We start from the raw sequence: 113,485 nt of genomic DNA on the forward strand, positions 1-113,485 counted from the left end.
CAGGAAACCTCCGAACCAATAGGTTCGGAGGTTTCCTATGTCCTGAGACAGGACAGTGGCGGTGACGGTGGGATTTGAACCCACGGTGGGCTCAACACCCACACAACTTTTCGAGAGTTGCACCTTCGGCCGCTCGGACACGTCACCGCGGGAGAGTTTAGTACAGGCGAGCGGGCGGGTCGAACCGAGGCGTGACGGGCGGCGAGCATCCATCGGCATCGCTACGATTCGGGCATGACCTGGTCGCTGCGCACGCCGTTCACGACGGCGCGGCAACGAGCCTGGCAGCGGCGCGCGACCGAGCCGGGCGAGCTGCTCTACGTGGCGGTCGGCGACTCGGCGGCGCAGGGGGTGGGGGCGCGCGACCTCGACGCGAGCTACGTCGGCCTGCTCGCCGCGCGGCTGCAGCGGCACACGGGTCGCACGGTGCGCATCGTCAACCTCTCGCGCTACGGCGCTCGTCTCGGCGATGCGCTCGAGCAGCAGCTGCCCGAGCTCGCCGAGCTCAAGCCCGACCTCGTGACAGTCGCGATCGGCGCCAACGACATGGTGAACTTCGATGCCGGGCGGTTCGCCGACGAGTACACGCGGCTGATCGCGGGCCTGCCGGAGCACGCGATCGTCGCCGACCTGCCGTGCTTCCATTTCGGCGACCGCGAGCTGGATGCCGTGATCGCCTCGCGCATGATCGCCGACCTCGTGCACGACCGCGGCATGGCGTTCGCGCCCCTGCACCGCGTGACCGAGAAGCGGCGCGGTTGGGGCTCGTGGCCCGAGTTCACGTGGGACCAGTTCCACCCCTCGGCCCTCGGCTACCGGGTGTGGGAGTCGGCCTTCGCCGCGGCGGTCAACCGCCGGGCTCGCGAGGTCGGTGCTGCGTCGTAGTCTGAAGCCACCATGGCCAAACCGACCGCGAACTTCGTCTGCACCGAGTGCGGGTGGACAACGCTGAAGTGGGCCGGCCGCTGCGGCGAGTGCCAGCAGTGGGGCACCGTCATCGAGAAGGATGCGCCGACGCGGCACACCGCGCCGGCCCGGGTCGCCGAAGGCCGCGCTGCCCGCCCCATCACGTCGATCGAACCGCGGGGCGAGAGCCACACCCCCACCGGCATCGCCGAGTTCGATCGCGTGCTCGGCGGCGGCATCGTGCCCGGCGCCGCCATCCTGCTCTCGGGCGAACCCGGGGTCGGCAAGTCGACACTGCTGCTCGAGGTCGCCGCGCGCGCCGCGAAGCTCGGCCAGCGCGTGCTCTACGTGAGCGCCGAAGAGTCGGTGGCGCAGGTGCGGCTGCGCGCGGGGCGCACGGATGCGCTGACCCCCGAGCTCTACCTGGCTTCGGAAACCGACCTCGCGACGATCCTCGGCCAGATCGACGAAGTACAACCCGCCCTCGTGATCGTCGACTCGGTGCAGACCGTCGCCTCCTCGCTCGTCGACGGGCTCGCGGGCGGGGTCTCGCAGGTGCGGGAGGTCGCGGCCACGCTCATCCGCGTCGCGAAAGACCGCGACATCCCCGTCGTTCTCGTCGGCCACGTGACGAAAGACGGCACGATCGCGGGCCCCCGGCTGCTCGAGCACCTCGTCGACGTCGTGTGCCAGTTCGAGGGCGACCGCCAGACGGCGCTGCGCTTCGTGCGCGCGCTCAAGAACCGCTTCGGGCCGACCGACGAGGTCGGGTGCTTCGAGATGACGGGCGACGGCATCGCCGAGGTCGCCGACCCGTCGATCCTGTTCCGCTCGGGGTCGACCACCCCCGTGAGCGGCACGTGCGTCGCCATCGCCATGGAGGGCCGCCGCGCCCTGCCCGTCGAGGTGCAGGCGCTCATCGTCGCCTCGAACGCGCCGCAGCCGAGACGCGTCGTCAACGGCGTCGACTCGTCGCGCGTCGCCATGCTGCTCGCCGTGCTCGAGCGCCGCTGCGGCATGCCGCTCAGCGGTTTCGACGTGTACGTCTCGACCGTCGGCGGAATCCGCCTCACCGAGCCCGCGGCCGACCTCGCGATCGCCCTGGCCGTCGCGAGCGCGCGCCGCGAGAAGGCGCTGGATGCCCACCTCGCGGCGATCGGAGAGATCAGTCTCGCCGGCGAGATCCGCGCGGTGTCGGGCGCCCCGCAGCGCGCAGCCGAAGGCGCGCGCCTCGGCTACACCACGGTGATCGACGCCTCGGCCCTGCACCTGCGCGAAGCCGTGCGGCTCGCGTTCGCGAGCGCGCACGACGAGAAGCTCGACGTCCCCGAGTTCTGAGCCTCACCGCGCGTGCACTGTCGGCCGCCGCGCCACCGCGGTCAGTGGGTCGGGTCACCACGCGTTGCACGTCAGGTCACCGCGGGCGCCCAGCATCTGACATCGGGTACGCGACATGTCCGCGAGGCGCGCGCGTCGACGCCGAACACGTGCGCTTCGGTCGAGACTGTGCACCGCGGCGCACGGTGCCAGCCGGAACGCACGGCATTGGCAGGCCGACGACGAAACCCCCCGTCGACTCGACGGCTGCCGAGCTACTCCGACGGAGTCGGCAGCCGCAGGGCGTCGAGCACGTCTTGCGGGTCGGCCTGCATCGCGTGCGGGCCCGCCACGTCGAACCACACGGCCTCGAGCACGCCGATGTTCTGCTCGAGAAACTCCCTGAGCGTCTCGCCGTCGTACGGCAGCACGCGGTGCTCGGGCTCGTCGGGAACCATCGCGATGTAGGTCTGCGGGCTCGAGAAGAGCAGCAGCATGTACTTGTCGGACTCACCGCGGCGGAACACCCGCACCTGCGCAGGGCCGTCGACCACGAGCAGCGGAACGATCACGCGATCGTTGCGCAGGGCGAACGCGACGGCCGCGGCATCCTGCTTCTCGAGGGCGGCATCCAGTCGCTGCTCGGGTGGGAGTAGCGAAGGGGGCAGCGGAGCGAGGTGGCCGGAGGCGGTGCGGCGCGGCTGCGAGGAGCCGGGGCGTTTCGCGGGCTTCTTCTTGGGCATCCCGAACAGCCTACGCGCGGTCGACGAGCCCTAGTTGAGGATGAACGGGCGGTCGTCGGCGCTCTCGAACTCGCCCACGCTCACGCTCAGGCGGTAGGTCGCACCGCCTGCGATGACGGGGTCACGCTCGGAGGTGCAGTCGTCGGCGCTCGAGCGCGTGCGGCTCCAGGCGAAGGGCGTGCTCGTCAGAGGCTCGCCCGGCTCGAGCGTCACCTCGGCGGCGACACCCGGCTCTTGGCAGTCAGTCGACGCCCAGATGCGATCGCTGCCCGAGGTGATCACATAGCTCTGCACATCGCTGCCGGCCTGCATCGTGCACGCTGTCGTGCCGATGTTGAGCAGGGTGAGCGAGAGCAGCGGCTGCTGACCGGCCGGGTAGACCTCGGCGTCGGTCACGGGAGTGACCGTCACCTGCGAGGGGGTGCACGCCGCGGCGTCGCCGGTCGCGGGCGCATCGCCCGGCTCGCCGGGGTCGGCCGTCTCGCTCGTCTGCGGGTCGGGGGTCGGCTGCTCGGCGGGGTCTGCCGTGCCGGGCCGGACGATGATGAGCACGATGATCAGCAGCACCGCGAGCGCGACGACACCCACGACGATCCGGCGGCGCCAGTAGACCTCCGGCGGCAGCGGCCCGACAGGGTTTCGGATCGTCGACATGCCGACAGGGTAGGCCCGGTTCGCGGCGGTGGCGGGATGCCCGCTCGGCGTGTGCCCGAACGCTCAGCCGCCTCTAGAGAACTTTGAGCATGCGGGTGTTGCCGAGCGTGTTGGGCTTGACGCGCGAGAGGTCGAGGAACTCGGCGACGCCCTCATCGGGTGAGCGCACGAGCTCGGCGTAGACCTCCGGGTCGACGAGCAGCTGCTCATCGATCGGGGCGAAGCCGTGCCGGCCGAAGAACTCGACTTCGAACGTCAGGCAGAACAGTCGCTGCAGGCCGAGAGACCGCGCGTCGTCTTCGAGGCTCTCGAGCAGTGCGTGGCCGACTCCGCGGCCGCGCCACGCATCGCTCGCCGCGAGCGTGCGGATCTCGCCGAGGTCTTCCCAGATCACGTGCACGGCACCGCAGCCGATGACGTCGCCCGTCGCATCGTCGACGGCGACCCGGAACTCCTGCAGCGACTCGAAGAACACGACGAGCTCTTTGCCGAGCAAGATGCCGCGCTGCACGAGCGGCTCGACCAGCTGCTTGATGGCGCGGACGTCGCTCGTGCGGGCGCGCCGCACGCTGAACCCGGTACTCGTCACGGTGCCAGCCTACGGCCGCCCGCACGCCGAAGCGCCCCGCCCGGGGTGACCGGACAGGGCGCTTCGGATGCTCGTCGCGGGCTACTCGACGGGCGGCAGCTCGTCCGCTCCGATCGACGCCGACGCGCTGGCCCCGGCCTCGACCGCCGCGAGCTCCTTGCGCGTCGTGGCGAAGGTGAACGCCCCGTCGACGAAGTCGACCGCGACGTGGTCGCCCGCGTTGAGGTCGCCGTGCAGGATGCGCTCGCTCAGCGCGTCTTCGATCTCATGCTGCACCGCACGCCGCAGCGGGCGGGCGCCCATCGTCGGATCCCAGCCGACCTTGATGAGCTGTGCCTTGGCGGCGTCGCTCACCTCGATCGTCATGTCGCGGTCGAGCAGGCGCTCGCGCAGGCGCTTCACGAAGAGGTCGACGATCTGCAGCAGCTCGTCCTGGTTCAGCTGCGGGAAGACGATCGTCTCGTCGACGCGGTTGAGGAACTCCGGCTTGAAGTGCTTCTTGAGCTCCTCCACGACCTTCGCGCGCATGGCCGAGTACGACGCCGCGGCGTTGCCCTCGAGCGTGAAGCCCACCGGACCACCCGTGATGTCTTTCGTGCCGAGGTTGGTCGTCATGATGATGACCGTGTTCTTGAAGTCGACGACGCGGCCCTGACCGTCGGTCAGACGACCCTCTTCGAGCACCTGCAGCAGCGAGTTGAAGATGTCGGGGTGCGCCTTCTCGATCTCGTCGAAGAGCACGACGCTGAACGGCTTGCGCCGCACCTTCTCGGTCAGCTGGCCGCCCTCCTCGAAGCCGACGAAGCCGGGAGGGGCTCCGAACAGGCGCGAGACGGTGTGCTTCTCGCCGTACTCCGACATGTCGAGCGCGATGAGCGCGCCTTCGTCGTCGAACAGGAACTCGGCGAGCGCCTTGGCGAGCTCGGTCTTTCCGACACCCGTGGGGCCGGCGAAGATGAACGAGCCCGAGGGGCGCTTCGGGTCTTTCAGGCCCGCGCGCGTGCGGCGGATCGTCTTGGCGAGCACCGAGATCGCCTCCTCCTGGCCGATGACCCGCTGGTGCAGGGCCTTCTCCATGAAGATGAGGCGGCTCGACTCCTCCTCCGTCAGCTTGAAGACGGGGATACCCGTGGCCTGGGCGAGCACCTCGGCGATGACGCCCTCGTCGACGGTGCCGCTCGCGGCGACCTCGCCGGCGCGCCACTGCTTCTCGAGCCGAAGGCGCTCACCGAGCAGCTTCTTCTCGTCGTCCCGAAGCGAAGCGGCCTTCTCGAAGTCCTGGTTCTCGATCGCCAGTTCCTTCTCGGTGCGCACGCCGGCGATCTTCTCGTCGAACTCGCGCAGCTCGGGCGGCGCCGAGAGGATCGACAGGCGCAGGCGGGCGCCGGCCTCGTCGATCAGGTCGATCGCCTTGTCGGGCAAGAAGCGGTCTTGCACGTAGCGGTCGGCCAGGTTCACGGCGGCGACGATCGCGCCGTCGGTGATCGAGACCTTGTGGAACGCCTCGTACTTGTCGCGAAGCCCCTTGAGGATGTTGATGGCGTGCGGCAGCGAGGGCTCGTTGACCTGCACGGGCTGGAAGCGGCGCTCGAGCGCAGCATCCTTCTCGAAGTGCTTGCGGTACTCGTCGAGCGTGGTCGCTCCGATGGTCTGCAGCTCGCCGCGGGCCAGCAACGGCTTCAGGATGCTCGCCGCATCGATCGCGCCCTCGGCGGCACCCGCACCCACGAGGGTGTGGATCTCGTCGATGAAGACGATGATGTCGCCGCGCGTGCGGATCTCCTTCGTGACCTTCTTGAGGCGCTCCTCGAAGTCGCCGCGGTAGCGGCTGCCCGCGATGAGCGAACCGAGGTCGAGCGAGTACAGCTGCTTGTCTTTGAGCGTCTCGGGCACCTCGCCCTTGACGATGGCCTGGGCGAGGCCCTCGACGACGGCGGTCTTGCCGACGCCGGGCTCGCCGATCAGCACGGGGTTGTTCTTCGAGCGGCGCGAGAGGATCTGCATGACCCGCTCGGCCTCCTTCTCGCGCCCGATGACGGGGTCGAGCTTGCCTTCGCGCGCGGCCGCGGTGAGGTTGCGGCCGAACTGGTCGAGCACCTGCGAGCCCTTGTCGGGGCTGGGGCTGTCGCCACCGACGGCGACGGCCTCTTTGCCCTGGTAGCCCGAGAGCAGCTGGATGACCTGCTGGCGCACGCGGTTGAGGTCGGCGCCGAGCTTGACGAGCACCTGCGCGGCGACGCCCTCGCCCTCGCGAATGAGCCCGAGCAGGATGTGCTCGGTACCGATGTAGTTGTGGCCGAGCTGCAGCGCCTCGCGCAAGCTCAGCTCGAGCACCTTCTTGGCGCGCGGCGTGAACGGGATGTGCCCGGTCGGCTGCTGCTGCCCCTGGCCGATGATGTCTTGCACCTGCTCGCGCACGGCGTCGAGCGAGATGTTGAGCGACTCGAGCGCCTTCGCGGCGACACCCTCGCCCTCGTGGATGAGGCCGAGGAGGATGTGCTCGGTGCCGATGTAGTTGTGGTTGAGCATCTTGGCTTCTTCTTGCGCCAGCACGACCACACGTCGGGCCCGGTCAGTAAACCGTTCGAACATCTCGCACTCTCCTCACGCGACGCCGACGAAGGGATGCGGAGCCGCTGTATTGAGGGTAACCAGCGCACCCCTGCAGAACTGCCCGTGTTCGCCGTAGGCGTGACGGGGGTTGCCTCGGGCGCATCCCACCGATACCGTATCGATTATCATTATTAACGATTACCGATACGAAGGAGCAACCATGACCACCCTCGGTGCCTCACCGACTCGAATGCCGTCACCCGGCGACCGCGCTGCCATCGGCTTCTTCATGGCGTCGGGCGTGGGCATCGTCGTCTGGGCGATCACCGCAGCGGTGATCCGCATCAGCGCAGCGCTCAGCGACTCGAGCATCTCGGTGCTCGCCGAGTTCGCCGGCACACCCGCCCAGGCGCCCATCGGGCCGAACGGCGCGCTCGTCGAGATCGAACTCGACCGCGCTGTACTGAGCACGACCGAACTGCCGACGGCCTCGCTCGTGTCGCTCGTCATCAGCGATGTGCTCGCCGCCACGACCATCACGCTCGTCGTCGCCTGCCTGCTCGCGCTCAGCACCGCGGTGCTCCGCGGCGCGATCTTCTCCCGGCGCAACACGATTCTCGTGAGCACGGCCGGCATCGCCGTGCTCATCGGTGCGGCGTCGACACTGTTCTTCGCGAATATGGCGGCCAACGGTGCGTTCGTGGCCATCTCGAACGGCGAGTTCGACAACGTCGTCATCGCGGTCGATCTGCTGCCCTACGCCATCGGCGCGTTCGTGGTCGCCCTGATCACCACGGCGTTCAGCGTCGGCGAGCGGCTGCAGCGCGAGACGGACGGGCTGGTCTGATGAGCCCAGCGGTCTCCGATGCGGAGGAGACGGGCATCCACTGCCGGCTCGACGAGCTGCTCGAGCAACGCGGCATGACGCTCACGCGGTTGAGCGAGCTCGTCGGCGTGAGCATCGTCAACCTCTCGGTGCTCAAGAACGACCGCGCTCGGGCCATCAGGTTCTCGACGCTGCGGGCGATCTGCGAGGCGCTCGACTGCGAGGTCGGCGAGCTGCTCGTGTTCGACCCCTCCTGACGCGGCGGGCCCGTTCGTAACTCAGGCTGTGGTGCCGAATGTGCGGCAGTACTGCGGCACATCGGCCGATTCAGCATGAGTTACGAACACACCCCTGAACAGACAGGCCGACGTAGGGTGAGCGGGTGAGCAACCTCGAGACCGAGCCCGACGAGCTCGTCAGCCACGATGGGCCCGCGGCGGGCATCCACGTGCTCGAACCGCGCGAGGTGCCGCTCGGCGGCCCGCGGGCGATGACCGTGCGCCGCACGCTGCCGCAGCGCGAGCGCAGCCTCATCGGCGCCTGGTGCTTCGTCGACCACTACGGCCCCGACGACGTCGCCGAGACGGGCGGCATGACGGTGCCGCCGCATCCGCACACGGGGCTGCAGACGGTCAGCTGGCTGTTCGAGGGCGAGGTCGAGCACCGCGACTCCACTGGCGCGCACGCGATGGTGCGGCCCGGCGAGGTCAACCTCATGACGGCGGGGTCGGGCATCCAGCACTCCGAGGTCTCGACGCCGACGACCACGCGACTGCACGGCGCGCAACTGTGGGTCGCCCTGCCCGACCGCGATCGGCACACGGCGCCGTTCTTCGAACACGCCGAGCCCGCGCCGATCACGGTCGGCACCGCGACGCTGCGGGTCTTCGTCGGCGAGCTCGCCGGCTCGTCCAGCCCCGTGCGCACCTTCACCGCGCTGCTCGGCGCGCAGCTCGACCTGCCGGCCGGCACGAGCGTCGACCTGCCCGTCGACGCGCGCTTCGAGCACGGACTGCTGGTGGATGCGGGCACCGCCCGCCTCGACGGCGTCGAGATCCCCGGCGCCCACCTCGGCTACGCGGCCCCCGGTCGCTCGTCGGTGCGGATCGCGGCCGGCGACTCCCCCCTGCGCGCGCTGCTGCTGGGCGGCGAGCCCCTCGGCGAACCCATCGTGATGTGGTGGAACTTCATCGGCCGCGACCACGACGAGATCGTGGCATTCCGCGAGCAGTGGCAGGCCGAGGTGATCGACGGCGGCGACGCGGCCGGTCGCTTCGGCACCGTCGAGGGCTGGGACCACGCCCTGCCCGCCCCGATCATGCCCGACGTGCGGCTGCGCCCGCGCGACTGAGCGCTGCGGGCCCACGATCGGCCCGAGTGACGCCCGCGCCGCTACCGCCCGCGCGGCAGCTGCACCGACGGCAGCGTCTCGCCGGGAACGGCGAGCGCGTGCCACGAGAAGCGCTCGGCCAGCAGTTCGCACGCGCGCACGGAGCGCAGGCTGTTGCCCTGCGCATCCAGGAGCGGGCTGTAGAGGCCGAGCCCGAACGTCGCCGGGCTCGCGGTGATGACCCCGCCCGCGACACCGCTCTTGGCCGGGCTGCCGACGCGCAGCATCCACTCGCCCGATGCGTCGTACATGCCGCACGTGGCCATGACGGTCAGCACGTGCCGCGCGACCTCGCTGCTCATGGTGCGCACGCCCGTCACGGGGTTGACGCCGCCGCCCGCGAGCGTCGCGGCCATGACGGCGAGGTCGTCGGCGGTGACGAGCACGGCGCACTGGCGCAGGTACACCCACAGCGTCTCGTCGACGTCGGCGGTGAGCGAGCCGGCGCTGCGCATGAGGTAGCCGAGGGCGCGGTTCATGTCGGCCGTCTCGAGCTCGGCGGCGAAGACACCCTCGTCGACGACGAGGTCGCGCCCTGCGCACGCGCTCATGAGGCTCAGGATGCGCCCGAAGCGCTGCGCGGCCGAGTCTCCGGCGACGAGCGAGCACGTGACGATGGCGCCCGCGTTGATCATGGGGTTGTCGGGTCGGCCGGTCTCGGCGTCGAGCGAGATGGCGTTGAAGCGCTCGCCGCTCGGCTCGCAGCCGACCCGCTCGAGCACGGCGTCGAGACCGCGGTCGGCGAGGGCGAGCGCGAAGGCGAAGACCTTCGAGATCGACTGGATGGAGAAGGGCTCGGCGTGGTCGCCAACCGACCAGAGGCGACCGTCGGGGCTGCAGACCGCGAGCCCGAAGAGGCGCGGGTCGGCGAGCGTGAGGGGCGGGATGTAGGTCGCGAGCGCGCCCTCGTCGAGCTCGCTCAACTCACGGTGCACGGCGTCGAGCGTCGCGGCGACGGGGTCGGGCTCGTGCATGGGCGTCAGCCGGGGCGCGTCGCGCTACTCGTGCGGGTCGGGCCGTGCGGCGAGGCGGGCCCGCTCTTCGGCCTCGACCTCGGTGAACGTCTCGCGCTCGGAACGGTCGGCCCGGATGATGGCGCGCATCGCGAACCAGAAGATGAGCCCGATCACGATCGTCGGGGTCACCGAGAAGACCGCGTTGCCCCAGAAGTCGTCCGGCATGCGTCAAGGATACGTCGACCCGGCTGGGCGGCGCCCCGCGACGTCTCGATCAGGCGGCGGTGCGGCGCTTCGCCCACAGCCCGAGGCCGAGAACGATCACGGCGAGCGCGGCGGTGGCCCCCAGCACGAGCGGGCCGAGCACGGCGAGCTCAGCGAACGGCGCGGGTGCAGCCGCGACGGTGGTGCCGCCGTCGAGTGACTCGGTCGGCAGCTGCAGGCCCTCGAGCGGCTCGGTGACGGTGTTGTCGACCGTGATGTCGGCGACCACGGCCGAGAGGCGCCCTGCATCAGCCACCGCGATGACGCAGTAGGTGCCGTCGGGCACGGCCGTCGTGGCGATGCTCGTGCTGAACTGGTCGCCCGCCACCGTGGCGCTGCTCTCGACGAGCGGAGTGCCGCAGTCGCCGAGGTTCTGGGGGGCGAGGCCGAGGTCGACGGGCGACCCGCCGGCGATGCTGCCCTCGATCGCGAGGGCTCCGGAGACGGTCGACCCGGCGAGGGGTGTCGAGATGCGGAGCGACTCGGCGGCGAAGCCGGGGCTCGCGATGAGCATGGTCGAGAGCACGGCGATGGGGATGCCGGCGACGACAGCGCGGAGGCGGTGAGAGATCATGGGATCGCCGTTCGGGTCGGGCGATGCGCGCGGGCGCTGGGGGGCATCCGCGCGAATTCGGGTGATGGGTGTTCCCAGGTTAAGTCGGTCGGCGCGCGAGCGCAGTCCCCCGTCCGGGGGGCATGAGCAACGCTCAGCCCTTGGCGATGATGCCGACCACTCCCGAGACCAGCAGATAGGCGCCGATCGCGCCCACGACGAGCCACAGGGCCAGCCGGTTCATGCTGATGGCCGGCTTCTTCTCGTCGTCGCCGGGCAGCGTCAGCTCGTCTGTGGCCAAGCCGCGACCCTACTTCACGAGCGGGAAGAGGATGGTCTCGCGGATGCCGAGACCCGTGAGCGCCATCAGCAGCCGGTCGATGCCCATGCCCATGCCGCCACTCGGGGGCATGCCGTGCTCGAGCGCGGTCAGGAAGGCCTCGTCGAGCTGCATCGCCTCGAGGTCGCCGCCCGCGGCGAGCGCCGCCTGCGCGACGAACCGCTCGCGTTGGATGACCGGGTCGACGAGCTCGGAGTAGGCCGTGGCGAGCTCGAAGCCGCGCACGTAGAGATCCCACTTCTCGACGACGCCGGGAATGCTGCGGTGCTCGCGCACGAGCGGGCTCGTGTCGACGGGGAAGTCCATGACGAAGGTCGGCCGCACGAGGTCGCCCTTCACGAAGTGCTCCCACAGCTCTTCGACGTACTTGCCGGGCAGCGGGTGATCGATCTCGATGTCGACCGCGTCGGCGAGCTTCTTCAGGTCGGCCATGGGGGTCTGCGGGGTGATCTCGACCCCCGCCGCCGCGCTGAGCGAGTCGTACATGCTCACGCGGTCCCACTCGCCGCCGAGGTCGTATTCGGTGCCGTCGGCCCAGGTGACGACCGGCGAGCCAGCCACGGCGATCGCGGCGTTCTGGATCATCTCCTGCGTCAGGTCGGCCATCTGGTGGTAGTCGCCGTAGGCCTGGTACGCCTCGAGCATCGCGAACTCGGGGCTGTGCGTCGAGTCGGCACCCTCGTTGCGGAAGTTGCGGTTGATCTCATAGACGCGCTCGATGCCGCCGACGACGGCACGCTTGAGGAACAGTTCGGGCGCGATGCGCAAGAACAGCTCGGTGTCGAAGGCGTTCGAGTGCGTGACGAAGGGGCGGGCGGATGCTCCGCCGTGCATCGTCTGCAGCATGGGCGTCTCGACCTCGAGATAGCCGTGGCTCGCGAAGGTGCTGCGCAGGCTGGCGACGGCGAGGGCGCGGGCGCGCACCGTCTGACGCGCCTGCTCGCGCACGATCAGGTCGAGGTAGCGCTGCCGCACGCGCGTCTCGTCGCTGAGCTCGCTGTGCAGATTGGGCAGCGGCAGCACGGCCTTCGCGGCGATCGCCCACGTGCTCGTCATGATGCTCAGCTCGCCGCGCCGGCTCGTGATGACCTCGCCTTCGACGAAGACGTGATCACCCAGGTCGACGAGGTCCTTCCAGCGCTCCAGGCTCTCGTCGCCGACCTCGGCGAGGCTCAGCATGACCTGGATGCGGCTGCCCTCCCCCGACTGCAGGGTGGCGAAGCACAGCTTGCCCGTGTTGCGCGAGAAGACGACGCGGCCGGCGAGTGCGACCCGCTCGCCCGTGGCGGTGTCGGGTGCGAGCTCGGGGAACCGCGCGCGGACATCCGGAATCGTCGTGGTGACCTCGAGGCCGATCGCGTAGGGCGCGAGCCCGGCGTCGAGCATGCGCTGCCGCTTGTCGAGGCGCACCTGCTTCTGCTCGGCGATCTCCTCGATCGTCGGCTCGGCGGGCTGCTCGGCAGGTGCGGTGTTCTCGCTCATCAGGCTCCTCGGTTCAGCGTTTCAGCCTACCGGCGGCCGGGCGCGGCACCCGCAGCCCGGATTGCCGCCCGAATGAAGGACTCGGGGCTGAGTTCGTCGGCGTGTCGCCCCGACACGCCGCGTCCATCGTCGCGAGCTCCTTCATTTGGGCAGATCGCGGGATGCTCGCGCGCGACCCGGCTCAGCCCAGGTGCAGCAGCTCGGTGTCGATGAGCCGCGTCGTGCCGACGCGTGCCGCGATGAGCGCCCGCGCGGGGCCGCGGTGGTCGTCGTCGACGGGCTGGAACGTGTCGGGTCGCACGACCGCGAAGTAGTCGAGCTCGACCTCGGTCGCGCCCATGAGCACGCCCTGCGCGGCGGCGACGATCGCGTCGATGCCGCGATCGGCCGCCGACTGCGCCGCCTCGAGCGCCTGGGGGATGGCGCGCGCCGCACGGCGGTGCCGTTCGTCGAGGTAAGCGTTGCGGCTCGAGAGCGCGAGGCCGTCGTGCGCGCGCACGGTCTCGACGACCTCGATGCGGGTGCGGATGTCGAGGTCGCGCACCATGCGCTGCACGAGGAACACCTGCTGCGCGTCTTTCTCGCCGAAGACGGTGATGTGCGGCTGCACGATGCCGAGCAGCTTGGCCACGACCGTGAGCACGCCGTCGAAGTGCCCGGCGCGCGACCGCCCCTCGTAGAGCCCGCCGACCGCACCCGCCGAGACCCGGGTCTGTACGGGGCCGGAGGGGTACATCTCGTCGACGGCGGGGGCGAACACGGCGGTGACGCCGTGCCCGCTGAGGGCATCCCGATCGGCGGTCAGGTCGCGCGGATACCGGTCGAAGTCTTCGGCGGGCCCGAACTGCATCGGGTTGACGAACACCGAGACGATGACGACGTCGGCGACCTCGCGCGCGTGCTCGACGAGAGCGAGATGGCCGTCGTGCAGCGAGCCCATCGTGGGAACGAGCGCGACCGTCGATCCGGCGGCGCGGGCCGCGTCGAGGCGGGATCGAAGCCCCGCGATGGTCGTCTCGACGGCGGGCGGGGTCGTGTCGGTCACCGGTCGATGCTATCGACGACGGCAGACTGCAGCGCATTCTCGACGGCCGACCGCACGACGCCGCCGAGAACCCGCCCCGGCTGCTCGACGCCGATCGCCCGAAGGGCGTCGACGGATTGGTCGACGATCGCGGTCGAGAACGTGGATGCCGCGGCGATCGCCTCGGCGTACGCGGGCCGGTCGTCCTCGGCGATGACGACGGGCTCGGCGCCCATCTCGACCACGAGAGCCTGCGCGATCGGCAGCACCGGGCCGGGCGCGGTGACGGCGCACCACGCGTCGCGCAGGCGCACCAGGTCGATGCTCGTGCCGGTGAAGGCGAGGGCCGGATGCACGGCCAGCGGTATGGCGCCCGCGGCCCGCGCGGGGTCGAGCACGGCCGTGCCGTACCGGGCCGAGGTGTGTAGCACGAGCTGGCCTGCCTGCCAGGCTCCGAGCGCCGCGAGCCCGGCGACAAGCTCGACGAGCTGGTCGTCGGGCACGGCGAGGATGACGAGCTCGCTGCGCTCGACCAGCTGCGGCACCTCGAGCATGGGAACGCCCGGCAGCATGCTCTCGACGCGGTCGCGCTCGTCGTCGGTGCTCGCCGAGACTCCGACGAGCGCGTGACCCGCCGCGGCGAGAGCAGCGCCGAGCACGGGACCGACCCGGCCGGCGCCGACGACGCCGACGCCGAGCCGCCCGTCGCGAGCGGTCATCGCTGCCGCCAACGATGGCTCGTGTCGGTGCGCGCCGCGACGAGCGAGGCCGCCGCGACATCGTCGAACAGCCGCATCGCGTCGGTGCGGTCGAGGGCGCCGAGGGTCGGGATGATCGGCCCGGCCACGGTGTGCACGTGCACCTCGCCGAGCCGCAGTGCGCGCAGCACCGGGCCCTGCCGCACGGCGACCGACTGCGTGCGCGAGAGGGGCACGATGGTGAGCGAGCGCCAGATGGCGCCCTTGCGCAGCAGCACGGCCGCGTCGGTGAGGGCGAAGCCATTGCGCGGCTGCGAGAACCAGCGCAGCACGCGGGCGCGTCGGGGCGACACGGTGAAGCCGCCCTCGTCGCCGCGGCCGGAGAGCCCGAGTTCGAGAACCGGCAGCGCTGCCTCGACGGCGACCTCGGGCAGCAGCAGACGCAGCACGGCGCGCACGTCGTCGAGGTTGCCGACCGGGAGGATGGTGGTCTGCTGCTGGCCGGCGGCGCCGTTCTGCGACGAGCGCGAGGCGCGGTTGACGGCGATCTGCCACCAGCCGGCGGGGCGCCAGAGCAGCGGCTGGCTGACCTTGACGGAGTGGATGCGACCGGGCGGCAGGGTCTCGTTCGTCGTCGAGAGCAGGCCGAAGCCGACCCGCACACCGTCGGGCGTCGCCGCGATCGAATAGCGCAGCGAGCGCGTGATGCGGGCCACCAGGAATCCGCCGATGCCGATGAGACCCGGCAGCATCGCGAACAGCAGGAACAGCTCGCCCGAGAGGGCGATCGTGACGCCGAGACCGATGAGCATGACGACGAGCACGAGAGTGGTGTCGCTGAGCACGGTCGAGCCGATGAGCCGGCCCGGGTTCATGCGCACGATCGACTCGGGCTGGGCGAGCTCGACGTCGAGCTCGGGGGCGAGCAGTTCGGAGACGCGCTGGTCGAGCATCCCACCCATGCCCGAGGCTGCGCCGTCGGGCGAGGCGTCGGGCGCCGCGGAGCGCTGAGCGCCCGACGCCAGCAGCAGGATGTCGCGCCGCAGGGCGTCGGCGTCGCGGCCGCGCAGGTAGGCGAGCGGCACACTCGCATCGTTTCCGGCGACCGAGATCTCGAGCTTCGCGGCCCCGAACAGGCGGGGCACGAACGGGCGACCGATGTTGATGCCTTGGATGCGATCGAGCCGCGCCTTGCGATTGGTGCGGAACAGGATGCCCGACCGCACCTCGACCACCTCGTCGGTGATGCGGAAGGTGTGCAGGCGCCAGCTGAAGTAGAAGCCGGCGATGAGCAGCAGCAGAACCCCGACAGCGACGAGGAGGGCGACGAGCACGAGCTCTTCGCGCACGATGAAGTCGATGGCGTCGGATTCGAGGTCGCCACCTGTCGGCGGCAGATCGACGTCTTGCCCGTCGAAGAAGATCTCGAAGAGACGGTCGCGCAGGTTGACGATGAGCACGCCGATGATCGCGATGAAGGCGAGGCCGCCGCGGAAGAGGGGGGTGGCCGGATGCAGCCGGTGCCACTCGCCGTCGGCGAAGTCGGTGGTCGCGGGCGGCGCGGCGAGCGGAGCGGCGGGCGGGGCAGCGGGCGCCGGCTCGGGCGGCACCGCGCCGGGCGCGTCGTGCTCGGTCACAGCCCGGCCCGGCGGGTCTCGGCGACCGCCACGAGGTGGTCGCGCAGGCTCTCGGCCTCGGCGAGCGGCAGGCCGGGGATGAGCACGCCGCTCGACGCGGCGGCCGTCACGAACTTCAGCTCGGCGAGGCCGAACGCGCGGGCGATGGGGCCGCGGCTGATGTCGACGAGCTGCATGCGCCCGTAGGGCACCGCCACGAAGCGCTGGAACATGATGCCGCGGCGGAACAGGAGGTCGTCGTCGCGCAGCAGGTAGCCGATGGCGCGCACGCGCCGCGGAGTCAGGGCGAGCACGATGAGGAAGATGGCGGCCATGCCCGCGCCGAGCATCCACCCCTCGGCCCAGCCCAGCCAGAACGGCACGAACGCGACCGCCGTCGCGATGGCGCCGAAGATGAGCGTGCCGATCATGTCGACGGGGATGTACTTCGGCGAGACGCGCTGCCACTCGGTCTCGGGGCGCTCGAGCCGGCTCGGTGCGGCGTCGGGCTCGGTGGGCTCGGTGGGCTCGGTGGTGGTCACGCGGGGGTCTCCTCGGTCGGCTCATCGGGCGGCAGGGCGCACCAGTGCTCGCCGACGAGGGCCGCGATGACGAGCATCACGGCGGCGACGACGGTGACCCCGGCGGCCACGGTCGAGCCTAACGGCACGACCGCCCGGGTGAGCAGGTAGATCAGGATGCCCGCGGCGCCCCCGGCGAGCAGCGCGCCGGCGACCGCGCTGGCTTTCGCGAGCACGACCACGCGCAGGGCGTAGAACGGGTCGATGCGGCGCTCACCCCGTGCCGCGCGCCGCACCGGCCAGGCGAGGGCGACGATGACGGCGGCGATGAGCACGAGGGCGACGGCGAGTGACACGGGCGGCACGAGCACCGCGATGCCGCGCATCGCGAGCACGGTGTCGAGGGCGAAGGCGGCGGCGACGCCGATGAGCGCCGCGACGATCAGGGTGAGCGGGCGGGTGCGGGTCACGCCGGGCTGCCGCTGGTCGGGTGGCTGTCGCGCAGTGCGGCGAGCAGGCTCGCGATCGGTCCGTGGCCGATGAGCACAGCATCCGGCTGCACCTCGAGCCACGGCGCGAGCACGAAGTCGCGCTCGTGCGCCCGGGGATGCGGCAGCTGCAGCACGTCGGAGTCGATCTCGAGCTCGTCGAGGGCGATGAGGTCGAGGTCGAGCGTGCGGTCTCCCCAGCGCTCGACCCTCTCTCGGCCGTTCTCGCTCTCGATCGCGCGCATCGCCTCGAGCAGCGTGTAGGGGTCGAGGCGGGTCTGCAGCAGGGCGACGCCGTTGAGGTAGGCGGGCTTCTCGGGGTCGAGCCCGTCGAGCGTCAGGGCGACCGTTCCGTGCCACGACGAGACGGCGAGGATGCTCGACTCGGGCAGCGCGTCGAGCGCGCCCACCGCCCGCTCGAGCGTGGCTTCGCGGTCGCCGAGGTTGCTGCCGAGCGCGATGACGGCCGTGGCGGCGTGCGGTTGCGTCACGACCGCCCCCGCACGATCGTCACGCTCACATCGGCGAAGGGCACGGTGATGGGCGCCTGCGGCTTGTGCACGGTGACCTCGGTCTGCCACACGGCGCCGTGGCGCAGCACGACACCCGCGACGCGTTCGGCGACCGACTCGATGAGGTCGACGGGGTCGCGCTCGACGGCGGCGACGACCTGCTCGGCGAGCACGCCGTAGTGCACGGTCGAGGCGAGCTCGTCATCGCTGCCGGCACCACGCAGGTCGAGGTGGGCGGTGACGTCGATCACGAACTCCTGCCCGTCGCGCCGCTCGTGGTCGAAGACGCCGTGATGCGCGAAGGCGCGCAGGCCCGTGAGGGTGATGGCGTCGCCGCGCGCGTGCGCGTCGGTCGGGGGGCTCGCGGGGTACGCGCCGCCGAAGGCCGGGGCCTCGGCGGCCGCGGTGACGATCGACTGCCACACGTCGAGGGCGCGGGCGCTGGAGCGCACGTCGTGCACGCGCAGAGCATCCACCTGCCCTGCGGTGAGGGCCGAGATCACTGCGGTCAGCAGGTCGCGCTCATCGACGGCGGCGTCATCGGGCAGCAGTGCGCCGAGGAACCGCTTGCGCGAGGCGCCGAGAAGCACGCGCGCTCCGATCGTGCGCAGGGTGCCGAGGTCGGCGAGCAGCTGCCAGTTGTGCTCGGCGCGCTTGGCGAAGCCGAGCCCGGGGTCGACCCACAGGCGTTCGGGCTGCACCCCCGCCTCGAGGGCGGCATGCCAGCGGCCCAGCAGCTCGGTCGTGACATCCTGCGGCGCCCAGCCGTAGTCGCTCACGGCAGCCCACGTCGCGCTCGGCCCGCGCCAGTGCATGAGCACATACGGGGTGCGCAGTGCTGCGACGGTCTCGAGCATCGCCGAGTCGGCGAGCCCGCCACTGACGTCGTTGACGATTCTCGCGCCGGCCTCGACGGCGGCCGCCGCCGTGCTCGCATGCATGGTGTCGATCGACACGCGGATGCCCTCCGCGGCGAGCGCCGCCACGACGGGCAGCACGCGCTCGCGCTCGACCTCCGGCGCCACGGGCTCGGCGCCCGGCCGGGTCGACTCGCCGCCGACGTCGATGACGGATGCGCCCTCGGCGACCAGGCGCCGCCCCTGCGCGAGAGCCGCCTCGGGGTCGACGAAGCGCCCGCCGTCGCTGAACGAGTCGGGCGTGACGTTGAGCACGCCCCAGAGCTCAGGTCGCGCCGAGGCTGTCACGCGGTGCCTCCGCCGATGAGCGCCATCACCTCGGCGCGGCGCACCGGGTCGGCGAGCGCCCCGCTCGCGGCGACCGTGACGGTCGTGCTCTCGGCCTGCCGCGGGCCGCGGGCTCCGACGCAGCCGTGCCGCGCGTCGATGACGACGAGAGCGCCGAGCGGGGCGAGGGCCGCGTCGATCGCGGCGACGATGTCCTCACCCAGGCGCTCCTGCAATTGCGGGCGCGAGGCGAGGGTCTCGACCGTGCGGGCGATGCTGCCGAGGCCGACGAGCCGCTCGGCGGGCAGGTAGGCGACGTGCGCCACCCCGGTGAACGGCAGCAGGTGGTGCTCGCAGATGGAGCGCAGCGCGATGTCGCGCAGCAGCACGATCTGGCCCTTCTGCTCGGGCGCATCCTGCGTGGCGAGCTCATCACGCAGCAGCGGCACCGGGTCGACACCGACGCCGGCGAAGAACTCGGCGTAGGCCTCGGCGACCCGCTGCGGGGTCGTCAGTAGGCCGGGGCGCTGCGCATCCTCACCGATCGCGGCCAGGATCTCGGCGACGGCCGCCTCGATGCGACCGGTGTCGATGGGGGGCATGGTGCGGCTCAGTCGCGCGTCGGTGCGGGGGCGTCGGTCGCGGCGTGGTGCTCGCCGTCGTGCGCCGTGCTCGCGAGAGCCGCCGCCTCGACGGGCGCCTTGGTCGGCATCTTCACGGGCGGCAGGTCGGGCAGGGGGCGCTTGCTGCTCGAGAGCCACTGCGGGCGCTCGGGCAGGCGCTTGACGTCGGCGAAGATCTCGGCGAGCTGCAAGTGGTCGAGCGTCTCTTTCTCGAGCAGTTCGGTCGCGAGCCGGTCGAGGATGTCGCGGTTGTCGTTGATGACCTGCCACGCCTCGTCGTGCGCCTGCTCGATGAGTGCGCGCACCTCGGCGTCGACGCGCTCGGCGAGCTTCTCGCTGTAGTCGCGCTGGTGGCCCATGTCGCGGCCGAGGAACACCTCGCCGCTCGACTGGCCGAGCTTGATGGCGCCGACGTCGGTGCTCATGCCGTATTCGGTCACCATGCGGCGGGCGATGGCCGTGGCCTTCTCGATGTCGTTCGAGGCGCCCGTCGTGGGGTCGTGGAAGACGATCTCCTCCGCGACACGGCCGCCCATGGCGTACGTCAGCTGGTCGAGCAGCTCGTTGCGGGTCACCGAGTACTTGTCGTCGATCGGCAGCACCATCGTGTAGCCGAGGGCGCGCCCGCGCGGAAGGATCGTGACCTTCGTGACGGGGTCGGTGTTGCGCATCGCGGCGGCCGCGAGGGCGTGCCCGCCCTCGTGGTAGGCGGTGATGAGCTTCTCGTGGTCGCGCATGATGCGCGTGCGGCGCTGGGGGCCGGCCATGACGCGGTCGACGGCCTCGTCGAGGGCCTGGTTCGTGATGATCTCTTCACGCGCACGCGCCGTGAGCAGCGCGGCCTCGTTGAGCACGTTGGCCAGATCGGCGCCCGTGTAGCCGGGCGTCTTGCGCGCGAGCACCTCGAGGTCGACGTTCTCGGCCATGGGCTTGCCCTTGGCGTGCACCTGCAGGATCTTCTCGCGGCCCTTCATGTCAGGGGCGTCGACCTGGATCTGGCGGTCGAAGCGGCCCGGGCGCAGCAGGGCGGGGTCGAGGATGTCGGGACGGTTGGTCGCCGCGATCATGATGACGTTGGTGTTGGGGTCGAAGCCGTCCATCTCGACGAGCATCTGGTTGAGCGTCTGCTCGCGCTCGTCGTGACCGCCACCCATGCCGGCGCCGCGGTGACGGCCGACGGCGTCGATCTCGTCGACGAAGATGATCGCCGGCGCGTTCTCCTTGGCCTGCGTGAACAGGTCGCGCACGCGGCTCGCGCCGACGCCCACGAACATCTCGACGAAGTCGGAGCCCGAGATCGAGTAGAACGGCACCCCCGCCTCACCCGCGACCGAGCGCGCGAGAAGCGTCTTGCCCGTGCCGGGAGGGCCGTAGAGCAGCACGCCCTTGGGAATGCGCGCGCCGACAGCCTGGAACCGCGTCGGGTCTTTCAAGAAGTCTTTGATCTCTTCGAGCTCTTCGATGGCCTCGTCGGCCCCCGCCACGTCGGCGAAGGTGACCTGCGGGGTCTCTTTGCTGACGAGCTTGGCGCGCGACTTGCCGAACTGCATGACGCGGCCGCCGCCGCCCTGCAGGCGCGTGAGCAGGAAGTAGAAGATGATGCCGATGATGAGGAACGGGATGATCAGCCCGAGCAGGCTGACGAAGAAGTTGGTCTGCGGCACCTCGTCGGTGAACTCCTCGTCGACGTTCGCCGCGTCGACAGCGGCGACGACGGCGAGCCCACGGGGCGCGACGTAGTAGAACTGCACATTCTGCCCGAACTCGTCGTCGGGCTCGGCGAGCACGATGTCGACCCGCTGCTCGCCGTCGACGATCTTCACGCTCGTCAGCTGCTCGTTCTCGAGAAACTCGAGGCCCTGCTGCGTGCTGACCTGACGGAAGCCGCCGATGCCGCCGAGCAGGGCGAAGCCGATCCAGAGCACGAGGGCTCCGGCGATGATGTAGAGGAACGGGCCTCGGACGAGCTTCTTGAGGTTCATGGGCTGGCGGGCTGGCGGCCCCGCACCTTTCTTCCGGTGGATCGTGCCTGTCAGGCTATCGCGCCGTCTGTTGGCAGCCGCTGGATGTTCGCGCGGAGCGGAGCGCCGCTCAGTCGCTGTACACGTGCGGCGCGAGCACGCCGATCGCCCGCAGGTTGCGGTACTTCTCGGCGTAGTCGAGGCCGTAGCCGACCACGAAGGCGGGCGGGATGTCGAAGCCCACGTACTCGACGTCGACCTGCACCTTCGCGGCTTCGGGCTTGCGCAGCAGGGCGAGGATCTTGACGCTCTTCGCGCCGCGCGACTCGAGGTTCGACCGCAGCCACGAGAGCGTGAGCCCCGAGTCGATGATGTCTTCGACGATGAGCACGTCGCGCCCGGCGATCTCGGTGTCGAGGTCTTTGAGAATGCGCACGACGCCGCTCGACGCGGTGCTGGCGCCGTAGCTCGAGACGGCCATCCAGTCCATCTCGACGTGCACCGACAGTTCGCGGGCGAAGTCGGCCATGACCATGACGGCACCCTTGAGCACGCCCACGAGCAACGGCGGGGTGTCGCCGTAGTCGGCTTCGACCCGGCGCGCGAGCTCGGCGAGCTTCGCGTGGATCTCCTGCTCGGTGACGAGCACCTCGGTCAGGTCGGAACGGATGTCTTCGACGTCCACGTTGCTCCTCGTGCGGTTCGATCAGTCGGCGGCCGCGGCGGGCTCGTTCTCACGCACCTGCGTGAACACGATGCGACCCGTCGCGCGCTCCACCCTAATGCCGGGCAGGTGCACCGGGCCCTGCCCGTGCCAGTCGGTCACGAGGCGCGCCACCTCGAGGGTCTGAGAGCGGCTCAGAGCGACCCCGAACTCACCGCGGGCGACGAGCCGGATTAGCCGATTCCGTAGCGCGGCGGGGTTCGCGGCGAGCCAGGCGACCGGCACCGCACACCCGCCCTCGGCGAGCTCGACGACCTCCTCGGCCACCTCGTCGACCATCGCGTCGAGCGCCTCGGCATCCTCCCGCGCGATCGCGGCGGTGCGGGCGAGCGCCTCGACGATGCCCGCATCGAGGTCGCGTTCGAGCAGGGGCAGGATGCTGCGCCGCACCCGCACGCGCGCGAACCGCTCGTCGGCGTTGTGCGGGTCGCTCCACGGCTCGAGCCCCTGGTCGGCGCAGGCCTGGGCGAGCACTGCGCGGCGCAGCCCGAGCAACGGTCGGCGGGAGAGCCCCGCGACCGCGGCCATGCCCGCGATGCTGAGCGTGCCGCTGCCGCGGGCGAGCCCCAGCAGCACGGTCTCGGCCTGGTCGTCGAGCGAGTGCCCGAGCAGCACGGCCGCGGCACCGAGCTCGACGGCCGCGACCTCGAGCGCGGCATACCGGGCCGCGCGTGCCGCGGCTTCGGGGCCGCCCGTGCCGCCGGTTGCTCTGATGTGCTCGTCACCGCCAACCGGGGTGGCGCCGCCGAACTGCTCGACGCGTACGCGCTCGACCTGCACCGGCTCGAGCCCCAGCGCTCGCGCCGCCTGGGCCGCGCGCAGTGCCACCGCGTCGGAGTCGGGCTGCAGGCCGTGGTCGACGATCACCGCGCCCGCGCGCAGCCCGAGCCGGGGCGCCTCGAACCCGGCGGCCGCGGCGAGCGCCAGCGAGTCGGGGCCTCCGCTGAGAGCGACGAGGGCCAGAGAGCCCGCCGGCAGGTCGGCGAGCGACTCGCGCACCGCGCGACGCGTGTCGGCGACCGCGGGGGTGAGCCGGGGCCGTCGCGGGGCCGCGGGGGGCTCGGAGGGCATCCACTAAGGTTAGAGCCGCGCTCGCGCACCCGTCTTTCCCCTCTTCTCCCCGCATCGAAGGAGCACGCCCATGGGCGCCTACCCCGTCGTCATCGAGATCCCTCGCGGCAGCCGCAACAAGTACGAGGTCGACCACGAGACGGGGCGCGTCTTCCTCGACCGCGTGCTCTTCACGCCCTTCGTCTACCCGACCGACTACGGCTACTTCGAGAACACGCTCGGTCTCGACGGCGACCCGGTCGACGCGCTCGTGCTGCTCGAGTTCCCGCTCTTCCCGGGCGTCGGCGTGCAGGTTCGTCCGGTCGGTGTCTTCAACATGACCGACGACGGCGGCAGCGACGCGAAGGTCATCTGCGTTCCGGCGAAAGACCCGCGCTGGGCGCACATCCAAGACATCGCGGATGTTCCCGAGCAGACCCGCAAAGAGATCGAGCACTTCTTCGAGCACTACAAAGACCTCGAGCCCGGCAAGTGGGTCAAGACCGAGGGCTGGGGCGACGCCGCCGAGGCCGAGGCCATCGTGCAGGCCGGTATCGCCGCCTACGTGCCCGCGGGCCACTAGCCCCGAAACGACCTACCCGCTCGGGCGCGCGACGAGCCCGACACGGTCGAAGGCCCGCACCGGAACGATGCGCACCGACTGACCGGGGTACGGCGCCTCGATCATCTGGCCGCCGCCGATGTAGAGCGTCACGTGGTACTTCGACGCGCTCGTCGAGCCGCCCGAGCTGTAGAAGATGAGGTCGCCGGGTTGCACCTGGCTGTAGGGCACGAGCAGCCCGCGCGACGCTGCCCGGGTGTACTGCGCCGATGAGCCGTGGCCGCCGATCGCGAGGCCGGCTGCCGAGTAGGCCATCATCGTGAGCCCCGAGCAGTCCCAGGCGTTGGGGCCCGCGGCACCCAGCCGATACGGCTCGCCGACCTGTGCGCGTGCGAAGGAGATGGCCGTTGCGACGGCCGCGGCGTTCGGCTGCGGCCCGGATGCAGGCGGCGCGCTCGGTGACGGTGACGGGCTGCTCGGCGAGGGTGCAGGGGTGCTCGGCGAGGGTGCAGGGGTGCTCGGCGAGGGCGCAGGGCCCGGGCTGCTCGGGCTCGGTGACGGAGCGCCCGGCCCCGGGCTGCTCGGGCTGGAGGGGCTCGGGTTCGGCCCCGGCGCGGGAGGCTCGTTCTCGAGCGACTCGAGGTACTCGCGCTCGAGCGCCGCCGAGCGGCCCGTGAGCTCGGCGAGCTTCGCCGAGAGCTCACCGAGCATGATGCGCTGCTCGGCCGCACGCTGCTCGGCCTGGGCGGCGAGCGCATCGGCCTCGGCGAAGACCGTCTCGGCCTGCGCCGCGACCTCCTCACGGGCATCCCGTGCCACGCCCGCCTGCTCGCTCAACGCGGCGGCCACGTTGCGGTCTTGCAGCGCGCGGGCCAGCACGGCGTCGGTGCGGGTGCTCAGTGCACTCATGGTGCCGAGCCGGTAGAGCAGGTCGTCGGCGTCGTCTCCGCTCACGATGAGCGCCATGGTGACATCGCCACCGCCGGCGCGCGCCAGCTGCGCCGCCAGCTGAGCCGCCTGCTGACCGGAGGCGTCTGCCCGCTCGAGCGCGGCATCCCGTCGCCGCTCGGCCGTCGCCATGGCCTGCTCCGCTTGCGCGAGGTCGAAGGTCGACTGCTGCAGTTGCTCGCCCGCGACGAGCGCCGCGATGCGCAGCTGCTCGAGCTCGGCGTTCATCGCTCCGACCGATTCGACGATGCGGGCGACCGCGACCCGGGTCGCCTCGACGTCGCCCTTGGCGGCCTGCACGTCGTCCCACGAGGGGCCGGTGGGTGCGGCGAGCGCGGTGGGCGGGCTCTGCGTGCTCGCGACCCCGAGCGCGAGAACCAGAGCCGTCACGAGGGCGACGGCTCCGATCTCACGACGCCCGGGGCGCCGCATCAGAGCCGGCTACCCAACAGACAGCCCGATGTTGCGCAGGTAGGGGATGGGGTCGGTCGCCGAGCCACCCTGTCGCACTTCGAGGTGCAGGTGGCAGCCGGTCGACCGGCCCGTCGAGCCGACACGCGCGATCTGCTGACCGACCGCGACCGACTGGCCCATCTGCACGATGATGCCGCCCTCTTGAATGTGGGCGTAGCCGGTCGTCAGACCGTTGCCGTGGTTGATGCGCACGAACACGCCGTAGGTGCCGTTCCAGCCGGCGTACTCGATGGTGCCGCTCGAGGCCGCGTAGATGGGGCGCCCGCACGAGGTGGCGATGTCGGTGCCGGTGTGGAACGCGACGGCACCCGTCACCGGGTGCACGCGGTAGCCGTAGGGCGACGAGACGTAGCCCGAGGTGGGAATCGCCCAGCCGTTGACGATCTGGCCGGCGTCGAGGCTCGAGCCCGAGCCGTATTGCGCGGCGATTCCGGCCGCGTAGTCGGCCTCGGTGGCTTCGCGGTTCTCGACGAGCACCGCGAGCTGGGCTTCGAGCCGCGCCTGGTTCTCTTGCTGCGCGACGAGGGCGGTCTGCGCCTCGAGCGCCGCGGCCTGCGCGACGTCGTAGGCGGCCTGCGCCTCGATGCGCAGTTCGTCGCGCAGCTGCTTGGCGACGTTCGCCTGATCGGTGAGAGCCTGCGCGGCGTTCTGGTCTTGCAGGGCCGCGGCGTAGATGCCTTCGGCCTGCTCGGTGATCTTGCTCGCGAAGCCGAGCCGCGAGAGCAGGTCGTCGGCTTGGCCGGGGTTGGTGAAGAGAGAGGCCGAGAGGTCGCCGCCGCCCGAGCGGGCGAGCTCGGCGACGAACTGGCCGGCGCGCAACCGCGACGCGTCGGCGCGCGCCTGCGCCTCGTCGGCCTGGGCCTGCAGCTGGTCGGCCGTGTAGGCGGCCTCGTCGAAGGCCTGCTGGGCTTCGAAGTAGACGGCGCCCTTCTCCTCCGCGACCGCTTGGGTGCGCTCGACCTCGGCGGTGATCGCCGCGATCGCCGCCTGAATCTGCGTGATCTGCGCCTGCGCGGCCGCAACGTTGCGGCGCGCCTCGACGACGTCGTTCCACGAGGGGTAGTCGACGGCGAACGCGGGCTTCTCGGTGACGGCGATCGAGCCGGTCACGAGCAGAGCGATGGCCGCGATCGCGGCGGTGAACGCGCTCGCGCGACGGCGGCGCGGACGCACCGCGGCATCCACCGTCGTCGTCATCGCCGTTCCCGTCATGGCCGCGCTCCCCCAGCGTGCTTCTGACTGCATGATCTCTCCCCGAACCGGCCATCGTGCGTTATGTCACAACTTCCACACGAGCACCATTGACAACAGTACCAACGGATGCGGCGTTCGGCCAGGTCTCGCACCGCACGCGTCGCAGGGCGCCCTGTCGTCAGAGCGCCCGCACCCTTGCCGCGACGCTAACCCGCACGGGCGGGGCCGCTCGGGAGGCGGGTCGGATCGTCGCCGAACCCGCGCGCCCGCCAGCGGTCGCCGGTTTGGCATTGTGGGCACCCGACCCGTATGCTTGTGCCTCGGTTGCTCTGCGGCTCGCGCCTCCTGGCCCCATCGTTTAGTGGCCTAGGACACCGCCCTTTCACGGCGGCAGCACGGGTTCGAATCCCGTTGGGGTCACCAGCAGAGTTAGCTCGAACACAGCACCACACAACTGAATACGTATGGCCCTGTAGCGCAGTTGGTTAGCGCGCCGCCCTGTCACGGCGGAGGTCGCCGGTTCAAGTCCGGTCAGGGTCGCCACGGCGACGGGCCCTCTCTTCGGAGGGGGCTTGTTCCGTAGTGGGGCTCAGGCCCTGCGGCTCTGTAGCTCAGTTGGTAGAGCGCACGACTGAAAATCGTGAGGTCACGGGATCGACGCCCGTCGGAGCCACCACACAGCGTTCATCTCGCGGGCACCACGTTCGGGACGTACGGCCCAGGCGGCGCAGACGACCCGGCGGTAGCCTGGAGGGTGGGGGAAGCCCAGCCTCGGCATCGCTTTTTCGCGCCCTGTTCGGGCGGCGCCGGTGTCGACCAAAGAAAGAGGATCACATGACTGACGTCGCTGCCGGAACCTGCCCCGTTGTGCACGGTTCGCACACCTCTATGAAGAGCGGCCAGGAGTGGTGGCCGAACGCGCTCAACCTCGACATCTTGTCGCAGCACGACCGCAAGACGAACCCGCTCGGCGCCGACTTTGACTACCGCGAAGAGCTGAAGAAGCTCGACGTCGACGCCCTCGTGAACGACGTCAAAGAGCTGCTCGTCACGAGCCAGCCCTGGTGGCCGGCCGACTGGGGCCACTACGGCGGTCTCATGATCCGCATGGCCTGGCACTCGGCCGGCACCTACCGCATCGCCGACGGGCGCGGCGGTGGCGGCTCGGGCACGCAGCGCTTCTCGCCGCTCAACTCGTGGCCCGACAACGCGAACCTCGACAAGGCGCGTCGTCTGCTCTGGCCGATCAAGAAGAAGTACGGCAACCGCATCAGCTGGGCCGACCTGATGATCCTGGCCGGCACCCTCTCGTACGAGTCGATGGGCCACACGACCTTCGGCTTCGCCTTCGGCCGCGAAGACCTCTGGCACCCCGAGAAAGACACCTACTGGGGCAGCGAGAAAGAGTGGTTGGCGCCGAGCGATGAGCGCTACGGCAGCGTCGACGACCCCAGCACGATGGAGAACCCGCTCGCCGCCGTGCAGATGGGCCTCATCTACGTGAACCCGACCGGTGTCAACGGCGTGCCCGACCCGCTCAAGACTGCGGCTCACGTGCGCGAGACGTTCGCCCGCATGGCGATGAACGATGAAGAGACGGTCGCGCTCACCGCCGGCGGTCACACCGTCGGCCGCACGCACGGCAACGGCCGCGCCGAGAACCTCGGCCCCACGCCCGAGGGTGCCGACATCTCCGAGCAGGGCCTCGGCTGGAACAACCACGTCAGCCGCGGCATCGGCAAAGACACCGTGACGAGCGGCATCGAGGGCGCCTGGACGACGAACCCCACGCAGTGGGACAACGGCTACTTCCGCCTGCTGTTCACCTACGACTGGGAGCTCAAGAAGAGCCCCGCCGACGCGTGGCAGTGGGAGCCCATCGGCATCGCGGAGGAGGACAAGCCCTTCGACGTGGAGGGCATCGCCCGCCAGAACCCGATCATGACCGACGCCGACATGGCGATGATCAAAGACCCGATCTACCGCGAGATCTCTGAGCGCTTCTACGCCGACCCCGAGTACTTCAGCGAGGTCTTCGCCCGCGCGTGGTTCAAGCTGACCCACCGCGACATGGGCCCCCGCACCCGCTACGTGGGGCCGCTGCAGCCGACGGAAGACCTCATCTGGCAAGACCCGGTGCCGGCCGGGAAGGCCGACTACGACGTGGCGGCGGTCGCGGCGAGCATCCTGAACAGCGGCCTGTCGATGACCGACCTGGTGACGACCGCGTGGGATTCGGCGCGCACCTACCGCGACTCCGACAAGCGCGGTGGTGCGAACGGCGCGCGCATCCGGCTCGAGCCGCAGCGCGGCTGGCACGGCAACGAGCCGGAGCGTCTGAACCGCGTGCTCGCCGTCTACGAGGCCCTGTCGGCCGAGACCGGGGTCAGCGTGGCCGACCTGATCGTGCTGGGCGGCAATCTGGCGGTCGAGGATGCTGCGCAGAAGGCGGGCGTCGCGGTGAGCATCCCGTTCCACCCCGGGCGCGGTGACGCGAGCCCCGAGTGGACCGACGCCGACTCGTTCGAGCCGCTCGAGCCGATTCACGACGCCTTCCGCAACTACGTGAAGAAGGACTACACGGTGCCGGCGGAGGAGCTCATGCTCGACCGCGCGAGCCTCATGAACCTGACGCCGGTCGAGCTGACCTGCCTCGTCGGGGGCATGCGGATGCTCGGCACGAACTTCGGCGGCACGAGCCACGGCGTCTTCACCGACACTGTGGGTGCGCTCACGAACGACTTCTTCGTGACCCTCACCGACATGGCCTACGTGTGGGAGCCGGCCGGCTTCAACGCCTACAACCTGCGCGACCGCACGACCGGCCAGGTGCGCTACACGGCGACGCGCGCCGACCTCGTGTTCGGATCGAACTCGATCCTGCGCGCCTACGCCGAGGTCTACGCGCAAGACGACTCGAAGGAGAAGTTCGTGCACGACTTCGTCGCCGCCTGGACGAAGGTCATGAACGCCGACCGCTTCGACCTGGTGGCGAGCTAGCCGCCAGCGCGTCCTGCTGCGGGATGCTCAGGCCGGGGTCTCCACGGAGGCCCCGGCCCTTCCCATGCTGGGACATTTTCAGTTCATGCTGCTCGTCGTTAGGCTGCGGGAATTGCCAACAGGAATGAGTTCAGAGTCTTTGTCGTCGAGGCTCTTCGAACGCTCGGTGGATCCGCAACCGTGCTGGACGTGACCAAGCCCGTGTGGCAAGTGCACGAAGCCGACCTTCGCCAGTCCGGCGACCTCTTCTAAACCTGGCAGTACGACATCCGCTGGGCAGCGCAGTACCTGCGCAACAACGGGTTTCTGAAGTCGGTCAATCGCGACAGGAAGCACCCGTGGGAGCTGACCGACCTGGGCTGGAAAGTTGATCTCATGGCCTTGGCCTCAGCTGCGAAGGAGAAGCGAAAAGCCTCTAGCTAGAGCGCGGCGGCGAGAAGGCGCCCGATGGCCGCACCTAGCGGAATCGGTACTGCGTTTCCGATCTGACGAGCGATGTCGGTGCGTGACCCAACGAAGCGGTGTGTCGGGCTGAAGCCCTGGATGAGAGCGGCCTCGTAGTGAGTGATCGCCCGGTTCTCCTCCGGATGGATGTATCTCCCCTTCTCAGGCTTGAAGAACTCCGTTCGGATGGTGACCGATGGCTTGTCCCAGCGCAGTCTGCCCATGACGTCGCCAGAACCCGTCTTGTGCTTCACCCAGCAAGGTGCCATGAGCTCAGGGTACGGCTCTAGATCCCGACGATTGCCACCTTCAGGAATGACGGAGAACCGCTTGAGCGACAGGGGCGTGTAGTTCCTGCTCCAGTGCAGGTCGCGAGCAACGAATGATCCGGGGAAGACTCGGCCATTGAATTCGATCTGCCGCTGACCCAGGAGCTGATCTTGGTCGGGCTGTCGCGGCACATTGCGCAGCACATCTCGTACGGTCACCCACGGCTGCAAGCCGTCTTTCGAATCGGCGGCATGCGTCTTGACGAGAGCCCCCGGCGAACCGAGGTCTCGGTGGTGGCCGATCATCACCGTTCGACGGCGGGATTGGGCCGCACCGAAGTCTGCCGCGTTATAGACATCAGCGTGGAACGCATAGTCCTCGAGCTCGCCACCCGGTTCGGTCGCGGCGACGAACTGACCGAACTGGGGTGATTTCTTGAACTCGGCGACGTTCTCGACGACAAAGTACTTCGGCTGCGCGCGACGTATTGTCTCTGCGTACTCGCGCCAAAGTGCGTTCCGCTCATCCTCAACGTCACGTTTGCCGAGGCTCGAAAAGCCTTGGCATGGCGGACCTCCAACAATCACATCCACAGACGGCACATCGCCGCTAAGCCACTCACGAATGTCACCGACGAACACAAGATCTCGACCATGACTCGCCTCGTATGAAGCGGCTGCAGCGGCGTCCCATTCAACAGCGCCAACGGTCCGGAACCTTCTAGACGCTGCATGAAGACCGGACGACAATCCGCCCGCCCCGGCGAATAAGTCGAGAACTCGAATATCGCCAGCCATGGACCAACTCTAAGGGGAAGGTGCTTTGCGCGGCTCGCGCGACCCACAGGCATACGCCACCACTTCTGGGGTGCCCTCGTTTGTCGGACGCTCGGGATATGTTGAAGGAGAGTCGACGAATAATGAGGTTCAGTTGAGGGAGGCCGGCCCTTTGATGTGGCAGAAGTCTGATTCCGCGCTCGAGGCACAGGTGCTGGAACGCCAGCGGATCACGATTGAGAACTACCGTAACGACCCGGATCTCTTCGCCGAGCACGTAGGCATGGAGGACAACTTCCAGGCGGGCGGTTATGGCGAACGGCAGGTCGAGGAACTCCTGCAAAACGCCATCGACCAGTTGGGTTCACCAGGTCGGGTGGAGCTGCGACTAGCAGACGGGAACCTTTACTGCGCGAACGAGGGGACACCCTTCGCCTCCGAGGGCATCAGGGCCGTCACCGGCGCATTCTTGAGCTCAAAAGACGATGAGAAGATCGGGCGGTTCGGGCTTGGTTTCAAGTCCGTCTTGGGAGTGACGAATCAGCCGCAGATCCTCAGCACGACGATCTCATTCGGTTTCAATGAGCCTGAGGCGAATTCTCTCTTCGCGGACTTGCCATACGACACGGAGCGAGTACCTACGCTGCGGGTGCCGAGCGTAGTTGATCCCCATTTGATCGCTGCCTCTGACGCGAATGTGGCGGAACTGATGGGGTGGGCTTCCACGATCGTGAAGCTTCCACTTGCCCGCGGGGGGGAGAGGCTTCGACAGCGCCTAGAGGAGTTTGATGTCCGTTACCTGCTCTTCCCGGAAACTCTCGCCCAGGTTGACATAGTGCTGGCAGATGCCGGAGGGGAGCTTCGTCGACGAGTTCTTCGCAGGCAGACTGGAAAGAACCGTGCACTGGTAAAGCTCGAGTCCACGGGCGGAGAAACCTCCGAGTGGCGGGTGCTTCGAAGGGAACACCGGGTTTCTGAGGCCGTCGCAGGCGACCTTCCGGGCCTGTTCCGCCGTGACGAGGTGACGGTCTCCTATGCTCTCGAGATTGGCAAGTCCGGCGTCGGTGAGTTCTGGGCATGGTTTCCGCTACAGGACCAAACAACAGCTAGCGGCATTTTCAACGCTCCGTGGCAAGTCAACGACGATCGCACCTCGATGCTGCCCGGCAGCGCCCTGAACCGCGAGCTCCTTGGAGTCGCAGCGGAGCTCCTGATCGACGCGGCGCTACTCGAGTCCACTCCAGAGGACCCAGCACGACACTTCGATGTACTTCCTGCGCGTGGGCGGGAGACCCGATCGAATGCCGACAAGTTCCTGTCCGACCGCATCCCACAGATGGCCCGGAAACACGAGCTAATCCCCACCAGCAAAGGGGTACTGCGAGCACCATCCCGGGTTCGCGCGCCAATCGTCTCCGATCAGCCGAATCCGTTTGACCTCCCAGCAGAAGCCATCCAGCGATGGGCAGAGACCACGAAGGCAGACGATGCCCCGCACTGGAGCTGCTACAAGACGGCCACTCGACGAGCGCGACTCGCCCAACTTTTGCTCGACGAAGATGAACGCCCGGTATGCGCAGTCGTCAAGCCGATCGGCTGGCTTTCCGAGCTCGTCGAGAGTCGATCACTTGAGGGCGTGGACGCAGCACTGTCAATCTTCCTTCGACTGAAAGAGGAAAAGGAAGAGACCTGGAGACCGTTCCACGGAGCGATGGTGATCCCGCTCGAAGGGGGCAGCTTCGCCAGACTTGCCGACGCAGGGGCCACCTTGCTTCCCGTTTCCGGCACTGAGTCACCGGAAGGCGTAGCGCTTGTTGATTCCTACTTCGCGAGCGACGAGGGCGTTCGCGAGAAGTTGGAAGCGCTCGGGGTCAGAGAAGTCTCTGCGGACCAAGCTGCCCTAGCCACAGCGATGACCGCGGGCAGCGACTGGACTAACAAGGACTGGAGCCGATTCTGGAACATGCTCTCTCAAGTCAGCCAAGCTGGGGGGCGCTTGGTTTTCGAGGAGTTGCATTCACGTCAGGTCAAGGTGAAGGTCCCCACAGCCGCAGGGACGTGGCGGGAGGCAATCGACGTATTCCTGGACCCAACGATGGTGCCGGGACTGAAGTCACGCCAACCCAGTTTCAAGACAGCGGGAGGTCGCCGTGACCTTCTGGAGCTCGCGGGCTGCCTTGTCGAGCCGCTTTCGGACTACCCGGTACACCGAGAACACGCCTTCCAGCAGTACAAAGACAACATGCAGGCAGCGGTGCAGGCCCAGGTGCATACGGAGTATGGCCCTGGAACGGTAGCCCAAGTGGAGTTTGCCGATCCAATCGGTGCAGGCCCACTCGATGTTCTCTTCGAACTGGCCAAGAGCGAAGAGCCGCAAGCAGCTAGCGCTCGGGCCGAGTGGACGCGTCAGTTGATGCTGGCAATACCCTCACAAACGATCACGACGAAACTGCATCTCTCCGGTCAGCGAAAAGCCTCGAATGTAACAGTGACAGCGCCAGACCGATGGGTTGCGGAGTTCTTCGGGTTGATCGAGACGACTCTTGGCCCCAAACCTCCAGGCGCATCCCTCGCCGCGTCGCTTGCCGAGTACGGACAGTACCTCCCGGTAGCGCTGACACATCTGACCAGTTTGTTTCTGCTTCCGAGAGCCCTCAAGGAAGCTCCAAGTTCAGCGCTCTCTTTGGTCTTTACGCGTGACGACTACGCCGCGGGCAATCCCGAAGCCCTCGGGGAGATCCTTGCCGCGGCCTCTGCACGCAAGTCGTTTAGGCGTGCGAGCGAGATCCCAGCGTTCGACCCAAAGAGCCAACGGGTTCGCTTGACCCCAGCCCTTCAGGTCGTCCTCGCGACGACCGAAGAGATGGACGACCTCGGGTCGCATAGTCTTCGTTACCTTCCCTCCGGGCCGTGGGACGACGCATTGGTTAGCGTGTGGGGCATTCAGAGGGCATCTGAAGTGATCGCGAGAGCAATCGACTCGATACCCGTTGAGGACACAGTCCCGATTCTGGATGTCTACCCCAGTCTGCGAGAAGCAGTAGCCAGCTCGGTAGAGGAGTATCTCCTTCGCCGTTGTAGCCGGATCACGAGACGGACTACGAGTCCTTCTGGAGTCCGAGAACAGCGACTACCTGCGCACCTAGATGGGAAGACGGTTCTGGTGGACGCAGAACTCGATCCAGTTTCTGAGCTCACCCACTTGAGCGCTCTCTTGCGACTTGGGCTGACCGAGGCGGACGCAGAAAGAGTAATCGCGAGCGATGAGGCGCGCAGGCAAAGCAAGCTCGTGCAAGACGTACTCGCAGAGCCGTCTGAGGCCAAGAAGATCCTGCTTCTGGTGGGACGCGAAGAGCTAGTCGAGAACCTCCCCCATGGCCTCCTCGGGGTAATCGAACGACGTCAGGGTAAACAAGACGACCTTGCTGTCGCGGAACTCTTCATAACAACACGCGGCAATGATTCCCTGCGGTGGTTGAAGGAGCCTCTTTCAGAAGCGGGTCTAGCTGTACCTCGCGCGTGGGACGGCACAGCAGAGGCTGACCAGTTCGTAACCTCGCTTGGCTTTCCTCGCACTTACGCGGGCACCCGGGAGAAGAAGGCTGCGCCGACGGAGCTAGTCCCCGGAAGAGTCGATCTGAAGCCCCTGCACAGCTTCCAGGAGGAATTGCGCGACCAGATACGTGAGCTGGTCCTAATCCGGGACAAGGACGGCGATCACCGCCGTGGTCTTCTCTACCTCCCAACCGGAGCCGGCAAGACACGTGTGACGACGGAGTCAATTGTCGCGATGCTTCGAGACGAGGAGCTTGCATCCCCTGTCCTGTGGATCGCGCAATCTGAAGAGCTCTGTGAGCAAGCGATTCTGTCGTGGGCAGAGGTCTGGCGCGCGATCGGAGACGAACGCCCACTTGAGATCACCAGATACTGGGGCAACTATGAGGCCGACGAGTCCCTTCAAGAACTGCAGGTTGTAGTCGCGACTGACGCGAAGCTCGCATCGATGATCGACCGAGGAAGTCGAGCTCACGGTTGGTTGCAGGACTCGAAGCTCGTTGTTATCGACGAGGCACACACGGCGGGGTCACCGACCTACACGAAGATCCTGAGCTGGTTGGGCATCACCCGGGACGCCCGGGGGTCCTCGACCGCTCGCCCGCTCCTGGGACTGACCGCCACCCCGTACAGGGGAACGAACGTCGATGTGAACAAACAGTTCGTCGCGAGATTCGGAGAGCGACGCCTTAACGCACTACATCTCGATGACCCGATCGGTCAGCTTCGTGACATGCAAGTTCTTTCCAGGGTCGAGCATCAGTTGCTAGATGGAGTAATCGTCGATGACGCCCCGACCGAGGGCATCACCGGGGGACGAGCCTGGGACGACGTGTCACGCGCCACTCTGGCCAAGCTCGGAGAGAACCTTGACCGGACGCAGCAGCTCGTCGATCACATCATGCGGCAGGACCCAGAATGGCCGATTCTGGTGTTCACGCCGTCGGTGGTTTCCGCCCACGTCACGGCAGCGCTGATCAGAAGCCTTGGCAGAAACGCTGACGCCGTAGACGGTGAAATGCGAGGGCAGGAGCGGCGGCGCAAAATCGACGCATTCAAGGCAGGGGATACGAAGGTACTCGTGAACTGCGACCTACTGACACAGGGATTCGACGCCCCGAAGGTTCGAGCTCTTTACGTCGCTCGGCCGACGTTCTCGCCCAATCGCTACGTGCAGATGGTTGGTCGGGGGCTCCGCGGCCCCCTCAACGGTGGAACCGAGGAATGCCTGGTGGTGAATATGGTCGACACCTTCACCCAGTTCGACCGGAAGTTGGCGTTCACAGAATTCGACTACCTCTGGACCAAGAAGGGCGCGAAGAACAAGTGAGATCCGACGGTCAAGAAGCTTTCGTTGAGTACCTCCGCAAAAACTTCGTCGGTCCGCGGAGTGGAGACGACGAAGAAGTTGCGTCAAACCCGGTATACGCGTACTTGACGGGAATGCTCTTCCCGACTGAGGTGGGGGAAGGCCTCCCTCTAGAGACACTTGACGAGGACCTAAGTCCTAATGAATTCGTGCTCGCAGGCGAGGCCGATCAGGGGTTCCCCGACGACGGCGATCACGACCAGGATGACATCGGCAACCTGACCGCGGCCTCCGGGTGGACGCCGTCCTCCATGGGCTTGTCCTTCATGCATGACGCCCCCGAGCTCGTCGTCAGCGTCAAAGGCGCTGCGTACGAACGGCAGCTCGAGCGAGACGACCAGGCTCCGGGCACTGGAGAGGGCCTGTGGCGCCGAGTGGCGTTCGGGGAGCAGTCTGTCATCATCGCGGCGTCAACCAGTGGGCAGGAGGACATCTGGGGAGGCCGCGCGAGGCTGCAGTGGCGGTCAAGGCCGGGCAAATTCGCTGAGATCGTGACGGTTTCACTCTCGAACGCAGTGCAGGTTCCGCTCGGTCGCGCAAAGAAAGAAGTGGAAAGCGTGCTCTTCCAATGCGGATTCGATGTTGAGTCTGTCGGCGGGGTGATCCAGCCTTACCCAGGAGATGTAGTGGTGAATGCCACGCCGGAGGATCGCGAACTCGAGTACCGCTTTCGCAACCACCTGAGCTACGCAATCGGACACGGTGTCGCTGCCACCTGGCCAGAGAGCCTGCCTGTGACGCAGATCTCTACAGACTCCCTGCCTTCTGAGGCTGTGCCGCGAGTCAAGCCTCGAGAAGCATCGGGTGATGCGCTGAGAATGGCATGGCTTGCAGACCGGAAAATGCCGCCGGCCGTTCTGACAGACGGGCTTTCCGGTTTCATTTCGGAATACGAGCGATGGGTATCCGATAGGCGGGCGGAGGGGGAGGCGGCGGGCAAGTACCGCGAGGTGGCCCTTGGTCTTGTCGGCCGGATGGATCAGGCAACCAGGCGAATGCGTGAAGGCGTCCTTCTGCTCGGGAGCGATCCAACGGTTCGCGAGGCGTTTCAATTGGCAAACATGGCCATGAGGCTGCAGAGCACGCGGGGCACGGCGGTGCCGTCCGAAAAGGAACCCTCTTGGCGGCCATTCCAGCTGGCCTTCATCCTCATGGCCTTGGCCTCAACCGCTAGGGACGACCATGACGACCGCGATCTTGTTGACCTCATCTGGTTCCCAACGGGTGGCGGGAAGACTGAGGCCTACCTCGGCCTCGCAGCGTTCGAAATGATCCGACGCCGCCTGCAGGACGGACCGGCTGGCGGCGGCACCGCTGTCATCACTCGCTACACGATGCGTCTGCTTACGGCCCAACAATTCCAACGAACGGCGCGGCTCATCTGCGCTCTTGAGTTGTTGCGAGGCGACGGCACCTTGCCCTCATCCACGCCGCACTTCAGCGTCGGCCTGTTGCTAGGAGGAACGACAACTCCGAATGACTTCAAGGCCGCAGAGGGCTTGTTGGCAGAGGTGCGAGGACAACTCAGCCCACAGAATCCGTTTCAGGTACGCGCTTGCCCATGGTGCGAGACGCAGCTCATGCCCGAGCGGAAATCGCAGCGGGATGATGCCTACGGATTCCGAGCGACATCCAGGAGCTTCACGATCAACTGCGTCAACAACCAGTGTGCATTCCATGCCGGTCTGCCGATGCAAGTCGTGGACGAGGCAATCTTCAAGTCGCCCCCAACCATCGTGGTCGCGACAGTGGACAAGTTCGCGCGCCTAGCCTGGATTCCCAGTGGGGGGTCGATTTTCGGGGTCAGTGGCTCGACCTTCAACCCGCCGTCACTCGTCATCCAAGACGAGCTCCACCTGATATCCGGGCCGCTAGGCACAATCGTCGGGATCTACGAGGCGGCGATTCAATCACTACTCAAATGGCGCGGGACTTCTCCCAAGATCGTGGCTTCAACCGCAACCATCCGATCGGCAAACGAGCAGGTTCGCGGGCTGATGGCCTCCAAAGTGGAGGTCTTTCCGCCGAGTGGCCTGGACGCTGACGACAACTACTTCGCGGAACTCGACAAGGAGGGACCCGGACGTCTCTACGTCGGCATCTTGCCTCAGGCATTCGCTCCAGCTTGGGCAATCGGTCAAACCGCTGGCAGACTCCTAGCGGCCCCCACCGCGATTCCGTCCTTGTCGAAGGCTGAACGAGACGCCTACTGGACGCTGGTGGCATATCACAACAGCCTCCGCGAACTCGGTCGGACAATTACGATCCTCCGCGATGACGTTCGAACGATGTTGGAGCGGGAAGAGTCATCGAACCCTGACGGTCGAAGCATCGGAACCGAGGGCATCGAGGAACTCACTAGCAACGTCGATTCCCACGAGCTCGTCAAGATCCTTGAGCGGCTCAGCATTTCGGAAGGCTCCGCTGAAGTCATCGACGCGATCGCAGCCACCAATATCCTTTCGGTCGGAATCGACATTGACCGACTCGGGCTCATGCTGGTCAACGGTCAACCCAAGACAACGGCGGAGTACATCCAGGCCACAAGCCGTGTCGGACGAGCGGGAGTGCCCGGGATCATCTTGACGCTGTATCGCTCCGGAAAGGCGCGTGATCGATCCACATTCGAGGGCTTCCGCACCTTCCACGATTCCTTCTACAGGTTCGTGGAGCCGACCTCGGTGACCCCGTGGGCTTTCCAGGCACGCCAACGCGCACTGCGGGCAGCGCTCGTGATCTTGATTCGTCACGCGGCTGGATACAGCAAGAACGACGATGCAGCTGCGTTCGAGGAGACATCTGTGTTCGTTCAGAAGGCGATCGGCATGCTGATGGATCACATTCGTCTCGCAGACAAGCGCGAAGCGCCAACAATCGAACTCGAGCTTCGCCGAGCAGTAGCTGATTGGAGCACCCGCGCCAAGAGCAGTGCTGGGGACCTCAAGTACCAGGGATCCAAGAACACGGATGATCGTCTACTGAAGACCTTCGGCGACAGCGGCCAAGGGTGGCCAACCATGCACTCCATGCGGTCAGTTGAACGCGGAGTGCGTCTTCGCCCCCGAGGAGAGAAAGCGTGAGCAAGAGAATCCTTCAGCTCGGTGTAGCCAAGTTGATTGCGCCGTTCGGGCCGGGTGCAGTGGTCGATATCCTCGGCGAGTCATTCATGACGTTGACGGCTGACAAGTGGCCGAAGCGAACCCTGCTTGAGCCCGTTGACTGTCTTCGGCTTTCGTCACGACTCGGCGTTCAACGGTTCTACGCCCCCCCATCAGCCGATGGCATCGAGAACTCGAATGCACTGAGCATTCCTGTGATTAGGTACCCCGCGTGGCTCTTCTGTCAGACCTGTCGACGGATGATTCGGTGGACCAACAAACTCGAGAGTGGAACGGCCCCAGAATGTCCAAGCGATTCCGGTCGCCTTGTCCCGATGCGTTTCGTGGTGGCTTGTCGGGAACGCAGTCACTCAGCTGACGTGCCATGGCCCGAGTGGCTCCATCGGGCTCCGGGAGCGACCGTCGAGTGCAAAGAAACCGGTTCCTTGAGATTCCGCCCGATCGAAGGCGGGTCTCCCGGCCTTTCTGGCCTCGAAATCGCGTGCGATGCATGCAGAAGCCGAAGGACGCTGGGCGATCTGCGCGGAGACGTACTCCTTCGCGAGGGGCTCTCGTGTCACGGGACCCAACCCTGGGAGTCGACATGGAGGACCTGCGAGAGCCCACTCGAGGTCCTGCAGCGCGGAGCCACTAGCTTCCACTATGCGGAAACCGAGGCCGCAATCGATATCCCCGACGTATCGGCGTCGACCCTTGACGTTGAAGACAGGATACGTACGAACACGTTCTACCTTGCCCTGAGAAGTACGCCACCAGATGATCCCTTTGCGTCTCAGATGGCACAACGCATCGCCGATGAGCTTGACGTCTCAGTCGACTTGGTACTCAGCGTCGTCCGCCGGGATCTGGGTGGCGATGAAGACGGTTTGCCGGTCAGAAGCGCGATCTTGGGCGAGGAGTTCGCTGCGTTCCGCGCGGCCGAGAATGATGACGCTGATGAAGAGAACTTCAAGACTCGAGCGCAAAGCTTCGACCAGGAGTCTGTTGACGTAGTTGAGAGGGCCTTGGCTGAACTGATTGACAGCATCATCCTGGTCGATCGACTACGAGAGGTACGCGCAAGCCTCGGCTTCAAGCGTTACCGGCCAGACTCTGACCTGATTGACGCGGTAACCCACGACGGATCCGAAGCAAAATGGCTACCTGCCTATGAAGGTTTCGGCGAGGGGGTCTTCCTCCGGTTCAACGCGGCCGCGTTAGACACGTGGGCCAGCACCCCAGGCGCTCAGGCGCGGTCAACTCTACTGTCGGCGAAGTTCGATGCGTCGGGGTTCTCTAAGCGGCTTCACCCATTCTCAATTGGGTACGTGGCCCTGCATTCTTTCGCCCATGCCCTTCTCCGTGAGTTCGCATTCTCTTCGGGCTATCCCGCTGCGTCTCTGCATGAGCGGATCTACTGTGAGGCGTCAGGAGACTACGGTGTATTCATCTATACAACGTCGAGTGATCCCGAAGGCACGCTGGGCGGACTCGTCCGCGAAGGAGAGCTTGATCGCCTCGGGAGCAGCCTCGCCCGTGCGGCGGAACAGCTGAGTTGGTGTTCAAACGATCCTGTCTGCAGTGAGTCTCAACCGCAGAACCTCGACGGATTGAACATTGCCGCTTGCCACTCGTGCCTGCTTACGTCAGAGACTTCGTGCGATGGCTTCAACCTGCTACTCGACCGGGTGATGCTGGTTGGCTCTCCGGATGGTGAAGTGACCGGCTTGCTGGAGGATTTGTTGCAGGCGATTTCAGAATCCACCTACTGACTCCCACCACTCACATGTCAACCGATGTGTCTGTTGCGACCCGTGTCCCGTCAAGCGCTCAGAGGTCTACCCTGGGGCGCATGAGCGAGAAGAGCCGCGCATCCACCGGCAACGACGGGTTCACCGCGGACGAGCGCGCCGCGATGAAGGAGCGCGCCGCCGAGCTGCGCGCTCAGGCGAAGCGGGCCAAGGGCGCGGCGAAGGCCGAGGCCGAGCTCAACGACCTGCTCGAGGCGATCGCAAAGCTTCCTGACGAGGGCGATCGCGCGCTCGCCACGACGCTGCACGATGTGATCATGGCCGCGGCTCCGCAGCTGGCTCCGCGCACCTGGTACGGCATGCCCGCCTACGCGCTCGACGGCAAAGTGCTGTGCTTCGTGCAGCCGGCCAGCAAGTTCGACACCCGCTACACGACGCTCGGCTTCAACGACACCGCGCAGCTCGACGACGGCGCCATGTGGCCGGCATCGTTCGCCGTCACCGAGATCGGCGCGGCCGAGAAGACGCGCATCACCGAGCTGGTCACGCGCGCGGTCGGGTGAGCCGACGGCCGACGGACGACCGCGGCGCCGCATCCCCTATTCGAAGATGACGTAGACCTTCTTCAGCGGCTCGGTGACCTCCCAGAAGCCCTGCCAACCGACCGGGAAGATCACGAGGTCGCCCGGCTGAATCTGCTGGGGCTCCTTGCCGTCTTCGGTCACCGTCATGCGGCCCGAGATGACATAGATGACCTCGCCGCTGTCGGTGAACTGCCACCGCGAGCGACCCGGGTCGGTCTCCCAGATGCCGACGTCGAGCGAGCTCGCCGTGCCGGAGAACACCTCGAGGTAGGTGGTCGCGATGTCGACGCCGAGCGGGTCGGCCAGCGGCAGCTCGAGCGGGGTGTGGGTCTGGTCGGCGCGGGTGACCGAGCCGGTGCGGCACACGATGGCCATGAGTGGTTGCCCTTCGTTCAACGGTGTGTGTGACGGGACACTATCGCGACCGGCCGAGGACCAGGGGCTTGGGCGAGTCCGCCCCGATCCGGCACACTGGGGGCATGAGGTCGAGAACGAGAAGCGCTCGCGTTCTTCTCGCCGTCAGCGTGCTGCTCAGCGTCGCTGCGCCGGGTGCCGCGATCGCTGCGCCCGCCGACCACACCCAGACCGCCGCGGCGGAGGCCGTCACCGACCTGACCTTCGCCGTCGGCACGGCCTGGATGGATCCGACGCAGGGCGACTCTCTCGGCCGACCGTACTTCGCTGTTCCCTTCACCTTCCCGCCGTATCCCGAGGGTCTGGGCGTGGTGGCGAACAGCAGGTCGACGCGCGAGTTCGGCTTCGCCGCCGAGTGCGAGTTCACTCGGTTCGTTCCGGCCGCGGGCGAGGGCGAACTGACGTGCACGCTGGTCGACGACCTCGAGCCAGCCAATCACGAACTCATCGTCAACCTCAGAAGCGATCGTTCGGCCAACTACCAAGCACGCCTGTTCATCGAGCTGTGCCCTCTCACCGGGTGCAGCCCGCTGTTCTCCGTCGCCGCCGTGCAGGCTGCGGCGATCGAGGTGTGCCCTGGTGACGCGTTCAGCGGGTCGTTCACCTACGACTTCAATCTGCCCTGGAACGCGAGCGGGGCCGCGCTCGGCCCCGGGGCGCCCGCGGGCGTCACCCTCGACGCTGGCTCGGTGCTCGACGGGGGCGCCTTCAGCATCGCGGGTTCGCTCACCGCGCCGGGCGAGCAGAGCATCCCGATCATCGTCACCGACGAGTTCGGCGGCGAGCACCCGACAGCGGTGACGGTCACCGTGCGCGACGCCGCCACGGTCGCCTGCGGGATGCTCGCCGCGACCGGCCCGTCACCCCTCGGCCCGCCCGCCGCCGTCGCCGCGCTCGCGGTGCTGCTGGGCGGAGCGCTCGCCCTGCACCTCGCCCGACGCGGCACAGTGACGCCACCGCGCGACTGAGCACGCTCGCGCGTGCAGCGGCACGTTCGCGGCCGATTAGCCTTGACCGGTGATCGTCGGCCTCGGCACCCTGCTCAATGTCACGACGATCGTCGTCGGAACCGCCATCGGCGTGCTCATCGGCAACCGTCTGCCCGAGCGCACCAACCGCGTCGTCACCGACGCCCTCGGCCTCATCACCATCGTGCTCGGCGGCCTCAACCTCGTCTCGCTCACCGACAGCGACTTCGTCGGAGCGGTCGGCGCCGGCGGCACCTTCCTCGTCGTCATCGGCGCCCTGCTCATCGGCAGCATCGTCGGGTCGCTCGCCGGCATCGAGCGGCGGCTCGAGAGCTTCGGGGGCTGGCTGCAAGACCGGCTGACGCGGCGCGGCCGCGGCGCAGCATCCGGCACCGAGACCGAGCCGTTGACCGACAGCCTCGTGGATGCTCGCCTCGCGATCAGCCCGCGCGAGAAGTTCATCAGCGGCTTCGTCGACGCGTCGCTCGTGTTCGCGATCGGGCCGCTCGCCATTCTCGGAGCGTTCCAAGACGGCACGGGTCAGGGCATCGACCAGTTGGCCCTCAAGTCGACGCTCGACGGCTTCGCGTCGATCGCCTTCGCCGCCTCGCTCGGGTGGGGTGTCGCGTTCTCGGCGATCCCCGTCGGCATCTGGCAGGGCCTGCTGACGGTGCTGGCCTTCGCGCTCGGCTCGGTCATGTCGGGCGCGGCCATCGCGGCCCTCACGGCGACGGGCGGGGTGCTGCTGCTGGGCGTCGGCCTGCGCCTGCTCAACCTGCGCGCGGTCGCCGTGGCCGACATGCTGCCGGCGCTCATCGTCGCGCCACTGCTGACCGTCGGGGTCGCCGCGCTGCTCGGCAATTAGCTGCCGCTCGCTAGGGTGGCGCGATGGAGACCGTCGTGCGCCGCGTGCAACCGCACGAGTGGCAGCAGGTGCGCGTGCTTCGGCTGACCGCGCTTCGTGACCCCGACGCCGCGATTGCATTTCTGGATGACCTCGACGACGCAGAGAGTCGCGGCGACGCGTTCTGGCAGGCGCGCACGGCCGGAGCATCGCGCGGGGATGGAGCGGCACAGTTCATCGTCCTGCGCGGCAAGACATGGGTCGGAACAGCCACGGGCCTTTCGCGCGTCGCGGGCTCGCTCGACCACCTCGATCGCCCGGTCAGCACGGCGCGCGTCGATGTTGTCGGCGTGTACGTGCATCCGGATGCTCGCGGTGCTCGCGTGATCGACCAGCTGCTTGACGCGATCGCAGAGTGGGCCCACCAGCACGGATTCTCCGAGCTCACGCTCGACGTGCACGTCGACAACCTTCGCGCGCAGGCGGCCTACCGCCGGTGCGGGTTTGTCGAAAGCGGCGCGCGGTTCACGGGCCCCATCGGCCCAGAACTCGAAATGGTACGCCCGCTCAGCCCGTGACGTTCGTAAGCGGGTCGATCGGGCGCACGACGGCGCCCCGGGAATCCTCGACCGGGTAGCCCTCACGCGCCCAGTACTCGAAGCCGCCGATCATCTCTTTCACCGGCACGCCGAGGCGCGCGAGCTCGAGGGCGGCCTTCGCTCCGCCGTTGCAGCCGGGCGACCAGCAGTACACGACGACGGGGATGCCCTCGCCGAGCTCGGCGACCCGCTCGACCAGCTGCTGCCGCGGGATGTGCAGCGCCCCGCCCGCATGCCCCTGATCCCACGCGGCCTGCCCGCGCACGTCGACGAGGTGGAAGACCTCGCCGGCCTGCCGCGCGGCCCACACGTCGGAGGCGTCCGTCTCGACCGCGAGCTTCGCGGCGTAGTGGGCGGCCGTGGTGGCCGGATCGCCGAAGCTGCCGAGCGCCGAGCCGCTCACGCGGCGGCTGCCGCGGGCGTCGGCGCAGCATCCGGAGCCGTCTGGTCGGTGAGCGCGCTGATGTAGCGGATGAAGACGGCGATCCAGGCGAAGATGATCGCGAAGGCGACGAGCTCGAACGCCGTGAGGTTGTAGTACTGCACGGGATAGAACAGCACCGCGCCGATGATGAGCGCCGCGGCGAACCCGAAGCTCACCAGGAAGAACCTCCGCGGCAGACCCTTCAGCAGCCACGGCGACGCGAACAGCAGCACGAGGAACGTGACCGCCATGCCCGAGGCCGACAGGTTGTGCAGCAGGATGCTGACGGTGAGCGGGAAGATGCCGACGCACGACAGCATGACGCCCATGATCACGAAGATGATCGAGACCGTGCGGGGCGCCGAGGGCTTGACCAGCACGCCGCGGTCGACGAGCAGCTGCAGGTCGCGCTGCAGGTAGAGCGCGAAGGTCGTCACCAGGAAGCCGGCGATGATGAGCGTCAGGTTGAACAGAGCGCTCGACCGGTCGCCGAACGTGCCGAGCTGGCTGAAGTGGTACTCCCACCAGGCCGGATCGCTCGCGGTCGCCATGGCCGTGATCGTGCCGAACGTCATGAAGAGCACGAGCAGGCTCGAGAGCTTGGGCGTCGTGATCGACGAGACCGAGAGGTAGATCCAGTATGCGGCGAGCGCCGTGACCGTCGCCATGGCGATCGTCGTGAAGGGAGCATCCAGCGTCACGCCCTGGAAGCTGCGCTGCAGCAGCAAGAAGGTCGCGATCGAGGCGAGCACCGCGAGCACCGCGTGCACGAGCGCGACCGAGGTGGCGTCGACGATGAACTTCCACGACTTCAGCTCGAGCCGCCACTGCTGGCCGGCGACCGAGCGGCTGCGCCAGTAGCCGACGTAGGCCACGATGACGCCGGCGATGAGGATCGACCCGGCCGAGGCGACTCCGAGCGAGATGCCGCCCCAGATCGGCGGGTTCGTGCCGGCGAACAGCACGCCGCCGACGACCGCGTTGACGATGGCGACGGCGATCGCGACGGCGAAGGCCTCCGACTCCACGTCGAGCGGCGTGCGGGCGGGAGCGGTGGTGTCGGTCAGTTGCGCGGTCGTGTCATGCGGAGTGGGCGCGCTCATGCGGTCAGTCTAGAGACGGCACGGGATGCTCGACAGGAGTCGTTCGGGAACAACGCAGGCGCCATCGTGGTTGGCTTGAGGCATGACCGACTCTCTTGCTCCCGCCGCCGGCACCATCACGATGTACGGCGCCGACTGGTGCCGCGACTGCCGTCGCACCGAAGCCCTGCTCACCGACCTCGGGGTCGAGTGGGCCAAGGTCGACGTCGAGGCCTCGGCCGAGGCCGCCGCGCAGGCGCAGGCCATCAGCGGCCGCACGAACATTCCCGTCGTCGTCTTCCCCGACGGCTCGCACCTCGTCGAGCCCAGCGACGACGCCGTGCGCGCAGCGCTCGGCCTCTAGCCGAGCGCAATCAGCACAGCGCTCGGCGTCCACTCGAGTGCGTCGACGTCGTGCTCGGCGTACCCTCGGCTTTAGGGCCCGTTCCGGCTCCCCAATGTAAGGAGAGCCCCATGGGCGAGAAATCCGCACGCAAGAACACCCCGAAGACGGCGGCGGCGAAGACGCTGAAGGAGAAGCGCGTCGCGAAGGCCGACAAGAAGGCCTCGAGCGGTCGCTCGCAGAATTCCGACGCCGTGACGAACGTCACCAACAAGTAGCGAGCTAGACGAGCGTGCGGCGTAAGAACCCGTCGATGCGCTGCCACGCGTCCTCGGCCTCGACAGGCCGATGACCCGCGCCCATCATGGGCTTCATCATCACGCGCGTGAGCGTCGAGCCCGCGGGGTGGGCGTTGAGGAACGCGTGCCCGGCCTCGGGGTACTCGACCACGTCGTGCTCGATGCCGCGGGCGACGAGGGCGGCCTCCAGTTTCTCGGCCGCGCCGGGCAGCGTGCGATCGCGACCGCCGAAGGTGCCGACGACGGGGCAGGCACCGTCGAGGGTCGCGTCGAGGTCGGCGGGCAGCATCCCGTAATTGATGGATGCTGCGCCATACCCGCCCTGCCCCGCGAGCAGCAGCGCGAAGCCTCCGCCCATGCAGAAGCCGATGACGCCCACGTGTTCCTTGCCGTCGTCGCGGGCGAGCAGGTGCTGGCGCGCCGCCTCGATGTCGTCGAAGGCCGCACCCGTGCCCGACCGCAGCGCGCGGAACGTGGCGACCAGGCAGCGGCGCGCGCCGCCGCGGCTGAACAGGTTGGGCATGAGCACGAGATAGCCGAGGCGCGTGAGGCGCTCGAGGTGGTCGCGCATGGCCTCGTCGATGCCGAACACCTCGTGCACGACGACGAGCGGCACGAACGGTCCGGGGCCGTCGGGAACCCCGAGCACGCCGGTCAGCTCACCGCCGCGCGGGTCGCCGGGCTGCGGGATGACGATGTCGGTGAGGCTCATGGCCGCACTCTAACCCGCCGAGACCTCCGGCTCGCCGCGGGTGAGCGGCGGCTCGCCGACGATCAGCGCCGGATGCGCCCCACGCCGGGCACGAGCCGGCCGACGCGCGCGGCGTACGCCGCGTAGGCGGAGTACTGGTCGGCGAGCATCCGCTCTTCGAACCGCGACTTCGCCATGAGCACGCTCAGCAGCGCGACCCAGGCGAGGAGGTGCAGCACGGAGGCACCGATCACGACGAGCCCGAGGCCCAGCACGAGCAGCCCCGAGTAGATCGGGTGGCGCACGAGACCGAAGACGCCCGTCGTGACGAGCTGCCCGTCGGCCTTCGGAATCGGACTGGCGGTCAGGCTGCGCCCGAGGCCCGCGCCCGCCGCGAGCGCGATGCCGACTCCGAGCGCCACCAGGCCGAGCCCGATGACGAGGGTGGCGAGCTCACGCGCCCACAGGCTGCCCCAGGGCAGGAAGCCGAGCAGGAGCAGGAACACGAACTGCGCCCCCACCAGGGCCCACGCCGCGGCGGGGTGCAAACGGAACCCCGCCGTGGGGTCGGGCGCCGCATCGCTCATGCGAGCGACCCTACGCCCACCGTGCGGTCAGCGGCGCGCCTTCTTCGCCGCGAGCAGGTCTTTCTCGTCGATCGGGGCGAGGCCGCGCGCCCGCTGGTCGGCGTAGTACGCGCGCGCCTCCTCTTGGCGGTCGCGCTCGGCACCCGTCGCGATGTCGGCACGGATGTGCTCGGGCGCGAACTCGAACGCCTCGGTGAGGGCGAGCGCGTGCGGGCGCAGGCGCGGCAGGAGGCGACCATCGATGTAGTCGGTGATCGCCTGGGCGCGGTGGTCGCTGAGCCGGCCGTGGATGACGTACCACGCGAGGTTCTTCTCGATGAGACCGAGGCCGAAGAGGTCGCGCAGCCACGTGAGCACCTGGCGCGTGCCGTCGTGCTCGACCCGCTCGAGCGCGTCGGTGAAGGCCTCCCACTGCAGCAGCTCGCCGTGCGCCATCGCCGTCTCGATGAGGGCGTTCTGGTGGCGGTTGAAGAGGGCGGCGGCCTCGGCCTTCGGCAGCTTGGATGCGCTGCGCAGCTTGCCCGCGAGCTCGGCCACCATCGACTCGACCCGGTCGGTCAGCAGTTGACGCTGCGAGTCGGTATCGCGCACGTAGCCCACCGAGCGTGCCGTCGACCCGAAGTCGGCCACCGACTGCGCCAGGCGGCGCAGGCCCGAGCGGTTGACGACGGCCTCGTTCACCTGGTCGGCGACGTAGTGCGCCATGACGCCGGCGTCGGCCTTCGCGAAGGTGCGCGAGTAGTCGGTGAGCAGCCGCTTGGCGACGAGCTGCAGCAGCACGTTGTTGTCGCCTTCGAAGGTGGCGTAGATGTCGAGATCGGCGCGCAGCTGAGTGAGCCGGTTGGCGGCGAGGAAGCCCTGGCCGCCGCAGGCCTCGCGCGCCTCCTGGATGATGTCGAGCGCGCCCCACGTGCTGAGCGACTTGAGCGCGGCGGCAAGGGTCTCGAGATCTTCCCGGTCGCTGTCGGTGTCGGTGCGGCCCGAGAAGACCGCGTCGAACTTCTCGAGGAAGATGTCGTGGGCGAACGACATGGCGTAGGTCTGCGCGAGGCGCGGCAGCAGCCGGCGCTGGTGGCGCTGGTAATCGAGCAGCACGACTTCGTCGTCGCTTCCGCCGGCGAACTGGCGCCGCTCGGTGCCGTAGCGCACCGCGATCGTCATGGCGAGCTTGCTCGCGACGACGCACGCGCCGTCGAGCGACACGCGCCCCTGCACGAGCGTGCCGAGCATCGTGAAGAAGCGGCGGCCGGGGCTGTCGATGGGCGAGGTGTAGACGCCGTTCTCGTCGACGTCGCCGTAGCGGTTGAGCAGGTTGGTGCGCGGCACGCGCACGTGGGTGAACTGCAGACGGCCGTTGTCGATGCCGTTGAGGCCGCCCTTCAGCCCGTCGTCCTCGCCGCCGATGCCGGGCAGGAAGGCTCCGGTCTCGTCGCGGAGCGGAACATAGAAGGCGTGCACGCCGTGGTTGACCCCGCGCGTGATGAGCTGGGCGAACACCACGGCGGCGCGACCGTGCAGGGCGGCGTTGCCGAGGTAGTCCTTCCACGCGGCACGGAAGGGAGTGTGGATGACCCACTCATCGGTCGCCGCGTCGTAGGTCGCGGTCGTGCCGACGGCCGAGACGTCGCTGCCGTGCCCGGTCTCGGTCATCGCGAACGCGCCGGCCGTCGTGAGGTCGAGGGCGTCGGGCAGCCAGGCCGCGTGGTGCGGCGCCGTGCCGAGGTGCAGGATCGCCGAGGCGTAGAGGCCCCACTGCACGCCCGACTTGATCTGCATGCTCGGGTCGCCGAGCAGCAGCTCTTCGAAGCTCGCGATGAATCCGCCGAAGTCGTCGTCGCCGCCGAACTCGGCGGGGAAGGCGCGGTGCACGTCGCCGCGCTCGACGAGCAGCTTCAGCTGCCCGAGCACGCGCTCGCGGTGCTCGGCCATGCCGAGGCTCGGGTCGCGGTGGAAGGCGGAGTCGCGCATGAGCTCGCGCGACGCGCGCCGGCTGTCGGCCCAGCGGCCCATGAGCTGCTGCCCGAGGGCGGCCACGTCGACGGAGGGCGCACTGGCGACCGGCGCCGTCTCCGGAGAGGGCGTCGCGGTGGGGGTGGTCTCGGGTGCCGGCATCTCGATCGTGCTCATGCTCGTCACGGTAGAACTCGCGGGCCGCGCGCGGGGGTTTGTGGTACTCGCCCCACGAAGGGCGCGCGGGCGCTCCGCGCGGCTCTTGTGGGTTCTCTCACAAAGCTGGGCGTTGGCATAGTGGAGAGGCTCAGCAGGGTGCGGCGAGCATCCCGCGCCCTGTTCGCCTCGAGAGAATACCCCCCAGGGTATGCAAGTCATGTGGCACACTGGATCTATGGCAACCGTGAACCTGACCGCGGCCGACTTCGAGCAGACCGTGACGGGCGAGGGCATCACCCTCGTCGACTTCTGGGCGGAATGGTGCGGCCCCTGCCGCCAGTTCGCCCCCATCTTCGAGAAGGCGAGCGAGCAGCACGCCGACGTGACCTTCGGCAAGGTCGACACCGAGGCCGAGCAGGCGCTCGCGGCAGCCGCCAACATCCGGTCGATCCCGACGCTCATGGCGTTCCGCGACGGCATCCTCGTCTTCGCGCAGCCCGGGGCCCTGCCCGCGCCCGCGCTCGAGCAGGTCATCACCGCCGTCAAGGGTCTCGACATGGACGAGGTGCGCAAGCAGGTCGCGGCGCAGGCCGAGACCGACGCGACGACCGCGTAGCACCCACGAGCGCGCGACAGGAGTAGCGTCAGCGCGTGACCTCATCGCGCACCCGCTGGATCGGGCTCTTCGTCATCAGCCTGGCCGTCTCGCTCATCATCGTCGACTCGACCATCGTCAACGTCGCCGTGCCCTCGATCGTCGACGAGCTCGGCATCACCTCGACCGAGGTGCAGTGGGTGCAAGAGAGCTACACGCTCGTCTTCGCCGCCCTGCTGCTCGTCTTCGGCACGCTCGGCGACCGCTTCGGCCGACGGCGGATGCTCGTCATCGGTGTCGTCATCTTCATGCTCGCCTCCGTGTGGGCGGCGTTCGCCGACTCGGGCTCGGCGCTCATCATGGCCCGCGTCGTGCAGGGCGTCGGTGGCGCGATGATCCTGCCCTCGACACTCTCGACGCTCAACGCGACCTTCCAGGGCCGCGAGCGCGGCATCGCCTTCGCGGTGTGGGGCTCGACGATCGGCGGCATGGCCGCCGTCGGTCCGCTGCTCGGCGGGTGGCTCACGACCGCGTACTCGTGGCGGTGGGCCTTCGGCATCAACGTGCCGCTCGGCATCATCATCCTGGTCGGGCTCATGCTCTTCGTCGTTGCGACGAAGGACGAGCATCCGCAATCGATCGACTGGACGGGCGCGCTGCTGTCGGTCGTCACGAGCGCCTTCCTGGTCTTCGGCCTCATCGAGGGGCGCACCTACGGCTGGTGGCTCGCGGCCGACGGGCTGAAACTCGGCGACTGGGAGTGGCCGATCGCCCTCAGCCCCATCCCGATCTCGTTCGCGATCTCGCTCGTCGCGGGGGCCCTGTTCGTGTGGTGGGGGCTGCGGCGTGAGCGTGCGGGCAAATCGACCATGCTCGCGTTCTCGCTGCTGCGCATCGGCTCGTTCCGCAACGGCAACGTCGCCGCGCTCATCGTGTCGATGGGCGAGTTCGGCATTATCCTCTCGCTGCCGCTGTGGCTGCAGAACGTGCTCGGCTACGACGCCCTGCAGACCGGAACCATCTTGCTCGCGCTCGCCGGCGGCTCCTTCCTCGCGAGCGGCGTCGGCGGCTCGCTGAGCGGCCGCGTCTCGGCGGTCGCGACCGTGCGGGCGGGCATCGCCGCCGAGATCATCGGCCTCATCCTCATCGGCCTCGTCATCGCCGTCGACACCCCCTGGTGGTCGGTCGCGCTCGGTCTGCTCGTCTACGGCGTCGGCGTCGGCCTCGCGACCGCGCAGCTCACGGGCGTGGTGCTGCAGGATGTGCCGGTGCAGGCGAGCGGGCAGGCCTCGGGCACCCAGTCCACAGCCCGCCAGATCGGCTCGGCGCTCGGCATCGCCGTGCTCGGCACCGTGCTCTTCACCTCGCTCGGCAGCACCCTCGACAGCCGGCTCGACGCCGCGGGCCTGCCGCCCGAGGCCCGCGACGGCATCGTCTCGGCCGTCGTCGACAGCGCGGGCTCGGCGATTCCCGGCCTCGAGGCCGAGTCGCCCGAGGTCGCAGCCGAGGCGCGCCAGGCCTTCAGCGATGCCACGCGGTTCGCGGCGTTCACGGCGGCCGGGTTCCTCGCGATCGGCCTGCTCGCGACCCTGCGCCTGACGGCACCCGTGCCGGGGGCGGCAACGGGGCGTCGGCCGGACGACGAGCCGGCGGTTGCGTCGGGCGAGTCGTCCGACAGCGATCCCGCCTAGCGCGATCTCGAGCTCGAGCTCGAGGGTGCGCGCCTAGAGCTCGGCCCGCGTGCGGAAGAAGCGACGCACGCGCTCGCGAACATTCGCGGGCGGCGGCTCGTTGTACTGGTCGACGTATTCCTGACCCGACATGCTCTGGATGCGCGCCATGATCGCATCGGTCGCGTGCCGCCGAGCGCGACCCGAGGCGGCCGGCCCGAAGGCGCTGATGTCCATCGGCTCGCCGAACTCGATCGTGATGCGGGCGAGCCGCACACGCTTCGAGCCGACGGGCTGCAGGTTCTGCGTGCCCGTCAGGGCGACGGGGACGACCGGCGCCCCGGCGGTGAGCGCGAGCCATGCCACGCCGGTCTTTCCGCGGTAGAGCCGCCCGTCGCGCGAGCGGGTCCCCTCCGGGTAGATCGAGAAGGCCTGGCCCGCCTGCAGCTTGGCGAGGCCGGCGTCGAGCGCGTCCTGCGCGGCCTGGCCGGCACCGCGCTTGACGGGAATCGCCCCGACTCCCGAGAAGAATCCGCGGGAGATCGCGCCTCTGATGCCCTTGCCGGTGAAGTACTCCTCCTTGGCGAGGAAGCTCACGGGGCGACGGGCGAGCAGGCTGATGACGATCGAGTCGATGAACGAGAGGTGGTTGCTGGCGACGACCACCGGGCCCTCCGCGGGCATGTTCGAGCGCCCGATGATGGTGGGCCGCCAGACCACTCGCGCGATGGGGCCGAGGAAGGCCCGGGCGAGGAAGGTCAGCACCGCCCTATCGTGTCAGAGGTTCCATTCCTCGGGGGGAATGTCGTCGTAGGGGATGTCGTCGTCGGGAATGTACGCGGGCAGGTCAGGTTCGACGGGTGCAACGGCGGGCGGCTCGACGGCTGCAGCGGCGGGCGGCTCGTCGCCGCGCACGATCGCGAGCACCGCATCCCCGAACTTCTCCAGCTTGGCCGCACCGACGCCGCTCACGGTCGAGAGCTCGTCGAGCGTCGACGGCGTCGTGAGGGCGATGCCGCGCAGAGTCGCGTCGGCGAACACGACGTAGGCGGGAGCGCCGAGTTCGCGCGCCGTCGCCGCGCGCCAGGCGCGCAACCGCTCGAACAGGGGCGCGGCGGCCGCGGGAAGGTCGGAGGGCGCGGCGCGTTTCGCCGAGCGGGTCGGTCGGGCGACCTCGCGGCGCAGCCGCACCTCGCGGGTTCCGCTCAGCACCGCGGCACTCGCCTCCGTGAGCACGAGCGTGCCGTAGCCGTCGCCGTGCACGGCGAGCAGGCCTTGCGCGAGCAGCTGGCGCACGACGCCCCGCCACTCCTGATCGGTCAGCTCGGTGCCAATGCCGAACGTCGCGAGGTCGGCGTGCCCGAGCTGCTCGACGCGCGGCGTGCGCTTGCCGATGAGGATGTCGATGAGCTGACCCGCGCCATATCGCTGGCGCCGCTCGCGCTCGAGCCGCACGATCGTCGAGAGCAGCTTCTGCGCCGGCACCGTGCCGTCCCAGCTCTCGGGCGGGGCGAGGCACGTGTCGCAGTTGCCGCAGCGCTCGGAGCGCTGGCCGAAGTACGCCAGCAGCTGCACCCGTCGGCATTCGACGGTCTCGCACAGCGCGAGCATCGCATCGAGCAGCTGGCTCATGCGGCGCTTGTACGCGGGGGTGCCCTCGCTGCGGTCGATCATCTGCCGCTGCTGCACGACGTCCTGCAGTCCGTAGGCGAGCCACGCGGTCGCGGGCAGGCCGTCGCGGCCCGCACGCCCCGTCTCTTGGTAGTAGCCCTCGACGCTCTTCGGCAGGTCGAGGTGGGCGACGAAGCGCACGTCGGGCTTGTCGATGCCCATGCCGAAGGCGATCGTCGCGACCATGACGATGCCCTCCTCGCGCAAGAACCGCGACTGGTGGTTCGAGCGCGTCGTCGCGTCGAGACCGGCGTGGTACGGAAGGGCGGGGATGCCGTGCTCGGCGAGCGCGATCGCCGTCTTCTCGACACTCGCCCGCGACAGGCAGTAGACGATGCCCGCGTCGCCCGGGTGCTCGGTGCGGATCAGCTGCAGCAGCTGCTGCACCGGCTGGTTCTTCGGCTCGATGCGGTACTGGATGTTCGGGCGGTCGAAGCTCGCCACGAACCGCCGGGCCTGGCCCAGGTCGAGCCGCTGCACGATCTCGGTCGCCGTCTCGGCCGTGGCCGTCGCCGTCAGGGCGATGCGCGGGATGCTCGGCCAGCGCTCGTGCAGCAGCGACAGCGCGAGGTAGTCGGGCCGGAAGTCGTGCCCCCACTGCGACACGCAGTGCGCCTCGTCGATCGCGAAGAGCGAGACGCGGATGCGGTCGAGCAGCTCGGCGGTGGAGGGCACGGTGACACGCTCGGGCGCCATGTAGAGCAGATCGACCTCGCCCGCGAGCAGGGCGGCCTCGACGGCCCGACGCTCGTCGGGGCCCTGCGTGGAGTTGAGGAACGCGGCGCGCACGCCGACCGTCTCGAGGGCATCCACCTGGTCTTTCATCAGCGCGATGAGCGGCGAGATGACGACGCCGACGCCCTCGCGCACGAGCGCGGGAATCTGGTAGCAGAGGCTCTTACCGCCACCCGTCGGCATGAGCACGAGGGCGTCACCCCCGCGCACGACGTGGTCGATGATGGCCTGCTGCTCGCCGCGGAAGGCCGGGTAGCCGAAGACCGACTCGAGCACCGACTGGGGAGTGGTCGCGGTGGTGGTCACTCGCCCCAGGTTAGTCGGCAGGGCTGACCGTGCCCGCCGCCCGCTCGCGCGCGATGTGCGACCGGGCATGCTCGACGGCGTCGTCGAGGGAGGCGACGAGGTGGTTCGGGTGGCGCAGCGCGCCGACGACGCCCACGCGGGTCGCGAGACGCAGGTGGCGCTCTTGAATGCCCTTGATGATGACGGTGATGCCGCGCCGCTCGAGGCCCTCGATGAGCTCGACGATGACCCGCGCGCCCGTGGCGTCGAGGTCGCGGATCTGCGAGAGCCGCACGATCACGACACTCGCCCCCGCCGTCTCGCTGATGGCATCGGTGAGGCGCTCGGCCGCGCCGAAGAACAGTGCGCCGTCGAGGCGGAACAGCGCGATGCGCTCGTCGCCCGGCTGCGGCTCGCCCGGCAGCGGCTCGCGGTGCACGCCGCTCGAGGCGGCGAGCGTGCGCAGCGCGATGACCCCCGCGGCGAGGATTCCGATGCCCACCGCGATGATGAGATCGAAGGCGATCGTCACGACGGCGGTCGCGACGAAGATGAGGGCGTCTGACCGCGTCGCCGTGACGATGCGTCGCACGGTCGGCACCGAGACCATGCGCACCGCCGTGACCATGAGCACGCCCGAGAGCGCCGCGAGCGGGATGGTCGCGACGATCGTGCTGGCGAGGTAGACGACGCCGACGAGCACGATCGAATGGATGATCGCCGCGAGCCGCGACCGCCCGCCAGCCCGTACGTTCACGGCCGTGCGCGCGATGGCGCCCGTGGCGGGCATGCCGCCGAAGAGCCCCGACGCGACCGAGGCGAGCCCCTGCCCGACGAGCTCGCGGTCGGGGTCGAGGCGGCCCGTGTCGGCGAGGGATGCGCCGACGCGCGCCGACAGCAGCGACTCAATGGCGGCGAGCGCCGCGATCGTGGCGGCCGGGATCAGCAGGGCCACGACGTCGACGCCGGCGAGGCTCGGCAGGCTCGGTGCCGGAAGCGCGGCGGGCAGCGTGCCGATCGTCTCGACCGGCAGCGACAGCCAGACCGTCGCGAGGGTGACGACGACGATCGCGATGATCGAGCCGGGCACCCAGGGGCGCACGAGCGGCGCGACGACCATGATGACGGCGACCGCGGCGACGAGCGCGAGCGGCACGAACGCGGCCGCCCAGTCTGTCGTGACAACGGTCTGCACAGCGGCGACGAGGGAGTTCGTGCTCGGCCCGGCGGGGGCGCCGAGGGCCGCGGGCACCTGCTGCAGGAATATGATGACGGCGATGCCGAGCGTGAAGCCCTCGATCACCGGCCAGGGGATCACCGCGACCGCGCGCCCCAGCCGCAGCACCGCGGCGATGAGCACGAGAACGCCGGCCATGATCGTCACGAGCGCGACGACTCCCGCGCCCTGGGCTGCGACGATCGGACCGAGCACGACGACCATCGCCCCGGTGGGGCCGGAGACCTGGATGTTCGAGCCGCCGAACACTGCCGCGACGAGTCCGGCGACGATGGCCGTGATGAGCCCCGCGTCAGCACCCGCGCCCGAGCTGACGCCGAAGGCCAGCGCGAGCGGCAGAGCCACGATGCCGACCGTGAGGCCGGCGATGAGGTCGCCCCGCCACGTGCGCCGCAGCATCGCGTAGTCCGCGCGCCGCGGCAGCAGCCCGCGCACGAAACCGCGAGCGGTCATCGTGCCTCCCTCGAACCCCGGCAGGCTCAGGATGACGGGCGGGCGGCGCGCGGGCCAGTGCCGAAGGTCCCGCCGTGCGGCGGGACCCCTCAGATGTGGATGGCCGGGTCGACGACGAACCCGTCGGCCCCCGTGCCGCGCGCGCCGCGATCGAGGGGGCGGGAGGTTGCGGGAATGCCGGTCGCGACCGAGTCGGCCGGAACATCCTTCGTCACGAGAGCGAGCGCGCCGATCTGCGAGCGGTCGCCGATCGCGATGGGGCCGAGCACCGTCGCGTTGGCGCCGATGAGCACGCCGTTGCCGACCGTGGGGTGCCGCTTGCCCTTCTCGAGGGTTCGGCCGCCGAGCGTGACGCCGTGATAGAGCATGACGTCGTCGCCGATCTCGGCCGTCTCACCGATGACGACGCCCATGCCGTGGTCGATGAAGAGGCGCTTGCCGATGCGCGCTCCGGGGTGGATCTCGATACCCGTCCACCAGCGCGCCCCCTGCGCGACCATGCGGCCGAGCAGCTTGAAGCCGTGCCGCCACAGCCAGCTCGCGATGCGGTGCCACCACACCGCGTGCAGGCCCACCGAGGTCAGGAACACCTCGAGGCCCGAGCGCGCCGCCGGGTCGCGCAATCGGGCGGTGCGGATGTCCTCCCGAACGCCCATCTACGCGCGAAGGTCGTCGTAGAGCACGCTCGAGAGGTAGCGCTCGCCGTAGCTGGCGACAATGACGACGATCGTCTTCCCGGCGTTCTCGGGGCGCTTCGCGAGCTCGACGGCGGCGTGCACCGTGGCACCCGACGAGATGCCGGCGAGAATGCCCTCCTCGGCCGAGAGGCGGCGGGCCATGCTCACGGCCTGGTCGATGTTCACGTCGATGACCTCGTCGTACACCTCGCGGTCGAGCACGGCGGGCACGAAGTTGGCGCCGATGCCGGCGATCTTGTGCGGGCCGGGGGCCCCGCCGTTGAGGATGGGGCTCTCGAGGGGCTCGACAGCGACGACCTGCACGCCCGGCTTCTGCTGCTTCAGGTACTGCCCGGTGCCCGTCAGCGTGCCGCCGGTGCCGACGCCCGAGACGAAGATGTCGACGGCGCCGTCGGTGTCGCTCCACACCTCGGGGCCCGTCGTGCGGCGGTGGATCTCGGCGTTGGCCTCGTTCTCGAACTGGCGGGCGAGGATCGTGCCCGGTCGCTCGGCGACGATCTTCTCCGCGGCGGCGACCGCGCCCTTCATGCCCTCGCTGCCCGGGGTCAAGATGAGCTCGGCGCCGTAGGCCTTGAGCAGCATCTTGCGCTCATTGCTCATGGTCTCGGGCATCGTCAGCACGGTCTTGTACCCACGGGCGGCGCCGATCATGGCGAGGGCGATACCGGTGTTGCCGCTCGTCGCCTCGACGATCGTGCCGCCGGGCTTCAGTTCGCCGCTCTTCTCGGCGGCCTCGACGATCGCGAAGCCGAGGCGGTCCTTGACGCTCGCCGAGGGGTTGTAGAACTCGAGCTTGGCGAGCACCGTGGCGCCGGCGTCGTCGGTGACCTTCCGCAGCGTCACGAGCGGGGTGTTGCCGAACACCTGCGTGATGTCGGAGTAGATGCGGGCCATGAGTGTCTCCTCGGTGAGCGTGGGCGATAGATCAGTGCTGAGCGTGCCTGATTCCAGGGTACGGGCGCGAATCGCGCCGCACGCGTTTGTGACGCGACAGCGCCACGGAAGACAACGACGGCGGGGCGGGAGTATTCCCCCCGCCCCGCCGTGAGTCGCGATCGCTAGAAGACGATCACAGGAATCGGAACCAGGGTGGTCGACCCGCGGACGGCATCCGAGCCGGCGAACTGGGCCGTCAGCAGATGGATGCCCCGGCCGAGCCCGCTGATCTGCAGCGTGCCCCTGCCCTCGTCGCCGGCCTCGAGCTCGATCGTGCCGACGACGCGGCCGCGGTCGAGCACGGACACCGTACCGACCGGCTCGATGCCGACCGCGACGACCTGCACCGAGTAGGTGACCGTGCCGCGCGTCGTGACGAACAGGCGGTCGGGCGCCCCGAGGGTGATCGATCCCGCCGCCACGACCGCGCGGTCGTTGCTCGTGGCGGTTACCGAGGCGAAGCCCTCGGCACTCGCCGTGACCTGCACCGAGAGTCGCGCGCCCGCATCGGCGGCGGTCACCCGGTAGGTCGCGGCGGTGGCACCCTCGATGGGTGCGCCGTCACGCAGCCACTGGTAGCTGCGCTCGACGTCGTCCACCGAGAAGCGGCCGCCGTCGGTGCGCAGCGTACGGCCCACGACGGCACCGCCTTGCAGGCGCGGATCGCGCTCGACCGTGATCTGCTCGAGCTGCGTGGTGATCTCGAACGGCACGGTCGCCTCGGTGCCGTTGTCGGGCACCGTGATGACGAGCTGCTGGGCTCCGCTGATGCCCTCGGGCACCGTGAACGTGACGGTCGCCCGGCCGGTCTCATCGGTGCGGCCGACGATCGTCGCATCGATCGGCGCCGAACCGAGCACCTCGCCGCCGAGGCTCACGAGCACCTCGGCCTCGCGGTCGCCCTGGTTGGTGAACAGCAGCGAGCTGAGCACGAGCGTGACCTCGTCGCCGGCGCTGTAGCCGTCGGCGTCGGGGGCGCTGATCGCGACACCGACCGAGCGCTGCGCGAGGTCGGGGCTCACGGGCGAGAACTCGCCCACGTAGTCGACGAACGCCTGCAGGTCGATGCGGCCCGAGTCGGCGCGCTGCGTGCCCTGCGCCAGCGTGGCGAAGTTGTCGCCGCCTGCCGCGAGGAACGAGTTCACCACGGTGCGGATCTGCTGATCCGCGGCCACCGGCACGCCGTTCAGCAGCATCGTTCCGATGCGCTCGCCGCGCGGCTTCGTCGGGTCGTAGTCGTACTCGAGCGAGTCCGAGACGCCCAGCTTGAGGAACGGACGGCTGCTGCCCTCGGGCTGCCACTGCTGCTCGAGCACCGAGCGCAGCTGGGCACCCGTGAGCGTCATCACCACGAGGGTGTTGGCGAACGGCTGCACGTTGGCCGCCTCACGGAAGGTGAGGTTTCCCGCCGGGTCGAGCTCTCCGCTCGCGGCGTAGAGCAGGTTGGCGCGCAGGCCGCCCGGGTTCATGAGCGCGAGCTCGGTTCCCAGGTCTTGCGTGGCCCAGAGCTGCGCGTCGGCGACCACATTGCCGAGTGTCGACTCCGCGCCGCGGTTCTCGTTCTGCGCGCCGTTCTGGCCCGTGAAGTCGATCCCGCGGAGGAAGTCGTCGGTGATCGCACCGAGGCTCTCGTTGCCGGCCACCGCGGCGAAGGCGACGGCCTCAGCGACGATCGCCGCGATCTCGGGGTCGGGCTGCGCGGCGCCCACGAGCGGCTTGACACCCGCCGTGATGCTCAGCAGCTCGTTCGACTCGGGGTCGACCGAGAGCTCGAGGTGACCGTAGGCCTCGCCGTACTGCCCGCCCTGGATGAGGGGCATGACCTCATCGGTGCCGGGCACCGGAACCTCGAGGTCGTACTGGAGGTGGGTGTGACCCGAGACGACCGCGTCGACCTTGCCGAGCACGCCGGTGATGAGGTCACCGAACTCGGTGTCGCCGGTGGCGGCCTCGAGCGTCGTGGTCGGGGCACCCTCGTGCACGACGAGGATGACGACATCCGCCTCGCCGTTCGCGGCCTCACCATCTTGCAGCTGGTCGGCCACGCGCACGGCCGCGGCGGTCATGTCACCGAAGTCGAGCGTCGCGATGCCCGTGGGGCTCACGAGCGAGGGCATGCTCTCGGTGAGCACGCCGATGAACCCGATGTCGACCCCGTCGACCGTGATGACCTCGTACTCCTGGTACGCCGGGGTCTGCGTGCCCTTCTCGTAGATGTTCGCGCCGAGGTAGGGGAAGTCGGAGTTCGGGATGACCCGGTCATCGACGTCGGCGCGGCCCTGGTCGAACTCGTGGTTGCCGAGCGCGCTGAGGTCGAGGCCCATGGCGTTGAGGGCGTCGAGCGTGGGCTCGTCGTTCTGGATGAACGAGGTGAACGTCGAGGCGCCGATGCTGTCGCCGGCCGAGATGAACAGGGTGTTCGGATTCGCCGCTCGCGTGGCCTCGACGAGCCCGCCGAGCACGGCGACGCCGGCGGCGGGCGGAGCGGCTTCGAGACGACCGTGCAAGTCGTTGATCGTCAGAATGTCGATCTCGATCGGCGGCAGCGTCGTGTTGAGGCCGACGACGACGGGGTCGTGGTCGCTCGAGCGATACGGGCTCGCCGCGTCAGCCGACGCACCGAAGTACCCGCGGTCGCCCCACTCGGCGGCGTTGATCGCCCAGACACCTGCCCCCGCGACCTGCGCGGCGAGCGCGGGGCTCGCGATCGCGTGGTCGAGCGAGCCGAGCTCGCCGTCGAACGTGTAGGTGTACTGGTCGTCGGTGAGGTCGGCGACGAGGTCGCTCCAGCCCGCGTCGGTGAAGACCTCGATCGGGTCCTCCTCGCTGTAGGCGTTGAAGTCGCCGAGCAGCAGCACGTGCTCGCTGCGCTCCGCATCGTCGGCCAGATCCTCGGCGAAGGCCTTGAGCGCCTGCGCCTGCTCGACGCGCTCGGCGTTGAATCGGCCCTGGCCGTCGGCGGGCTCGGCGCCCGAACCGCTCTTCGACTTGAAGTGGTTCGCGATGACGGTGAATACGTAGCCATCGGCATCGAAGGTCTGAGCGATCGGCTCACGCGCGATGTCCCAGACGGTCTCATCGATCTGCGTCGCGCTCGCGCCGACCGGCTCGACCGCGGCCGTGCGGTAGATGATCGCGTTCGTGATCGCGTCGACGATAGCGGCGTCGGTCAGAGCGGCGGGCGTGGGCACGAAGTTCCACGTGCCGGCCCCGGCGTCGGCGTTGAGTGCGGCGACGAGGGCCGAGAGCGCCTCGTCGACGGGCTCACCGAGCTTGACCGAGTTCTCGATCTCTTGCAGCGCGACGACGTCAGCATCGAGGCCGTTGATCGCCGCGACGATCTTCGACTGCTGAACCGCGAACTGCTCGGGAGTGTCGGCACCGCGCGCCTCGGCGTTGTCGGCGGGGAGGGTCGTGAAGTAGTTGAAGACGTTGTAGGCCGCGACGCGCACGTCGCCGCCGACAGCCGGCGGGCTGGCCGGGCGCTCGCCGCGCGCGTCGAAGCCCGCGGTCTGCGCGGCGGGCCCGTTGCTCGTGATGGGCAGCTGCGGCTGCAGGCGCCAGTCGTCGAACCCGAAGCTCAGCACCATTCCGGCGGCGGGGAACTCGACGGCGTCGCCGAGGCGCACGACGTCGCCGGCGGTGAAGTACGGCTGGTCGCCGATGTGGGCGGCGTTGCTGATCTGCGCGTTGTACCCATCGTCGAGCAGCAGGCGCGCGGCCCGGTTGGCAGCGGCGATGGCGTCTGCCTCGGCGCCCGCCCCGACCTGCTCCGTGCTCTTGACGGCGAGCTGCTCGGGGCTGAGCCACAGGGTGCCGAAGGTGCCCAACTGGTGGGTCGACGAGACGAGGTAGTCGCCCGAGGGTGCGACGAGCATCCCCTCGAGAGCCTCACGCTGCGTGCCGACGACGCTCGTGGGCAGAGCGGTGGGCGCGGGGAGGCCGACCGCAGACTCGACGAGCACGACCGCACCGGCGCCGCTGCCGGTGACCTGCGTGAGCCCGTTGAACTCGCTGACCGGGCCGGTGACCTCGATGAGGTCGCCGATCGCGACGGACGGGTTGGCCGCATTGAGGAAGACGAAGAGGCCGTCGGATGCCCCGGGCGTGGCGTCGATGTCGCCGCCCGAACCCTGGGTCTGGATGTAAAGGCCGCGGTACGCGGCCGTGCCGCGCAGGTCGGCGGTGACGACACCGCGCACGGTGACGACCGTGCCCGAGGCGAGCGGCGAGGCCGAGCCGGTGCCTTGCACGTCGGCGATCGCGACGGGCTCGGCAGACGCGGGCACCGCAGTCAGGGTGACGAGGCCGAGAGCGACGGCGAGCGCGGTCGACATGGCGGCGATACGACGCGCGGCAGTGCCGCGGCCCCCGATGCGATGCCCGAGTGGAGTGGAAAACGGCATGACGAAGAGACCCCCCTGGTGAAACGACCTCAGATGTAGACACATCTGTTTACCCCCGAATGGGGGTCACCCGGCCGACTCTAGACGACGACGCATCGCTTCGTCGAGACCCCGAAAAAGTGGTCACGGATTCGTCGCGGATTGTTCACCGTCGACGGCACGACGCCGAGCGCAGATGCCCGACGAACCCGCCAGCAGGCGATCGCAGAACGGCTACAGCTCGGCGCCCGGCACGGTGAACGTGTCGCAGGCCGTCACGCCGCGCTCGAAGCCGATCGTGAACCAGCGCTGGCGCTGCTCGCTCGACCCGTGGGTCCAGCTCTCGGGCGAGACCTGGCCGCTCGTCTGCTCCTGGATGCGGTCGTCACCGATCGCCTCCGCCGCATCGAGGGCCTGAGCGACCTGCTCGCGCGTGATCGGCTCGAGCAGGGCATCCGGCCCGTCGGACGCGGTGCCCGCCCACGCGCCACCGAAGCAGTCGGCCTGCAGCTCGAGGCGCACGGCATCCGAGTCGGGCCCGGTGTCGCCGCGATCAGCCGACTCGAGGGCTCCCGCGAGGCCTTGGATGTGGTGGCCCCACTCGTGGGCGACGACGTACATCTCGGCGAGGGGGCCGCCCTCGGCTCCGAAGCGCGTGCGGAGGTCGTCGTAGAAGCCCGTGTCGAGGTAGATCGTCTCATCGGTGGGGCAGTAGAACGGGCCGACCGCGCTCGTCGCGGCACCGCATCCCGAATCGACCGATTGCTCGAAGATCACCGCGCCCGGAGTGCGGTAGGCGACGCCGATCTGCGGGGCTGCGGCGATCCAGAAGTCGTCGAGCGACACTGCGGCTCCCGCGATGCGGCAGTCGATGCTCGCGTTCGCGTCGGCGCCGGTGTCGCACTCGCTGAGCTCGGTCGTCTCGGGAGCGGGGCCCGCCGTCGATCCTCCCCCGAGCAGCGCGCTGAGGTCGACGCCCGTGAACTGAGCGATGAGGAACACCGCGATGACGGCGATGACGCCCCCACCCCCGCCGATGGCGAGGCCGCGCCCCGGGCCGGATCGGCGGACGGAGGAGTCGGAGATGTCGGCATCATCGCGGAAGGTCACGTCGTCAACCTACCCCCGAGGGCGCGCAGCCCGGTGGGGGTTGCGCTCGGGCGAAGAGTCGGCATCGGCGACCTGGCAGAATCGACGCAGGAGGTGCGCGTCGTGCTCACAGTGGTTCTCGGGCTCGGCGGAGCCCTCGTCTACGGCGCCGCCGACTTCTTGGGCGGGCTGGCCGCGCGACGCATCTCGGCGCTGCGCGTGACCGCGCTCGGGGCGCTCTCGGGCGTCGTGCTGCTCGTCGTCGGAACCCTGCTCGTGCCCGGGCGCTGGTCGCCCGAGGCCGTGCTCTGGGGCGGCATCTCCGGGGTCACCGGAGCCGCTGCCATCGCGCTGCTCTACGCGTGCCTCGCGATCGGGCCGATGAGCATCCTCTCGCCCCTCACCGCCGTCACCTCCGCGATCGTGCCGCTCACCTGGGGCCTCGTCACCGGTACCGAGCTCGGCGCGATCGCCTACCCGGCGTTCGGGCTCGCCCTCGTGGCCGTCGTGCTCGTCGGCTTCGTGCCCGCGAAAGAAGCCGTGCGTCCGACGCTGGCGGGCCTCATCATGGCGACCGTCTCGGGCGTGCTGATCGGCGCGTTCTACATCCTCGTCGACCAGACTCCCGACGACAGCGGGCTCGTGCCGCTCGTCGCCAACCGCACGGTCAACGCCACGATCATGATCACGCTCATCGTCGTGCTCGCCGTCATCGCGGGCCGGCGTCATGTGCGGGCGGCGGATGCCCCGCTCGCCGTGCTCGACGGCGCGCACGGTGCGCCGCATGCGCTCGGGGCCGAGGCGGCCGCCCCCGCCCCCTCGCGCGACGGTCTGCTGCGCGCGAGCGCGGCTGCTCTGCGCGGCGGATGGCGCGGCGGGTTCTGGCTCGCCGTCGGATGCGGTGTGCTCGACGCCCTCGCCAACGTCGTCGTGCTCGTGGGCCTGCGGGTCGGCGACCTGACGATCGTCTCGGTGCTCACGGCGCTCTACCCGGCCGGCACCATCCTGCTCGCGGCGATCGTGCTGCGCGAGCGCATCGCGCGGCTGCAGTGGGTGGGGCTGGTGCTGGCGCTCGCGGCGAGCGCGATGCTCGCGGCGGCCTGAGCCCGGCACCTGCTGAGCGGCACCACGACTGGTGCCGGGGCCCAGGTCGGCGCCGGGGCCCAGGTCGGCGCCGGCGTCGGGGCCGGGGAGGCCCCGCGATTCGTTCCCGAATCCAAGGACTGTTCGACGACGTGGTCGGCGGGGACTCCTTGCATTCGGGAGTCTGCCGAGCACAGCACGTCGGGGCCGGTGCGCTGACGCGTGACCGGCCCCGACGGGTGGTGAATGACGGGCAGTGAGGAGAGAGCGGTGCCTAGAGGGCAGCGAGCCGGTCGAGGAAGGCGTCGCCGACGCGCACCTCGGTGGTCTCGGCCTCGATCTCGGCGCGCTCGAGCAGCTCGCCGAAACGGCGGGCGCGCGGGCGCGTGATGAGCGTGACGACCGTGCCGACCTTGCCCGCGCGGCCCGTGCGGCCCGAACGGTGCAGGTAGGTCTTGTACTCGTCGGGCGCGTCGGCCTGGATGACGAGCGAGATGTCGTCGACGTGGATGCCCCGGGCCGCGACATCCGTCGCCACGAGCACGTTCACCCGGCCGCTCGTGAGCTTCTCGAGGTTGCGCGTGCGGCGCGCCTGGTTGAGGTCGCCGTGCAGGCTGACGGCCGGAATGCCGGCGTCGTCGAGCTGGTCGGCGAGCTCCTCCGCGAACGCGCGCGTGCGCGCGAAGATGAGCGTCTTGCCGTCGCCGGCCGCCAGCTGCTCGATGATGCCGCGCTTCTCGCGCTGGTCGACGAGCAGAACCTTGTGGTCGATCGTCGACGACTCCTGGTCCTCTCCCGCGACCTCGTAGACGGCCGGCTCGTGCAGGAACTCGGTGACGAGGCTCGCGACACCCGAGTCGAGCGTGGCCGAGAACAGCAGGCGCTGCCCGTTCGGCCGGGTGCGACGGATGATGCGCTGAACGGGCTCGAGGAACCCGAGCTCGCACATGTGGTCGGCCTCATCGAGCACGACGATCTCGATCTGGCTCAGGTCGAGGCGACCCTGCTCGATGAGGTCTTCGATGCGGCCAGGCGTGCCGATGATGATGTCGACACCGCGCTGCAGTGCTCCGACCTGGCGGCCCTGGGGCACGCCGCCGTAGATCTGCGTCGTGAACAGGCCGACGCTGCGTGCGATCGGCTGCACGGTGCGGTCGATCTGCAGGGCGAGCTCGCGCGTCGGCGCCAGGATGAGCGCGCGGGGAGCGCGGCCCATCTGACGCTTCTTGCCGCCGCCGTTCTCCATCAGCCTCTCGACCAGGGGAGCCCCGAACGCGATCGTCTTGCCCGAGCCGGTGCGGCCGCGGCCCAGAACGTCTTTGCCCGCGAGCACGTCGGGAATGGTCGCCGCCTGGATCGGGAACGGGGCGCTCGCGCCCTGCTCTTCGAGCTCGCGCACGATGTTCGCGCCGAGGCCGAGGTCGGCGAAGGTCACGCCCTCGACGTCGGTCGCGAGCACGGCATCGGCCGTCAGACGGTCGAGCACGACGTCGTCGACCTTGGCGGCCTTTGCGTCGCGGCTCGGGTAGAAGCTCGACTCGCGGCGCTCGGTCGGCCGCTCGTCGCGATCGAACGAGCGCGCCGGGCGAGCGTCGCGATCGAACGAGCGCGCGGGACGCGCATCACGGTCGAACGACCGCGCGGGACGCGCATCACGGTCGAACGACCGCGGCGCGCGGTCATCGCGCGCAGGACGCGCGTCGCGGTCGTACGAGCGCGCGGGGCGGCCGGTGCTGGCGGCACCGGTCTGCGGGCGCCAGTCGGGGCGGTGGGTGGCGCGGCCGCTGCCCGTGCGGGCGGCGCCGTCGCGGGAGTCGCCGTCACGCGCGGGGCGGGCCGGTCGGCCGCCGGTCGCAGCGGCGCGGTAGCCGCGGTCGTTGCTGTAGCGGTTGCCGCTCGCGCGGTCGTCGCGCTGCGGGCGGGCATCCCGATCGCCCGAACGAGCTGGGCGAGCATCGCGGTCGAACGACCGCGGAGCGCGGTCGTCGCGTTGCGGGCGCTCGTCGCGCGAGTACCGGTCGTCACGCGCAGGGCGGGCGGCACGGTCGTCGCGCGCCGGGCGGGCGGCGCGGTCGTCGCGCTCGGGGCGAGCACGCTCGGGCGCGTGGCCGCGGTCGACGCGCTCGTCGCGGCTCCAGCGGGCCTTCTTCTCGGGCGCGGCGGCCTCGTCGGGGCGGTAGCCGCGGTGCTTCGGGCTGCGGGATCCGGCGGCGGGCGCCTTGGCGCCGCGCGACGCCGCGCCACGAGGGGCAGCGGAACGGGATGACTGGGGCGCGCGCGCAGCGCCGCCCTTGTTGTTCTGAGGCATGGTTCTTTCTGGGGTAACGCAAGAAGCGTCGTCGGCGCACACGCGCCGCTATCCCAGGCAGTCGCTGGCTGGGGGCCGTCACATCTCGAGGTGATCTCCGACCGTCGAACGACGGGGAGTACCGGCCCTGAGGCGCACACAATGCACTGACGGGAAACCCCGCCCGCCTCCAGCCGACCCTTCAGAGTACCCGACACTCGCCGAGACGGGCTTATTCTGGGCGCATCGTGACCACTGTGACCGTCGAAGACCCCCGCCAGCCCGAGATCGAGACGCTGCTGCACGCGAGCGACGCCTACGCGCTGAGCCTCTACCCGGCCGAGAGCTGCTACATGCTCGACCTCGACGAGCTGACCGCGACGGGCGTCACGGTGTTCGTGGCGCGCGACGACGCGGGTGCGGCGACCGGCATGGCGGCGCTCGTCGATCGGGGCGACACCACGGGCGAGTTGAAGAGGCTGTTCGTCGCCGAGAACGGGCGCGGCCAGGGCGTCGCGACCGCGGTGATGGATGCTCTCGAGGCGGCCGCGCGCGCGCAGGGCATCCGCACCCTGCAGTTGGAGACCGGCCCGAAGCAACTGGCCGCGATCGCGCTCTACGAGCGGCGCGGCTACGCGCACATCGAGAACTTCGGGCCGTACGTGGGCGACGAGTTCAGCGTGTGCATGCAGAAGCTGCTCGGCTAGCCCCCAGCGGCCCGGGTGCGCGGCCGCGGGGCGCGAGCCTTCGCCGGGGGCGGAGGCGGAGGCGGCTCGACGGCGAGCAGTTCGACGACCACGAGCAGCCCGGCTGCCAGCAGCGCGCTGCCGAGCACGGTGATGGCCGACAGCGCTGGAAGCAGCAGCGCAGGCAGTGCCGCGAGGGCCACGACCGCGAGCCGAAGGGGCACGCGCCAGCGGTGCAGCGCGGCGCCGACCGGGCTCGGCTCGATGCCGAGGGCCTCGCGCCCCTGCGCGACGCGCGCACTCACCGCCGCGCGGCCGCGGGCTGCCGGGGCGGAGGATCCGAGCCACCACGCGACCAGCACGACGATCGCGCTCAGCACAAGCAGGCCGACCGTGGTGCTGATCGCATAGCCGGTCATGGCGTCGAAGACGGCCGCGGCGAGGGCTGACGACTCGGGGCCCGCGTAGGCGGCGATCGCGGTGCGGGCCAGCGAGAACCCGATGGCGAGCGCCGTGGTCACGCCCACGGCGATCACTCCGATCGTGCGCGCAGTGGCGGGGCGGCGCGGCGCGAGGAGCACCGCACCGATCAGGAGGGCGGCGGTGATCCAGGGCAGCCAGAAGCCGACCGTGACTCCGACCTGGAAGAGCACGCGGGCGAGCGCCAGGTTCGGCACCTCGGCGAGCACGATCGCCCGATCGATGTCGGGGATCGCCGCGGCGAAAGGCACGCCCTGCTCGACGAGCGCGGCGCGCACGTCGGCGACGATCGGCCCGAGCGGCAGGCTCAGCGTGCCATCGCGATCGAGCGTCAGCAGCGAGTCGGGCGACCCCGACAGCAGTCGGATCGATTGAGCGTGCAGCACCTCGACCGAGCGCTGCCATGCGGCGCTGAAGGCGGGTGCCCGCACCACCTCGGTGACGACGTCGGCGACGAGCGAGCGGACCCCGGCCGCGATGGGAGCGCTGATCAGATCGAGGGCGGCCTGCGCGCGCGGGCCGAGGTCGAGGGCCTCGCCGAGGCCGCTGAGCAGCTCGGTGGTGACGGCGTCGATATCGACCTGCTGGTCGACGAGCGCCGTGACCTCGGTGATGATGCGGTCTTGCACGGCCGGGTCATCGGCCAGCGGCGCCAGGGTGGCGACGAAGCGCTCGGTCTCGATGAGCTGCGTCGTGGCCCAGTGCGCCATGACGGCGCTCGGAAGCAGCAGCAGCCCGACGGTCGCCAGAACGGCCGCGGCGATCCGGCGCCCGCGCATCACTGCACCGCGGCCTTCAGGCGGTCGATCTCGTCGCGGATGCGCCGGATGTGGTCGGGGGATGCCCGGCCCGCGCGCTCGACCGCGTCGAGCTCGGCGCTCAGCCCGCCGAGCTCGGCTCGGGCATCCGTCGCAGGAGCCTCATGGTGCGGAAGCCGGATCGTGCCGGTCGCCGTCGGCAGCCCCTCTTTCGCGCGATCGGCGGTGACCTCGTCGCGCGCTTGATCCATGGCCGTGATGACGATGCCGATGAGGATGTTCAGCACGGTGAACACGATGAAGAACATGTAGCTCAAGAAGTAGAGCAACGCCCACGGGGTGATCTCGAGCCCGCCGAGGAACGAGTCGGGGAAGTTCTCGAGCGTGAGCATGACGGTGAGGGTCACCATGGCCGTGCCGATGTCGCCCCAGCGCTCGGGCGAGGCCTCCCCGAAGAGGTACACCCCGGCCATGGCGTAGATGAACATGAGGAAGCCGATGAGCACGCCGAGGCTCGCGAGCGGCGCGACCGACTTGATCATCGACAGCATGAGGATGCGGGCCTCGGGCAGGAAGCGGAAGATACGCAGGATGCGGAGCAGCCGGACGAGTCGGAAGATGACCGTGCCGCCGTCGAGGAACGGGATGAGCACGACGATGAGGAAGTCGAAGACGTTCCAGGGGTTGCGGAAGAACATCCATGGCTTGGTGCCGTACGAGATGACGCGCAGCACGACCTCAATCGTGTAGAACACGAGAGCCGCGCGGTCGATCGCCGTCGCGACAGCGGCGACGCCGGGCGCGACGCCGTCGTAGGTCAGGATCGCGAGGGCCGTGGCGTTCGCGATGATGACCGCGATCACGACGATCTCGAACGCGTTGCCGTACATGAGGCGCGCGAGCCACTGGATGCGGTACGGCGCGAGCTGCACAGTGGTCGTCGTGAAGACGCCCGGCGACACCGTGGTCGCGGCGTCGTCAGCGGGGGCGGGAGCGGTCATGGCGAATCGCTTTCGGTCGGAGTGTGCTCACGCTAGCAACACCCCGACCGCTCGCGATACGCGGTTCAGACGGCTTAGGCGGGAGTGCCGTCGGCGAGGGCCGCCTTCCTCTCCCGGCGGTCTTCGCGGCGCTCCTTCGCCCCCTCGACGACGTAGTACAGCGCGGGGAGCACGACGAGCGTCAGGAGGGTCGAGGAGATGAGGCCGCCGATGACGATGATGGCGAGCGGCTGCGAGATGAACCCGCCGCTGCCGGTGAGCCCGAGGCCGAGCGGCAGCAGCGCGAAGATCGTCGCCGCGGCCGTCATGAGGATCGGCCGGAGTCGGCGCGACGAGCCCTCGATGATCGCCTCGCGAGCGCGCATGCCCCGCTCGCGGTACTGGTTGACGAGGTCGATGAGCACGATGGCGTTCGTCACGACGATGCCGATGAGCATGAGCACACCGATGAGCGAGGGCACTCCGAGCGGGATGCCCGAGATCACCTGCAGCCCGATCGCCCCGGTCGCCGCGAAGGGCACCGAGATGAGCAGCAGCAGCGGCTGCCGGAGGCTCTTGAAGGTGGCGACCATGACGACGTAGACGATGAGGATGGCCGCGAGCAGCGCGAGCCCGAGCTGGCTGAACGCGTCACCCTGCTGCGCGGTGACGCCGCCGAGGCTCGCCGAGGCGCTGTCGGGCAGGTCGAGCTCATCGACCGCGGCCTGCACGAGCGCCGACGCGCTGCCCGTGTCGTCGGTGCTCGGCGTGACCGTCACGGTCGCGCTGCGGGTTCCGCGGATCGTGGTGATGCTCGCGGGGCCCTCCTGCTCGTCGACCGTCGCGAGCTCGGAGAGCGGCTGCGGGCCGATGGCGGTCGGGATGCTGAAGTCGCGCAGCTCTTGAGCCGTGGTGGGCGCACTGCTGTTGGGCAGGAAGATCGACAGGTTCTTCTCGTCGAGCACGACCGACCCGACCGAGGCCGGGAACATCGCGGCCGTGACGATGCCGCCCACAGCCACCTCGCTCAGGCCCAGCTCGGCCGCGCGCTCGCGGTCGACGCGGATGGCGAGGTAGGGCTGCGTGTCGGCCAGGTTGCTCGTGGCCTCGGCGGTGATGTCGAGGTCGCGCACAGCGGCCAGCACATCTTGCGCCGCCGCCTCGAGGTCGGCGCGGTTCGCCGCGGTGATGTCGACCTCGATGTCGGAGGAGCCGAAGCCGCCGGCGCCGCCGGCCGCCTGCACGCTGATCTCGCCCGCATCGGTGATGGCGGCCAGAGAATCGCGCACCGTCGCCTGCAGGGCCTCCTGGTCGGCGTCGGCGTCGGTGGTGATCGAGAAGGTGATGTCGTTGCCGCCGCCGAAGATGGCCGCGAGAGAGCCCTGACCCGAACCGATCGAAGCCTGAACGGTCTCGATGCCCTCGATGTCGAGCAGCGTCGACTCGACCTGGGTCGCGGCCTCGTCGAGCGCTTCGAGGCTCGCACCGTTCTCGAGCGACTGCGTCACCGTGAGGGTGTTCTGACCCGAGTTGCCGATGAAGGTCGTCTTGAGCCCCGTCGCGAGGAACCCGGTGCCGACGAGCACGAGGATCGCCATGAGCAGCGTGATGGCCGGGAACTTCAGCGTCCAGCGGATCACCGGCAGGTAGCCGCGCTGCAGGACGGTCGGGCGTGCCGACTCCTCGTCGAGGGTGATCGGGGCGCGCTCGACGGGCTCGTCGGCGGCGGCGTGCGCGCCGGCCTTCTTCGGCTTCGGTGCGCGCAAGAACCAGTAGGCGAGCACGGGGATGATCGTGAGCGAGACGAAGAGCGACGCGGCGAGGGCGATCGTCGTCGTGAGGGCGAACGGTCGGAACAGCTCACCGGTGACGTCGCCGACGAGGGCGAGCGGCAGGAACACGGCGATCGTGGTCACGGTCGACGCGGTGATGGCCGTCGCGACCTCCTTGACACCGGTGAGGATGGCCGTCTTCTTGTCCTCCCCGAGCCCGAGGTGGCGCTTGATGTTCTCGACGACGACGATCGAGTCGTCGACGACGCGGCCGATCGAGATCGTGAGGGCGCCGAGCGTGATGATGTTGAGCGAGTAGCCCGACACCTGCATGCCGATGAAGGTCAGCAGCACCGAGGTCGGGATCGAGATGGCGGTGACGAGCGTCGAGCGGATCGAGAGCAGGAAGACGAGGATGACGATGACCGCGAAGACGAGGCCGAGCACACCCTCGACGGCGAGCGACTCGATCGACTTCTCGATGAAGGGCGCCTGGTCGAAGACGATCGTGAATTCGGTGTTCGAGCCGATCGCCTCGGCGATGGCGGGCAGAGCGGCCTGCACGGCGCGCGAGACCTCGACGGTGTTGCCCGCCGGCGTCTTGGTGACACCGAGCGTGAGGGCGGGGTCGCCGTTGACGCGGCTGTAGCTCGTGACCGGGTCGTCGACGATCGCGACCTCGGCGACGTCGGCGATGGTCGTGAGGCCCTCGCTCTCGGCTCCGATGAGCGGCAGCGCCGCGAGCTCGTCGAGCGAGGCGATGCGCACGCCGGAGAGCACGACGAGGGTGCGGCCGTCTTCCGTGATCGTGCCGGCAGGCAGCAGCACGCCGTAGGCGTCGAGGGCATCGGTGATGTCGGTGTTCGTCAGCCCGAGGCGGAACAGCTCGTCGGTGTCGGGCGTGATGGTCACGCGCTGGCCGAGGGCGCCCTGCACCGAGACCTCGCGCACGCCGACGAGATCGGTGAGGTCGGGAACAGCCTGGTTCTCGAGCGCGGCATCGAGGTCGGCGGCGCTCAGATCGCTCGTGACGGCGATCTGCAGCACGGGCAGGTCGTCGATCGATCCGACGATGACCTGCGGCTCGACGTCGGCCGGCAGGTCGAGCCGGTTGACCGCGAGCTGCACGCGCTGCTCGGCGCGCACGATGTCGGCCCCGAAGTCGAACGAGGCCGAGACGACCGAGAACCCGGTGCTCGAGGTCGCGCTCGAGGCGTCGAGCCCGCTGACACCCTGGATCGCGGTCTCGATGGGCGTCGAGACGTCTTGCTCGACGATCTCGGGCGCGGCGCCGGGGTACTGCGTCACGATGATGATCTGCGAGGCCGAGATCGTCGGGATGAGCTCTTGCTTGAGGGTCGTGAGGGCCAGACCGCCGAAGAGGCCCACGACGATCGTGACCAGTGCGATGAGCGCACGGTTGCGCAGGCTGAACACCGAGAGAAGGTGCACGGGAACTCCGGTCATACGGCGGGCGGCAGAGCCCGAGGTGGCTGTGAAGGGCACGGTCGGTGCGCGACGATGCGCGGGTCAGCATCCCAGCGTCTGCTGAGTGTTCACACAGCGCGCGATGGGCGCGCACCCCGAATCAGACCGATCGGTCAGGATGCTCGCTCACGCTACACGACGGCGGCGAGCGGCTCCTCCGAGGCCTCCAGCGGCACCCCCTGCCGCGCGACCCGGTTCCAGGCCCGCTCCAGCAGGTCGAGAGCCGGGAGCGTCACCTCGGCCGGGTGGCAGAACGGCAGGCGCACGAAGCGCTCGAAGGCACCGTCGAGGCCGAAGCGCGGGCCGGCGCCGACGAGCAGTCCCTCGGCGCGGGCGGCGAGCGCGAGCTGCGAGCTGACCGGAGCCCCGAGGTTCACCCAGAGGCTCAGGCCGCCGTCGACCCGCGGCACCGACCAGGTGGGGAAGCGCCGCTGCAGCTCGTCGAGCATGAGGGAGTGGCCGGCGCGGAGTTGCTCGCGCCGGGCATCCAGCACCCGGTCATAGCTGTCGAGCAGACGCAGCAGCACCAGCTGCTCGAGCACGGGCGACCCGAGGTCGCCGGCGAGGCGCGCGAGCGAGAGGCGGGTGATGGTGTCGCGCTCGGCGCGAATCCAGCCGAGGCGCACGCCGCCCCAGATGCTCTTGCCCACCGAGCCGACCGTGACGACGCTCGCGCCGCGCTCGGCGGCGCCGAGAGCGAAGGGCGCGGGCTGCTCGGCGCGCGCGAAGCCGAGCTCGCTCATGGTCTCGTCGACGAGCAGCACGGTGCCGTGCGCGGCGGCGAGCTCGTGCAGCCGTGCGCGCTGCTCGTCGGGCATGGTGCGGCCCGTGGGGTTATGGAAGTCGGGCATGAGGTAGGCGAGCGCGGGCGCCGTGCGGGGGATCACCTGCTCGAGCAGCTCGTCATCCCACCCGCCGTCGGTCGTGACGGGCACCGTCACGAGGCGCGCGCCAGCGAGTTGCAGCGCCTCGACGGCGTGCGGGTAGCTCGGCGCCTCGACGAGCGCGCGGTCGCCGCGCGACAGCACGGTGCGGGCGATGAGCGCGATCGCGTGCTGCGCGCCGAGCGTGATCATGATCTCATCGGCCTCGGTCGGCAGCCCGCGAGCGGTGTAGCGGTCGGCGAGGGCCTGGCGCAGTACGCGCAGGCCGACGGGGTCGAAACCGCTCTCGTGCAGGTGGGCGGGCAGCAGCTCGGCCGCTTCGCGTGCGGCCTCGGCGATGAGGGGGATGGCGGGCAGCGTGGCTTTCGAGAGATCGAGCATGCCGGGGCCCGCCGACTCGCCCAGGGCGGGCACGCCGTCGCTGAGGCCGCGCGGCAGCTGCGCGACCGTGCCCGAGCCGCGCACGCTCTGCGCGTAGCCGAGGTCGCGCAGCCGTGCGTAGGCGCTGGCGACGGTCGTGCGGCTGAGCGTCTCGTGGTCGGCGAGGAGACGCTCGGCGGGAAGGCGCGTGCCGAGCGTGATGCGGCCGTCGAGGATGAGCAGCCGGATGCGGTCGGCGAGGGCCTCGTAGAGCGGGTCGGTGCCCCGCGGTCGCCAGTCACCCAACTGTGAGGCCAATGCTCGAGCAGAGAGGGCGGACATGGGGCCACTCTACCTCGATTGGCATCTTGTGGGCAGTCCAATCTCACGAGGATGATGATGCGCATGACACCGCGCCGCATCCTGATCCGCCGCTGGGGGCAACTGCTCCTGGGGCTCTTCTTCTACGGGATCGCCGTCGCGCTCCTCATCCGCGCCGATGTCGGGCTCGACCCCTGGACGGTCTTCGCCCAGGGCCTCGAGGTACAGACCGGCTGGTCGATCGGCCTCATCGTCGTGCTCATCGGCGCCGTCGTGCTGCTGCTGTGGATCCCCATCAAGCAGAAGCCCGGCATCGGCACCGTGCTCAACGTGCTGCTCATCGGGCCCGTGCTCGACCTCGCGATGCTCGTGATCTCGACCCCCGAGGGGCTGTGGGCGCAGTGGGTCATGTTCGCCGGAGGCCTCGCCCTGCTCGCCATCGCGACGGGCCTCTACATCGGGGCGCGCTTCGGGCCCGGCCCGCGCGACGGCCTCATGACGGGCGCGCACGCGCGCTTCGGCTGGAAGATCTGGAAGGTGCGCACCGGGGTCGAGCTCACCGTGCTCGCCATCGGCTGGTTGCTGGGCGGCACCGTCGGCTTCGGCACGGTCGCCTTCGCGCTGCTCATCGGCCCCATGGTCGGGGTGACGCTGCCGCGGCTGCGGGTTCCGGAACCGTCGCGTCCGACGGCCCCGGATGCTGCTCAGCCGAGCTCGGCTGCCGCGTAGACCCGCATCGCGTCGCGCACGTACTCGGCGCCCTCGACGCCGCCGTAGTGCTGCGCGAAGCGCGGGTCGGCGACGTACATGTCGCCGAGCCCGAGGTAGGCATCCGCACTCGGCGCCGAGCCGCCCCAGCCCGCACGCACCCAGGCGTAGTGCCGGGCGATGAGACCCTGCACCGCGGGGTCGGCGACGGGCGTGCCGGATGCGCGGGCATCCCGCAGCCCCGCCTCGATCGCGGCGGCCTCGGCCCGGAAGGCGGCCTGGCCCTCGGCACCGAGCCCCCGCCACCAGCGGTCGCTCTTCGCGTAGGCCTCGGCGCCCCAGCGCTGCTCGACCTCGTCTTTGTAGACGGTGTGGTCGAAGCCGTCGAGCATCTCTTCTGCCATCAGTTGTTCACCTCCTTCGAGCTTGAGAATCGTCGTGGTCACGCTCGCGATCTGGCGGTCGACCCGGTCGCGCTCCTGCTCGAGCCAGCGCAGGTGCGCCTCGAGCGCCGCGGCGTCGTCGGTCTGCCCGGCGAGCACCTCGGCGATCGCCGGCAGCCCGAGCCCGAGTTCGCGTAACAGCAGAATGCGCTGCAGGCGCGTGAGCGCCGCCTCGTCGTAGTACCGGTAGCCATTGGCGCCGATGCTCGTCGGAGGCAGCAGCCCGAGGTCGTCGTAGTGCCGCAGGGTGCGGCTCGTGGTGCCCGACAAACGAGCGATCTGCTGAATGGACCACTGCATGGGTTTCACGGTAGAGGTTGACGCGACGTCAAGGTCAAGCGCAGCCCCGGAACTCGATGTTGCGCGCCCGGCGATCGAGATATATCGTGAGTTCCGTCTACGCGATATATCGCGACCGAGATGCCCGCGGCAGCTGACCGCGCGGCACGAGCGAGGAGCACCGCATGGCCCAGCAGACCTGGATCATCACCGAACCCACCGTCATCGACCTCGAGCTCGTGCGCGCGCTCAAGGTCGGGCTCATCGGAGGGCAGGTCGACATCGTCGGGCACGACGAGCCCGGCGCCCGCGTCGAGGTGCACGCCGTGTCCGGTCGCGACCTGAAGGTCGCGCTCGAGGGCGACACGTTCGTCGTCGACCACCCGCAGCTGCGGTGGGACACCCTGTTCGACAACTTCCGGCTGTTCAGCGGCAGGGCGCGGGCCGAGGTCAGCATTCTCGTGCCGCGCAGCATCGCCCTCACCCTCAACGTCGTGTCGGCCGAGGGCCTCATCAGCGGACTGCACAGCAGCGCCTCGATCAACACGGTCAACGGCGACATCGTGCTCGACCGCCTCGTCGGCGATCTCACCATCCACGCCGTGAGCGCCGAGATCTCGGTGCGCGCCCATGAGGGCGAGCTCAGCATCCAGACCGTCGGCGGCGACGTGACCGCCTCGGGGCGGATCCCGCGCTTCACCTGCGACGGCGTCTCCGCCGACGTCATCGTCGACCTGCACGGCGCCCCCGATCGGGTGCGCAACAGCACCGTGTCGGGGTCGCTGACGGTGCGGCTCGACGCCGGCCGGCCCGCGCAGTACTCGATCAGCACCCTCACCGGCCGCCTGCAGCTCGACGACGCGCAGATCAGCGGCGTCAAGGGCAAGTACACCGGGCGCTATGGGCAGCTCGCGGGCTCGTTCACCGAGGTGCGCGCCGACTCGGTCTCGGGCGACGTCTCGGTCGTGCACACCGATCGCGATGCAGCGGCGCCCTCCGACGCCGACGCAGCCGAGGCCTCCGCGTGAGCCCCGCGGTCTTCGGCCACGGGCACCTGCGGCTGTATCTGCTCCACGTGCTCGATGAGCGGCCGATGCACGGCTACGAGATCATCCAGGCGCTGAGCGACCGCTTCGGCGGCACCTACGTTCCGTCGGCAGGCACGATCTACCCGCGGCTCGCGAAGCTCGAGGCCGAGGGGCTCGTGACGAAGCAGACGGATGGCCGCAAGACGGTCTATGCCATCACCGAGGCGGGGCGCGTCGAGCTGAACGACCGGCGCGACGAGCTCGAGGGCATCGAGAACGGCATCGGCGATTCGGTGCGACGCCTAGCCGACGAGGTGCGCTCGTCGGTGAGCGAGGCGATGTCGACCCTGCGCGCTGAGCTCGCGGCAGCCGCGCGCGAGGCGCGCGACGACGGTCGGGCGTCGGCCGCCAGCGCCCGCGAGGCGGCGACGCAGGCCGCCGGTGCGGCGACGGCAGCGGCTCGCGAGGCGGGGGCCGCGGCATCGGAGGCGGTGCGCGACGCGACCACCTCGATGCACTCGACGATCAGCGAGACCCGGTCGGACGGTCGCGCGCAGCTGCAGCGGGCCGAAGTGCTGCTGGCGGAGTTCCGGCAAGACCTGCGCACCGAACTGCGCACGGCGGTGGCACGCGGATCGCTCGACTCGTCGACGGTCGACGAGCTCGAGTCGCGGCTGTCGCGCCTGCGCGCCGACATCGTGAGCCGACTGCTCTAGCGGTCAGTCGGCCCAGCGCAGCGGCAGATAGAGGTCTTGAACCCGGTCGCCTGCCGCGGTGTGGTCGTTGCGGGTGTAGAGGCCGCACGTGTCGACCGAGCAGTCGACGTTCTCGTCGGAGACGGGGGGCAGCTCGACGTAGGCCGTGAAGGCCCCCGTCGCGGTGTCGTCGAAGCTGCGCGCGCCGAAGAGCCGCCAGGCGAACGCCTCGTTGATCCAGTTCGAGGGGGCCCACTGCACGACGCCCTCCTCGAACTGCTCGACCTCCTGCGAGCCGACGCCGCCGAGGCACGGCCCCGGCTTGCCGTCGATCTCGTCGGGAACCTTGCAGACCGCGACGTAGAGCCCGCGATCGCCGTCGTACCCGACCCCGGTCACGACGAGCCGATCGCCGGCCGAGACGGCGCTCAGGTCGGGCGCCGATCCCGACTCGGTCGCGACCGAGAGCGTGCGGATGCGGTCGTCGTCGCCCGTCGCGGTGACCTCGGTCGGAAACTCGCCGGCGGGCACGCGCCCCTGCCCCGATGACCCCTGCGACGCGTGCAGCACGATGGGCAGCGCGACCGCCGCGACGGCGGCGAGCAGCAGCACGACGATGGCGCCGACGATCCAGGGCCAGCGGCGACGGCGCGTCACGGGGGTCTCACTCACGCGCACAGTCTAGAGAGCGGCGCCTGAGGCCAGGTCGGGCCAGGGGCGCCCTCGCTAGGCTCGCGGCATGACCTCGAGCGCGCATCCGGTCGCCGGCGCGCGACCCGGCCCGCGCGATCTCGCCGCTGTTCTCGTCGGCGGCGCGCTCGGCACCGCGCTGAGACTCGCGGTGGATGCGGCTCTGCCGCACACCCTCGACCAGGTCGCGCTGAGCACGCTCATCGTCAACACGCTGGGTGCGTTCGTGCTCGGCCTGCTCGTCGCGCTCGTGTGGCCGCGCGTGCCCGGATGGGCCCGCGCGGGGCTCGGCGCCGGACTGCTCGGCTCGTTCACGACCTTCTCGGCTCTCGCCGTGTCGGTCGTCGCGCTCGCCGAGGCAGGCGATGCTCTGCTGGCCGTCGGCACCGTGGTGGTGAGCCTCGCACTCGGCCTGCTGGCGGCCGGGGCGGGCCTCGCGCTCGGGCGCAGGGGCTCCGGGCCGGGTGCTCGGGCGATCGATGAGGTGACCGAGTGACTCCGCTTGTGCTCGTCGCGGCGGTCGGGGCCGGGGCGGTCGGCGCCCTCGCCCGCTACCTCGTGTCGACGCTGCTCGCGGGGCGCGGTCGCCTGCCCTGGGCGGTGGCCGCCGTCAACGTGGTCGGCTCGTTCGTGGCCGGGCTCGCGCTGGGCTCTCCGCTCGACCCGGGTCTGCAGCTCATCGTGCTGAGCGGTTTCTGCGGCGGCCTCACGACCTTCAGCACCCTGTCGGTCGAGACGGTGCAGCTCGTTCTCGACGGCCGCAGCCGCGCGGCGGCGCTGAGCGTGTCGCTCAACCTCCTGCTCGGTATCTCAGCCGTGATCGCCGGAGTCGGGCTCGCGCGGCTCGGAGCCTGAGCGCTGGGCCATGGCTCGCCGCACGGCGGGCGCGAGCACGATGATCGCGATGACCGCGAGCACGGTGAGCAGCACGGTGAGCACCACGCCCGTCAGAATCGCGATCGTGACGAGGTCCACGCTCAGCGCCCCATCTTGCTGAGCGTCGCGACGACCTGCCGCGCGATGTTGCGGCCCGCGCGGTTGGCGCCGATGGTCGAGGCGGCGGGGCCGTACCCGGCGAAGAACACGCGGGGGTCGCGCGCCGAGTGGTGGCTCGCCACCGAGACGCCGCCCTCCTTCTCACGCAGCTTGAGCGGGGCGAGGTGGCGCAGCTCGGGCCGGAAGCCGGTGGCCCAGATGATCGCGTCGGCGGGCTGGCGCGTGCCGTCCTCCCAGAGCACCGCATCCGGTTCGATGCTCGTGAACATCGGGCGGTAGTCGAGCACGCCGCGATCGAGGGCGGCCTGGATGCGGCGCGTGCGCGGCACGCCTGTTCCCGAGACGATGCTCGGCAGAGCGCGGCCGGCGCGGGCCGCGTCGTCTTGCGCCGCGACGGCCTTCTCGGCAGCCTCGAGGTTGAGTTCGACCTCGTCGAGAAACTCGGGCGGGCGGCGCGTCGCCCACGTGATGCTCGCCGCGTGCGGCTCGAGCTCGAGGATGAAGCCGATCGCACTCGTCCCCGCCCCGACGACGACGACATTGAGACCCGCGAACTCCTCCGCGGCGACGTAGTCGGCCGTGTGCACCTGCCGGCCGAGGAAGCCGTCGCGGCCGGGATACCAGGGCACGAAGGGCGAGCCCCATGTACCCGTCGCGTTCACGATCGTCGAGGCGCCGAGCTCGAGCGAGCCGTTCTCCGTGGTCAGCCGCACGAGCAGATCGCGGCCGAGGTCTTCCACGTGGGTCACGGCGGCGGGCCGCACGACCTGCAGGCCGTAGTGCTGCTCGTACTGCTGGTAGTAGTCGGCGACGACGTCGCGCGCGGGGGCGTGGTGGTCGGCGGTCGCAAAGCTCAGCCCGAGCTCGTCCATGCCCGGCAGGTCGTTGACGCGGTGCGCCGAACCGAGCCGCAGCGCCTCCCACCGAAACTGCCAGGCGCCACCGGTGCCCGGCCCGCGGTCGAGCAGCACGAATTCTTGCCCCGCCTCGAGCCCGAGGCGCTTCAAGTAGTAGGCCACCGAGAGACCTGCTTGGCCCGCCCCGATGACGACGCAGGAGGTCGTCAGGTCGGGGGTCGTCACCCGCTCTACGCTACCGGGTGCGCCGGATGCTGCGGCTGGGGATCGGGTCGGCTCTCGGGCCGTGCGTGCTAAACTTCGGAACAGTTTTTCTACCGTCCCGACTCGGCATTCTGGGGTTCTCCCTAGCTCACCCGACGACACACTGTGAGGGGGTCACGCATGGGGCGCGGCCGACAGAAGGCGAAGCACACCAAGGTGGCTCGCGAGTTGAAGTACTTCACTCCCGACACGAACCTGACGGCCCTCGAGCGCGAGCTCGCGGCAGCCGCTCACGAGAACGAGTACGTCGACAAGTGGGCCGATCTGGTCGATGACGACGACGATCTCGACGAAGACGACGACGCCGAGAACCCGGCGGCGCAGACCGCCTAGGTTCCGTCGGCGTACGAGCCGACGAGCTTCACGGCTCCGCCGTTCACGCCCTTCGCGCCCTGCTCGAACCCGGTGAGGTCGTGCGCGGCGGTCGAGACGCGGCCGACGACCCACGCGGGCACGCCTCGGCTCTCGAGCGCGCGGATGACGGAGCTCGCGGTGTCGTGGGCGACGACGGCGAGCATCCCGAGCCCGAGGTTCCACGTGCCCTCGGTCGATTCGAGAGTGTCACCCGCGAGGTCGGCGAGCACGCGGAACACCGCGGGCGGGCTCCACGAGCCACGATCGACCTCGACCCAGCTGCCGACGGGCAGCACGCGCGCGAGGTTGGCGGCGATGCCGCCGCCGGTCACGTGGCTGAGGGCGTGGATGGCGCCGGGCAGCTCGGCGAGCGCGTCGAGCAACGGCGCCGTGTAGAGCGCGGTGGGCGTGAGCAGCGTTTGGCCCACGACGCCGCCGAACTCGGGCAGCTCGTCGTGATAGCCGATGCCACGCGAGGCGAGGATGTGCCTCACGAGCGAGAAGCCGTTGGAGTGCAGGCCCGAGCTCGCCATCGCGATGACGACGTCGCCGTGCTGCACCCGCTCGGGGCCGAGCACCTCGTCGGCCTCGACCACGCCGACCGCGGCGCCCGCGACGTCGTAGTCGTCGGGGCCGAGCAGTCCGGGGTGCTCGGCGGTCTCGCCGCCGACGAGCGCCGTGCCCGTCGCGGCGCAGGCCTCGGCGATGCCGCGCACGATGTCGGCGATGCGCTGCGGGTGCACCGTGCCGCACGCGATGTAGTCGGTCATGAACAGGGGCTTCGCCCCCACGACGACGATGTCGTCGACGACCATCGCGACCAGGTCTTGCCCGATCGTGTCGTGGATGTCGAGGGCCTGCGCGATCGCGACCTTCGTGCCGACGCCGTCGGTGCTCGTGGCCAGCAGCGGGCGACGGTAGCCGAGCAGAGCGCTCGCATCGAAGAGGCCCGCGAATCCGCCGACGCCGCCGAGCACCTCGGGGCCGTGCGTGGCGCCCACGGAGGCCTTCATGAGCTCGACCGCGCGGTCGCCCGCGGCGGTGTCGACGCCGGCGGCGGCATAAGAATTCGTCATTCGTTCATCCGTTCCGCGGTCTGACAGACTGGCCTCTCGTCACCGTCAACCTTACGGTCTGGAGCACGCCCCGCATGTGCGGCATCGTCGGCATCGTCTCGTCGAGTCCGGTCAACCAGCAGGTCTACGACGCCCTCGCACTGCTGCAGCATCGGGGGCAAGACAGCACCGGCATCGCCACGGCCGAGGGTCGCGTGCTGCACATGGCGAAGGCCAAGGGGCAGGTGCGCGAGGCCTATCGCACGCGCGACATGCGCAGCCTGCTGGGCACCATGGGCCTGGGGCACGTGCGGTACGCCACGCGGGGTTCAGCATCCAGTGAAGAAGAGGCGCAGCCGTTCTACGTGAACGCGCCGTACGGCATCATCCTCGTGCACAACGGCAACCTGACGAACACGCGCGAGCTCACGCGCGAGCTGTTCGACGTCGACCGCCGGCACCTCAACACCAACAGCGACACCGAGCTGCTCGTCAACGTGCTCGCGCACGAGCTGCAGGCCCAGGTGTCGGGCGCCGACCTCGACCCCGACCAGGTCTTCGCCGCGATCAGCCGCCTGCACGAGCGCGTCGAGGGCTCGTACGCCGCGATCGCGCTCATCGCCGGGCACGGGCTTCTCGCATTCCGCGACCCCTTCGGCATCCGCCCGCTCGTGCTCGGCCGCCGCACGACGGGGCTCACGGGCGATGAGTGGGTCGTCGCGAGCGAGTCGCTCGTTCTCGAGGCCGCCGGCTACGAGACCGTGCGCGACGTGGCGCCGGGCGAGGCCGTGTTCATCTCGGCCTCGGGCGAGATGGTGTCGAAGCAGTGCGCCGCGAACCCGCGCCTGATCCCCTGCTCGTTCGAGTACGTCTACCTGGCGCGGCCCGACTCGATCATGAACGGCATCTCGGTCTACGAGGCGCGTCTGCGTCTGGGCGACCGCCTCGCCGACACGATCGCGCAGTACACGCCCAAGGGCGACATCGACGTCGTCATGCCGATTCCCGACTCGTCGCGCCCCGCCGCGATGCAGGTGGCGCAGAAGCTCGGCATCGAATACCGCGAGGGCTTCTACAAGAACCGCTACGTCGGCCGCACCTTCATCATGCCCGGGCAGGCCGAACGCAAGAAGAGCGTCAAGCAGAAGCTCAACGCCATGTCGAGCGAGTTCGCGGGCAAGAACATCCTCATCGTCGACGACTCGATCGTGCGCGGCACGACCTCGAAAGAGATCGTCGAGATGGCCCGCGCCGCCGGCGCCAACAAGGTCACCTTCACCTCGGCCGCACCGCCCGTGCGCTACCCGCACGTCTACGGCATCAACATGCCGACGCGCACCGAGCTCATCGCGCACGGCCGCAAGATCCCCGAGATCAACACCGAGCTCGGCAGCGACTACCTGATCTACCAGGAGGTCGCCGACATGCAGGCCGCCATCATCGAGGGCAGCGGCATCGAGTCGCTCGAGATGAGCTGCTTCACGGGCGACTACGTCACCGGCACCGTGACCCCCGAGTACCTGCGCTGGGTCGAGCAGAACCAGCTGAGCTAGAGGCTCAGTCCTCGAGCTCGCCCTCCACGGGCGCGGCGTCGACGACCTCGCGCTCGGCGGCCACGGTGCGAGCCCGGCGCTGCGAGCGCCGGTCGAGCACGACGCCGATGATCGCGCCGAGCAGCACGCCCGCCGTCACCCCGTAGAGCGAGAAGTAGCCGAGCAGCGCCGCGTAGCCGACCTGCGGGTCGGCGGGGAAGAGGCTCGTCGCCACGAGCGTCGCGAGAAACCCGATGAGGCCGCCCACCACCAGGAACGCGGGGATCTTGGGGGCGCGCCGCACCGACACCGTGGTGCGGTCGGGCGTCGGTTCGGCAGGAGTGCTCACGCCGACATTCTGGCGCACGGCGCTGAGTGACGGGTCAATACTGCAGGGGGAACAGGCCCGACAGATCAGAGCGGGCACCGGATGCGTGTACGCGACCCGCCGACGCCGCCTCGCCCCACACGAGCGACCCCGTCGCGATCGCGACGAAGGTCTCGGCGTCGAGCTCGACGACGTTGGGCGGCGTGCCGCGCGTGTGACGCGGGCCATCGACGGCCTGCACGGCACCGAACGGCGGCACGCGCACCTCGACGCTGCGGCCCGGGCTGGCCTCGGCGAGCGCCTGCAGCAGGTAGCGCACGGCCATCGCGAGGTCGGTGCGCTCGGCGGTGCCGTCGAGCACCGCGCGCACAGCATCCCGCCCCGTGTGCTCGTCGATGCGCGCTCTGGCCATGCTGCGAGGGTACCGGCGCTCGGTAGGCTGACCGGGTGAGAATCCTCGTCCTCGGTTCGGGTGCCCGCGAGCACGCCATCATCACGGCCCTGCTGAGCGAGGCGCGGCCGGCGGGCGCCGCTCCGCACGAGATCACCGCGGCCCCCGGCAACGCCGGCATCGCCACGGTCGTGCCGACGGTCGCCCTCGACGCGACGCGCGGCGACGTCGTGGCCGACTACGCGGTCGACAACGACATCGAGCTCGTCATCATCGGGCCCGAGGCGCCGCTTGTCGCGGGAGTCGCCGACGCGGTGCGCCGCCGCGGCATCGCCGTGTTCGGCCCGGGCCAGGCTGCCGCCCAGCTCGAGGGCTCGAAGGCCTTCGCCAAGCGCATCATGGACGAGGCGGGCGTGCCGACGGGCCGCGCCATCCGCGTCGGAACCCTCGCCGAGGCCGAGGCCGCGATCGCCGAGCTCGGCGCCCCCTACGTCGTCAAGGCCGACGGCCTCGCCGCGGGCAAGGGCGTCATCGTCACGAGCGACCGCGCCGCCGCCGTGGCCCACGCCGCGCACTACCTGCAGCAGGGCGGCGTGCTCGTCGAGGAGTTCTTGGCTGGCCAGGAGGTCAGCCTCTTCCTGCTGAGCGACGGCCACACGGTCGTGCCGCTGAGCCCCGCGCAAGACTACAAGCGCATCGGTGACGGCGACACCGGACCGAACACGGGCGGCATGGGGGCGTACTCGCCGCTGCCGTGGGCGCCTGAGGGGTTCGTGGACGAGGTCATCCGCACGGTCGCCGAGCCGACGGTGCGCCAGCTCGAGCATGAGGGCACGCCCTTTATCGGCCTGCTCTACTGCGGCCTCATCGTCACCGAGCAGGGCATCCGCGTCATCGAGTTCAATGCGCGCTTCGGCGACCCCGAGACGCAGGTCGTGCTGCCGCGGCTCGTCACGCCCCTGAGCGCACTGCTCTTCGCGGCGAGCACGGGCCAGCTCGCGGGCATGCCGCACCCCGAGTTCCGCGACGACGTGGCCGTCACCGTGGTGCTCGCGAGCGAGGGCTACCCCGACACCCCCGTCACGGGCCGCGCGCTCACGGGGCTCGACGAGGCCGCCGCGGTCGAGGGCGTCACGATCGCCCACGCCGCCACGGCCCGCACCGCCGACGGCTTCTGCGCCACGGGCGGCCGCGTGCTGAGCGTCGTCGCGACCGGCTCCGATTTCGCCCAGGCCCGGGCCCGCGCCTACGAGGCGATCGGCCGCATCGGCCTCGAGGGCGGCCAGTACCGCACCGACATCGCGGCCCGGGTCGTCTGATGACGGTGCCGGATGCTCACGCGACGCTCGGCTGGCACCACGTCTACTCGGGCAAGGTGCGCGACCTCTACGAGCACCCGCAGCATCCGACGCTCATGCTCGTCGTCGCGAGCGATCGGGTCAGCGCGTTCGACCACGTGCTCGAGCCGGGCATCCCCGGCAAGGGCGCGCTGCTGACCCAGCTCACGCGCTGGTGGTTCGACCGGCTCGCGGTGCCGAACCACCTCGCCGTCGTCGACCCCGACGGCCCCGCCCTACCCGAGGTGCCAGCCGAGCTCGCCGACCGCGCGATGCTCGTGCGGCGCCTCGACATGCTGCCGATCGAGTGCGTCGTGCGCGGCTACCTGACCGGATCGGGCTGGGCCGAGTACCAGGCCTCGGGCACAGTGTGCGGAATTCCACTGCCCGCCGGCCTGCGCGACGGCGACCGCCTGCCCGAACCGCTCTACACGCCCGCGTTCAAGGCGCCGCTCGGCGAGCACGACGAGAACATCACCTTTGAGCGCTCGGTCGAGCTCGTCGGCGACGCGGCCGCGACACAGTTGCGGGATGCGTCGCTCGCGATCTTCTCCGCGGCGAGCGCCATCGCCGCCGAGCGCGGCGTGCTGCTCGCCGACACCAAGTTCGAATTCGGCACCGACCCGGCCGCGGGCGTGCTGACCCTCGCCGACGAGGTGCTGACGAGCGACAGCTCGCGCTACTGGGACGCCGCGCTGTACGCGGCCGGCGGCCCCTCGCGCATGGACAGCTTCGACAAGCAGATCGTGCGCGACTGGCTCGCCGCGAACTGGAACAAGCAGGGCGAGCCCCCGGCCCTGCCGCCCGAGATCGTCGAGCGCACGGCCGCGCGCTATCGCGAGCTCATCGACCGCCTCTGCGCCTGACGGCGGAATGGCGCGGCGTGCCCGACGGTTGACTCGGGCATGACCGACAGCACCCGACTCGCCGCCGACACCGCGATGGGCCCCGTCACCCTCGACGTGGCCGACCTCGACGCGATGACGGCGTACTACCGCGACGCGGTGGGTCTGAGGGTGCTCGACTCCGCGGGGCCGGTCGTGACGCTCGGGCAGACGGGTGACGCGGGCGCAGCATCCGGTGCCCCCGCCTCAGCAGAACAGCCCCTCGTCGTTCTGCGGCACAGCCCGACGCTCCGGCATGCCGGGCCGCGCGAGGCCGGGCTCTTCCACACGGCGATCCTCTTCGAGACCCAGGCGGCCCTCGCCGCCGCTGTCTACACCGTGGCGACGACCCACCCGAATCGCTTCACGGGGTCGAGCGACCACCTCGTCAGCCAGGCCTTCTACTTCGACGACCCCGAGGGCAACGGCGTCGAACTGTACTGGGATCGCGACCGCACCCAGTGGTCGTGGGTGCACGGCAGCGTCGAGATGGCCACGCTCTTCCTCGACCCCAACGCCTTCCTGCGCGAGCACCTCACCGACGAGGCCCTCGCCGCGCACGGCTCGGCGCCCGCGGTGGTCGGGCACGTGCACCTCAGCGTCGGCGACATCGCGACGGCGCGGCACTTCTACGTCGACCAGCTCGGCTTCGACCTCACGAACGCCTACGGCGAGCAGGCGATCTTCGTGAGCGCCGGCGGCTACCACCACCACATGGCGATGAACGTGTGGCGCAGCAGCGGTGCCGGCCGACGGATGCCCGCGCTCGGCCTCGGCCAGGTCGACCTCGTGCTGCCGAGCGCCGACGAGCTCGGCGCCACGGCTGAGCGCCTGCAGCACTACGGAGTCGCCGTGCGCGACGTCGGGCCCACCCTCGAGCTCGACGACCCCTGGGGCACGCTCATCCGGCTGGCACCCTCGCGCGCCTAGACTCCCGCACGTGACCGAGTACCGACCCCCGCGGCGACTGCGGCTGAGCCGCGCGATCGCCGCGGCGCAGGCTCCCGTGCTGCTGCCGCAGGGCCGGCGGCTGCGGCGCGAGACCCCGCGGCTTCCGGATGCGCCGCTGCCGTGGGAGGGACGCGTCGACGGCGGCGGCGAGCGTGACGGTCGCGATGACCCGGGCGGAGCATCCCGCCCCCTGCACCTGCTCGTGATCGGCGACTCGACGGCCGCGGGCGTCGGCGTCGACCACGCCGACCTCGGCCTCGGCGGGCGTCTGGCCGAGGCGCTCGCCGCGCGCACCGGGCGGCCCGTGCACTGGCGGGCGGCCGGCCGCAACGGCGCGACGGCGCGCGACCTCGTGCGGCAGTACCTAACGCCCGCACTGCACGGCCCGACCGACCTCGTGTTCCTCACTGTGGGCGCCAACGATGCGCTTGCGCTGCGGTCGGCGCGGGCGTTCCGCCGCGACATCCGGCGCATCCTCGAGCGCACCTTCACCACGCATCCCGAAGCGGCCCTGCTCATGTCGTCGCTGCCGGCGTTCTTCCGCTTCCCGCTGCTGCCCGAACCGCTGCGGCGCAGCCTCTACCGGCACTCGCAGGCGCTCGAGCGCGAGGCGCGGCAGCTCGTCGGGGCCGCACCGCGCGCGCACATGTCGCCGCCCCCGCCGCCGTACACGTCAGGGTTCTTCGCGAGCGACGACTTCCACCCGAGCGCGATCGGGTACAAAGACTGGGCCGATTTCGCGGTGGAGGACGCCTGGAGCGTCGGCTTCGGGCGGCTGCTCGACGATCACTGACCGCGGCGCCTGCACAGCGCCACGACCGGCCTAGACTCGCGCCCATGACCTCGAGCCCCCGCCCACTGCGCGGCCGCCGCCTCAGCCGGGCCATCGTGCTCGCCCTCGCACCGATCATCGTGCCGCAGACGGTCAAGCTGCGGCGGGTCGTGCCGCTGCTGCCCGAGCCGCCCCAGCCCTGGGAGGGCGGCGGCGGCACCGACCCGATGCGCCTGCTCGTGCTCGGCGACTCGCTCGCGGTCGGAGTCGGAGTCGACGACGCCGCTGACGGGCTCGCGGGGTGTCTCGCCGCCGAGCTGACCGCCGCGACCGGGCGGCCCGTGCGCTGGCGAGCCCGCGGGCGCAACGGGGCGACGGCGCGCGACGTCATCCGCGACCACCTCGACGACGCGCTCGCCGAGCCGACCGACGTCGTCGTCATCAGCCTCGGCGCGAACGACTCGATGCAGATCCGCTCGCACCGCGCCTTCCGCCGCGACATCACCCGCATCCTGCGCGCGGTGTTCAGTGCGCACCCCGAGGCGATCGTGCTGATGAGCGCGCTGCCGGCCTTCCACCGCTTCAGCCTCCTGCCCGAACCGCTGCGCACCACGCTCGCCCTGCATGCGCAGTCGCTCGAGGTGAGCGCGCGCCGCGCGTTCGAGCGCTTCCCGCGCGCCCACATGACGCCGCCGTTGCCGCCCTACGGCCCCGACCACTTCGCCACCGACGACTTCCATGCGAGCGCGAGCGGCAACGTCGAGTGGGCGCAGTTCATCGTCGACGACGCCGTGGCGCACGGCATCGCGGCGCGCATCCCGGCGTGAGCCCCGGCTCGGGCGCCAGCCGCGCCCCGATCGACCTTCCCGCCCTCGCCGAGATCGTCGAGAGGATGCTCGCCGCGCGCTCGGCATCCGCCCCGCTGCTCGTGGGCCTGGCCGGGGCGCCTGGCGCCGGCAAGTCGACCGCGGCCGCCGCGCTCGCCGCACTGCTGCCCGGCTCGGTGGTGCTGCCGATGGACGGCTTCCACCTGCCGCAGGCCGAGCTCGTGCGCCTCGGACGCCGCGAGCGCATGGGCGCCCCCGACACCTTCGACGTCGACGCCTTCGTCGCCCTGCTCACGCGCCTGCGTCATGCACGCGGTTCAGGAAGCGCGGTGCGCGCGCCCGGGTTCGACCGGCGTGTCGAAGAGCCTGTGCCCAACGCGATCGAGCTGCTTCCTGAACGGCGAACCGGCGACCCGGCCGGGGGCGCGGCGGAGGTGGGCGCGATCATCGTCGAGGGCAACTACCTGCTGCTGCGCGAGCACGGCTGGCACCGCGTCGCGCCGTTGCTCGACGTGACGGTCGGCGTCGTGCTCGACGAGCCGACGCGGCACGAACGCCTCATCGCCCGCCACATCGCCTTCGGCAAGAGCCCGGATGCCGCGCGCGCCTGGGCGCTCGGCCCCGACGAGCGCAACGCGGCCGCGATCGCGGCCACCCTCGAGCGCGCGGACCACTTACTCGCCGCTCGATAGACTGGCCGCATCCGCCCGCCGACCCACCCCGGGGAGTCATCCGTGCCCACCATCGTCGTCGAGGTCATGCCCAAGGCCGAACTGCTCGACCCGGCCGGCAAGGCCGTCGCGGGGGCGCTGCACCGCCTCGGCCACGAGAGCATCCGCGATGTGCGCATCGGCAAGCGCTTCGAGCTGCACGTCGACGGTGAGATCGACGCGGCCCTGCTCGAGACGGCCCAGCGGCTCGCGGCCGACATGCTCAGCAACGGCGTCATCGAAGACGTCATCAGCGTGCACGTGCTCAACGAGGGCGTGGCCGGAGAGACCCGCTAGTGCGCATCGGCGTCGTCACCTTCCCCGGCTCGCTCGACGACCGCGATGCGCAGCGTGCGATCCGGCTCGCCGGCGCCGAGCCCGTGGCGCTCTGGCACGGCACGCACGACCTGCAGGGCGTCGACGCCATCGTGCTGCCCGGCGGCTTCAGCTACGGCGACTACCTGCGCTGCGGCGCCATCGCGGCGCGCTCGCCGATCATGGCCGAGGTCATCGATGCGGCGAACAGCGGGATGCCCGTGCTGGGCATCTGCAACGGCTTCCAGATTCTCGTCGAGGCGCACCTGCTGCCCGGCGGGCTGATCCGCAACGACCACGGCGACTTCATCCGCCGTGATCAGCGCCTGCGCGTCGAGAGCACCGACTCGGCATGGACGAACGGCTTCACGGTCGGCCAGGAGATCACCATCCCCCTGAAGAACGGCGAGGGCGGGTTCATCGCCGACGAGGCGACGCTCGACCGCCTCGAGGGCGAGGGCCTCGTCGCCTTCCGCTACCTCGACGTCAACCCCAACGGCTCGCTGCGCGACATCGCGGGCCTGCGCAACGAGCGCGGCAACGTCGTGGGGCTCATGCCGCACCCCGAGCACGCGGTCGAGCCGGGCTTCGGCCCCAACACCCCCGCGGCCATGCGATCGGGCGTCGACGGCCTCACGTTCTTCACATCGGTGATCAAGCAGAGCGTGCTGAGCTAGGCGCGTGACCACTCCCCTCGCCACGGCCTCGCGCCTCACCCCGAAGAAGCTCTACCGCATCGTCGCGATCGCCGAGGCGATCACCTGGACCCTGCTCATCACGGGGCTCATCCTGCGCGCCACGATCGGGCTCGACATCGCCGTGACGATCGGCGGCAGCATCCACGGCTTCGTCTTCCTCGCCTACGGGGCGACGGCCGTGCTGACGGCGATCAACCAGCGCTGGAACCCCGGCCTCGGGGTGCTCGCGGTCGTCACGGCGATCGTTCCCTACGCGACGATCCCCTTCGACCTCTGGGCGCACCGCACCGGCAAGCTCGAGGGCGACTGGCGCCGCGAGGCGACGGACGACCCGCGTGATCAGCGCTGGTTCGACCGCCTGGTGCGGTGGATGCTCAACCACCCCTACCTGCTGGCCAGCCTGATCCTGCTCGCGGTCGTGGTGCTCTTCACCGTGCTGCTGATCCTGGGCCCGCCGGTTCCGAAGGCCTAGCCGCCCGTCGGGCCTGATCGGCTCGGGGCATCGGGATCCGCCGAGGGCGCGAGCATCTGCTCCGCGCGCTGGTGGGCTTCGGGCGTGCCGCTGAACAGCTGCCGCTTCGCGGAGTCGTCGGCGGGGTCGACGACCGGTGCCGCGTCGTCGCGCGAGGCCGCGTCGACGACGAGCACGCGCGTGCGCGGCATGGCGCCGGGGCTCTCGAGCTGCACCCACTCGACGAGCTGCTCGCGCACGTAGTTGCGCAGGTCGAAGAGCGAGCCGGCATCGGCCGCGCTCACGAGGATGCGCACGCGCACGAGCCCGTTGGTGGCGTCGGAGACCTGCAGCACCGATACCCGGCGATCCCACAGCGTCGTGCCGTCGAGCACGGCGGCGAGCCGTTCGCGCATCGCAGCGGGGCTCACCCGCCAGTCGAGGTCGAGCTCGATCGAGCCGAGCAGCTCGCTGCCCGTCCGGGTCCAGTTCTCGAAGGGTGTGCTGGTGAAGTGGGTCGACGGCACGACGAGACGCCGGTCATCCCAGATGCGGATGACGACGTAGGTGAGTGTGATCTCTTCGATGCGGCCCCACTCGCCCTCGACGATCACGATGTCGTCGACGCGGATGGCATCGCTGAACGCGATCTGCACGCCCGCGAAGACGTTGCCGAGCGTCGACTGGGCGGCGAGACCGGCGACGATGCCGGCGAGCCCGGCGGAGGCCAGCAGGCTCGCCCCGACGGCCTGCATCTGGGGGAAGGTGAGCAGGGCGGCGCTCACGCCGACGATGATGATGATGACGGTCGCGAGCCGCTGCAGGAAGGTCAGCTGGGTGTGCGCGCGGCGGGCGGCGCGCGTCGCATCGGCGCCGATCGGGAACCGCTCCATCGCGCCGTCGAACGCGAAGTCGATCACTTCGACCAGCAGCCACGTGAACAGGCCGATGACGCTCACCGTGAGCAGGCGGTCGATCACCTCGGAGAAACGGGATTCGGGGGCCGCGAGGCTCACCGAGGCCCACACCGCCACGGCGACGAGCAGCAGGCGCAGCGCGGGCCGGGTGTGGCGCAGCAGCACGGCGGGCCAGGCCTGCTTCAGCGCGACCACGCGCACGAGCAGCTCGATCAGCACGAGCACCACCACGGCCACCGCGAGGGTGAGCAGGGTGAGCACGAGCAGGAACAGCCAGCCCCGCTCGGGCACCAGGGCTGCGTCGACGAGATCGCCGACGGCCAGCGGGTGCGCGGGGGTCATGCGCTCAGCCTCTCGCGTTCAGCGGTTGAGCGCGAGGCCCAAGAACATGGCGCCGAGGAAGACGAGCACGCCGATCGCGGCGTAGGTCCAGATGATGCGAGCGTTCATAGGGGCTCCCCGTGGCGGTTCGGGCGGTGCAACTGGTGACGACGGCACCAGCCTAGGCCGCCGGTAGGCTGAATACCGTGACGAGCCCCGTGCAGATTCCCGCTCCCGACACCGTGGCCAACGCCGCCGCCACCCCCGAGAAGGTGCAGCCGTTCGAGGCGCTGGGGCTCAAGGCCGACGAGTATCAGGCCATCAAAGATCTGCTCGGCCGCCGCCCCACGAGCGGCGAGCTAGCGATGTACTCGGTCATGTGGAGCGAGCACTGCTCCTACAAGTCGAGCAAGGTGCACCTGCGCCAGTTCGGCCAGAAGGTCTCCGACGAGATGCGTACCCATCTGATGGTGGGCATGGGCGAGAACGCGGGCGTCGTCGACATCGGCGAGGGCTGGGCCGTCACCTTCAAGATCGAGAGCCACAACCACCCCAGCTACATCGAGCCCTTCCAGGGCGCGGCGACGGGCGTGGGCGGCATCGTACGCGACATCATCTCGATGGGCGCGCGACCGGTCGCGGTGATGGATGCCCTCCGCTTCGGTGCCATCGACCACGCCGACACGGCGCGCGTCGTGCCCGGCGTCGTGAGCGGCATCAGCCACTACGGCAACTGCCTCGGCCTGCCGAACATCGGCGGCGAGACGGTCTTCGACTCGGTGTACCAGGCGAACCCGCTCGTCAACGCGCTCGCCGTGGGCGTGCTGCGGCACGAAGACCTGCACTTGGCGAACGCGCGCGGTGTCGGCAACAAGGTCGTGCTGTTCGGCGCACGCACGGGCGGCGACGGCATCGGCGGCGCCTCCATTCTCGCGAGCGACACGTTCAGCGAGGGCGGCCCGACGAAGCGGCCCGCGGTGCAGGTCGGCGACCCCTTCGCCGAGAAGGTGCTCATCGAGTGCTGCCTCGAACTGTTCGCGGGCGACCTCGTGAAGGGCATCCAAGACCTCGGTGCCGCCGGCATCTCGTGCGCCACGAGCGAGCTCGCCGCGAACGGCGACGGCGGCATGATCGTCGACCTCGACCAGGTGCTGCTGCGCGACCCGTCGCTGACGGCCGAAGAGATCCTGATGAGCGAGAGCCAGGAGCGCATGATGGCGATCGTCGAGCCGTCGAAGCTCGACGCCTTCCTCGCCGTGACGGCGAAGTGGGATGTCGAGACGAGCGTGCTCGGCGAGGTCACCGATACGGGGCGGCTCGTCATCGACTGGAAGGGCGAGCGCATCGTCGACGTCGACCCGCGCACGGTCGCGATCGACAGCCCCGTCTACCACCGGCCCTTCGCCCGGCCCGCGTGGCTCGACGCCCTGCAGGCCGACGGCACCGGCCGGCTCGCCCGCCCGACCGACGACGCCGAGCTGCGCGCACAGGCGCTGCGAGTGCTCGGCGGGCCGAACCTCGCCGACACGAGCTGGATCACCGACCAGTACGACTACTACGTCGGCGGCAACACCGCCCTCGCGACGCCCGACGACGCCGGCATGATCCGCGTCGACGAGGAGTCGGGCCTCGGGGTCGCGCTCGCCACCGACGCCAACGGCCGCTACTGTCAGCTCGACCCGTACACGGGCGCCCAGCTGGCCCTCGCCGAGGCGTACCGCAACGTCGCCACGACCGGCGCCGTGCCGCTCGCCGTCAGCGACTGCCTCAACTTCGGCAGCCCCGAGAACCCCGACGTGATGTGGCAGTTCGAGCGCGCGGTGACCGGCCTGGCCGACGCCTGCCTCGAGCTGGGCATCCCGGTGACCGGCGGCAACGTGTCGTTCTACAACCAGACCGGCGACGTCCCCATCCACCCGACTCCCGTCGTCGCCGTGATGGGCGTCATCGACCACGTCGACCGCCGCCTGCCCTCCGGCTGGCAGGACGACGGCGAGAACCTCTACCTGCTCGGCGTCACGCGCGACGAGCTCGACGGCTCGGTGTGGGCCGACGTGATCCACGGGCACCTCGGCGGCCTACCGCCGCGCGTCGACCTGACGGCCGAGAAGAACCTCGCCGGCCTGCTCGCCGCGGCCGCGGAGGAGGGCCTGGTCACCAGCGCGCACGACCTCTCGGAGGGCGGCCTGCTCGCCACCCTCGCCGAGGGCGTGCTGCGCTTCGGCATCGGAGCCCGCGTCTGGCTCGGCGAGCTCATGGAGCGCGACGGGGTGGATGCCCTCGCCGCGCTGCTCGCCGAATCGCAGGGGCGCGCGCTCGTGTCGGTCGCCCGCGAGGACGACGTGAAGTTCCGCGGCCTGTGCGCGGGGCGCGACGTGCCCGTGCTGCGCGTGGGCGTGACCGACAGCGAGGTCGACGGCCTCGAGATCCAAGACCGCTTCACGCTGAGCCACGCCGAACTGCGGCACGCCCACCGCGACACGCTGCCCGCGCGCTTCGGCCCGCTCGTCGGCGGCTAGGCCGCCGCCACTCACGCGCCATATCGGCTATGGCAGGACGTCAGTCCACGACACAAGCGCGCAGAGATACTCGCGCTGCTCCCGCAGCCCGGCTTCGTCCATGACCGCCATCTCGCCAAGCTCCTGATCGAATGCGAGCACCTCGTCCTCTTTCAGACTGGTCACATCGTCAACCCAGAAGTGCACGAACCCTCCGGCGCCTCGGGACGCGCGGTCGGAAATCATCATTCGATCGACCAGGTCGATGTCAGCAATGAATGAGTCCACGGTGTCGAGATCGATTTCGGCATGGTCAGTCGCCTCGAAGTCCCACGTCGGTCGCGGAATCAGGAAGAACTGACCACCCACCCGCGAGAGCTCTCGCTGATCCGACGTGACGTTGTCGCATGTGAGTACGGTGGCTACGAGGCGATCATCGTCAACACGGAGCCCGACGACACTCGACATCATGGTCGAGCACCCGGTGAGGGCGATCACCATGAGTACCCCGGTAGCCACCCCGACGCCCCGGACCCTCGACACATTGCGAGGTTACGCGCATCCGTTCTGGATGACGATGACGATTGGGCATCGCTCGTTGAGGTGTTTCCCTCCCCCAACGCGAGTTCAGCGATCGCGGCGAACCGAATGAAGGATGTCGATCGCACGGGCCCGGCGTGTTGCTCCGACACGCCGCGCCTCGCAGCGTCGGCTCCTTCATTCGGGCGGGAGGAGCGAGAACGGCGCGGCTGTAAGGCGGCATAGCCCGCACCACTAGGCTCACGCCCGTGACGACCACCGCCGCATCCCGTTCTGCAGGGCTCACTCTCGCTGAGGTGCGTTCGCGCACCCAGCTCGGGCAGACGAACGTCATGCCCAATGACACCGGCCGCTCGTTCTGGCGCATCATGCAGGCCAACCTGTTCACGCTCTTCAACCTGATCGTGGGCGGCAGCTTCGCGCTGCTGCTCGTGCTCGGCTACTGGCAAGACGCCCTCTTCGGGTTCTTCGTCATCGCCAACGTGGTGATCGGGGTGGCGCAGGAGTTCCGCGCGAAACTGACGCTGAGCCGCCTCGCCGTGCTCAACGCCCCGAAGGCGCGGGTGATGCGCGATGGAGCGGTCGCCGAGATCGCGGTGGGCGAGGTCGTGCTCGACGACCTGCTCGTGCTCGCCGCGGGCGATCAGGTCACGGCCGATGCCGAGGTGCTCGAGGCCCACGGGCTCGACGTCGACGAGTCGCTGCTCACGGGCGAGGCCGATCCGGTCGCCTCGCCGCCCGGGCGCGAGCTCATGTCGGGCTCGAGCGTGGTGGCGGGCAGCGGGCTCGCGCGGGTCATCCGCGTCGGGGCCGACTCGTACGCCGCGCGCATCACCGCCGAGGCGAAGCAGTTCTCGCTCGTGCGCAGCGAGCTGCGCAGCGGCATCGCCCGCATCATCAAATGGATCACCATCCTGCTGCTGCCCGTCGGCGCGATCGTCGTCAACGGCCAGATGCAGGCGGTCGGCGGCTGGGAGGTCGCGATCGCGACGGGCGCGTGGCGCGAGGCGACCGTGGCCTCGGCCGCGAGCCTCATCGCGATGATCCCGCAGGGCCTGGTCTTCATGACGAGCGTCGCCCTCGCCGTCGGCGCCGTGAAGCTCGCGCGTCGCGAGGTGCTCGTGCAAGAGCTCGCCGCCGTCGAGGGGCTCGCGCGCGTCGACATGCTGTGCCTCGACAAGACGGGCACGCTCACCGAGGGCCGCATGGTGTTAGACGGCGTCGGGCCGCTGACCGCCGACGCGCTCGACCCGGCTGCCGAGGCCGCCCTCTCGTGGATGGGCGCCGACCGCAACGCGAACGCCACCGCCCGCGCGCTCGTCGAGCGCTTCACGTCGCCGCCCGCCGAGATCCCCGTGCGCGCGATCGAGTTCTCGAGCCGCCGCAAGTGGAGCGCCGTGTCGTTCGCCGAGGGTCCGACGCTCGGCACCTGGGTGGTCGGCGCTCCCGACATCGTTCTCGCCGGTGTGCCCGAATCGACGGATGCTCTCGAGCGCTTCGCCGCCCGCGCGACCGCCGGCGAGCGCACGGTCGTGCTCGCCCGCACCGACGTGGTGCTCGATCCGCCGGTCGAGCCCGCCGAGGGTGAGCGGCTGCCCGAGCCCGAGCTGCCGGCTGGTCTGCGCGCCGTCGCCCTCGTGTCGTTCCGCGAGAAGGTGCGCGACGACGCGCACGAGACGCTGAGCTACTTCCGTGAGCAGGAGGTCGAGCTGTGCGTCATCTCGGGTGATGACCCTCGCACGGTGGCCGCGGTGGCGCGCGAGGCGGGCATCCACCATGACGGGCCGGGGTTCGACGCGCGCGAACTGCCGACGAGCGAGCCCGAGCTCGACGCGATTATGGCCGAGCACCGCGTCTTCGGCCGCGTGACCCCCGAGCAGAAGAAGGCCATGGTGCTGTCGTTGCAGCGCCTCGGCCACACCGTCGCGATGACGGGCGACGGCGTCAACGATGCGCTCGCGCTCAAGCACGCCGACCTCGGCATCGCGATGGGCTCGGGCGCGGCGGCGACGCGCGCGGTCGCGCGCCTCGTGCTGCTCGACGGGCAGTTCAGCCGCCTGCCGCGCATCGTCGCCGAGGGCCGCCAGGTCATCGCCAACGTCGAGCGCCTCGCCAAGCTCTTCCTGTCGAAGACGACCTACGCCATCCTCTTCGCCGTCGTGTTCGGGGCGCTGCTCTGGCCGTTCCCGTTCCTGCCCCGCCAGCTGTCGATCGTCGACGGCCTCACGATCGGGCTGCCCGCGCTCGTGCTCGCGCTGCTGCCAAACATCCAGCGCTACCGCCCCGGCTTCCTCCGACGGGCGGCGCGGTTCTGCATCCCCTCGGGGCTCATCGTCGGCGGAACGCTCATCTCCGTCGTCGCCTACAGCTACCTCGGCGGCGCCGAGGCGGCGGTCGTGCAGACCACCGCTGTCATCACGCTCACGCTCACGGCGCTCTGGGTGCTCGTCATCCTGTCGCGGCCGTTCACGCTCGTGACGAGCCTCGTCGTGGTCGCGGCCTACCTCGGGCTGCCCGTGCTGCTGCTCATCCCGGTCGTCACCGACTTCCTGCAGCTCGGCGCTCCGCCCCTCGAGCTGCTGCTCGTCACGGTGGGTGCGAGCGCGATCGGCTCACTCGCGCTCGAGGTCACCCACCGTCTGGTGTCGCGCGGCGGTGACGACTCGGCAGGCGCACGCGCCGCTGAGCGAGCAGCACGCCGAGGATGACGAGCACGGCGCCGACGGGCTCGTTCCAGACGAGCGTCTCGCCGAGCACGAGCACGCCCAGCAGCACGCCGACGGGCGGCGAGATGTAGGTGACTGTCGCGGCACGGGTCGGCCCCCAGGCGCGCACGACGTTCTGGTTCCAGGCGTAGGCGAGGCCCGTGCCGAGGGCGCCGAGCAGCACGATGGCGATGAGCACCCTCGGCGTGAGCTCGATCGGGTCGGCGCCGATGACGGGCGTCAGCAGCAGCATCCACACCGCCGCGAGGCCGATCATGACGAAGCTGAAGACGATCGCGCTGACCCCGCTGTTGCTCAAGAAGCGGCGCATGTAGGAGAGGCTGAAGCCGTAGCAGGCCGTCGCACCGAGCAGGGCGAGGTAGGGCGCGATGCCGCCCGAGCCCGGCTCGATGCCCTGCCAGGGCCCGACGATGACGACGACGCCGACGATGCCCACGACGATGCCGAGCACCTGCTCGCGCGAGAGCCTCTCGATGCGGAAGGCGAGCCCCGCGATGAGCGCCGTCATGATCGGCGTCGTGGCGTTGAGGATGCTCGCGACCCCGGACGCCACATACTGCTGCGCCCAGGCGAAGAGCATGTAGGGGATGACCGCGAAGGTCACCGACAGCAACGCCAGGTGCGCCCACACCCGCCGCGATCGCGGCAGACGGTCGCGTGTGACGAGCGCGATGAGCCCGAGCGTGATCGCGCCGAACAGGGTGCGACCGGTCGCGACCTGGGCGGGCGAGAGGCCTTCGAGCGCGAGGGCGATGAACAGGAAGCTCGCACCCCAGACGACTCCGGCGAGCGTGAACTGCACCGCGATCCATGCGTCGGAGGAGCGAGGAGGAGCGGGGGGAGGAGCGCTGGTCACCTGGCGAGAATACTGCCGCGCACCGGCGTGGGCGGTCGTCGACGACCGCGACGGCGAGAAGCCGCTACTGCTCGGGCTCGGTGGCGATCGTGCCCGTGGTGGCGATCTGCTCGTGGTGGTGGATGACCTCGGCGACGATGAAGTTGAACCACTTCTCGGCGAACGCCGGGTCGAGCTGCGCCTCGGTCGCGAGGGCGCGCAGGCGCTCGATCTGCACGCGCTCCCGCTCCGGGTCGCTCGGGGGCATGTTCGTCGCGGCCTTGAGGCGCCCGACGGTCTGCGTGCACTTGAAGCGCTCGGCGAGCAGGTGGATGAGCGCTGCATCGATGTTGTCGATGCTGCGCCGCAGCGAGGCGAGCTCGACGAGGGCCGCGTCATCCATGCCTCGAGCGTATCGCCCGACAGGCACGCGGAATGCTGGAAATGCGGCGGCCCCCGGCCCTACAGTGACGCCATGACGATGGATGCGCCCGAGCGCCGCACCTGGCGCGATGCGGCGGCGACCCGTGTACTCGGCTCGGCGCTGGGCTGGTTCGGCGGGGCCCTCGCGATCACCCTGCTGTACCAGGTGGCTCTGGCGATCGCCGCGCTCGGCGGGTCGTGCGCCCGCGGGGGCCCGTTCGTCGTCGAGGTCGAGTGCACCGATGCCATCGTCGCCTTCGCCCCGACGAGCGTGCTCGGCGGGCTCGCCGTGGTGTTCATCGGAGCGACGCTCGCCCAGGGCTTCGGCGTCGCGCTGCTCGCCTTCGCCTGGCCCGCGCTCTTCGTGAGCCTCTCGATCGTGTTCTTCCAGACCTTCTTCCTCGGCGGCGACATCGTGGGCCTCATCATCGGGCTGCTCTTCATCGTCATGGGGCTCGCTCCGCTCGTGCTGCTGCTGCAGGCGGCTCCGCAGCGCATGATGCTGGGGCGGGTGGATGCCCAGGGCCGCCCTTTCTGGGAGGCCCATCCCGCCCGCGCCCACCTGCTGTCGCTGCGGCGCCCGCCGGAACCCGGTGAGAACCACCCGACCGTCGGCGACTGGATCCTGGCCCTCGGCACCGCGATCGTGGCGAGCATCGCCGGCGTCGCGCTCGGCGTCGCCTGGTTCGGCGCGGTCGCGGGCGGCTAAGCCGGCGACTCGCCCAGACGCACCAGCAGCCCGGCGCGCACCGCGGGCCACTCGTCGACCACGATCGAGTAGATCGCCGCGTCGCGCCACGAGCCGTCGGCGCGCTGCGCGTCGCGGCGCGCGACCCCTTCGAACTGCGCCCCCAGCTTCTCGATGCCCGCGCGCGAACGCGCGTTGCGCACGTCGGCCTGCAGCTTCACGCGGCCGTACCCGTGGTCGAACAGGTGGCCGAGCAGCAGGAGCTTCGCCGCCGGGTTGACGGATGATCCCCACGCCTCCGGTGTGTACGCGGTGTAGCCGATGTGGGCCGACTCGGCCGCGGGGTTCAGGTCGAGGATCGTCGAGGTGCCGATGATCGTGCGCGCAGCATCCGGAACCGACAGCGACCGCACCACGTACACGTGGGCGCGCCCGACCGGCAGGTAGGTGGGAAGCCACTCGGCGAACTCGTCGCCCGAACGCGCGCCGGCGGGCCCGCCGCCCCAGCCGCCCGCGAACACCTCGGGGCGGCCGAGCGCGGCCGTGAGCCCCGGCAGGTGCGCGGGGTCGTAGGGCTCGAGGCGCAGACCGTGGCCCTCGAGCGCCGCGTAGGGCAGGTCGGCCGCCGTCATGAGCAGGGTCAGTCGAGCAGGTCGTGCCGCACGACGATCGCGTCACGGCCCGGGCCGACGCCGATCGCCGAGATGCGCGAACCGCTCATGGCCTCGATCGCGAGCACGTAGTCTTGCGCGTTCTTCGGCAGGTCGTCGAAGGTGCGGGCACCCGTGATGTCGTCGGACCAGCCGGGGAAGTTCTCGTAGATCGGCGTCGCGTGGTGGAAGTCGCTCTGCGAGACGGGCACCTCGTCGACGCGCACGCCGTCGACCTCGTAGGCGACGCAGACCGGGATGCTCTCGAGCCCCGTGAGCACGTCGAGCTTCGTCATGACGAAGTCGGTGACGCCGTTGATGCGCGCGGTGTAGCGCGCGATCGGGGCGTCGTACCACCCGCAGCGGCGCGGGCGGCCCGTGGTCGTGCCGAACTCGAAGCCGGTCTTGCGCAGGAACTCGCCCGACTCGTCGAACAGCTCGGTGGGGAAGGGACCCGAGCCGACGCGCGTCGTGTACGCCTTGACGATGCCGATGACGCGATCGATGCGGTTCGGCCCGATGCCTGAGCCGGTCGCGGCGCCGCCGCTCGTCGCGTTCGACGAGGTGACGAAGGGGTAGGTGCCGTGGTCGACGTCGAGCATCGTCGCCTGCCCGCCCTCGAAGAGCACGGTCTCGCCGCGCTCGAGCGCCTGGTGCAGCACGAGCCCAGTGTCGACGACCATGGGCCGCAGGCGGTCGGCATAGCTCAGCAGCTCGTCGACGACCTCGTCGACGCCGATCGCGCGTCGGTTGTAGACCTTGACGAGCAGGTGGTTCTTGATGTTGAGGGCACCCTCGACCTTCTGGCGCAGGATGTTCTCGTCGAAGAGGTCTTGCATGCGGATGCCGACGCGGTTGATCTTGTCGGCGTAGGCGGGGCCGATGCCGCGGCCCGTCGTGCCGATCTGACGCTTGCCGAGGAAGCGCTCGGTGACCTTGTCCATCGTGCGGTGGTAGGGCGTGATGACGTGGGCGTTGGCGCTGATGAGCAGCTTCGAGACGTCGACGCCGCGGGCGCTCAGGGCATCCAGCTCGCCGAACAGCACCTCGATGTCGACCACCACACCGTTGGCAATGACCGGGGTGACGCCGGGCGTCAGAATGCCGCTCGGCAGCAGGTGCAGCGCATACTTCTCGTCGCCCACGACGACCGTGTGGCCCGCGTTGTTGCCGCCGTTGAACTTGACGACGTAGTCGATGCGCCCGGCGAGGAGGTCGGTCGCCTTGCCTTTTCCTTCGTCGCCCCACTGGGCGCCGATGATGACGACGGCAGGCATGGGTGGTCCCTTCGAGAGATGGTGAGGGCTTGCCCTTGAGTCTATCGAGGAGCGCCCTCGGCCCACTGGCCGCGGGCGGGCACGGGGTTGGCGCGCGCGAGGCTGCCGACCTCGAGCGACAGCTGCCGTTCGGCCACGCCGAAGACGATCGCGTTCGCCTCGTCGACGTCGATGACACGGACGGCGTGATGCTGCACGGCGACGCCGTCGGCGACGGCGGTGAGCAGGCGCGAGTCGGCCGCGGGGTCGGCGCTCGCGCCGAGCCCGGCATCCACCACCCGCTCGATGACGGTGGTCAAGATGCGCTCGCAGTCGCGATGGTGCCGGTCGAGCGCGGCGGCGAGCGCCGGCGTGCGCGGAGCCTCGCTCCACGCGTCGATCCACACCCGGTAGTGGTCTTCGGGGGTGGCGGCGAGCCAGCCGGCGAGCGCCGCGATGGGGTCGAGGCCGTCGAGAAGCGCGCGGTCGCTCGCGAGCTCGCTCGTGACGGCGTGGTCGAAGGCGGCGGCGACGAGCTCGTCGCGGCTCGTGAAGTAGTGGCGGATGAGGCCGTGCACGACGCCCACCTCGGTGGCGACCTCGCGGAGCGTCACGCCGGCGAAGCCCTTCGCGGCCACGAGACGGAGCGTGGCGCGCACGATCTCGTCGCGTCGCTGATCAGACGTCTTCCGTTCGGCCACCCGTCGAGCATAGGGTGCGACGAGGCGATATTGTCCAGTCGGACAAGCCGTGCTAGCTTTATTGTCCAGTTGGACAACAATAGATCAGGACCCTCCTCATGACCGCGCAGCGCCGCGACCCCGCGCGACTCCTCGTGCCGAGCGTCGTCACCGCCATGGTGCTGCTCTCATCGGCCTCGTTCGTCATCTTCCCCCTCATCCCCGCCCTGCAGGGCTCGCTCGGCGTCAGCACCGCCGAGATCGGCTACCTCGCGGCGGCAGGGTTCGCCGCCGCCCTCATCGCCGAGCTGCTCGTCGCGCCGGCCGCCGACCGCGGTCACGCGCGCCTGATGGCCGTGATCGGCGTCGTGATGGTGGCCGCCTCGCTCGGCCTCAGCGCGGTGTCGGTCGAGGGCTGGCAGCTCATCGCCGGGCGCGCCGTGGGCGGATTCGGCTTCGGCATCTTCGTCATCGCCGCGAGCGCCCTCATCGTGCGCCACGATCACCGGCGCAGCGGCGAACTGCTCGGGCGCCTCGGCGCCGCCGAGCTCGCCGGCATCGCGGTCGGGCCACTCGCCTCGGGCCTCGCGCTCTCGGTCGCCGGGCCGAGCGCGATCCTCGCCGTCGCCGCCGTCATCGTGCTGGTGGCTCTCCTGCCCGTGCTGATCGGATTCCGTGAGACGGCGCACGTGCCGGCGATCGGCGACGACCCGCATCCCCCCACAGGCGGCATCGCGGCGGGGGTCATCGGCTTCGACGGAACGGATGCCGACCGCACGCTGCGCTTCGGCGCGAGCGCCCCGCGCACGAGCCTCGACCTGCTGCGCTCGCCCCGCATCATCGGAATCGTGCTGCTCTACGCCGCCGTCATGGTGCCGACCGGCGCCTACGACGGCGTGTGGCCGCGCTTCATGGCCGACATCGGAGCCGGACCGGTGCTCACCGCCGCGAGCTATGCGCTCTTTGCCGTGCCCTACGTGCTCGTCGCCGGCTGGGCCGGGCGCCTCGCCGACCGCCGTGGCGGGGTCTCGGCCTACGCGCGCGGCCTGCTCATCCTGCTGCCGATCGTGACCCTCTACGGGTTCGTGGGCAACCCGTTCATCGCCACCGGCATGGGCTTCGTCGAATCGACGGGCCAGGCGCTCGCCTTCATCGGTGCCGCCGCGGCGATGGCGCACGCCGTCGACCCGGCCCGCGCGGGTTCAGCGCAGGGGCTGCTGCGCGGCATCGGTCTCGCGGCCGCGACGATCGCGGCGGCCGTCTCGGGCCTCGCCTACGAGGCGGGCGGAGCGCTGCTGCTGTTCGGCGGCACCGCCATCGCCGTGGCCGTCATCGCCGCGGTCGGGCTGCTGCTCGCGCGCGAGTGCCGCGCGGGGGCCGCATCCGTTCGAAGCTAGTCGTCGGATTCGCCAGCGAGGATGGCGGCATGGGGCGCAGGCGCGGTGAGGCAGAAGAATCCGCGGGGGGCCGCGCCGACAAGGTCTGCGGCTCATGCGGCCGCCGCATCGAGTGGCGGGCGCGCTGGGCGCGCGACTGGGATGCGGTGCGCTGGTGCAGCGACGCCTGCCGCGCCCGGGGTGTGCGGCCCGTGGATCGGGCGCTCGAGGAGAGCATCCGGAGCCTGCTCGCCGGCCGCGCCGCCGGCGCGACGATCTGCCCGAGCGAGGCGGCGCGGGCGGTGGGCGGTGACGACGACGCCTGGCGCGAGCTCATGGAGCCCGCCCGGCGCGCGGCCCGGCGCCTCGTCGCCGCGGGCGAGGTCGAGATCACCCAGGGCGGAAGAGTCGTCGACCCGTCGACGGCGAAGGGGCCGATGCGCATTCGCCGTGCGCGTTGACCCCTAGTCGGAAGCGGGCGACTGCTGGTGCGCACCGACGCGCCAGCGACCGTCGACATACACGTAGGTCGTGGTCGCCCACAGGTCGACGGCCTCGCCGTCGCGCACGCCGCGCAGCCGGTAGACGAGCATCGCGGCCCGGTCGCCGAGCCGCACGACGCGCTGCTCGCTGAGCGCGTACGAGCCCCACACCACGCCGTCGAGCGCCGCGATCACCGCGCCGCGCTCGAGCAGCGTGCCCGGAAACACCATGATCGCCTCGGGCAGCATCGCCTGGAACGAGTGCGAGCCGCCCTCGCCCCGCGTCATCGCCTCCCAGCCCTCGTGCTCCTGATGGATCAGTTGTGCGGGCAGATCGTCCGTGATCGCGGTCATGGGCTCAGTCCATCGGCTGCGGCGAGCGCCGTCAAGAGCGATCGGGCGCGGGATGCTCACTCGCCGCGCGCGTGCGCCCGCACCCACTCGTGCATGACGATCGCGGCCGCGGCGCTCGCGTTGATCGAGCGCGTCGAGCCGTACTGCGTGATCTCGACGACCTCGTCAGCGGCGGCGAGCGCGTCGTCGCTCAGCCCCGGGCCTTCCTGCCCGAACAGCAGGATGCACTCGCGCGGCAGGGGCGCAGCATCCACCGGCCTCGACCCGTCGACGTTGTCGACCGCGACGATCGGCAGGCCGTTCGCGCGCGCGAACGCCACGAGGTCGGCGATCGTCTCGTGATGCGTCACATGCTGGTAGCGGTCGGTGACCATGGCGCCGCGCTTGTTCCAGCGGCGGCGGCCGACGATGTGCACCTCGGCGGCGAGGAAGGCGTTGGCGCTGCGCACGATCGAGCCGATGTTCATGTCGTGCTGCCAGTTCTCGATCGCGACGTGGAACGGGTGTCGGCGCGCATCGAGGTCGGCGATGATCGCCTCCATCGACCAGTAGCGGTAGCGGTCGATGACGTTGCGGGTGTCGCCGTGGGCCAGCAGCTCGGGGTCGAGGCGCGGGTCGTCGGGCAGCTCGCCCTGCCACGGGCCGACGCCGTGGGTCGTCCACTCCAGAGTCGGCTCGGCGGTCGGCTCGGGCTCGGTCATGCCCCCAGGCTACGGGGCGCCGCTACCGCCGCCCGGCCTGCTGACGTACCCTGAAGCCATCATGGCCACACCCACCCGTGATCACGCTGTCGACCTCGTGCGCGCCGCCTGCCTCGTCGTCGTCGTCGGCCTGCACGTCATGATGGCGGGCATCACGGTCGAGTCCGAGGGTCTCGCCATCATCAACTCGCTCGACGGGCATCCGATCTTCGCCTGGAGCACGTGGCTCGTGCAGGTGATGCCCCTGTTCTTCGTCATGGGCGGCTTCTCGAGCCTGCTCGCCTGGAGGCGCCAGCGCGAGCGAGGGGTCACGGGCGCCGACTACGTGCGCGACCGCGTCGCGCGCCTGGCCCGGCCGGCTCTGCTGCCGCTGGGGCTCGTCGGCATCACGCTCGCCGTGCTCGGCCTCGTGGGCCTGCCCGACGAGGTGCTCGCCGACGTGGGCTTCCGCATCGGGCAGCCCCTGTGGTTCTTGGCGGTGTACCTGGGATGCTCGGGCCTCGTCCCCCTCATGGCCCGCCTGCACGAGCGTGCGCCGTGGGCGACCCTGCTCACCCTTCTCGGGGGCGTCATGGTCGTCGACACGGTCGCCCTGCTCACGGCGCAGCCCCTGATCGGCGCCCTCAACCTGCTGTTCGTCTGGATCTTCATCCAGCAGCTCGGCTTCTGCCTCGCCGACGGCTGGTTCGACTGGCGTCGCCGCTGGATGCTCGGTCTCACCGGACTCGCCGCCTTCGGCGTGCTGCTGTTCTTGACGACCGTCGTCGGGTACTCGACCGACATGTACGACAACCTGAACCCCCCGACCGCGGCGATCCTCGTGCTCGGTGTCGGCCAGACGCTGCTCTTCGCCTTCCTGCGCCCGTGGCTGGCGCGTCTCGCCGAGCGCGAGACCTTCGCGGGGCTGAGCGGTGCGATCAACAAGAACGCGATGCAGATCTACCTGTGGCACGTGCCGGTGATCGTGCTCATCGCGGTCGTTCTGGTCGTGTCGGGCGCGCCGTTCCCCGAGCCGCTCAGCGCGGGCTGGTGGCAGAGCCGGCCGCCGTTCCTCGTCGCGGTCGCGCTGCTGCTGATCCCGATCGTCATCGGGGTGGGCTGGCTCGAGCGCCGCAGCGACGCGCGCGGCCGCCCCGCGGCAGCGCCGGTCGGGCCGTGGATGGCCGCGCTCAAGGTCGTCCTCGGCATCGCCGGGGTCGTGACGCTGCTCGTGGCCGGGTTCACGCCCGCGTACGGCGCGGCGATCGGCGTGACGCTTCTGCTCATCGCCGTGCTGCTGCGGTCGCCGCGGCGCCGGGCGGTGGATGCTGCAGCCGCAGCCCCCGAGCCGGAAACGGTCTCCCCTCCTCCCCAAAAGGCCTGATCAGACAGCATTCCCCCGACGCCGGTCGAGCCCACCCTCGGCAGCCCCACTGTCAGTGGTCGGTGCTGGACTGCCGGCATGTCGAGCACCACTGCACCCGCCGCGAAGGCTCCGGCCGTCGCGCTGCCGGCGACGCCCGCGGCCGCGATCGACGCCGGGCTCGGCACGGTGATCGACTCGATCGTCGAGGTCGACCGGCTCGTCGCATCGCTGACCGCCTACCGCACGGTGGCGATCGACGAGGTGCGGCGGCTCGCGCTCGCGGCCGAGGCGCACCTGCCCTCGGGCGGCAGCGGCTGGTCGCGCGAGATGACGGCGCGGCGCGTGGCGACGACCGAGCTCAGCGCGGCGCTGCGCATCGGTGAGCGCGAGGCCGAGCAGCTCGTCGCCGACAGTGCTGCGCTCGTGCACGACCTGCGCCCGACACTCGAGGCCCTGCGCACCGGCAGCATCACCTACCGCCACGCGAGCGTGCTCGTCGACGAGGCCCGATCACTGCCCGAGCAGGCCTGGTCATCATTCGAGGCCGCCGCCCTGCCCGTGGCCGAGTCCCGCTCGGCGAGCGGCTTCCGGCAGATGGCCCGAGCTCTGCGCGAACGGTTGCACCCCGACTCGGTCGACGTGCGCCGCCGTGCCGCCGAAGACTCGCGCTCGGTGCGGCTCGAACCCGGCCGCGACGGCATGGCCTGGCTCACGGCGCACCTGCCCGCCGAGCAGGCGGTCGGGGCGTACCGACGACTGACCGAGCTGGCCTCCGGCCTCGGTGCACTCGATGAGCCCCGCACCCTCACCCAGCGGCGCGCCGACGTGTTCGCCGATCTGCTCATCGACGGCGTCATGCCCGACTCGGGCGTCGGGCGTGGAGTTCGGGCGACCGTGCTCGTCACGGTGCCCGTGCTCGCCCTGCTCGAGAACGGCGGCGAGAGGTCGGCCGATGCTGGCGGGCTGGGCGCTCGTGGCATCCGCCACCCGAGCACCCTCGAGGGCTACGGCCCGATCTCGACCGAGGTCGCCCGCCAGCTCGCCGCGCACGCGCCGAGCTTCGTGCGACTGCTCACGCACCCCGAGACCGGCACCGTGCTGTCGGTCGGCCGCGATCGCTACGCCGTGCCGCGCGACCTCCGACTCTGGCTGCGCATCCGCGACGAGACCTGCCGGTTCCCCGGGTGCGGCCGGGCAGCGGCGAACTCCGACATCGATCACACCGTCGACTGGCAGCACCACGGGGCGACCCGACATGACAACCTCGCGCACCTGTGCGAGGCCCACCACCAGCTCAAGCACCACACCGCCTGGCAGGTTCATCACGCCGGGGGTGGGGCACTCGAGTGGCGCGCACCCAGCGGACGCCCCTACCGCACCGAGCCCGCCAACGCCCTGGTCGGCTGAGCTCGTCCGGCCGAGCACAGCCAGGTCCACCTCGCGCCCGGCGGCGGCCAGCACGCGCGCACCCTGTTAATCTCGGGCCATGAGCATCCGGGTGCCCCCGCCGCACACGGGAGCGACCCCCGATCCCGACGCGGTGTGGCGCCCCGACGGCCCCGACCTGCTCCTCCACGGTGACAACTTCGCGGCGATGGCCGCTCTGCCCGACGCGAGCATGCAGCTCGTCTACCTCGACCCGCCGTTCAACACGGGCCGCACGCAGCACCGCCGCACGACCCGCAGCACCCGCGACCCCGAGGGCACGCACCTCGGCTTCGCCGGTGCGAGCTACACCCGCACGGTCGAGGCGCTCAGCAGCTACGACGATGCCTTCGGCGACTACTGGGGCTTCCTCGCGCCCCGCCTGATCGAGGCCCACCGCGTGCTGCGCGACGACGGCACGCTCTACCTGCACCTCGACTGGCGCGAGGCGCACTACGCCAAGGTCGCGCTCGACGCGCTGTTCGGCCGCGAGTGCTTCCTCAACGAGCTCATCTGGGCCTACGACTACGGCGCCAAGTCGCGCCGGCGGTGGCCGACCAAGCACGACACGATCCTCGTCTACGTCAAGAACCCGGCCACCTACTTCTTCGACAGCGAGGCGGTCGACCGCGAGCCCTACATGGCGCCCGGGCTCGTGACAGCCGAGAAGGCCGCGCGCGGCAAGCTGCCCACCGACGTCTGGTGGCACACGATCGTTCCGACGAACGGGGGCGAGAAGACCGGCTACCCGACCCAGAAGCCGCTCGGAGTGCTGCGCCGCATCGTGCAGGCCTCGAGCCGCGAGGGCGACTGGGTGCTCGACCCCTTCGCGGGCAGCGGCACGACGGCCGCCGCCGCCCGCACGCTCGGGCGGCGCACCGTCAGCATCGATGCGAACCCGGATGCGGTGCGCATCGCGAGCGCCCGCCTCCAGCTGCCCGTGGTGCCGGTTGCGGGCCTCGCGGCGGACACCTGAGCAGACGCGGAACGGGGCGAGGTCGGGGCGGAGTCGGGCAGGGGCGGGATAATCGTCCCGATGATCCCCGAACCCATTCGCCGTACCGCCCGCGCTCTCGCGGAGGGGAACCTGGTCGCGTTCCCGACCGAGACCGTATTCGGCCTCGGCGGCGATGCCTCGAACCCCGCAGCCGTGGCACGGATCTTCGAGACCAAGGGTCGTCCGGCAGATCACCCGCTGATCGTGCACGTCAGTGACGTCGAGCTGCTCGCCCCACTCGCCGACGGGGTTGCCGACTACGCCCTCGCTCTCGCCCGCGCCTTCTGGCCCGGCCCGATGACCCTCATCGTGCGCCGTTCCGCTGCCGTGCACGATGTCGTGACCGGCGGGCAATCGACCGTGGGAGTCAGGGTGCCGAGCCACCCGACCGCAGTGCAGCTCCTCCGTCAGTTCGAAGACCTCGGTGGTCGCGGTGTGGCGGCTCCCAGCGCCAATCGGTTCGGCCGGGTCTCTCCGACGACCGCGGATGCCGTTCGGGCCGAGCTCGGCGACATCCTCCGGCCGACCGACATCATCCTCGACGGCGAGCAGCCGGAGGTCGGGATCGAATCGACGATCATCGACTGCACCGGCCCGGCCCCCGCTGTGCTGCGGCCCGGCTCGATCACCGACGAGATGATCACGGCGGTGACGGGCTCAGCGCTGGGCGAGCGTGCGGCAGGAATCAGGGTCAGCGGCTCGCTGCCCTCGCACTACGCGCCGGCAGCGGCGGTCGTTCTCAACGAGACGCCCCGACCGGGTGACGGCCTCATCGCGCTCCGCCACCTCGAGACGCCCGCGGGAGTCGTCCGGCTCGCGGCGCCGGAGTCCGTCGACGAGTTCGCGCGCACCCTGTACGCGGCTCTGCGAGCCGCCGACGACGCCGGAATCAGCCGGGTCGTCGCACTGGAGCCTCCGGGGCCCGGAGTCGCGGTGGCGATCCGCGACCGGCTGCGTCGCGCGAGCAACGGCCGTCGATCCTCGAGCGCGACCGAACGTTAGGCTGGCGCGCGTGACCAACCGACGCGATATCGAGTGCTGGCTTACGGACATGGACGGTGTTCTCGTGCACGAGAACACTCCGCTACCGGGTGCGGTCGAGCTGATCCGCCAGTGGCGTGACGCCGGAACACCGTTCCTCGTGCTCACGAACAACTCAATCTTCACGCCGCGCGACCTCGCGGCCCGGCTGCGGGCGAGCGGGCTCGACGTGCCGGAGGAGTCGATCTGGACGAGCGCTCTCGCGACCGCCGACTTCTGCGCGAGCCAGATCCCGGGCGGACGGGCCTACGTGATCGGCGAAGCCGGTCTCACGACCGCCCTCCACGAGGCCGGCTTCATCATGACCGAGACCGACCCCGACTACGTGGTCGTCGGTGAGACCCGCAACTACTCCTTCGACGCGATCACGAAGGCCATCCGGCTCATCGGGCAGGGTGCCCGCTTCATCGCGACGAACCCCGACGCGACGGGCCCGAGCGCCGACGGGCCGATGCCCGCGACCGGCGCCATCTCGGCCCTCATCACGAAGGCGACGGGGAAGGACCCGTACGTGGTCGGCAAGCCGAACCCCATGATGTTCCGCTCGGCCATGAACCGCATCGGTGCGCACAGCGAGAACACGGCGATGATCGGCGACCGCATGGACACCGACATCGTCGCCGGCATCGAGGCCGGGCTGCACACGGTGCTCGTCCTGACCGGAATCAGCGACGAGGCCGAGATCGCCCGTTACCCGTTCCGGCCCGACGAGATCCTGCAGGGCGTGCACGAGCTCGTCGTGCCCGGCCCGATCGAGACCGAGCTGTAGCACCGATCGGCGGTCTTTCCCGGTCGCGCGGCGGCGGCGGCGGCGACGCAGCGGTAACGCAGCGGGGGCTCAGCCCACGGGCACGATCGACACGGTCAGCGGCTCGCCCGACGAGCGGCTGGCGAAGCAGAAGAAGTCCTGCATGCCGTCGTCCCACTGCTCTTCCGTGACCGCGTACGCGCCCTGAACCTGGATATCGGTGAACGCGGCCGCGGCGACCAGGTCGATGACGCCCGGCCGGCCGCACAGCAGCGAGATCTGAGCGGCGAGGGCCTCAGCGCCAGGATACGGCCCCTGCTCCGTCGCTCCTTCCGGCAGGGGGAAGGGCGCACGGTCGGCGAGTTGAGCGGTATGCGGCTCGGCGCAGTCGACGACCGTGTACTCCTCCTGCCAGGCGTCGACGTAGGGCTCGAGGCATTCACCGCCCCACAGTTCATCCCACCGGTACTCCCCCGGGGCGACCGGGCCGACAGGGCGCTCGGTCGCGGTCGGCGTCGGTGACGGCGTCGCGGTCGGTGAGGGCTCGGCACCCGGTGCCGGGCCGAGCAGCAGCGGGATGCGCGTGCCGAGGAAGAAGAGGGCGATGAGAGCGAGCAGCGCGAGGAGCGACCCCGCCACCCACAGCAGCACCTTCTGCTGCCGCCCGAGCGGAGCGCGTTCACCGGCGGCGGGCGGTGGCGGAGCATCCGTGCCGCCGCCCGCACCATCGCCGCCCGCACCGCGGCGCGACGAGCGGGGCGCCGCCGCGATCAGGGTGTCGTCGTACTCCTGGAAGCTGTCGCTGCCGAAGAGCTCGTCGAGAGCGCCGCCTTCCTCCGGCTGCCGCAGCAGCTCGGTCGCCGCGTCGCCGAGGGGCTGAGCGGCCGTCGGCACGTCGACGATCGCCGAGGGCTGCGTCGGCTCGAGCTCGATGACCGCCGAGGGCTGCGTGGCGTCGGGCTCGAGCACTGCGGGTTGGGTGGGGGGCAGCATCGCAGGCATCGTCGGCGGCGGCTCGACGAGAGCCGGCGGCGGAGCGAAGGTGCCGTGCGGATCGACACTGCCGGGCTGGGCGCCTCCGCCGGGTGGCGTGACCGGCGGCGTGCCGGGTGGCGTGACCGGCGGCGTGACGGGTGGCGCGACCGGTGGCGTGACCGGTGGCGTGACGGGTGCGGGCGGTGGCGGGCTCGAGGGAGGAGGAGCAGGAGGAGGAGCAGGTGCATCCCCGCCGAACTGCGTGCGGAACCACTCGTCGGCGTCGAACGCTCCCGTGTCGGGATCGGGTTCGCGGTCGCGCTCGTCGCTCACGCAAGCCCCAGGTCGGTGAGCCCGATGGCCGCGCGGTACTCGTAGCCGGCCTCCTCGATCACGCGCCGGGCATCCGTTGCCCGATCGACGACCACGGCGACCGCGACGACGGTCGCGCCGGCGGCCTCGAGGGCGCGCGCGGCGGCGAGGGGCGAGCCGCCCGTGGTCGAGGTGTCTTCGAGCACGATCACGCGCTTGCCCGCGACCTCGGGGCCCTCGACCTGCTTGCCGCGACCGTGGTCTTTGGGCGCCTTGCGCACGACGAAGGCGTCGTAGGCGAGCCCGCGCGCTGCGCCCTGATGCAGCACCGCGGCGGCGATCGGGTCGGCGCCCATCGTGAGGCCGCCCACGGCGTCGATGTTGGGGATGTCGGCGATCAGGTCGACCATGACCTGCCCGATGAGCGGGGCGACCCGGTGGTCGAGGCTGACCCGGCGGAGGTCGATGTAGTACGAGGCGGTGGCACCGCTCGTGAGGGTGAACTCTCCATGGAAGACCGCCTCATCGCGGATGAACTGGATGAGTTGGTCGCGGGCCGGAGTCACACCCTTCACTGTAGTTCGTAGGCTGGGCGCATGCGCATCGCCACCTGGAACGTCAACTCCATCCGCACCCGCCACGGCCGCGTCGTCGACTGGCTCGTGAACGCCGATGTCGACGTGCTGGCGATGCAGGAGATCAAGTGCACTCCCGCGCAGTTCCCCCTCGAGCCGTTCGAGGCCGCCGGCTACGAGGTCGTTCTGCACGGCCTCAACCAGTGGAACGGTGTCGCGATCGCGAGCCGCCTGCCGATGACCGACATCGAGATCGGCTTCAGCGGGCAGCCCGGCTTCGCGAAGGGCCACGACGGTCCGGATGCTCCGCTCGAGGCCCGCGCGATCGGCGCGACGATCGACGACGTGCGGGTGTGGAGTCTCTACGTGCCGAACGGTCGCGCGCTCGACGACCCGCACATGGACTACAAGCTTCGGTTCTTGCACGCGCTCGCCGACGACAGCGCTCGGTGGATCACGGCGAACCCGGGTGGGGCGCTCGCCCTGACGGGCGACTTCAACGTCGCACCGACCGACGCCGACATGGGCGACCCGAGCTTCATCCCGGGCCAGTCGACCCACATCTCGCCAGCAGAGCGCGCCGCCTTCGCCGCGCTGGAGCTGGCGGGTCTGAGCGACGCGGTGCGTCCGCTCGTTCCGGAGGGCTACACGTTCTGGGACTACAAGCAGCTGCGGTTCCCGCGCAACGAGGGCATGCGCATCGACTTCGTCCTCGGCTCGCCCGGCTTCGTCGACCGGGTGGTGGATGCCCGCATCGAGCGCGAGCAGCGCAAGGGCGACGCCCCGAGCGACCACGTGCCCGTCGTCGTCGACCTGCTCGACGAGGGCGACGACGATGACCGC

Annotated in this window: 106 protein-coding genes and 4 tRNA genes (1 of these 110 cut by a window edge); 50 read left to right on the forward strand and 60 right to left on the reverse strand. The window is 70.1% G+C overall.

Annotated elements, in window-relative coordinates; genetic code table 11:
• Positions 1-56: 56 nt before the first annotated feature.
• Positions 57-147, reverse strand: a tRNA-Ser gene (locus ACTIE9_RS04710).
• Positions 148-234: 87 nt separating this feature from the next.
• Between ACTIE9_RS04710 and ACTIE9_RS04715 the strand changes: the two genes are divergently transcribed.
• Both ACTIE9_RS04715 and radA read left to right on the forward strand, forming a co-directional pair.
• Complete coding sequence (locus ACTIE9_RS04715; protein WP_439564422.1) at positions 235-885, forward strand: SGNH/GDSL hydrolase family protein; 651 nt, start codon at positions 235-237, stop codon at positions 883-885.
• 12 nt (positions 886-897) lie between these two features.
• Positions 898-2,244, forward strand: a complete 1,347-nt coding sequence (gene radA, locus ACTIE9_RS04720) for a DNA repair protein RadA (protein WP_439564423.1) — start codon at positions 898-900, stop codon at positions 2,242-2,244.
• 254 nt (positions 2,245-2,498) lie between these two features.
• On the opposite strand, the gene ACTIE9_RS04725 is transcribed toward radA, so the two are convergent.
• The 4 genes from ACTIE9_RS04725 to ACTIE9_RS04740 all read right to left on the reverse strand — a co-directional run bounded on the left by ACTIE9_RS04725 (position 2,499) and on the right by ACTIE9_RS04740 (position 6,801).
• Positions 2,499-2,966: an SseB family protein gene (locus ACTIE9_RS04725; protein WP_439564424.1), complete on the reverse strand. Its 468-nt coding sequence runs from the start codon at positions 2,964-2,966 to the stop codon at positions 2,499-2,501.
• Between the two features lie 30 nt (positions 2,967-2,996).
• The gene (locus ACTIE9_RS04730) at positions 2,997-3,620 is read right to left on the reverse strand and encodes a DUF4232 domain-containing protein (RefSeq protein WP_439564425.1); all 624 of its coding nucleotides are present in this window, start codon (positions 3,618-3,620) and stop codon (positions 2,997-2,999) included.
• Between the two features lie 73 nt (positions 3,621-3,693).
• Complete coding sequence (locus ACTIE9_RS04735; protein ID WP_439564426.1) at positions 3,694-4,209, reverse strand: amino-acid N-acetyltransferase; 516 nt, start codon at positions 4,207-4,209, stop codon at positions 3,694-3,696.
• An 81-nt stretch (positions 4,210-4,290) separates the two neighbouring features.
• Positions 4,291-6,801 (reverse strand): ATP-dependent Clp protease ATP-binding subunit, encoded by a 2,511-nt coding sequence (locus ACTIE9_RS04740; RefSeq protein ID WP_439564427.1) that lies wholly within the window; start codon positions 6,799-6,801, stop codon positions 4,291-4,293.
• A 181-nt stretch (positions 6,802-6,982) separates the two neighbouring features.
• On the opposite strand from ACTIE9_RS04740, the gene ACTIE9_RS04745 reads away from it, so the two are divergent.
• From ACTIE9_RS04745 to ACTIE9_RS04755, 3 genes are all read left to right on the forward strand, one after another.
• Entirely contained in the window at positions 6,983-7,609 is a 627-nt protein-coding gene (locus tag ACTIE9_RS04745; protein WP_439564428.1) for a hypothetical protein, read from the forward strand.
• Entirely contained in the window at positions 7,609-7,845 is a 237-nt protein-coding gene (locus tag ACTIE9_RS04750; protein ID WP_439564429.1) for a helix-turn-helix domain-containing protein, read from the forward strand. The genes ACTIE9_RS04745 and ACTIE9_RS04750 overlap by 1 nt, the downstream gene beginning before the upstream one ends.
• A gap of 125 nt (positions 7,846-7,970) precedes the next feature.
• On the forward strand, positions 7,971-8,939 hold the full coding sequence (locus tag ACTIE9_RS04755) for a pirin family protein (protein ID WP_439564430.1): 969 nt from the start codon (positions 7,971-7,973) through the stop codon (positions 8,937-8,939).
• A 41-nt stretch (positions 8,940-8,980) separates the two neighbouring features.
• On the opposite strand, the gene glsA is transcribed toward ACTIE9_RS04755, so the two are convergent.
• From glsA to tilS, 16 genes are all read right to left on the reverse strand, one after another.
• Positions 8,981-9,952, reverse strand: a complete 972-nt coding sequence (glsA, locus tag ACTIE9_RS04760) for a glutaminase A (protein ID WP_439564431.1) — start codon at positions 9,950-9,952, stop codon at positions 8,981-8,983.
• 24 nt (positions 9,953-9,976) lie between these two features.
• Positions 9,977-10,159, reverse strand: a complete 183-nt coding sequence (locus ACTIE9_RS04765; protein WP_439564432.1) for a hypothetical protein — start codon at positions 10,157-10,159, stop codon at positions 9,977-9,979.
• Between the two features lie 49 nt (positions 10,160-10,208).
• Positions 10,209-10,772 (reverse strand): hypothetical protein, encoded by a 564-nt coding sequence (locus ACTIE9_RS04770; RefSeq protein WP_439564433.1) that lies wholly within the window; start codon positions 10,770-10,772, stop codon positions 10,209-10,211.
• Positions 10,773-10,905: 133 nt separating this feature from the next.
• On the reverse strand, positions 10,906-11,052 hold the full coding sequence (locus tag ACTIE9_RS04775; protein WP_439564434.1) for a hypothetical protein: 147 nt from the start codon (positions 11,050-11,052) through the stop codon (positions 10,906-10,908).
• Positions 11,053-11,061: 9 nt separating this feature from the next.
• Positions 11,062-12,573: a lysine--tRNA ligase gene (lysS, locus tag ACTIE9_RS04780; protein ID WP_439564435.1), complete on the reverse strand. Its 1,512-nt coding sequence runs from the start codon at positions 12,571-12,573 to the stop codon at positions 11,062-11,064.
• A 181-nt stretch (positions 12,574-12,754) separates the two neighbouring features.
• The gene (gene panC / locus ACTIE9_RS04785) at positions 12,755-13,618 is read right to left on the reverse strand and encodes a pantoate--beta-alanine ligase (protein ID WP_439564436.1); all 864 of its coding nucleotides are present in this window, start codon (positions 13,616-13,618) and stop codon (positions 12,755-12,757) included.
• The gene (locus tag ACTIE9_RS04790) at positions 13,615-14,316 is read right to left on the reverse strand and encodes a DUF2520 domain-containing protein (RefSeq protein WP_439564437.1); all 702 of its coding nucleotides are present in this window, start codon (positions 14,314-14,316) and stop codon (positions 13,615-13,617) included. The genes panC and ACTIE9_RS04790 overlap by 4 nt, the downstream gene beginning before the upstream one ends.
• Complete coding sequence (locus ACTIE9_RS04795) at positions 14,313-15,932, reverse strand: PH domain-containing protein (RefSeq protein ID WP_439564438.1); 1,620 nt, start codon at positions 15,930-15,932, stop codon at positions 14,313-14,315. Before ACTIE9_RS04795 ends, ACTIE9_RS04790 begins: the two co-directional genes overlap by 4 nt.
• Complete coding sequence (locus ACTIE9_RS04800) at positions 15,929-16,453, reverse strand: PH domain-containing protein (protein ID WP_439564439.1); 525 nt, start codon at positions 16,451-16,453, stop codon at positions 15,929-15,931. The genes ACTIE9_RS04795 and ACTIE9_RS04800 overlap by 4 nt, the downstream gene beginning before the upstream one ends.
• Positions 16,450-16,902 (reverse strand): DUF3180 domain-containing protein, encoded by a 453-nt coding sequence (locus ACTIE9_RS04805; protein WP_439564440.1) that lies wholly within the window; start codon positions 16,900-16,902, stop codon positions 16,450-16,452. The genes ACTIE9_RS04800 and ACTIE9_RS04805 overlap by 4 nt, the downstream gene beginning before the upstream one ends.
• Positions 16,899-17,411 carry a 2-amino-4-hydroxy-6-hydroxymethyldihydropteridine diphosphokinase gene (folK, locus tag ACTIE9_RS04810; protein ID WP_439564441.1) on the reverse strand — a complete coding sequence of 171 codons (513 nt, stop codon included), beginning with the start codon at positions 17,409-17,411 and terminating at the stop codon, positions 16,899-16,901. The genes ACTIE9_RS04805 and folK overlap by 4 nt, the downstream gene beginning before the upstream one ends.
• Positions 17,408-18,637 (reverse strand): dihydropteroate synthase, encoded by a 1,230-nt coding sequence (gene folP, locus ACTIE9_RS04815; protein WP_439564442.1) that lies wholly within the window; start codon positions 18,635-18,637, stop codon positions 17,408-17,410. Before folP ends, folK begins: the two co-directional genes overlap by 4 nt.
• Positions 18,634-19,218, reverse strand: coding sequence for a GTP cyclohydrolase I (folE, locus tag ACTIE9_RS04820; RefSeq protein ID WP_439564443.1), 585 nt, complete (start codon positions 19,216-19,218; stop codon positions 18,634-18,636). Before folE ends, folP begins: the two co-directional genes overlap by 4 nt.
• Positions 19,219-19,226: 8 nt before the next feature.
• Positions 19,227-21,221, reverse strand: coding sequence for an ATP-dependent zinc metalloprotease FtsH (ftsH, locus tag ACTIE9_RS04825; protein ID WP_439564444.1), 1,995 nt, complete (start codon positions 21,219-21,221; stop codon positions 19,227-19,229).
• A 109-nt stretch (positions 21,222-21,330) separates the two neighbouring features.
• Positions 21,331-21,885 (reverse strand): hypoxanthine phosphoribosyltransferase, encoded by a 555-nt coding sequence (gene hpt, locus ACTIE9_RS04830; protein WP_439564445.1) that lies wholly within the window; start codon positions 21,883-21,885, stop codon positions 21,331-21,333.
• 21 nt (positions 21,886-21,906) lie between these two features.
• Positions 21,907-22,995: a tRNA lysidine(34) synthetase TilS gene (gene tilS, locus ACTIE9_RS04835; RefSeq protein ID WP_439564446.1), complete on the reverse strand. Its 1,089-nt coding sequence runs from the start codon at positions 22,993-22,995 to the stop codon at positions 21,907-21,909.
• Positions 22,996-23,065: 70 nt separating this feature from the next.
• Here tilS and ACTIE9_RS04840 point away from each other — a divergent pair, with 70 nt between their 5' ends.
• Positions 23,066-23,557, forward strand: a complete 492-nt coding sequence (locus ACTIE9_RS04840; RefSeq protein WP_439564447.1) for an inorganic diphosphatase — start codon at positions 23,066-23,068, stop codon at positions 23,555-23,557.
• Between the two features lie 12 nt (positions 23,558-23,569).
• Here ACTIE9_RS04840 and ACTIE9_RS04845 read toward each other — a convergent pair whose 3' ends face one another.
• Positions 23,570-24,916, reverse strand: a complete 1,347-nt coding sequence (locus tag ACTIE9_RS04845) for an NlpC/P60 family protein (RefSeq protein WP_439564448.1) — start codon at positions 24,914-24,916, stop codon at positions 23,570-23,572.
• Positions 24,917-24,925: 9 nt separating this feature from the next.
• A complete protein-coding gene (locus ACTIE9_RS04850; RefSeq protein WP_439564449.1) occupies positions 24,926-26,203 on the reverse strand; it encodes a peptidoglycan DD-metalloendopeptidase family protein in 1,278 nt (425 codons plus the stop codon).
• 296 nt (positions 26,204-26,499) lie between these two features.
• Here ACTIE9_RS04850 and ACTIE9_RS04855 point away from each other — a divergent pair.
• From ACTIE9_RS04855 to katG, 4 genes are all read left to right on the forward strand, one after another.
• Positions 26,500-26,575 (forward strand) — tRNA-Glu (locus ACTIE9_RS04855).
• 43 nt (positions 26,576-26,618) lie between these two features.
• Positions 26,619-26,695: transfer RNA gene (locus tag ACTIE9_RS04860), tRNA-Asp, on the forward strand.
• 57 nt (positions 26,696-26,752) lie between these two features.
• Positions 26,753-26,828, forward strand: a tRNA-Phe gene (locus tag ACTIE9_RS04865).
• Positions 26,829-26,986: 158 nt separating this feature from the next.
• Entirely contained in the window at positions 26,987-29,152 is a 2,166-nt protein-coding gene (katG, locus tag ACTIE9_RS04870) for a catalase/peroxidase HPI (protein WP_439564450.1), read from the forward strand.
• Between the two features lie 419 nt (positions 29,153-29,571).
• On the opposite strand, the gene ACTIE9_RS04875 is transcribed toward katG, so the two are convergent.
• Positions 29,572-30,663, reverse strand: a complete 1,092-nt coding sequence (locus tag ACTIE9_RS04875; protein ID WP_439564451.1) for a DNA cytosine methyltransferase — start codon at positions 30,661-30,663, stop codon at positions 29,572-29,574.
• A gap of 70 nt (positions 30,664-30,733) precedes the next feature.
• Between ACTIE9_RS04875 and ACTIE9_RS04880 the strand changes: the two genes are divergently transcribed.
• From ACTIE9_RS04880 to ACTIE9_RS04895, 4 genes are all read left to right on the forward strand, one after another.
• Positions 30,734-35,527 carry a sacsin N-terminal ATP-binding-like domain-containing protein gene (locus tag ACTIE9_RS04880; RefSeq protein WP_439564452.1) on the forward strand — a complete coding sequence of 1,598 codons (4,794 nt, stop codon included), beginning with the start codon at positions 30,734-30,736 and terminating at the stop codon, positions 35,525-35,527.
• Between the two features lie 188 nt (positions 35,528-35,715).
• Entirely contained in the window at positions 35,716-38,646 is a 2,931-nt protein-coding gene (locus ACTIE9_RS04885; RefSeq protein ID WP_439564453.1) for a helicase-related protein, read from the forward strand.
• Complete coding sequence (gene drmB, locus ACTIE9_RS04890; protein WP_439564454.1) at positions 38,643-40,436, forward strand: DrmB family protein; 1,794 nt, start codon at positions 38,643-38,645, stop codon at positions 40,434-40,436. Before ACTIE9_RS04885 ends, drmB begins: the two co-directional genes overlap by 4 nt.
• A gap of 80 nt (positions 40,437-40,516) precedes the next feature.
• On the forward strand, positions 40,517-40,978 hold the full coding sequence (locus ACTIE9_RS04895) for an iron chaperone (RefSeq protein ID WP_439564455.1): 462 nt from the start codon (positions 40,517-40,519) through the stop codon (positions 40,976-40,978).
• Between the two features lie 36 nt (positions 40,979-41,014).
• On the opposite strand, the gene ACTIE9_RS04900 is transcribed toward ACTIE9_RS04895, so the two are convergent.
• A complete protein-coding gene (locus tag ACTIE9_RS04900) occupies positions 41,015-41,374 on the reverse strand; it encodes a cupin domain-containing protein (protein WP_439564456.1) in 360 nt (119 codons plus the stop codon).
• A 104-nt stretch (positions 41,375-41,478) separates the two neighbouring features.
• Here ACTIE9_RS04900 and ACTIE9_RS04905 point away from each other — a divergent pair, with 104 nt between their 5' ends.
• Genes ACTIE9_RS04905 through ACTIE9_RS04915 form a run of 3 tightly spaced genes read left to right on the forward strand, consistent with a single transcriptional unit; the run spans position 41,479 to position 43,803 of the window.
• Positions 41,479-42,381, forward strand: a complete 903-nt coding sequence (locus ACTIE9_RS04905) for a hypothetical protein (protein ID WP_439564457.1) — start codon at positions 41,479-41,481, stop codon at positions 42,379-42,381.
• A 49-nt stretch (positions 42,382-42,430) separates the two neighbouring features.
• A complete protein-coding gene (locus tag ACTIE9_RS04910; RefSeq protein ID WP_439564458.1) occupies positions 42,431-43,246 on the forward strand; it encodes a DUF554 domain-containing protein in 816 nt (271 codons plus the stop codon).
• 23 nt (positions 43,247-43,269) lie between these two features.
• Positions 43,270-43,803, forward strand: a complete 534-nt coding sequence (locus ACTIE9_RS04915) for a GNAT family N-acetyltransferase (protein ID WP_439564459.1) — start codon at positions 43,270-43,272, stop codon at positions 43,801-43,803.
• Here the strand turns inward: ACTIE9_RS04915 and ACTIE9_RS04920 are convergent.
• Both ACTIE9_RS04920 and ACTIE9_RS04925 read right to left on the reverse strand, forming a co-directional pair.
• Positions 43,793-44,227 carry a rhodanese-like domain-containing protein gene (locus ACTIE9_RS04920; RefSeq protein WP_439564460.1) on the reverse strand — a complete coding sequence of 145 codons (435 nt, stop codon included), beginning with the start codon at positions 44,225-44,227 and terminating at the stop codon, positions 43,793-43,795. The genes ACTIE9_RS04915 and ACTIE9_RS04920 overlap by 11 nt on opposite strands.
• A complete protein-coding gene (locus ACTIE9_RS04925) occupies positions 44,224-45,351 on the reverse strand; it encodes a DUF998 domain-containing protein (RefSeq protein WP_439564461.1) in 1,128 nt (375 codons plus the stop codon). Before ACTIE9_RS04925 ends, ACTIE9_RS04920 begins: the two co-directional genes overlap by 4 nt.
• Before the next feature lie 82 nt (positions 45,352-45,433).
• Between ACTIE9_RS04925 and ACTIE9_RS04930 the strand changes: the two genes are divergently transcribed.
• Positions 45,434-45,694 (forward strand): glutaredoxin family protein, encoded by a 261-nt coding sequence (locus ACTIE9_RS04930; protein ID WP_439564462.1) that lies wholly within the window; start codon positions 45,434-45,436, stop codon positions 45,692-45,694.
• Between the two features lie 110 nt (positions 45,695-45,804).
• Positions 45,805-45,951: a hypothetical protein gene (locus tag ACTIE9_RS04935; RefSeq protein ID WP_439564463.1), complete on the forward strand. Its 147-nt coding sequence runs from the start codon at positions 45,805-45,807 to the stop codon at positions 45,949-45,951.
• Positions 45,952-45,955: 4 nt separating this feature from the next.
• Here ACTIE9_RS04935 and ACTIE9_RS04940 read toward each other — a convergent pair whose 3' ends face one another.
• The 3 genes from ACTIE9_RS04940 to ACTIE9_RS04950 form a co-directional block, all read right to left on the reverse strand.
• Positions 45,956-46,684: a dienelactone hydrolase family protein gene (locus ACTIE9_RS04940; protein ID WP_439564464.1), complete on the reverse strand. Its 729-nt coding sequence runs from the start codon at positions 46,682-46,684 to the stop codon at positions 45,956-45,958.
• Positions 46,685-46,746: 62 nt separating this feature from the next.
• Entirely contained in the window at positions 46,747-47,250 is a 504-nt protein-coding gene (locus ACTIE9_RS04945; RefSeq protein ID WP_439564465.1) for a methyltransferase family protein, read from the reverse strand.
• Between the two features lie 27 nt (positions 47,251-47,277).
• Entirely contained in the window at positions 47,278-49,377 is a 2,100-nt protein-coding gene (locus tag ACTIE9_RS04950; RefSeq protein ID WP_439564466.1) for an acyl-CoA dehydrogenase family protein, read from the reverse strand.
• Positions 49,378-49,594: 217 nt separating this feature from the next.
• On the opposite strand from ACTIE9_RS04950, the gene trxA reads away from it, so the two are divergent.
• Entirely contained in the window at positions 49,595-49,975 is a 381-nt protein-coding gene (trxA, locus tag ACTIE9_RS04955; RefSeq protein WP_439564467.1) for a thioredoxin, read from the forward strand.
• A gap of 35 nt (positions 49,976-50,010) precedes the next feature.
• Positions 50,011-51,645 carry a DHA2 family efflux MFS transporter permease subunit gene (locus ACTIE9_RS04960; RefSeq protein WP_439564468.1) on the forward strand — a complete coding sequence of 545 codons (1,635 nt, stop codon included), beginning with the start codon at positions 50,011-50,013 and terminating at the stop codon, positions 51,643-51,645.
• 33 nt (positions 51,646-51,678) lie between these two features.
• Here the strand turns inward: ACTIE9_RS04960 and ACTIE9_RS04965 are convergent, their stop codons facing one another.
• From ACTIE9_RS04965 to ypfJ, 7 genes are all read right to left on the reverse strand, one after another.
• A complete protein-coding gene (locus ACTIE9_RS04965; RefSeq protein ID WP_439564469.1) occupies positions 51,679-52,389 on the reverse strand; it encodes a lysophospholipid acyltransferase family protein in 711 nt (236 codons plus the stop codon).
• A 12-nt stretch (positions 52,390-52,401) separates the two neighbouring features.
• Complete coding sequence (gene recQ / locus ACTIE9_RS04970; RefSeq protein WP_439564470.1) at positions 52,402-54,405, reverse strand: DNA helicase RecQ; 2,004 nt, start codon at positions 54,403-54,405, stop codon at positions 52,402-52,404.
• A complete protein-coding gene (locus ACTIE9_RS04975) occupies positions 54,347-56,005 on the reverse strand; it encodes a SulP family inorganic anion transporter (RefSeq protein ID WP_439564471.1) in 1,659 nt (552 codons plus the stop codon). Before ACTIE9_RS04975 ends, recQ begins: the two co-directional genes overlap by 59 nt.
• Before the next feature lie 89 nt (positions 56,006-56,094).
• Positions 56,095-56,661 (reverse strand): serine O-acetyltransferase EpsC, encoded by a 567-nt coding sequence (epsC, locus tag ACTIE9_RS04980; RefSeq protein WP_439564472.1) that lies wholly within the window; start codon positions 56,659-56,661, stop codon positions 56,095-56,097.
• Positions 56,662-57,597, reverse strand: a complete 936-nt coding sequence (cysK, locus tag ACTIE9_RS04985; RefSeq protein WP_439564473.1) for a cysteine synthase A — start codon at positions 57,595-57,597, stop codon at positions 56,662-56,664.
• A gap of 164 nt (positions 57,598-57,761) precedes the next feature.
• On the reverse strand, positions 57,762-61,976 hold the full coding sequence (locus tag ACTIE9_RS04990) for an ExeM/NucH family extracellular endonuclease (RefSeq protein ID WP_439564474.1): 4,215 nt from the start codon (positions 61,974-61,976) through the stop codon (positions 57,762-57,764).
• Between the two features lie 282 nt (positions 61,977-62,258).
• Positions 62,259-63,134, reverse strand: coding sequence for a KPN_02809 family neutral zinc metallopeptidase (gene ypfJ / locus ACTIE9_RS04995; RefSeq protein ID WP_439564475.1), 876 nt, complete (start codon positions 63,132-63,134; stop codon positions 62,259-62,261).
• A 102-nt stretch (positions 63,135-63,236) separates the two neighbouring features.
• On the opposite strand from ypfJ, the gene ACTIE9_RS05000 reads away from it, so the two are divergent.
• Positions 63,237-64,217, forward strand: a complete 981-nt coding sequence (locus ACTIE9_RS05000; RefSeq protein ID WP_439564476.1) for an EamA family transporter — start codon at positions 63,237-63,239, stop codon at positions 64,215-64,217.
• A 253-nt stretch (positions 64,218-64,470) separates the two neighbouring features.
• Here ACTIE9_RS05000 and ACTIE9_RS05005 read toward each other — a convergent pair whose 3' ends face one another.
• Complete coding sequence (locus tag ACTIE9_RS05005) at positions 64,471-66,504, reverse strand: DEAD/DEAH box helicase (protein WP_439564477.1); 2,034 nt, start codon at positions 66,502-66,504, stop codon at positions 64,471-64,473.
• 227 nt (positions 66,505-66,731) lie between these two features.
• Between ACTIE9_RS05005 and ACTIE9_RS05010 the strand changes: the two genes are divergently transcribed.
• A complete protein-coding gene (locus ACTIE9_RS05010; RefSeq protein WP_439564478.1) occupies positions 66,732-67,190 on the forward strand; it encodes a GNAT family N-acetyltransferase in 459 nt (152 codons plus the stop codon).
• Here ACTIE9_RS05010 and ACTIE9_RS05015 read toward each other — a convergent pair.
• From ACTIE9_RS05015 to ACTIE9_RS05030, 4 genes are all read right to left on the reverse strand, one after another.
• The gene (locus ACTIE9_RS05015; protein ID WP_439564479.1) at positions 67,187-68,431 is read right to left on the reverse strand and encodes a hypothetical protein; all 1,245 of its coding nucleotides are present in this window, start codon (positions 68,429-68,431) and stop codon (positions 67,187-67,189) included. The genes ACTIE9_RS05010 and ACTIE9_RS05015 overlap by 4 nt on opposite strands.
• A complete protein-coding gene (locus tag ACTIE9_RS05020) occupies positions 68,428-69,408 on the reverse strand; it encodes an ion transporter (RefSeq protein WP_439564480.1) in 981 nt (326 codons plus the stop codon). Before ACTIE9_RS05020 ends, ACTIE9_RS05015 begins: the two co-directional genes overlap by 4 nt.
• Before the next feature lie 74 nt (positions 69,409-69,482).
• On the reverse strand, positions 69,483-72,665 hold the full coding sequence (locus ACTIE9_RS05025) for an efflux RND transporter permease subunit (protein WP_439564481.1): 3,183 nt from the start codon (positions 72,663-72,665) through the stop codon (positions 69,483-69,485).
• A gap of 113 nt (positions 72,666-72,778) precedes the next feature.
• A complete protein-coding gene (locus ACTIE9_RS05030) occupies positions 72,779-74,233 on the reverse strand; it encodes a PLP-dependent aminotransferase family protein (protein WP_439564482.1) in 1,455 nt (484 codons plus the stop codon).
• Between the two features lie 63 nt (positions 74,234-74,296).
• Here ACTIE9_RS05030 and ACTIE9_RS05035 point away from each other — a divergent pair, with 63 nt between their 5' ends.
• Positions 74,297-74,941 carry a YczE/YyaS/YitT family protein gene (locus ACTIE9_RS05035; protein WP_439564483.1) on the forward strand — a complete coding sequence of 215 codons (645 nt, stop codon included), beginning with the start codon at positions 74,297-74,299 and terminating at the stop codon, positions 74,939-74,941.
• Here the strand turns inward: ACTIE9_RS05035 and ACTIE9_RS05040 are convergent.
• Positions 74,917-75,663, reverse strand: a complete 747-nt coding sequence (locus ACTIE9_RS05040) for a MerR family transcriptional regulator (RefSeq protein WP_439564484.1) — start codon at positions 75,661-75,663, stop codon at positions 74,917-74,919. The genes ACTIE9_RS05035 and ACTIE9_RS05040 overlap by 25 nt on opposite strands.
• Positions 75,664-75,827: 164 nt before the next feature.
• Between ACTIE9_RS05040 and ACTIE9_RS05045 the strand changes: the two genes are divergently transcribed.
• Together ACTIE9_RS05045 and ACTIE9_RS05050 are read left to right on the forward strand one after the other, a co-directional pair.
• Positions 75,828-76,670, forward strand: a complete 843-nt coding sequence (locus tag ACTIE9_RS05045) for a DUF4097 family beta strand repeat-containing protein (protein WP_439564485.1) — start codon at positions 75,828-75,830, stop codon at positions 76,668-76,670.
• Positions 76,667-77,386 carry a PadR family transcriptional regulator gene (locus ACTIE9_RS05050; RefSeq protein WP_439564486.1) on the forward strand — a complete coding sequence of 240 codons (720 nt, stop codon included), beginning with the start codon at positions 76,667-76,669 and terminating at the stop codon, positions 77,384-77,386. The genes ACTIE9_RS05045 and ACTIE9_RS05050 overlap by 4 nt, the downstream gene beginning before the upstream one ends.
• A gap of 3 nt (positions 77,387-77,389) precedes the next feature.
• On the opposite strand, the gene ACTIE9_RS05055 is transcribed toward ACTIE9_RS05050, so the two are convergent.
• Positions 77,390-78,037: a hypothetical protein gene (locus ACTIE9_RS05055; RefSeq protein WP_439564487.1), complete on the reverse strand. Its 648-nt coding sequence runs from the start codon at positions 78,035-78,037 to the stop codon at positions 77,390-77,392.
• A gap of 67 nt (positions 78,038-78,104) precedes the next feature.
• On the opposite strand from ACTIE9_RS05055, the gene ACTIE9_RS05060 reads away from it, so the two are divergent.
• Positions 78,105-78,551 (forward strand): fluoride efflux transporter FluC, encoded by a 447-nt coding sequence (locus ACTIE9_RS05060; protein ID WP_439564488.1) that lies wholly within the window; start codon positions 78,105-78,107, stop codon positions 78,549-78,551.
• Positions 78,548-78,910 (forward strand): fluoride efflux transporter FluC, encoded by a 363-nt coding sequence (locus ACTIE9_RS05065; protein ID WP_439564489.1) that lies wholly within the window; start codon positions 78,548-78,550, stop codon positions 78,908-78,910. The genes ACTIE9_RS05060 and ACTIE9_RS05065 overlap by 4 nt, the downstream gene beginning before the upstream one ends.
• Here the strand turns inward: ACTIE9_RS05065 and ACTIE9_RS05070 are convergent.
• Together ACTIE9_RS05070 and ACTIE9_RS05075 are read right to left on the reverse strand one after the other, a co-directional pair.
• Positions 78,866-79,030 (reverse strand): hypothetical protein, encoded by a 165-nt coding sequence (locus ACTIE9_RS05070; protein ID WP_439564490.1) that lies wholly within the window; start codon positions 79,028-79,030, stop codon positions 78,866-78,868. The two genes, ACTIE9_RS05065 and ACTIE9_RS05070, sit on opposite strands and share 45 nt — an antisense overlap.
• A gap of 2 nt (positions 79,031-79,032) precedes the next feature.
• Positions 79,033-80,133: an NAD(P)-binding domain-containing protein gene (locus ACTIE9_RS05075; RefSeq protein ID WP_439564491.1), complete on the reverse strand. Its 1,101-nt coding sequence runs from the start codon at positions 80,131-80,133 to the stop codon at positions 79,033-79,035.
• Positions 80,134-80,292: 159 nt separating this feature from the next.
• Between ACTIE9_RS05075 and ACTIE9_RS05080 the strand changes: the two genes are divergently transcribed.
• Complete coding sequence (locus ACTIE9_RS05080) at positions 80,293-80,505, forward strand: DUF3073 domain-containing protein (protein ID WP_439564492.1); 213 nt, start codon at positions 80,293-80,295, stop codon at positions 80,503-80,505.
• Here the strand turns inward: ACTIE9_RS05080 and purM are convergent.
• Positions 80,502-81,602, reverse strand: a complete 1,101-nt coding sequence (gene purM / locus ACTIE9_RS05085) for a phosphoribosylformylglycinamidine cyclo-ligase (protein ID WP_439564493.1) — start codon at positions 81,600-81,602, stop codon at positions 80,502-80,504. The genes ACTIE9_RS05080 and purM overlap by 4 nt on opposite strands.
• Before the next feature lie 74 nt (positions 81,603-81,676).
• Between purM and purF the strand changes: the two genes are divergently transcribed.
• The gene (gene purF / locus ACTIE9_RS05090) at positions 81,677-83,134 is read left to right on the forward strand and encodes an amidophosphoribosyltransferase (protein WP_439564494.1); all 1,458 of its coding nucleotides are present in this window, start codon (positions 81,677-81,679) and stop codon (positions 83,132-83,134) included.
• A 4-nt stretch (positions 83,135-83,138) separates the two neighbouring features.
• Here the strand turns inward: purF and ACTIE9_RS05095 are convergent, their stop codons facing one another.
• Positions 83,139-83,462, reverse strand: coding sequence for a hypothetical protein (locus ACTIE9_RS05095; protein ID WP_439564495.1), 324 nt, complete (start codon positions 83,460-83,462; stop codon positions 83,139-83,141).
• A gap of 34 nt (positions 83,463-83,496) precedes the next feature.
• Complete coding sequence (locus ACTIE9_RS05100) at positions 83,497-83,853, reverse strand: sterol carrier family protein (RefSeq protein WP_439564496.1); 357 nt, start codon at positions 83,851-83,853, stop codon at positions 83,497-83,499.
• Positions 83,854-83,888: 35 nt separating this feature from the next.
• Between ACTIE9_RS05100 and purD the strand changes: the two genes are divergently transcribed.
• Genes purD through ACTIE9_RS05145 form a run of 9 tightly spaced genes read left to right on the forward strand, consistent with a single transcriptional unit; the run spans position 83,889 to position 90,798 of the window.
• A complete protein-coding gene (gene purD / locus ACTIE9_RS05105) occupies positions 83,889-85,151 on the forward strand; it encodes a phosphoribosylamine--glycine ligase (RefSeq protein ID WP_439564497.1) in 1,263 nt (420 codons plus the stop codon).
• Positions 85,151-86,035: a phosphoribosylaminoimidazolesuccinocarboxamide synthase gene (locus tag ACTIE9_RS05110; RefSeq protein ID WP_439564498.1), complete on the forward strand. Its 885-nt coding sequence runs from the start codon at positions 85,151-85,153 to the stop codon at positions 86,033-86,035. The genes purD and ACTIE9_RS05110 overlap by 1 nt, the downstream gene beginning before the upstream one ends.
• Positions 86,036-86,074: 39 nt before the next feature.
• The gene (locus ACTIE9_RS05115; protein ID WP_439564499.1) at positions 86,075-86,983 is read left to right on the forward strand and encodes a VOC family protein; all 909 of its coding nucleotides are present in this window, start codon (positions 86,075-86,077) and stop codon (positions 86,981-86,983) included.
• A gap of 10 nt (positions 86,984-86,993) precedes the next feature.
• Entirely contained in the window at positions 86,994-87,797 is an 804-nt protein-coding gene (locus ACTIE9_RS05120; protein ID WP_439564500.1) for an SGNH/GDSL hydrolase family protein, read from the forward strand.
• 44 nt (positions 87,798-87,841) lie between these two features.
• Positions 87,842-88,603: an SGNH/GDSL hydrolase family protein gene (locus tag ACTIE9_RS05125; RefSeq protein ID WP_439564501.1), complete on the forward strand. Its 762-nt coding sequence runs from the start codon at positions 87,842-87,844 to the stop codon at positions 88,601-88,603.
• Positions 88,600-89,295 (forward strand): nucleoside/nucleotide kinase family protein, encoded by a 696-nt coding sequence (locus ACTIE9_RS05130; RefSeq protein ID WP_439564502.1) that lies wholly within the window; start codon positions 88,600-88,602, stop codon positions 89,293-89,295. Before ACTIE9_RS05125 ends, ACTIE9_RS05130 begins: the two co-directional genes overlap by 4 nt.
• 42 nt (positions 89,296-89,337) lie before the next feature.
• Positions 89,338-89,610: a phosphoribosylformylglycinamidine synthase subunit PurS gene (gene purS / locus ACTIE9_RS05135; RefSeq protein WP_439564503.1), complete on the forward strand. Its 273-nt coding sequence runs from the start codon at positions 89,338-89,340 to the stop codon at positions 89,608-89,610.
• Positions 89,610-90,305, forward strand: a complete 696-nt coding sequence (purQ, locus tag ACTIE9_RS05140) for a phosphoribosylformylglycinamidine synthase subunit PurQ (RefSeq protein WP_439564504.1) — start codon at positions 89,610-89,612, stop codon at positions 90,303-90,305. Before purS ends, purQ begins: the two co-directional genes overlap by 1 nt.
• A gap of 4 nt (positions 90,306-90,309) precedes the next feature.
• A complete protein-coding gene (locus tag ACTIE9_RS05145; RefSeq protein ID WP_439564505.1) occupies positions 90,310-90,798 on the forward strand; it encodes a DUF3817 domain-containing protein in 489 nt (162 codons plus the stop codon).
• On the opposite strand, the gene ACTIE9_RS05150 is transcribed toward ACTIE9_RS05145, so the two are convergent.
• Complete coding sequence (locus ACTIE9_RS05150) at positions 90,795-92,036, reverse strand: mechanosensitive ion channel family protein (protein WP_439564506.1); 1,242 nt, start codon at positions 92,034-92,036, stop codon at positions 90,795-90,797. The genes ACTIE9_RS05145 and ACTIE9_RS05150 overlap by 4 nt on opposite strands.
• 185 nt (positions 92,037-92,221) lie before the next feature.
• Between ACTIE9_RS05150 and purL the strand changes: the two genes are divergently transcribed.
• Positions 92,222-94,534 (forward strand): phosphoribosylformylglycinamidine synthase subunit PurL, encoded by a 2,313-nt coding sequence (gene purL, locus ACTIE9_RS05155; RefSeq protein WP_439564507.1) that lies wholly within the window; start codon positions 92,222-92,224, stop codon positions 94,532-94,534.
• 27 nt (positions 94,535-94,561) lie between these two features.
• Here purL and ACTIE9_RS05160 read toward each other — a convergent pair whose 3' ends face one another.
• On the reverse strand, positions 94,562-95,014 hold the full coding sequence (locus tag ACTIE9_RS05160; RefSeq protein WP_439564508.1) for a hypothetical protein: 453 nt from the start codon (positions 95,012-95,014) through the stop codon (positions 94,562-94,564).
• A 287-nt stretch (positions 95,015-95,301) separates the two neighbouring features.
• Here ACTIE9_RS05160 and ACTIE9_RS05165 point away from each other — a divergent pair, with 287 nt between their 5' ends.
• The gene (locus ACTIE9_RS05165) at positions 95,302-97,761 is read left to right on the forward strand and encodes an HAD-IC family P-type ATPase (protein WP_439564509.1); all 2,460 of its coding nucleotides are present in this window, start codon (positions 95,302-95,304) and stop codon (positions 97,759-97,761) included.
• Here ACTIE9_RS05165 and ACTIE9_RS05170 read toward each other — a convergent pair.
• Both ACTIE9_RS05170 and ACTIE9_RS05175 read right to left on the reverse strand, forming a co-directional pair.
• On the reverse strand, positions 97,682-98,635 hold the full coding sequence (locus ACTIE9_RS05170) for a DMT family transporter (RefSeq protein WP_439564510.1): 954 nt from the start codon (positions 98,633-98,635) through the stop codon (positions 97,682-97,684). The two genes, ACTIE9_RS05165 and ACTIE9_RS05170, sit on opposite strands and share 80 nt — an antisense overlap.
• A gap of 64 nt (positions 98,636-98,699) precedes the next feature.
• Complete coding sequence (locus ACTIE9_RS05175) at positions 98,700-99,017, reverse strand: chorismate mutase (protein WP_439564511.1); 318 nt, start codon at positions 99,015-99,017, stop codon at positions 98,700-98,702.
• Positions 99,018-99,089: 72 nt separating this feature from the next.
• Here ACTIE9_RS05175 and ACTIE9_RS05180 point away from each other — a divergent pair, with 72 nt between their 5' ends.
• Entirely contained in the window at positions 99,090-99,746 is a 657-nt protein-coding gene (locus ACTIE9_RS05180; RefSeq protein ID WP_439564512.1) for a hypothetical protein, read from the forward strand.
• Here ACTIE9_RS05180 and ACTIE9_RS05185 read toward each other — a convergent pair.
• From ACTIE9_RS05185 to ACTIE9_RS05195, 3 genes are read right to left on the reverse strand one after another with little or no spacing between them, the layout of a single operon-like run.
• Entirely contained in the window at positions 99,743-100,357 is a 615-nt protein-coding gene (locus ACTIE9_RS05185; RefSeq protein ID WP_439564513.1) for a GNAT family N-acetyltransferase, read from the reverse strand. The two genes, ACTIE9_RS05180 and ACTIE9_RS05185, sit on opposite strands and share 4 nt — an antisense overlap.
• 8 nt (positions 100,358-100,365) lie before the next feature.
• Entirely contained in the window at positions 100,366-101,652 is a 1,287-nt protein-coding gene (locus ACTIE9_RS05190; RefSeq protein WP_439564514.1) for an adenylosuccinate synthase, read from the reverse strand.
• 41 nt (positions 101,653-101,693) lie between these two features.
• Complete coding sequence (locus ACTIE9_RS05195; protein ID WP_439564515.1) at positions 101,694-102,332, reverse strand: TetR/AcrR family transcriptional regulator; 639 nt, start codon at positions 102,330-102,332, stop codon at positions 101,694-101,696.
• A gap of 98 nt (positions 102,333-102,430) precedes the next feature.
• On the opposite strand from ACTIE9_RS05195, the gene ACTIE9_RS05200 reads away from it, so the two are divergent.
• Both ACTIE9_RS05200 and ACTIE9_RS05205 read left to right on the forward strand, forming a co-directional pair.
• Positions 102,431-103,708 carry an MFS transporter gene (locus ACTIE9_RS05200; RefSeq protein WP_439564516.1) on the forward strand — a complete coding sequence of 426 codons (1,278 nt, stop codon included), beginning with the start codon at positions 102,431-102,433 and terminating at the stop codon, positions 103,706-103,708.
• A 29-nt stretch (positions 103,709-103,737) separates the two neighbouring features.
• Entirely contained in the window at positions 103,738-104,148 is a 411-nt protein-coding gene (locus ACTIE9_RS05205; RefSeq protein ID WP_439564517.1) for a DUF3253 domain-containing protein, read from the forward strand.
• Positions 104,149-104,151: 3 nt separating this feature from the next.
• Here ACTIE9_RS05205 and ACTIE9_RS05210 read toward each other — a convergent pair whose 3' ends face one another.
• Both ACTIE9_RS05210 and ACTIE9_RS05215 read right to left on the reverse strand, forming a co-directional pair.
• The gene (locus ACTIE9_RS05210; protein ID WP_439564518.1) at positions 104,152-104,523 is read right to left on the reverse strand and encodes a nuclear transport factor 2 family protein; all 372 of its coding nucleotides are present in this window, start codon (positions 104,521-104,523) and stop codon (positions 104,152-104,154) included.
• Between the two features lie 56 nt (positions 104,524-104,579).
• On the reverse strand, positions 104,580-105,224 hold the full coding sequence (locus ACTIE9_RS05215) for a TrmH family RNA methyltransferase (RefSeq protein ID WP_439564519.1): 645 nt from the start codon (positions 105,222-105,224) through the stop codon (positions 104,580-104,582).
• A 61-nt stretch (positions 105,225-105,285) separates the two neighbouring features.
• On the opposite strand from ACTIE9_RS05215, the gene ACTIE9_RS05220 reads away from it, so the two are divergent.
• The 5 genes from ACTIE9_RS05220 (at position 105,286) to ACTIE9_RS05240 (ending at position 110,801) form a co-directional block, all read left to right on the forward strand.
• The gene (locus tag ACTIE9_RS05220; RefSeq protein ID WP_439564520.1) at positions 105,286-106,587 is read left to right on the forward strand and encodes an acyltransferase family protein; all 1,302 of its coding nucleotides are present in this window, start codon (positions 105,286-105,288) and stop codon (positions 106,585-106,587) included.
• Positions 106,588-106,665: 78 nt separating this feature from the next.
• The gene (locus ACTIE9_RS05225; protein WP_439564521.1) at positions 106,666-107,976 is read left to right on the forward strand and encodes a DUF222 domain-containing protein; all 1,311 of its coding nucleotides are present in this window, start codon (positions 106,666-106,668) and stop codon (positions 107,974-107,976) included.
• A 79-nt stretch (positions 107,977-108,055) separates the two neighbouring features.
• Entirely contained in the window at positions 108,056-108,970 is a 915-nt protein-coding gene (locus ACTIE9_RS05230) for a DNA-methyltransferase (RefSeq protein WP_439564522.1), read from the forward strand.
• Between the two features lie 60 nt (positions 108,971-109,030).
• Positions 109,031-109,993: an L-threonylcarbamoyladenylate synthase gene (locus tag ACTIE9_RS05235; protein WP_439564523.1), complete on the forward strand. Its 963-nt coding sequence runs from the start codon at positions 109,031-109,033 to the stop codon at positions 109,991-109,993.
• A 10-nt stretch (positions 109,994-110,003) separates the two neighbouring features.
• A complete protein-coding gene (locus ACTIE9_RS05240; RefSeq protein ID WP_439564524.1) occupies positions 110,004-110,801 on the forward strand; it encodes an HAD-IIA family hydrolase in 798 nt (265 codons plus the stop codon).
• A 69-nt stretch (positions 110,802-110,870) separates the two neighbouring features.
• On the opposite strand, the gene ACTIE9_RS05245 is transcribed toward ACTIE9_RS05240, so the two are convergent.
• Entirely contained in the window at positions 110,871-112,088 is a 1,218-nt protein-coding gene (locus ACTIE9_RS05245) for a hypothetical protein (RefSeq protein ID WP_439564525.1), read from the reverse strand.
• Positions 112,085-112,633, reverse strand: a complete 549-nt coding sequence (gene pyrE / locus ACTIE9_RS05250) for an orotate phosphoribosyltransferase (RefSeq protein ID WP_439564526.1) — start codon at positions 112,631-112,633, stop codon at positions 112,085-112,087. Before pyrE ends, ACTIE9_RS05245 begins: the two co-directional genes overlap by 4 nt.
• 30 nt (positions 112,634-112,663) lie before the next feature.
• On the opposite strand from pyrE, the gene ACTIE9_RS05255 reads away from it, so the two are divergent.
• Positions 112,664-113,485 carry the 5' portion of an exodeoxyribonuclease III gene (locus ACTIE9_RS05255; RefSeq protein ID WP_439564527.1) on the forward strand. Its footprint extends 15 nt past the window's final position, so the window shows 822 of its 837 coding nt (coding positions 1-822); it begins with the start codon at positions 112,664-112,666; its stop codon lies off the right edge, out of view.

Origin of the sequence: Microcella sp. (assembly GCF_051860105.1) — a bacterium.
Taxonomy (GTDB): domain Bacteria; phylum Actinomycetota; class Actinomycetes; order Actinomycetales; family Microbacteriaceae; genus Microcella.

Bases quoted from the DNA above. Each gene is read 5' to 3' on its own strand.
- ACTIE9_RS04715 (WP_439564422.1), top strand. From the start codon at position 235: ATGACCTGGTCGCTGCGCACGCCGTTCACGACGGCGCGGCAACGAGCC.
- radA (WP_439564423.1), top strand. From the start codon at position 898: ATGGCCAAACCGACCGCGAACTTCGTCTGCACCGAGTGCGGGTGGACA.
- ACTIE9_RS04725 (WP_439564424.1), bottom strand. From the start codon at position 2,966: ATGCCCAAGAAGAAGCCCGCGAAACGCCCCGGCTCCTCGCAGCCGCGC.
- ACTIE9_RS04730 (WP_439564425.1), bottom strand. From the start codon at position 3,620: ATGTCGACGATCCGAAACCCTGTCGGGCCGCTGCCGCCGGAGGTCTAC.
- ACTIE9_RS04740 (WP_439564427.1), bottom strand. From the start codon at position 6,801: ATGTTCGAACGGTTTACTGACCGGGCCCGACGTGTGGTCGTGCTGGCG.
- ACTIE9_RS04745 (WP_439564428.1), top strand. From the start codon at position 6,983: ATGACCACCCTCGGTGCCTCACCGACTCGAATGCCGTCACCCGGCGAC.
- ACTIE9_RS04750 (WP_439564429.1), top strand. From the start codon at position 7,609: ATGAGCCCAGCGGTCTCCGATGCGGAGGAGACGGGCATCCACTGCCGG.
- glsA (WP_439564431.1), bottom strand. From the start codon at position 9,952: ATGCACGAGCCCGACCCCGTCGCCGCGACGCTCGACGCCGTGCACCGT.
- ACTIE9_RS04765 (WP_439564432.1), bottom strand. From the start codon at position 10,159: ATGCCGGACGACTTCTGGGGCAACGCGGTCTTCTCGGTGACCCCGACG.
- ACTIE9_RS04770 (WP_439564433.1), bottom strand. From the start codon at position 10,772: ATGATCTCTCACCGCCTCCGCGCTGTCGTCGCCGGCATCCCCATCGCC.
- lysS (WP_439564435.1), bottom strand. From the start codon at position 12,573: ATGAGCGAGAACACCGCACCTGCCGAGCAGCCCGCCGAGCCGACGATC.
- ACTIE9_RS04790 (WP_439564437.1), bottom strand. From the start codon at position 14,316: ATGACCGCTCGCGACGGGCGGCTCGGCGTCGGCGTCGTCGGCGCCGGC.
- folE (WP_439564443.1), bottom strand. From the start codon at position 19,218: ATGCCCCCCATCGACACCGGTCGCATCGAGGCGGCCGTCGCCGAGATC.
- ftsH (WP_439564444.1), bottom strand. From the start codon at position 21,221: ATGAACCTCAAGAAGCTCGTCCGAGGCCCGTTCCTCTACATCATCGCC.
- tilS (WP_439564446.1), bottom strand. From the start codon at position 22,995: ATGCCCTCCGAGCCCCCCGCGGCCCCGCGACGGCCCCGGCTCACCCCC.
- ACTIE9_RS04840 (WP_439564447.1), top strand. From the start codon at position 23,066: ATGGGCGCCTACCCCGTCGTCATCGAGATCCCTCGCGGCAGCCGCAAC.
- ACTIE9_RS04845 (WP_439564448.1), bottom strand. From the start codon at position 24,916: ATGCGGCGCCCCGGGCGTCGTGAGATCGGAGCCGTCGCCCTCGTGACG.
- ACTIE9_RS04850 (WP_439564449.1), bottom strand. From the start codon at position 26,203: ATGCAGTCAGAAGCACGCTGGGGGAGCGCGGCCATGACGGGAACGGCG.
- katG (WP_439564450.1), top strand. From the start codon at position 26,987: ATGACTGACGTCGCTGCCGGAACCTGCCCCGTTGTGCACGGTTCGCAC.
- ACTIE9_RS04875 (WP_439564451.1), bottom strand. From the start codon at position 30,663: ATGGCTGGCGATATTCGAGTTCTCGACTTATTCGCCGGGGCGGGCGGA.
- ACTIE9_RS04895 (WP_439564455.1), top strand. From the start codon at position 40,517: ATGAGCGAGAAGAGCCGCGCATCCACCGGCAACGACGGGTTCACCGCG.
- ACTIE9_RS04900 (WP_439564456.1), bottom strand. From the start codon at position 41,374: ATGGCCATCGTGTGCCGCACCGGCTCGGTCACCCGCGCCGACCAGACC.
- ACTIE9_RS04905 (WP_439564457.1), top strand. From the start codon at position 41,479: ATGAGGTCGAGAACGAGAAGCGCTCGCGTTCTTCTCGCCGTCAGCGTG.
- ACTIE9_RS04915 (WP_439564459.1), top strand. From the start codon at position 43,270: ATGGAGACCGTCGTGCGCCGCGTGCAACCGCACGAGTGGCAGCAGGTG.
- ACTIE9_RS04925 (WP_439564461.1), bottom strand. From the start codon at position 45,351: ATGAGCGCGCCCACTCCGCATGACACGACCGCGCAACTGACCGACACC.
- ACTIE9_RS04930 (WP_439564462.1), top strand. From the start codon at position 45,434: ATGACCGACTCTCTTGCTCCCGCCGCCGGCACCATCACGATGTACGGC.
- ACTIE9_RS04935 (WP_439564463.1), top strand. From the start codon at position 45,805: ATGGGCGAGAAATCCGCACGCAAGAACACCCCGAAGACGGCGGCGGCG.
- ACTIE9_RS04940 (WP_439564464.1), bottom strand. From the start codon at position 46,684: ATGAGCCTCACCGACATCGTCATCCCGCAGCCCGGCGACCCGCGCGGC.
- ACTIE9_RS04945 (WP_439564465.1), bottom strand. From the start codon at position 47,250: ATGAGCGATGCGGCGCCCGACCCCACGGCGGGGTTCCGTTTGCACCCC.
- ACTIE9_RS04950 (WP_439564466.1), bottom strand. From the start codon at position 49,377: ATGAGCACGATCGAGATGCCGGCACCCGAGACCACCCCCACCGCGACG.
- trxA (WP_439564467.1), top strand. From the start codon at position 49,595: ATGGCAACCGTGAACCTGACCGCGGCCGACTTCGAGCAGACCGTGACG.
- recQ (WP_439564470.1), bottom strand. From the start codon at position 54,405: ATGCCCGGTCGCACATCGCGCGCGAGCGGGCGGCGGGCACGGTCAGCC.
- ACTIE9_RS04975 (WP_439564471.1), bottom strand. From the start codon at position 56,005: ATGACCGCTCGCGGTTTCGTGCGCGGGCTGCTGCCGCGGCGCGCGGAC.
- epsC (WP_439564472.1), bottom strand. From the start codon at position 56,661: ATGGGCGTTCGGGAGGACATCCGCACCGCCCGATTGCGCGACCCGGCG.
- cysK (WP_439564473.1), bottom strand. From the start codon at position 57,597: ATGGCCCGCATCTACTCCGACATCACGCAGGTGTTCGGCAACACCCCG.
- ACTIE9_RS04990 (WP_439564474.1), bottom strand. From the start codon at position 61,976: ATGTCGACCGCGCTCGCCGTCGCTCTCGGCCTCGTCACCCTGACTGCG.
- ACTIE9_RS05005 (WP_439564477.1), bottom strand. From the start codon at position 66,504: ATGCCTCAGAACAACAAGGGCGGCGCTGCGCGCGCGCCCCAGTCATCC.
- ACTIE9_RS05020 (WP_439564480.1), bottom strand. From the start codon at position 69,408: ATGACCGCTCCCGCCCCCGCTGACGACGCCGCGACCACGGTGTCGCCG.
- ACTIE9_RS05030 (WP_439564482.1), bottom strand. From the start codon at position 74,233: ATGTCCGCCCTCTCTGCTCGAGCATTGGCCTCACAGTTGGGTGACTGG.
- ACTIE9_RS05035 (WP_439564483.1), top strand. From the start codon at position 74,297: ATGACACCGCGCCGCATCCTGATCCGCCGCTGGGGGCAACTGCTCCTG.
- ACTIE9_RS05040 (WP_439564484.1), bottom strand. From the start codon at position 75,663: ATGCAGTGGTCCATTCAGCAGATCGCTCGTTTGTCGGGCACCACGAGC.
- ACTIE9_RS05045 (WP_439564485.1), top strand. From the start codon at position 75,828: ATGGCCCAGCAGACCTGGATCATCACCGAACCCACCGTCATCGACCTC.
- ACTIE9_RS05060 (WP_439564488.1), top strand. From the start codon at position 78,105: ATGACCTCGAGCGCGCATCCGGTCGCCGGCGCGCGACCCGGCCCGCGC.
- ACTIE9_RS05080 (WP_439564492.1), top strand. From the start codon at position 80,293: ATGGGGCGCGGCCGACAGAAGGCGAAGCACACCAAGGTGGCTCGCGAG.
- purM (WP_439564493.1), bottom strand. From the start codon at position 81,602: ATGACGAATTCTTATGCCGCCGCCGGCGTCGACACCGCCGCGGGCGAC.
- purF (WP_439564494.1), top strand. From the start codon at position 81,677: ATGTGCGGCATCGTCGGCATCGTCTCGTCGAGTCCGGTCAACCAGCAG.
- ACTIE9_RS05100 (WP_439564496.1), bottom strand. From the start codon at position 83,853: ATGGCCAGAGCGCGCATCGACGAGCACACGGGGCGGGATGCTGTGCGC.
- ACTIE9_RS05110 (WP_439564498.1), top strand. From the start codon at position 85,151: ATGACGGTGCCGGATGCTCACGCGACGCTCGGCTGGCACCACGTCTAC.
- ACTIE9_RS05115 (WP_439564499.1), top strand. From the start codon at position 86,075: ATGACCGACAGCACCCGACTCGCCGCCGACACCGCGATGGGCCCCGTC.
- ACTIE9_RS05125 (WP_439564501.1), top strand. From the start codon at position 87,842: ATGACCTCGAGCCCCCGCCCACTGCGCGGCCGCCGCCTCAGCCGGGCC.
- ACTIE9_RS05150 (WP_439564506.1), bottom strand. From the start codon at position 92,036: ATGACCCCCGCGCACCCGCTGGCCGTCGGCGATCTCGTCGACGCAGCC.
- ACTIE9_RS05160 (WP_439564508.1), bottom strand. From the start codon at position 95,014: ATGGTGATCGCCCTCACCGGGTGCTCGACCATGATGTCGAGTGTCGTC.
- ACTIE9_RS05175 (WP_439564511.1), bottom strand. From the start codon at position 99,017: ATGGATGACGCGGCCCTCGTCGAGCTCGCCTCGCTGCGGCGCAGCATC.
- ACTIE9_RS05180 (WP_439564512.1), top strand. From the start codon at position 99,090: ATGACGATGGATGCGCCCGAGCGCCGCACCTGGCGCGATGCGGCGGCG.
- ACTIE9_RS05185 (WP_439564513.1), bottom strand. From the start codon at position 100,357: ATGACGGCGGCCGACCTGCCCTACGCGGCGCTCGAGGGCCACGGTCTG.
- ACTIE9_RS05190 (WP_439564514.1), bottom strand. From the start codon at position 101,652: ATGCCTGCCGTCGTCATCATCGGCGCCCAGTGGGGCGACGAAGGAAAA.
- ACTIE9_RS05200 (WP_439564516.1), top strand. From the start codon at position 102,431: ATGACCGCGCAGCGCCGCGACCCCGCGCGACTCCTCGTGCCGAGCGTC.
- ACTIE9_RS05205 (WP_439564517.1), top strand. From the start codon at position 103,738: ATGGGGCGCAGGCGCGGTGAGGCAGAAGAATCCGCGGGGGGCCGCGCC.
- ACTIE9_RS05210 (WP_439564518.1), bottom strand. From the start codon at position 104,523: ATGACCGCGATCACGGACGATCTGCCCGCACAACTGATCCATCAGGAG.
- ACTIE9_RS05215 (WP_439564519.1), bottom strand. From the start codon at position 105,224: ATGACCGAGCCCGAGCCGACCGCCGAGCCGACTCTGGAGTGGACGACC.
- ACTIE9_RS05220 (WP_439564520.1), top strand. From the start codon at position 105,286: ATGGCCACACCCACCCGTGATCACGCTGTCGACCTCGTGCGCGCCGCC.
- ACTIE9_RS05225 (WP_439564521.1), top strand. From the start codon at position 106,666: ATGTCGAGCACCACTGCACCCGCCGCGAAGGCTCCGGCCGTCGCGCTG.
- ACTIE9_RS05230 (WP_439564522.1), top strand. From the start codon at position 108,056: ATGAGCATCCGGGTGCCCCCGCCGCACACGGGAGCGACCCCCGATCCC.
- ACTIE9_RS05235 (WP_439564523.1), top strand. From the start codon at position 109,031: ATGATCCCCGAACCCATTCGCCGTACCGCCCGCGCTCTCGCGGAGGGG.